General features: G+C 73.2%; 88 protein-coding genes, 1 tRNA gene, 1 other RNA gene and 1 riboswitch (1 of these 91 running past the window's edge). Of the genes, 58 read left to right on the forward strand and 32 right to left on the reverse strand.

Annotated features, from left to right (window positions below; genetic code table 11):
- Together map and dinB are read left to right on the forward strand one after the other, a co-directional pair.
- On the forward strand, nt 1-510 hold the 3' portion of the coding sequence (gene map, locus HGAM_RS04710; RefSeq protein WP_019144323.1) for a type I methionyl aminopeptidase. It extends 258 nt beyond the left edge of the window; the window shows 510 of its 768 coding nt (coding positions 259-768); the start codon falls outside the window, past its left edge; its stop codon occupies nt 508-510.
- Between the two features lie 197 nt (nt 511-707).
- Nucleotides 708-1,907, forward strand: a complete 1,200-nt coding sequence (gene dinB / locus HGAM_RS04715) for a DNA polymerase IV (RefSeq protein WP_019144324.1) — start codon at nt 708-710, stop codon at nt 1,905-1,907.
- Nucleotides 1,908-2,080: 173 nt separating this feature from the next.
- Here the strand turns inward: dinB and HGAM_RS04720 are convergent, their stop codons facing one another.
- The gene (locus HGAM_RS04720; protein ID WP_019144325.1) at nt 2,081-3,505 is read right to left on the reverse strand and encodes an amidase; all 1,425 of its coding nucleotides are present in this window, start codon (nt 3,503-3,505) and stop codon (nt 2,081-2,083) included.
- A gap of 22 nt (nt 3,506-3,527) precedes the next feature.
- Between HGAM_RS04720 and HGAM_RS04725 the strand changes: the two genes are divergently transcribed.
- The 5 genes from HGAM_RS04725 (at nt 3,528) to HGAM_RS04745 (ending at nt 9,471) form a co-directional block, all read left to right on the forward strand.
- A complete protein-coding gene (locus HGAM_RS04725; protein ID WP_019144326.1) occupies nt 3,528-4,055 on the forward strand; it encodes a 2'-5' RNA ligase family protein in 528 nt (175 codons plus the stop codon).
- A 9-nt stretch (nt 4,056-4,064) separates the two neighbouring features.
- Nucleotides 4,065-4,952, forward strand: coding sequence for an oxygen-dependent tRNA uridine(34) hydroxylase TrhO (gene trhO, locus HGAM_RS04730; RefSeq protein ID WP_019144327.1), 888 nt, complete (start codon nt 4,065-4,067; stop codon nt 4,950-4,952).
- A 73-nt stretch (nt 4,953-5,025) separates the two neighbouring features.
- Nucleotides 5,026-5,589, forward strand: a complete 564-nt coding sequence (locus tag HGAM_RS04735) for a TetR/AcrR family transcriptional regulator (RefSeq protein ID WP_019144328.1) — start codon at nt 5,026-5,028, stop codon at nt 5,587-5,589.
- 29 nt (nt 5,590-5,618) lie between these two features.
- The gene (locus HGAM_RS17755; protein WP_019144329.1) at nt 5,619-7,928 is read left to right on the forward strand and encodes an MMPL family transporter; all 2,310 of its coding nucleotides are present in this window, start codon (nt 5,619-5,621) and stop codon (nt 7,926-7,928) included.
- 76 nt (nt 7,929-8,004) lie between these two features.
- On the forward strand, nt 8,005-9,471 hold the full coding sequence (locus HGAM_RS04745; protein WP_019144330.1) for an MFS transporter: 1,467 nt from the start codon (nt 8,005-8,007) through the stop codon (nt 9,469-9,471).
- 107 nt (nt 9,472-9,578) lie between these two features.
- Here the strand turns inward: HGAM_RS04745 and HGAM_RS04750 are convergent, their stop codons facing one another.
- Complete coding sequence (locus HGAM_RS04750; RefSeq protein ID WP_019144331.1) at nt 9,579-10,082, reverse strand: hypothetical protein; 504 nt, start codon at nt 10,080-10,082, stop codon at nt 9,579-9,581.
- A 99-nt stretch (nt 10,083-10,181) separates the two neighbouring features.
- Here HGAM_RS04750 and HGAM_RS04755 point away from each other — a divergent pair, with 99 nt between their 5' ends.
- Genes HGAM_RS04755 through HGAM_RS04765 form a run of 3 tightly spaced genes read left to right on the forward strand, consistent with a single transcriptional unit; the run spans nt 10,182 to nt 11,589 of the window.
- Nucleotides 10,182-10,547, forward strand: coding sequence for an ArsR/SmtB family transcription factor (locus HGAM_RS04755; protein ID WP_019144332.1), 366 nt, complete (start codon nt 10,182-10,184; stop codon nt 10,545-10,547).
- Complete coding sequence (locus HGAM_RS04760) at nt 10,544-11,032, forward strand: SRPBCC family protein (RefSeq protein WP_019144333.1); 489 nt, start codon at nt 10,544-10,546, stop codon at nt 11,030-11,032. Before HGAM_RS04755 ends, HGAM_RS04760 begins: the two co-directional genes overlap by 4 nt.
- The gene (locus tag HGAM_RS04765; RefSeq protein WP_019144334.1) at nt 11,029-11,589 is read left to right on the forward strand and encodes a DinB family protein; all 561 of its coding nucleotides are present in this window, start codon (nt 11,029-11,031) and stop codon (nt 11,587-11,589) included. Before HGAM_RS04760 ends, HGAM_RS04765 begins: the two co-directional genes overlap by 4 nt.
- A gap of 9 nt (nt 11,590-11,598) precedes the next feature.
- On the opposite strand, the gene HGAM_RS04770 is transcribed toward HGAM_RS04765, so the two are convergent.
- Nucleotides 11,599-12,366, reverse strand: a complete 768-nt coding sequence (locus HGAM_RS04770) for a thioesterase family protein (RefSeq protein ID WP_019144335.1) — start codon at nt 12,364-12,366, stop codon at nt 11,599-11,601.
- A gap of 16 nt (nt 12,367-12,382) precedes the next feature.
- Complete coding sequence (locus tag HGAM_RS04775) at nt 12,383-12,997, reverse strand: hypothetical protein (protein WP_019144336.1); 615 nt, start codon at nt 12,995-12,997, stop codon at nt 12,383-12,385.
- A gap of 164 nt (nt 12,998-13,161) precedes the next feature.
- Between HGAM_RS04775 and dnaK the strand changes: the two genes are divergently transcribed.
- The 5 genes from dnaK (at nt 13,162) to HGAM_RS04800 (ending at nt 17,706) form a co-directional block, all read left to right on the forward strand.
- On the forward strand, nt 13,162-15,009 hold the full coding sequence (gene dnaK / locus HGAM_RS04780; protein WP_019144337.1) for a molecular chaperone DnaK: 1,848 nt from the start codon (nt 13,162-13,164) through the stop codon (nt 15,007-15,009).
- Nucleotides 15,006-15,605, forward strand: coding sequence for a nucleotide exchange factor GrpE (gene grpE / locus HGAM_RS17760; RefSeq protein WP_019144338.1), 600 nt, complete (start codon nt 15,006-15,008; stop codon nt 15,603-15,605). The genes dnaK and grpE overlap by 4 nt, the downstream gene beginning before the upstream one ends.
- Before the next feature lie 14 nt (nt 15,606-15,619).
- Nucleotides 15,620-16,741 carry a molecular chaperone DnaJ gene (gene dnaJ, locus HGAM_RS04790; RefSeq protein WP_019144339.1) on the forward strand — a complete coding sequence of 374 codons (1,122 nt, stop codon included), beginning with the start codon at nt 15,620-15,622 and terminating at the stop codon, nt 16,739-16,741.
- Nucleotides 16,741-17,118, forward strand: coding sequence for a heat shock protein transcriptional repressor HspR (locus tag HGAM_RS04795; protein ID WP_019144340.1), 378 nt, complete (start codon nt 16,741-16,743; stop codon nt 17,116-17,118). The genes dnaJ and HGAM_RS04795 overlap by 1 nt, the downstream gene beginning before the upstream one ends.
- Nucleotides 17,119-17,316: 198 nt before the next feature.
- A complete protein-coding gene (locus HGAM_RS04800; protein WP_019144341.1) occupies nt 17,317-17,706 on the forward strand; it encodes a hypothetical protein in 390 nt (129 codons plus the stop codon).
- A 1-nt stretch (nt 17,707) separates the two neighbouring features.
- On the opposite strand, the gene HGAM_RS04805 is transcribed toward HGAM_RS04800, so the two are convergent.
- Nucleotides 17,708-18,145: a hypothetical protein gene (locus tag HGAM_RS04805; protein ID WP_019144342.1), complete on the reverse strand. Its 438-nt coding sequence runs from the start codon at nt 18,143-18,145 to the stop codon at nt 17,708-17,710.
- A 54-nt stretch (nt 18,146-18,199) separates the two neighbouring features.
- The gene (locus tag HGAM_RS04810) at nt 18,200-19,096 is read right to left on the reverse strand and encodes a LysR substrate-binding domain-containing protein (protein WP_019144343.1); all 897 of its coding nucleotides are present in this window, start codon (nt 19,094-19,096) and stop codon (nt 18,200-18,202) included.
- Nucleotides 19,097-19,201: 105 nt separating this feature from the next.
- Between HGAM_RS04810 and HGAM_RS04815 the strand changes: the two genes are divergently transcribed.
- The 3 genes from HGAM_RS04815 to HGAM_RS04825 all read left to right on the forward strand — a co-directional run bounded on the left by HGAM_RS04815 (nt 19,202) and on the right by HGAM_RS04825 (nt 27,737).
- Nucleotides 19,202-22,633 carry a bifunctional proline dehydrogenase/L-glutamate gamma-semialdehyde dehydrogenase gene (locus tag HGAM_RS04815; protein ID WP_019144344.1) on the forward strand — a complete coding sequence of 1,144 codons (3,432 nt, stop codon included), beginning with the start codon at nt 19,202-19,204 and terminating at the stop codon, nt 22,631-22,633.
- 115 nt (nt 22,634-22,748) lie between these two features.
- Nucleotides 22,749-26,153, forward strand: a complete 3,405-nt coding sequence (locus HGAM_RS04820) for a pyruvate carboxylase (RefSeq protein WP_019144345.1) — start codon at nt 22,749-22,751, stop codon at nt 26,151-26,153.
- A gap of 132 nt (nt 26,154-26,285) precedes the next feature.
- Nucleotides 26,286-27,737 (forward strand): diguanylate cyclase domain-containing protein, encoded by a 1,452-nt coding sequence (locus tag HGAM_RS04825; RefSeq protein WP_038951563.1) that lies wholly within the window; start codon nt 26,286-26,288, stop codon nt 27,735-27,737.
- 74 nt (nt 27,738-27,811) lie between these two features.
- On the opposite strand, the gene HGAM_RS04830 is transcribed toward HGAM_RS04825, so the two are convergent.
- On the reverse strand, nt 27,812-29,347 hold the full coding sequence (locus HGAM_RS04830; RefSeq protein WP_019144346.1) for an AMP-binding protein: 1,536 nt from the start codon (nt 29,345-29,347) through the stop codon (nt 27,812-27,814).
- Nucleotides 29,348-29,444: 97 nt separating this feature from the next.
- On the opposite strand from HGAM_RS04830, the gene HGAM_RS04835 reads away from it, so the two are divergent.
- Both HGAM_RS04835 and HGAM_RS04840 read left to right on the forward strand, forming a co-directional pair.
- Nucleotides 29,445-30,272 carry a LuxR C-terminal-related transcriptional regulator gene (locus HGAM_RS04835; protein ID WP_019144347.1) on the forward strand — a complete coding sequence of 276 codons (828 nt, stop codon included), beginning with the start codon at nt 29,445-29,447 and terminating at the stop codon, nt 30,270-30,272.
- A gap of 242 nt (nt 30,273-30,514) precedes the next feature.
- Nucleotides 30,515-32,377 (forward strand): hypothetical protein, encoded by a 1,863-nt coding sequence (locus tag HGAM_RS04840; protein ID WP_019144348.1) that lies wholly within the window; start codon nt 30,515-30,517, stop codon nt 32,375-32,377.
- Between the two features lie 75 nt (nt 32,378-32,452).
- Here HGAM_RS04840 and HGAM_RS04845 read toward each other — a convergent pair whose 3' ends face one another.
- Nucleotides 32,453-33,319: a 3-hydroxybutyryl-CoA dehydrogenase gene (locus HGAM_RS04845; protein WP_019144349.1), complete on the reverse strand. Its 867-nt coding sequence runs from the start codon at nt 33,317-33,319 to the stop codon at nt 32,453-32,455.
- A gap of 104 nt (nt 33,320-33,423) precedes the next feature.
- Here HGAM_RS04845 and HGAM_RS04850 point away from each other — a divergent pair, with 104 nt between their 5' ends.
- Nucleotides 33,424-33,819, forward strand: a complete 396-nt coding sequence (locus HGAM_RS04850) for a hypothetical protein (RefSeq protein ID WP_147543545.1) — start codon at nt 33,424-33,426, stop codon at nt 33,817-33,819.
- A 51-nt stretch (nt 33,820-33,870) separates the two neighbouring features.
- Here the strand turns inward: HGAM_RS04850 and HGAM_RS04855 are convergent, their stop codons facing one another.
- Nucleotides 33,871-35,235 (reverse strand): FAD-dependent oxidoreductase, encoded by a 1,365-nt coding sequence (locus HGAM_RS04855; protein WP_019144351.1) that lies wholly within the window; start codon nt 35,233-35,235, stop codon nt 33,871-33,873.
- A 146-nt stretch (nt 35,236-35,381) separates the two neighbouring features.
- Here HGAM_RS04855 and HGAM_RS04860 point away from each other — a divergent pair, with 146 nt between their 5' ends.
- From HGAM_RS04860 to HGAM_RS04905, 10 genes are all read left to right on the forward strand, one after another.
- Nucleotides 35,382-36,779: a phytoene desaturase family protein gene (locus HGAM_RS04860; protein ID WP_038951566.1), complete on the forward strand. Its 1,398-nt coding sequence runs from the start codon at nt 35,382-35,384 to the stop codon at nt 36,777-36,779.
- 93 nt (nt 36,780-36,872) lie between these two features.
- Nucleotides 36,873-37,358 carry an FMN-binding protein gene (locus HGAM_RS04865; RefSeq protein WP_019144353.1) on the forward strand — a complete coding sequence of 162 codons (486 nt, stop codon included), beginning with the start codon at nt 36,873-36,875 and terminating at the stop codon, nt 37,356-37,358.
- A 2-nt stretch (nt 37,359-37,360) separates the two neighbouring features.
- Nucleotides 37,361-38,215 (forward strand): FAD:protein FMN transferase, encoded by an 855-nt coding sequence (locus HGAM_RS17765; protein ID WP_019144354.1) that lies wholly within the window; start codon nt 37,361-37,363, stop codon nt 38,213-38,215.
- Entirely contained in the window at nt 38,212-39,744 is a 1,533-nt protein-coding gene (locus HGAM_RS04875; RefSeq protein WP_020691331.1) for a ferredoxin--NADP reductase, read from the forward strand. Before HGAM_RS17765 ends, HGAM_RS04875 begins: the two co-directional genes overlap by 4 nt.
- A gap of 93 nt (nt 39,745-39,837) precedes the next feature.
- A complete protein-coding gene (locus HGAM_RS17770) occupies nt 39,838-40,968 on the forward strand; it encodes a serine/threonine-protein kinase (protein WP_019144356.1) in 1,131 nt (376 codons plus the stop codon).
- Nucleotides 40,965-41,546: a hypothetical protein gene (locus HGAM_RS17775; protein ID WP_019144357.1), complete on the forward strand. Its 582-nt coding sequence runs from the start codon at nt 40,965-40,967 to the stop codon at nt 41,544-41,546. The genes HGAM_RS17770 and HGAM_RS17775 overlap by 4 nt, the downstream gene beginning before the upstream one ends.
- Before the next feature lie 89 nt (nt 41,547-41,635).
- Nucleotides 41,636-41,908: a hypothetical protein gene (locus tag HGAM_RS04890; RefSeq protein ID WP_019144358.1), complete on the forward strand. Its 273-nt coding sequence runs from the start codon at nt 41,636-41,638 to the stop codon at nt 41,906-41,908.
- Between the two features lie 52 nt (nt 41,909-41,960).
- On the forward strand, nt 41,961-43,208 hold the full coding sequence (locus HGAM_RS04895) for an HNH endonuclease (protein WP_019144359.1): 1,248 nt from the start codon (nt 41,961-41,963) through the stop codon (nt 43,206-43,208).
- A gap of 85 nt (nt 43,209-43,293) precedes the next feature.
- The gene (gene clpB / locus HGAM_RS04900) at nt 43,294-45,879 is read left to right on the forward strand and encodes an ATP-dependent chaperone ClpB (protein WP_019144360.1); all 2,586 of its coding nucleotides are present in this window, start codon (nt 43,294-43,296) and stop codon (nt 45,877-45,879) included.
- An 85-nt stretch (nt 45,880-45,964) separates the two neighbouring features.
- Nucleotides 45,965-46,318, forward strand: a complete 354-nt coding sequence (locus HGAM_RS04905; protein ID WP_019144361.1) for a hypothetical protein — start codon at nt 45,965-45,967, stop codon at nt 46,316-46,318.
- Between the two features lie 79 nt (nt 46,319-46,397).
- Here HGAM_RS04905 and HGAM_RS17780 read toward each other — a convergent pair whose 3' ends face one another.
- Complete coding sequence (locus HGAM_RS17780) at nt 46,398-47,843, reverse strand: MFS transporter (RefSeq protein WP_019144362.1); 1,446 nt, start codon at nt 47,841-47,843, stop codon at nt 46,398-46,400.
- 237 nt (nt 47,844-48,080) lie between these two features.
- Between HGAM_RS17780 and HGAM_RS04915 the strand changes: the two genes are divergently transcribed.
- Genes HGAM_RS04915 through HGAM_RS17795 form a run of 6 tightly spaced genes read left to right on the forward strand, consistent with a single transcriptional unit; the run spans nt 48,081 to nt 54,193 of the window.
- Entirely contained in the window at nt 48,081-49,340 is a 1,260-nt protein-coding gene (locus tag HGAM_RS04915; protein ID WP_019144363.1) for a glycosyltransferase family 4 protein, read from the forward strand.
- The gene (locus HGAM_RS04920; protein WP_019144364.1) at nt 49,327-50,040 is read left to right on the forward strand and encodes a class I SAM-dependent methyltransferase; all 714 of its coding nucleotides are present in this window, start codon (nt 49,327-49,329) and stop codon (nt 50,038-50,040) included. The genes HGAM_RS04915 and HGAM_RS04920 overlap by 14 nt, the downstream gene beginning before the upstream one ends.
- Nucleotides 50,041-50,042: 2 nt before the next feature.
- A complete protein-coding gene (locus tag HGAM_RS17785; protein ID WP_019144365.1) occupies nt 50,043-51,125 on the forward strand; it encodes a glucosidase family protein in 1,083 nt (360 codons plus the stop codon).
- Nucleotides 51,110-51,766, forward strand: a complete 657-nt coding sequence (locus tag HGAM_RS17790) for a class I SAM-dependent methyltransferase (protein ID WP_019144366.1) — start codon at nt 51,110-51,112, stop codon at nt 51,764-51,766. Before HGAM_RS17785 ends, HGAM_RS17790 begins: the two co-directional genes overlap by 16 nt.
- 12 nt (nt 51,767-51,778) lie before the next feature.
- Nucleotides 51,779-52,813, forward strand: coding sequence for a hypothetical protein (locus HGAM_RS04935; RefSeq protein ID WP_019144367.1), 1,035 nt, complete (start codon nt 51,779-51,781; stop codon nt 52,811-52,813).
- A gap of 48 nt (nt 52,814-52,861) precedes the next feature.
- Nucleotides 52,862-54,193 (forward strand): NAD(P)/FAD-dependent oxidoreductase, encoded by a 1,332-nt coding sequence (locus HGAM_RS17795; RefSeq protein WP_019144368.1) that lies wholly within the window; start codon nt 52,862-52,864, stop codon nt 54,191-54,193.
- A 108-nt stretch (nt 54,194-54,301) separates the two neighbouring features.
- On the opposite strand, the gene HGAM_RS04945 is transcribed toward HGAM_RS17795, so the two are convergent.
- Nucleotides 54,302-55,057: a helical backbone metal receptor gene (locus tag HGAM_RS04945; RefSeq protein WP_019144369.1), complete on the reverse strand. Its 756-nt coding sequence runs from the start codon at nt 55,055-55,057 to the stop codon at nt 54,302-54,304.
- Between the two features lie 14 nt (nt 55,058-55,071).
- Nucleotides 55,072-55,509, reverse strand: coding sequence for a hypothetical protein (locus HGAM_RS04950; protein WP_019144370.1), 438 nt, complete (start codon nt 55,507-55,509; stop codon nt 55,072-55,074).
- Nucleotides 55,510-55,649: 140 nt separating this feature from the next.
- Between HGAM_RS04950 and HGAM_RS04955 the strand changes: the two genes are divergently transcribed.
- Together HGAM_RS04955 and HGAM_RS04960 are read left to right on the forward strand one after the other, a co-directional pair.
- Nucleotides 55,650-56,012, forward strand: coding sequence for an ArsR/SmtB family transcription factor (locus HGAM_RS04955; RefSeq protein WP_019144371.1), 363 nt, complete (start codon nt 55,650-55,652; stop codon nt 56,010-56,012).
- Entirely contained in the window at nt 55,985-56,923 is a 939-nt protein-coding gene (locus tag HGAM_RS04960; RefSeq protein ID WP_020691328.1) for a cation diffusion facilitator family transporter, read from the forward strand. Before HGAM_RS04955 ends, HGAM_RS04960 begins: the two co-directional genes overlap by 28 nt.
- 3 nt (nt 56,924-56,926) lie before the next feature.
- On the opposite strand, the gene HGAM_RS04965 is transcribed toward HGAM_RS04960, so the two are convergent.
- Together HGAM_RS04965 and icmF are read right to left on the reverse strand one after the other, a co-directional pair.
- Nucleotides 56,927-57,430 carry a thioesterase family protein gene (locus tag HGAM_RS04965; protein WP_019144373.1) on the reverse strand — a complete coding sequence of 168 codons (504 nt, stop codon included), beginning with the start codon at nt 57,428-57,430 and terminating at the stop codon, nt 56,927-56,929.
- Between the two features lie 10 nt (nt 57,431-57,440).
- A complete protein-coding gene (gene icmF, locus HGAM_RS04970; RefSeq protein ID WP_019144374.1) occupies nt 57,441-60,656 on the reverse strand; it encodes a fused isobutyryl-CoA mutase/GTPase IcmF in 3,216 nt (1,071 codons plus the stop codon).
- 87 nt (nt 60,657-60,743) lie between these two features.
- Here icmF and HGAM_RS04975 point away from each other — a divergent pair, with 87 nt between their 5' ends.
- Nucleotides 60,744-61,253, forward strand: a complete 510-nt coding sequence (locus tag HGAM_RS04975; RefSeq protein ID WP_019144375.1) for a MarR family winged helix-turn-helix transcriptional regulator — start codon at nt 60,744-60,746, stop codon at nt 61,251-61,253.
- 58 nt (nt 61,254-61,311) lie between these two features.
- Here HGAM_RS04975 and HGAM_RS04980 read toward each other — a convergent pair whose 3' ends face one another.
- Both HGAM_RS04980 and HGAM_RS04985 read right to left on the reverse strand, forming a co-directional pair.
- Nucleotides 61,312-62,058, reverse strand: coding sequence for a hypothetical protein (locus HGAM_RS04980; RefSeq protein ID WP_019144376.1), 747 nt, complete (start codon nt 62,056-62,058; stop codon nt 61,312-61,314).
- A 155-nt stretch (nt 62,059-62,213) separates the two neighbouring features.
- Nucleotides 62,214-64,112: an acyl-CoA dehydrogenase family protein gene (locus tag HGAM_RS04985; RefSeq protein WP_019144377.1), complete on the reverse strand. Its 1,899-nt coding sequence runs from the start codon at nt 64,110-64,112 to the stop codon at nt 62,214-62,216.
- Between the two features lie 99 nt (nt 64,113-64,211).
- Nucleotides 64,212-64,282, forward strand: a riboswitch (cobalamin riboswitch).
- Between the two features lie 80 nt (nt 64,283-64,362).
- Here HGAM_RS04985 and HGAM_RS17800 point away from each other — a divergent pair.
- From HGAM_RS17800 to HGAM_RS17805, 5 genes are read left to right on the forward strand one after another with little or no spacing between them, the layout of a single operon-like run.
- Complete coding sequence (locus HGAM_RS17800) at nt 64,363-65,016, forward strand: hypothetical protein (RefSeq protein WP_019144378.1); 654 nt, start codon at nt 64,363-64,365, stop codon at nt 65,014-65,016.
- 1 nt (nt 65,017) lies between these two features.
- Entirely contained in the window at nt 65,018-66,133 is a 1,116-nt protein-coding gene (locus HGAM_RS04995; RefSeq protein ID WP_019144379.1) for an energy-coupling factor transporter transmembrane component T, read from the forward strand.
- Complete coding sequence (locus HGAM_RS05000) at nt 66,130-67,749, forward strand: ABC transporter ATP-binding protein (RefSeq protein WP_019144380.1); 1,620 nt, start codon at nt 66,130-66,132, stop codon at nt 67,747-67,749. The genes HGAM_RS04995 and HGAM_RS05000 overlap by 4 nt, the downstream gene beginning before the upstream one ends.
- Entirely contained in the window at nt 67,746-68,558 is an 813-nt protein-coding gene (locus HGAM_RS05005) for an ECF transporter S component (RefSeq protein WP_019144381.1), read from the forward strand. The genes HGAM_RS05000 and HGAM_RS05005 overlap by 4 nt, the downstream gene beginning before the upstream one ends.
- Before the next feature lie 16 nt (nt 68,559-68,574).
- A complete protein-coding gene (locus HGAM_RS17805) occupies nt 68,575-69,015 on the forward strand; it encodes a hypothetical protein (RefSeq protein ID WP_019144382.1) in 441 nt (146 codons plus the stop codon).
- Between the two features lie 4 nt (nt 69,016-69,019).
- Here the strand turns inward: HGAM_RS17805 and cobT are convergent, their stop codons facing one another.
- Nucleotides 69,020-70,060 (reverse strand): nicotinate-nucleotide--dimethylbenzimidazole phosphoribosyltransferase, encoded by a 1,041-nt coding sequence (gene cobT, locus HGAM_RS05015; RefSeq protein WP_019144383.1) that lies wholly within the window; start codon nt 70,058-70,060, stop codon nt 69,020-69,022.
- A gap of 160 nt (nt 70,061-70,220) precedes the next feature.
- Between cobT and HGAM_RS05020 the strand changes: the two genes are divergently transcribed.
- The 4 genes from HGAM_RS05020 to HGAM_RS05035 all read left to right on the forward strand — a co-directional run bounded on the left by HGAM_RS05020 (nt 70,221) and on the right by HGAM_RS05035 (nt 75,385).
- Nucleotides 70,221-71,678, forward strand: a complete 1,458-nt coding sequence (locus HGAM_RS05020; RefSeq protein WP_019144384.1) for a pyridoxal phosphate-dependent decarboxylase family protein — start codon at nt 70,221-70,223, stop codon at nt 71,676-71,678.
- Between the two features lie 76 nt (nt 71,679-71,754).
- Entirely contained in the window at nt 71,755-73,068 is a 1,314-nt protein-coding gene (locus HGAM_RS05025; RefSeq protein WP_019144385.1) for a lysine N(6)-hydroxylase/L-ornithine N(5)-oxygenase family protein, read from the forward strand.
- Nucleotides 73,065-73,610, forward strand: a complete 546-nt coding sequence (locus tag HGAM_RS05030) for a GNAT family N-acetyltransferase (protein ID WP_019144386.1) — start codon at nt 73,065-73,067, stop codon at nt 73,608-73,610. Before HGAM_RS05025 ends, HGAM_RS05030 begins: the two co-directional genes overlap by 4 nt.
- Complete coding sequence (locus tag HGAM_RS05035; protein WP_019144387.1) at nt 73,607-75,385, forward strand: IucA/IucC family protein; 1,779 nt, start codon at nt 73,607-73,609, stop codon at nt 75,383-75,385. The genes HGAM_RS05030 and HGAM_RS05035 overlap by 4 nt, the downstream gene beginning before the upstream one ends.
- Nucleotides 75,386-75,439: 54 nt before the next feature.
- Here HGAM_RS05035 and HGAM_RS05040 read toward each other — a convergent pair whose 3' ends face one another.
- On the reverse strand, nt 75,440-76,624 hold the full coding sequence (locus tag HGAM_RS05040) for an SGNH/GDSL hydrolase family protein (protein ID WP_019144388.1): 1,185 nt from the start codon (nt 76,622-76,624) through the stop codon (nt 75,440-75,442).
- An 86-nt stretch (nt 76,625-76,710) separates the two neighbouring features.
- Nucleotides 76,711-77,175 (reverse strand): CAP domain-containing protein, encoded by a 465-nt coding sequence (locus HGAM_RS17810; protein WP_019144389.1) that lies wholly within the window; start codon nt 77,173-77,175, stop codon nt 76,711-76,713.
- A 94-nt stretch (nt 77,176-77,269) separates the two neighbouring features.
- Between HGAM_RS17810 and HGAM_RS05050 the strand changes: the two genes are divergently transcribed.
- Entirely contained in the window at nt 77,270-77,800 is a 531-nt protein-coding gene (locus tag HGAM_RS05050; RefSeq protein WP_019144390.1) for a bifunctional adenosylcobinamide kinase/adenosylcobinamide-phosphate guanylyltransferase, read from the forward strand.
- A gap of 39 nt (nt 77,801-77,839) precedes the next feature.
- Here the strand turns inward: HGAM_RS05050 and HGAM_RS17815 are convergent, their stop codons facing one another.
- The 3 genes from HGAM_RS17815 to HGAM_RS05065 are packed head-to-tail and all read right to left on the reverse strand — an operon-like array spanning nt 77,840 to nt 80,235.
- Nucleotides 77,840-78,850, reverse strand: a complete 1,011-nt coding sequence (locus HGAM_RS17815; protein ID WP_019144391.1) for a 3-hydroxyisobutyryl-CoA hydrolase — start codon at nt 78,848-78,850, stop codon at nt 77,840-77,842.
- Nucleotides 78,851-78,880: 30 nt separating this feature from the next.
- Nucleotides 78,881-79,663 carry an adenosylcobinamide-GDP ribazoletransferase gene (locus HGAM_RS05060; RefSeq protein ID WP_019144392.1) on the reverse strand — a complete coding sequence of 261 codons (783 nt, stop codon included), beginning with the start codon at nt 79,661-79,663 and terminating at the stop codon, nt 78,881-78,883.
- Nucleotides 79,660-80,235 carry a TetR/AcrR family transcriptional regulator gene (locus HGAM_RS05065; protein ID WP_019144393.1) on the reverse strand — a complete coding sequence of 192 codons (576 nt, stop codon included), beginning with the start codon at nt 80,233-80,235 and terminating at the stop codon, nt 79,660-79,662. Before HGAM_RS05065 ends, HGAM_RS05060 begins: the two co-directional genes overlap by 4 nt.
- A gap of 80 nt (nt 80,236-80,315) precedes the next feature.
- Here HGAM_RS05065 and HGAM_RS05070 point away from each other — a divergent pair, with 80 nt between their 5' ends.
- The gene (locus HGAM_RS05070; RefSeq protein WP_049798201.1) at nt 80,316-80,741 is read left to right on the forward strand and encodes an organic hydroperoxide resistance protein; all 426 of its coding nucleotides are present in this window, start codon (nt 80,316-80,318) and stop codon (nt 80,739-80,741) included.
- Nucleotide 80,742: 1 nt separating this feature from the next.
- Here the strand turns inward: HGAM_RS05070 and HGAM_RS05075 are convergent, their stop codons facing one another.
- Both HGAM_RS05075 and HGAM_RS05080 read right to left on the reverse strand, forming a co-directional pair.
- Nucleotides 80,743-81,570: an SCO6745 family protein gene (locus tag HGAM_RS05075; RefSeq protein WP_019144395.1), complete on the reverse strand. Its 828-nt coding sequence runs from the start codon at nt 81,568-81,570 to the stop codon at nt 80,743-80,745.
- 16 nt (nt 81,571-81,586) lie between these two features.
- Nucleotides 81,587-82,219: a DUF2461 domain-containing protein gene (locus tag HGAM_RS05080; protein ID WP_019144396.1), complete on the reverse strand. Its 633-nt coding sequence runs from the start codon at nt 82,217-82,219 to the stop codon at nt 81,587-81,589.
- Between the two features lie 92 nt (nt 82,220-82,311).
- On the opposite strand from HGAM_RS05080, the gene bla reads away from it, so the two are divergent.
- The 3 genes from bla (at nt 82,312) to HGAM_RS05095 (ending at nt 84,661) form a co-directional block, all read left to right on the forward strand.
- Nucleotides 82,312-83,184 (forward strand): class A beta-lactamase, encoded by an 873-nt coding sequence (bla, locus tag HGAM_RS05085; RefSeq protein ID WP_218915229.1) that lies wholly within the window; start codon nt 82,312-82,314, stop codon nt 83,182-83,184.
- A 176-nt stretch (nt 83,185-83,360) separates the two neighbouring features.
- The gene (locus HGAM_RS17820; protein WP_020691323.1) at nt 83,361-84,155 is read left to right on the forward strand and encodes a phosphatase PAP2 family protein; all 795 of its coding nucleotides are present in this window, start codon (nt 83,361-83,363) and stop codon (nt 84,153-84,155) included.
- On the forward strand, nt 84,152-84,661 hold the full coding sequence (locus HGAM_RS05095) for a metallophosphoesterase family protein (protein ID WP_019144399.1): 510 nt from the start codon (nt 84,152-84,154) through the stop codon (nt 84,659-84,661). Before HGAM_RS17820 ends, HGAM_RS05095 begins: the two co-directional genes overlap by 4 nt.
- A gap of 40 nt (nt 84,662-84,701) precedes the next feature.
- Here HGAM_RS05095 and HGAM_RS05100 read toward each other — a convergent pair.
- A tRNA-Ser gene (locus HGAM_RS05100) sits at nt 84,702-84,789 on the reverse strand.
- A gap of 66 nt (nt 84,790-84,855) precedes the next feature.
- On the opposite strand from HGAM_RS05100, the gene ffs reads away from it, so the two are divergent.
- Nucleotides 84,856-84,946: signal recognition particle sRNA small type (gene ffs, locus HGAM_RS20005), an RNA gene on the forward strand.
- A gap of 32 nt (nt 84,947-84,978) precedes the next feature.
- On the opposite strand, the gene HGAM_RS17825 is transcribed toward ffs, so the two are convergent.
- The 6 genes from HGAM_RS17825 to HGAM_RS17840 form a co-directional block, all read right to left on the reverse strand.
- Complete coding sequence (locus tag HGAM_RS17825; protein ID WP_019144400.1) at nt 84,979-86,817, reverse strand: GGDEF domain-containing protein; 1,839 nt, start codon at nt 86,815-86,817, stop codon at nt 84,979-84,981.
- A complete protein-coding gene (locus tag HGAM_RS17830) occupies nt 86,814-87,986 on the reverse strand; it encodes a sensor domain-containing phosphodiesterase (RefSeq protein WP_019144401.1) in 1,173 nt (390 codons plus the stop codon). The genes HGAM_RS17825 and HGAM_RS17830 overlap by 4 nt, the downstream gene beginning before the upstream one ends.
- Nucleotides 87,987-88,059: 73 nt before the next feature.
- Nucleotides 88,060-89,199, reverse strand: a complete 1,140-nt coding sequence (locus tag HGAM_RS05115; protein WP_019144402.1) for an acyl-CoA dehydrogenase family protein — start codon at nt 89,197-89,199, stop codon at nt 88,060-88,062.
- Between the two features lie 12 nt (nt 89,200-89,211).
- Nucleotides 89,212-90,387, reverse strand: coding sequence for an acyl-CoA dehydrogenase family protein (locus HGAM_RS05120; protein ID WP_019144403.1), 1,176 nt, complete (start codon nt 90,385-90,387; stop codon nt 89,212-89,214).
- A 64-nt stretch (nt 90,388-90,451) separates the two neighbouring features.
- Nucleotides 90,452-91,126, reverse strand: a complete 675-nt coding sequence (locus HGAM_RS17835) for a hypothetical protein (RefSeq protein ID WP_019144404.1) — start codon at nt 91,124-91,126, stop codon at nt 90,452-90,454.
- Between the two features lie 65 nt (nt 91,127-91,191).
- Nucleotides 91,192-92,517 (reverse strand): threonine/serine exporter family protein, encoded by a 1,326-nt coding sequence (locus HGAM_RS17840; RefSeq protein WP_019144405.1) that lies wholly within the window; start codon nt 92,515-92,517, stop codon nt 91,192-91,194.
- 61 nt (nt 92,518-92,578) lie between these two features.
- On the opposite strand from HGAM_RS17840, the gene HGAM_RS05135 reads away from it, so the two are divergent.
- Complete coding sequence (locus tag HGAM_RS05135) at nt 92,579-93,559, forward strand: alpha/beta hydrolase (protein ID WP_019144406.1); 981 nt, start codon at nt 92,579-92,581, stop codon at nt 93,557-93,559.
- A 33-nt stretch (nt 93,560-93,592) separates the two neighbouring features.
- On the opposite strand, the gene HGAM_RS05140 is transcribed toward HGAM_RS05135, so the two are convergent.
- Entirely contained in the window at nt 93,593-94,903 is a 1,311-nt protein-coding gene (locus HGAM_RS05140) for an HNH endonuclease signature motif containing protein (RefSeq protein ID WP_019144407.1), read from the reverse strand.
- 326 nt (nt 94,904-95,229) lie between these two features.
- On the opposite strand from HGAM_RS05140, the gene HGAM_RS17845 reads away from it, so the two are divergent.
- The gene (locus tag HGAM_RS17845) at nt 95,230-96,375 is read left to right on the forward strand and encodes a YihY/virulence factor BrkB family protein (protein ID WP_019144408.1); all 1,146 of its coding nucleotides are present in this window, start codon (nt 95,230-95,232) and stop codon (nt 96,373-96,375) included.
- Between the two features lie 55 nt (nt 96,376-96,430).
- A partial coding sequence (locus tag HGAM_RS17850) for a DNA polymerase III subunit gamma and tau (protein ID WP_147543599.1) occupies nt 96,431-97,731 on the forward strand: 1,301 nt, incomplete at its 3' end.

The following is a 97,731-nucleotide window of genomic DNA, read 5'->3' on the forward strand; positions in this document are numbered from 1 at the left end:
CACGCCTACAAGCTCCGCGACGGCGACCTGGTCAGCGTCGACTTCGCCGCGTCCGTCGACGGCTGGGTCGCCGACTCCGCGCTCAGCTTCGTCGTGGGCACGCCGCGCGACGAGGACCTCGCCATCATCGACACCACGCAGCGCGCGCTCGCCGCGGCCATCGAGGTGGCTCAGCCGGGCAACAAGCTGGGCGACATCTCCGCCGCCATCGGCGACGTGTGCCGCGCCGACGGCTACAAGGTCAACACCCAGTTCGGCGGCCACGGCGTCGGGCGCACCATGCACGGCGACCCGCACGTCCCCAACGACGGACGCGCCGGACGGGGCATGAAGCTGCGCCCGGGCCTGGTCATCGCGATCGAGCCGTGGCTCATGGCGGGCACCGACGAGATCGTCATGGACCCCGACGGCTGGACGATCCGCAGCGACGACGGCTCGCGCGGCGCCCACAGCGAGCACACGATCGCGATCACCGAGGACGGCCCGCTGGTCCTCACCGCCCGCGACTGACGTGAGCTGCGTCCCGCCCCAGGGAGCGGTGAGTCAGCAACCGTTCCTTCCCGCGAGCGGTGAGCGGGCAACGGCATGACGCCCTGATTCGGTTGCCAGCTCACCGCCGCGCCGAGTGGGAGGGCTCGTTCGGTCGGCAGGTCACCGCCTCGACCGACGAGTCGTCCGCTGTCACCGGCGGGTGGGACGATCGAGGGGTGGAGCCCTCGATCCTCCACGCCGACCTCGACTCGTTCTACGCGTCCGTGGAGCAGCGTGACGACCCGGCCCTGCGCGGACGTCCGGTCCTCGTGGGCGGCGGGGTCGTGCTCGCCGCCAGCTACGAGGCCAAGGCCCACGGCGTCTCCACGCCGATGAACGTGCGGCACGCGCTGCACCGGTGCCCCGACGCGATCGTCGTGCCGCCGCGCTTCGAGGCGTACGTCGAGGCCAGCCGCCGCGTGTTCGACGTCTTCCACGACACCACGCCGGTCGTCGAGGGCATCAGCATCGACGAGGCGTTCCTGGACGTCTCGGGGCTGCGCCGGCTGCGCGGCCCGGCCGTGCACGTGGCCGCCGAGCTGCGCCGCCAGGTGCGCGAGCGGGTTGGCCTGCCGATCACCGTGGGCGTCGCCCGCACCAAGTTCCTGGCCAAGGTCGCCAGCGGCGCGGGCAAGCCCGACGGCCTGCTCGTGGTCGAGCCCGACGACGAGCGACGCTTCCTGCACGCGCTACCGGTGCAGAAGCTGTGGGGCGTCGGGCCGGTCACCGCGGAGGCGCTGAACGCCGGCGGGCTGCGCACGGTCGGGCAGGTCGCCGCGATCGACGAGCCCGACCTCGTCGCCATGATCGGCAAGGCCGCCGGCCGCCACCTGCACGCCCTGGCCAACCTGCGCGACCCGCGTCCGGTGGTCACCGGGCAGCGGCGCGGGTCGATGGGCGCCCAGCACGCGCTCGGTCGCGGTCCGCACGGCTGGGACGTCGTCGACGGCACGATGCTGGCCCTGGTCGACCGGGTCACCGGGCGCATGCGCGCCGCCGGGCGCACCGGCGCGACGGTCACCGTCCGCGTGCGGCTCGACGACTTCCGCCGGCTCAGCCGGGCGCGCACGCTGCCGACGCCGACCGACCGCACCGAGACGGTGCTGAGCACGGCGCGCGACCTGCTGGCCGACCTGCGTCCGCTGCTGGAGCGCGAGGGCGTGACCCTCGTCGGCGTCTCGGTCGGCAACCTCGACGACCACGGCGCGCAGCTCGAGCTCCCGCTGGGTGACGACGAGAACCCGCGCGCCGCGGCCGGCGCGGCGCTCGACGACGTCCTGGACGCCGTGCGCGGCAAGTTCGGGCGGGCGGCGGTGGAGCGGGCCGTGCAGCTGGGCCGGCACGCGCCGAGCGAGGCGCCGCACCTCCCCGACTAAGGGCGAGCCCGCCATCGGGTGGGTGGTCGGCCGGTGCTCTGGAGGGATCGGCTGACCCGCGGGCTCGCCCCCAGCAGGAGGGGAGGTCTCGACCGTAGGCCCGGCGGACGGCGATCCGTCACCCCTCGGGCGTCGATCGGCGTCGATTTGGGACGTACGTCCGAGATCGGGGCTCAGCAGCCCGGCGGCACGCGGTCGTGCCACGGGGCGGCGGCCTCGACCTGGGCGCTGAGCGCGAGCAGCAGCGCGTCCTGGCCGGGGTGCGCGGCGAGCATGACGCCCACCGGCAGCGAGGGCCGGTCGTCCGTGTCGTCGGTCCATCCCAGCGGCAGGCTCGCGGCCGGCTGCCCGCTCATGTTCATGAGCGCCGTGTACGGCGTGAAGAGCAGCTCGCGCCGGTGGTCCTCGGCGCCGTCCCCGGACTCGGTGAACCACGCGTGCGGCTGCGGGGGCAGCGCGAGGGTCGGCGTCAGGAACGCGTCGAACGCCTGCAGGTCGGTCACCACGCTCCGGGTGGTCGCCTCCAGGTGCTGCATCGCCCGCACCAGGTCGGTGCCGGACGACCGTGCGCCCCGCTCGCGCCAGTAGCGCGTCGTGCCGCGCAGCAGCGGGTCGGCCTCGACCGGGATCGGGACGGCGGCCACGCCGGTCGACCACACGACGTTGAACTGCGGCTCGAGGTCCTGCGGCCACGGGTTCGGCAGGTCGACGACCTCGTGGCCGAGGGACTCGAGCAGCCGCGAGGCGTGCTCCCAGGCCGCGACCGACTCCGTTGACGCGTCGACACCGTCCAGGTAGGGCGCGCTCCAGCGCGCGATGCGGAGCCGGCCGGGGTCACGGCCGACGGCGGACGCGTACGGCTGCGCCGGGGCGGGGAGCGGGCGCGGGTCACCGGGCATGGGCCGGGCGAGCAGGTCCAGCAGCGCGGCGGCGTCGGCGACGGTGCGCGCGATCGGGCCGTCGACCGCCAGGCCGTTCCAGTCGCTGCCGACGGGCCCGGCGCTCACCCGGCCGCGGCTGGGCTTGAACCCGAAGACGCCGCAGCACGAGGACGGGATGCGGATCGAGCCGCCACCGTCGCTGCCCGGCGCGAGCGGCAGCAGGCGCGCCGCCACCGCGGCCGCCGCCCCGCCGCTGGAGCCGCCGGCGTTGCGGGTGACGTCCCACGGGGTCGCGGCCGGCCCGACGACGTCGTTGTCGGTGTAGGACGAGAGCCCGACCTCGGGGGTGTTCGTCTTGCCCAGGCTCACGAACCCAGCGCTCTCGACGAGCTCGACGACGTACGCGTCCACGTCCGGCACCTGGTCGGCCATGAGCCGCGAGCCGAGCGTCGTGCGGACGCCCTTGGTCGACGTGAGGTCCTTGAACGCCGTCGGGACGCCGCAGAACGGGGGTGCGTCGCCGGCGGCGAGCAGGACGTCCGCCGCGGCCGCCCGCTCCAGAGCGCGCTCCGGGGTGACGGTGACGAACGCGCCCAGCCGGGGCCCGTGCACGGCGACGCGCTCGAGCTGGTGGCTCACGAGCTCGACCGACGACACCTCGCGGGCGCGCAGGGCGTCGGCCATCTGGATCGCGCTCAGGTCGTGCAGCTCGGTCATGCCGCGAGCGTACGGTGACCTCGTGGTCCAGTCCGTGGAGCTGCTGCTCGACGCGGCCCTCGAGGACGAGGTGCGCCGCGAGTGGACGCTGCTCGCCGACGCGGGGCTGCCCAGCCAGGCCCGGCACCGCGGGCCGTCCAACCGTCCGCACGCCACCCTCGCCGTGGCCGACGCGCTCACCGACGACGCCGAGCAGGCACTGCTCGACCTCGCGCCGCCCGACGGCCTGGAGGTCCGGCTCGGCGGCTGGCTGCTGTTCGGCCGGCGCACGTTCGTGCTCTGCCGCACCGTGGTGCCGAGCGCGGGCCTGCTCGCCCTGCAGCACGAGGTGGCGGGTCTCGTCGCGTCGGGCGAGCACGTGCGCGACAACGGGCTGCCCGACCGCTGGACCCCGCACGTCACCCTGGCCCGCCACCTCAGCGGCGCCCAGGTCGACGTGGCCCTCGCCGCGCTGGCCGAGCGGCCGCGCGACCTGGCCGGCAAGGCGTCCGGCGTACGCAGGTGGGACGGCGACGAGCGCCGTGAGTGGCCCGTGGCGACCGGCTCCTAGACTCACCGCGTGGCCACGCCGAAGGTGATCCTGTACTACGCGTTCCGGCCGCTGGCCGACCCCGAGGCGATCCGGCTCTGGCAGCAGACGCTGTGCGACTCGCTGGGGCTCAAGGGCCGCATCATCATCTCCCCGCACGGCATCAACGGCACGCTCGGCGGCGACGTGGACGTGCTCAAGCGCTACGTCCACGGCACCCGCGCCTACCTGCCGTTCCGCGACCTGGACGTGAAGTGGAGCGGCGGCAGCCCGCTGCTGCCGGACGGCACGACGTCGGACTTCCCGCGGCTGCGCGTCCGGGTCCGCGACGAGGTGGTGACGTTCGGCGTCCCGGACGAGCTCGAGGTCGACGAGCACGGCGTCGTGGGCGGAGGGACGCCGCTCAGCCCGGCCGAGCTGCACGCGCTGGTGGAGCGCGAGGACGTCGTCTTCCTCGACGGTCGCAACGCGGTCGAGTCCGAGCTCGGCCGGTTCAAGGACGCCGTGCGCCCGCCGGTCTCGACCACCCGCGAGCTCGTCGAGCTGCTCGACAGCGGCGTCTACGACCACCTCAAGGACAAGCCGGTCGTCACCTACTGCACCGGCGGGATCCGCTGCGAGGTGCTGACGCCGCTCATGCGCCACCGCGGGTTCGAGCAGGTCTACCAGCTCGACGGCGGCATCGTCCGCTACGGCGAGGCGTTCGGGGACGACGGCCTGTGGGAGGGCTCGCTGTACGTGTTCGACGGTCGTGACCAGACCGACTTCAGCGACCACACGGCCGTCGTGGGGCGGTGCGACCGCTGCGCCGCTCCGTCGCGCGACGTCCGCGACTGCGACCTAGGCTCGTGCGTGGCCCAGTTCGTCCGCTGCGACGACTGCGCCGCCGCGGCCGGCCGGTGCGCCACCCATGGGTGACCACGCTCACGTTGTGCGGCCGCTGACCCCCGCCTAACCTCGAAACGAAACTGTTTCGTATCGGAGGAGCGTCATGGCCCTGTCGCAGGAGCGTCGCGAGGAGATCTTCTCCGGCGCGCTCGCGCTCGTGGCCGAGCACGGCTTCGACAAGGTGACGATGGACCAGGTGGCCGAGGCCACCCGGTCGAGCAAGGCCACGCTGTACCGCCAGTGGGGCAGCAAGACGACCCTCGTGGTCGACGCGCTCAGCTGCTTCGCCCCGCTCGAGGAGGCGCTGCCCGACACCGGCACGCTGCGCGGGGACCTGCTGGAGATGTTCGCCCCGCGCGAGCGCAAGGTCACCGACGAGAGCGAGCTCATCGGCGCGCTGCTCACCGCGACGCGCACGGACGCCGAGCTGGGCGAGGCCATCCGCGACCGGGTCGTGAAGCCCGCGACCGACCGGGTCGGCGTGCTGGTGCAGCGGGCGGTCGAGCGCGGCGAGGTCGCGCCCGACGTGCCCGGCCTGCGTCACCTGCCCCTCATGCTCGTCGCCCCGTTCGTCCTGCACGACGCCGTGCTGCCCGGCGAGCTGACCGACGACTACGTGACCGACTACGTCGAGTCGGTGCTGCTGCCGGCCCTCGGCGTCCACTGAACCCCCGCACATCCACAAGGAGACCCTCCATGGCCTGGTACCTGTATCGACTCGGTCGGTGGTCGTTCCGCCACCGCAAGACCGTGGTGGCGGCCTGGCTCGCGCTGCTGGTGCTCGCCGGGGCGGGCGCCGCGACCCTGTCGGGCAAGACGTCGGACGAGTTCTCGCTGCCCGGCCTGGAGTCGACCGCGGCCTTCGAGCTGATCGAGCAGCGCACGCCGGAGGCCGCGCCCGACGGCGCCACCGCCCGCATCGCGTTCCAGGCGCCGGAGGGCCAGACCCTCACCGAGGGCCGGAACAAGCAGCTCGTCACCGACACCCTGGCCGCGGTCAAGTCCGACAGCGTCGTGGCGACGTCCGACCCGTTCACCACCGGCACGGTGTCCGAGGACGGAACGGTCGCCTACGCCACCGTCACTTACGACAAGCCGTCCATCGAGCTCAAGGCGGCCGACCGCGACGCGCTGGAGGAGGCGCCGCGGGCGGCCGAGAACGCCGGCCTGACCGTCCACATCGGCGGTGACGCGCTGCAGGAGATCCCGCACACCGGCGCCACCGAGGCCATGGGCATCGTCATCGCGCTCGTCGTCCTGGTCATCACCTTCGGGTCGCTGCTCGTCGCGGGCATGCCGCTGCTGACCGCGCTCATCGGCGTGGGCATCGGCATCGCCGGCATCACCACGCTGACCGGCTTCATCGACCTGGGCTCGACCACGCCGATCCTGGCCACGATGCTCGGCCTGGCCGTCGGCATCGACTACGCGCTGTTCATCGTGTCGCGCTACCGCCACGAGATCCACGTCGGCCGCGACCCGGAGGAGGCCGCGGCCCGCTCCGTCGGCACCGCCGGCTCGGCGGTCATCTTCGCCGGCCTCACCGTCGTCATCGCGCTGGCCGGCCTGTCGGTCGTCAACATCTCCTTCCTGACCGAGATGGGCCTGGCCGCCGCGGCCACGGTCGCCGTCGCCGTGCTCATCGCGCTGACCCTGCTGCCGGCCATCTTCGGCTTCGCCAAGCGCCGCGTCCTGGGCGGGAAGATCCCGTTCCTCAAGGCGCGCGACCCCGAGGACCCGGCCGCCGGCCGCACCAACGGACGCCGCTGGGCGGACCTGGTCACCAAGCACAAGGTGCCGGTCTTCGTGGTGGGCGTCGCGCTGGCCGCGATCGCCTCGGTGCCGGTCGCGTCCATGCAGCTCGCCCTGCCCGACGACGGCACCGCCGCCGAGGGCAGCGGCCCGCGCGAGGCGTACGACCTCATCGCCGAGAACTTCGGCGCCGGCGTCAACGGCCCGCTCCTGGTCATCGTCGACACGAAGGACGCGGACGACCCGCAGGCCGCGGTCGACGCGACCGTCGAGGCCGTCTCGGGCGTCGAGAAGGACGTCTCGGCGGTCGTCCCGCCGGTCGCCGACCCGCAGGACCAGCAGGCCGCCGACGCGTTCGCGAAGCAGCTCGAGGACGCGCAGTACGCGACCGTCACGATCATCCCCGAGAGCGGCCCGTCGGACGCCGAGACCCAGGACCTCGTGCACGAGCTGCGTGACGCGGTCGAGGGCGTCGAGTCCGACACCGGCGCGACCGTCTACGTCTCGGGCCAGACGGCCATCGGCGTCGACGTCGCCGAGGAGCTGGCCGACGCGTTCCCGAAGTACCTGCTGGTCGTCGTCGGTCTGGCGTTCGTCCTGCTGGCGCTGGTGTTCCGCTCGATCCTGGTGCCGCTCAAGGCGGTCGTCGGCTTCCTGCTGACCGTCGGCATCTCGCTCGGTGCCACCGTCGCGGTCTTCCAGTGGGGCTGGTTCGCCGAGCTGGTGGGCGTCGACAAGGCCGGGCCCATCCTGTTCATGCTGCCGCTGCTGCTGACCGGCATCCTGTTCGGCCTGGCGATGGACTACGAGGTCTTCCTCGTCTCGCGGATGCGCGAGGAGTACACCCACGGCCGGGACGCGCTCGGCTCGGTCGTCCACGGCTTCCAGCACGGCGCCCGCGTCGTGACGGCCGCCGCGGCGATCATGATCGGCGTCTTCGGGTCGTTCGCGCTCGGCGACGACGTGATCATCAAGACGATCGGCTTCGCGCTGGCGATCGGCATCCTGGCCGACGCGTTCCTGGTGCGCATGACCATCGTCCCGGCGTTCATGGCGCTGCTCGGCGACCGCATGTGGTGGCTGCCGCGCTGGCTGGACAAGGCCATGCCGAACCTGGACGTCGAGGGGGAGTCGCTGGAGAAGCACACCGGTGTCCGCACCGGCGACCACGGCGACGAGCCGAAGCACGCCGGCGAGGTCGAGAGCACCCCGATCGGGGCCGGCGGCAAGCACGCCGACCCCGACGCCGGCTGACCCTCTCCGTCCGCCACGACGCCCGCACCTCGCCCGCCGAGGTGCGGGCGTCGTGCTGGGGGCATAGAACCGACGCATGACCTCGCAGGCCGACGACAAGAAGAAGGGCGCCGAGCTCGGGCGCATCACCACCGACGTGCCGGCCCGCATGGACCGGCTGCCCTGGGCCCGCTGGCACTGGCTGATCATCATCGGCCTGGGGACGGTGTGGATCCTCGACGGGCTCGAGGTCACCATCGTCGGCAACCTGTCGAACGTCCTGAAGTCCGACGACGGCCTGGGTCTCTCGAGCTCCGACATCGGCCTGGCCGGTGCGGTCTACGTGACGGGCTCCTGCCTGGGCGCCTTGTTCTTCGGCCAGCTGACCGACCGGTTCGGCCGCAAGAAGCTGTTCATCGTCACGCTGGTGGTCTACCTGGTCGGCACCGTCCTGACCGCGTTCTCGATGAACTTCGCCTGGTACCTGGCCTGCCGCTTCCTCACCGGCGCCGGCATCGGCGGCGAGTACGCCGCGATCAACTCGGCCATCGACGAGCTCATCCCGGCGCGCTACCGCGGCCGCATCGACATCGCGATCAACGGCTCGTACTGGCTCGGTGCCGCCGGCGGCGCGCTGCTGACCATCCCGCTGACCGACCCCAACATCATCGACGCCGGCCTCGGCTGGCGGCTCGCCTTCGCGCTGGGCGCGTTCCTCGGCCTGGCGGTGCTGTGGGTGCGGCGCAACGTGCCGGAGAGCCCGCGCTGGCTGTTCATCCACGGCCGTGAGGACGAGGCCGAGCGCATCGTCCGCGACATCGAGCACACCATCGAGCACGAGGATCACCTGACGCTCGACCCGGTCGACGAGACGATCACCATCCGTCAGCGCCGCACCATCAGCGTCGCCGAGATCGCCCGCACGGTCTTCACGCTTTACCCCAAGCGCACGGTGCTGTGCCTCTCGCTGTTCGCCGGGCAGGCGTTCCTCTACAACGCGTTCTTCTTCACCTACGCCGACACGCTCTCGACCTTCCTGGACGTGAAGCAGACCGGCTACTACGTGGCCGCGTTCGCGCTGAGCAACTTCGTCGGCGCCCTGGCGCTCGGCCCGCTGTTCGACAAGGTCGGCCGGATCCCGATGATCTCGGGCACCTACATCGCGTCCGGCCTGCTGCTGGGAGTCGCCGGGCTGCTGCTGGGTGACCTCACCGCGGTCACGCTCACGATCTTCGGCATGGTCATCTTCTTCATCGCCTCGGCGGGTGCCAGCTCGGCGTACCTGACCGCCAGCGAGGTCTTCCCCATGGAGACGCGGGCGCTGTGCATCGCGTTCTTCTACGCGGTCGGCACGGCGCTCGGCGGCATCGCCGGCCCGCTGCTGTTCGGCCGCCTGATCGACGCGGCGAGCGAGAGCGGCGACATCACCGGCATCGCGCCGGGCTACTTCATCGGCGCCGCGCTCATGGTCGCGGCCGGGATCGTGGCGATCTTCCTGGGCGTCCGCGCCGAGGGCCAGTCGCTGGAGAACATCGCCAAGCCGCTGACCGCCGAGGACGCCTGACCCTGACCCGAGCCCCGCGCTGCCGCGATTCGGACGCAAAGGCACCACGTTCCCCGTGAGCGTGGTGCCTTTGCGTCCACATCTCGGGGGAGCGGCGCGGACGAGGCCTAGGAGTCGTGGCCGCCCTGCAACCAGGCGCGCTGCATGGCGACGTTGAGCGCGGCGACGACCGAGGCGACCTGCTCGGCCACGAAGCCGTTGAGCCGGTCGCGCAGCGAGTCGACCGGCTGCGGGTGGACGTCGCGCACGTCGATCGGCAGCGAGCGGTCGGTGCCCTCGCGCAGGAGCAGCAGGTCGCTGACGTCGGCGCCGCCGAGCGCCGGCCACACGGTCACCCACACCTCGGCGTGCGCCGGACGGGACGAGCGGGAGCGGGCCAGCACGTGCGTGGTGATCGCGCCCGCGGCCGGACGCCGGTAGCCCGGCGGGGGCGAGAGCCGCGGCGCGCGGTCGGTGCCGACCTCGATGTCGAACTCGTGCGCCAGTCGGCGACCGATCTGGGCGACGGCGGTGTCGGTCACGAGGGCCTGCAGGCGCTCGGCCGCGGCGTCGAGCTGCTCGTAGGTCAGCCCACCGCGTCCGGCCAGCAGTGCGTCGAAGCCGTCGGTCACGAGGTCAGTATCGTCACGCCGCACCTTTCTCAACCAACTGGTTGACGACCGGCGCGGACGCGCGTAGGTTCGTTGTCAACCAATCAGTTGAGGAATGACATGACGGACCAGCTCTCCCAGGTGTTCGCGGCTCTCGCGGACCCCACCCGCCGCGACATGGTCGCCCGGCTCGCCGACGGCGACGCCACGGTCGGCCGGCTGGCGGAGCCGTACGACGTCAGCGTCCAGGCGGTCTCCAAGCACCTCAAGGTGCTGGAGGACGCCGGCCTGGTGTCGCGCGGCCGGAAGGCGCAGACCCGTCCGGTCCACCTCGAGGCGGACGTGCTCGACCTCATGACCGCATGGATCGAGCGCTACCGCCGCCGGGCCGAGGAGCGCTACGCGCGCCTCGACGCGGTGCTCGCCGAGATGGACGCCACCGATCAGCAGGAGAACCCACCCCAGAAGCAGAAGGACGCATCATGACCACCACCCGCACCGAGGCGACGATCGAGGCCGACCCGACGCTGCCGCTCATCCGCATCACCCGTGACTTCGACGCCACGCCCGCGCAGCTGCTGCGCGCGCACACCGACCCCGAGCTGTACGCGCGCTGGGTCGGGCCGAACGGCATCGAGACCCGCATCGACCACTGGGACGCCCGCCCGGGCGGCAGCTGGCGCTTCGTGAACGTCCACGACGGCCAGGAGTACGGCTTCCGCGGCTGCTTCCACGACGTGCGCGAGGACCGGATCGTCCAGACCTTCACCTGGGAGGGCATGCCCGACGACGTCTCGCTGGAGACGCTGCGCTTCGAGGACCTCGGCGACGGACGCACCCGGCTGCACGCGCAGTCGCTGGTCGAAAGCATCGAGGGACGCGACGCGTGGCTGCGCAGCGGCATGGAGGTCGGTGTCAACGACGGCTACGCCAAGCTCGACGCCCTGCTGGCCGACGGGCAGGTGGCGTGACCACCCCGAGCGAGTGGCACCGCGTGGTCGCCGAGTCGTTCGGCGACCGGGTCCGGGGCGTCCGTGACTGGGACGCCCCGGCCCCGGTCGACGGCTGGGTGGCGTGCGACGTCGTCGACCACCTGGTGACCTGGCTGCCGGGGTTCCTGTCGGCCGGCGGGGTCGAGCTCGGCCCCGTGCCGCCGGTCGCGGACGACCCGGTGGCCGCGTGGCAGGCGCACGCGGACCACGTCCAGGTGCTGCTCGAGTCGCTGCGGGCGGAGCAGGACTTCACCCATCCGCACGCCGGCACCCGGCCGCTCGGGAAGGTCGTCGAGGACTTCTACGTCGCCGACGTCTTCATGCACACCTGGGACCTGGCTCGGGCCAGCGGCCAGGCCGACCTGCTGGACCCGGAGTACTGCGCCGCGCTGCTGCGCGGCATGCAGCCGATCGAGGACGTGATGCGGTCCTCGGGCCAGTACGGCCCCGCCGTCGCGGTGCCCGAGGACGCGCCCGTGCAGCACCGGCTGCTCGGCTTCATCGGCCGCGACCCCGCCTGGCGCCGGCCCCGCTGAGCCGGCGGCTCAGGGCCGCACGGTCAGCGACTGGGTGGAGGTGCCGAGCGGGCCAGCCTCGTCGTGCAGCACGCTCGTCGTCACGCCCAGGCCGACGGGACCGAACGAGACGCGCGTGTCCAGCCCCAGCCAGGCGCCTCGGGGCGCGCGCAGCAGGTGGGCGGTGAGGTCGACGTTGGGGAACGCGACCTCCCGCGGAGCGCGGCGCACCGTCATGCCGTTGGCGATGTCGAGCAGGCCGGCGAGCCGGGCGGTGTCGCTGACCGGCTCGCCGGCCAGCAGCGGCACGTCGGTGCGCACCCAGACCTGCGCGCGGCCCGGCTCGTGCTGACGGCGGCGCACCTGGGCCGACGCGATGAACCCGCCTGGCCAGACCGCCGACGCGTCCCACGGCTCGAGCGCCTCGGGCGGGTCGATCGGCTCCAGTGCCGTGCCCTCGACGGCGGCCGTGTCGCCCGGCTGCAGCAGCCAGGCGCGCAGCCGCACGGCGTCGCGTCCGCCCTGCGACACCGTGGCCTCGACGAGCTCGATCGTCCGGCCGGGCCGGACGACCTCGACCCGGGCGTCCATCTCGGCGATCGGCATCGTGCCGAGGATGTCGAAGGACAGTCGCGACACGACCAGCCCGTCGTCGCGGCGGGCGTCGCGGTGCCGCTCGACCAGGTGCGTGAGCAGTCCCAGGGTGGGGGCCACGTGCTGCTCGTCGACGCGCCAGGCGCCGCCGGTGTGCTCGGTCGCGCGGAACGTCCGCTCACCGAGGCGCTCGAAGTAGCTCATCGGATCGGGCGGCCGGTCAGCTCCAGGACCAGGTGCTCATGACGCTCTCGGCCAGCTCGGCCTGCGCGTCCGGCGTGGCGGAGGCCGGGAACGAGAACGTCACGACCCAGCCCTTGTCGTCGTTCGCCAGGAAGTACTGGCGGGTGCGGTAGGTGACCGCGTTCTGCGAGGCCTCGGCCGAGATGACGCCGGCCTCCTCGCCCTCGACCGTGAACGGCTCGAGCTCCTGGACCTGCTTGAAGCCCATGTTCTCCAGCTGCTTCGCGGTGGCCGGCACGACCTCGTCCATCGAGCGGCTCTCGAACGCCGGCTCGGGCAGCACGTTGACGTTCGTGGTGAAGCCGTCCTGCGCCTGCGTGGCCGCGTACGCGACCTCCGGGTCGTAGCCGGGGATCTGGTCGGTCACGTCGCGCCAGCCCTCGGGCGCGTTGAACGAGAACGCGTCCGTCTCGGCCTTCTCGCCGGTCGCGGGGTCGACAGCCGGCGCGGACGGGCTGGCCGAGGACGAGGAGGAGCTCTCCGAGCCGGAGCCCGCTCCCTTGTCGTCCCCGTCGTCCCCGCTGCAGGCGGTGAGGACGGCCAGTGCGGCGACCGAGACGAGGGCGGAACGGGTGCGGGTCAGGGGAGTCATGCGAGCACCGTATTGGTCGGCGGACGGCCCCGCCCGACGAGGTGCGCGACCCGGGAATGAACTCGGTGTGGAGCAAGTTGATAAAGTCAGACTCAAGTCAGTTGACGAGCATCTCGGCAACGACACACAGACCTAGCACCACCCGATCCGCAGGAGGAAACACCATGGCACGTGCCGTCGGAATCGACCTGGGTACGACCAACTCGGTCGTCGCCGTGCTCGAGGGCGGCGAGCCCACCGTCATCGCCAACGCCGAGGGCGCTCGCACGACGCCGTCGGTCGTCGCCTTCGCGAAGGACGGCGAGGTCCTGGCCGGCGAGGTCGCCAAGCGCCAGGGCGTCACCAACAACGACCGGACCTTCCGCTCGGTCAAGCGCCACATGGGCAGCGACTGGAAGACCGAGGTGGACGGCAAGACGTTCACCCCGCAGCAGATCTCGGCCTTCGTGCTGCAGAAGCTCAAGCGCGACGCCGAGGCGTACCTGGGCGAGCCGGTCACCGACGCGGTCATCACCGTGCCGGCGTACTTCAACGACCACCAGCGTCAGGCGACGAAGGAGGCCGGCGAGATCGCGGGCCTGAACGTCAGCCGCATCATCAACGAGCCCACCGCCGCCGCGCTCGCGTACGGCCTGGACAAGGGCGAGACCGAGCAGACCATCCTGGTCTTCGACCTGGGCGGCGGCACGTTCGACGTCTCGCTGCTGGAGATCGGTGACGGCGTCATCGAGGTCAAGGCCACCAGTGGCGACAACCACCTCGGTGGCGACGACTGGGACAACGCGGTCACCGACTGGATCGTCAGCTCCTTCAAGTCCAAGACGGGCATCGACCTGACCAAGGACAAGATGGCGATGCCGCGCATCCGCGAGGCCGCCGAGCGCGCCAAGATCGAGCTCTCCAGCTCGTCCTCGACGTCGATCAACCTGCCGTACATCACGGTCGACGCCGACAAGAACCCGCTGTTCCTGGACGAGACGCTGACTCGCGCCGAGTTCGAGAAGATCACCGCGGACCTGCTCGAGCGCACCAAGGCGCCGTTCCACAACGTCATCAAGGACGCCGGCATCAAGGTGGCCGACATCGACCACGTGGTCATGGTCGGCGGCTCGACCCGCATGCCCGCCGTCTCCGAGCTGGTCAAGCAGCTCACCGGCGGACGCGAGCCCAACAAGGGCGTCAACCCCGACGAGGTCGTCGCCGTGGGCGCCAGCCTCCAGGCCGGCGTGCTCAAGGGCGAGGTCAAGGACGTCCTGCTGCTCGACGTCACCCCGCTGTCCCTCGGCATCGAGACCAAGGGCGGCATCATGACCAAGCTGATCGAGCGCAACACGACGATCCCGACGAAGCGCTCGGAGGTCTTCACGACCGCCGACGACAACCAGCCGTCGGTCGCGATCCAGGTGTACCAGGGCGAGCGCGAGATGGCCTCGGCCAACCAGCTGCTGGCCACGTTCGAGCTCACCGGCCTGCCGCCGGCGCCCCGCGGCGTCCCGCAGATCGAGGTCACGTTCGACATCGACGCCAACGGCATCGTGAACGTCTCGGCCAAGGACCGCGGCACCGGCAAGGAGCAGTCGATGACGATCACCGGCGGCTCGGCGCTGTCGAAGGACGACATCGACCGCATGGTCAAGGACGCCGAGCAGTACGCCGAGGAGGACCGCAAGCGTCGCGAGCAGGTCGAGGCCCGCAACCAGGCCGAGTCGCTGGCGCACTCGACGGAGAAGTTCCTCCACGAGAACGGCGACAAGGTGGCCGACGACGTCAAGGCCGAGGTGCAGTCCGACCTCGACGCCCTGCGCGAGGCGCTGAAGGGCGACGACGCCGACGCCGTCCAGGCCGCGTCGACGAAGCTGGCCGAGTCCAGCTCGAAGATGGGCCAGGCGATGTACGAGGCCGCCGCGCAGCAGGCCGAGGCCGAGGGCGCGACCGGTGGCGAGTCCACCGACGGTGACGACGACGTCGTCGAGGCCGAGATCGTCGACGAGGACGAGAAGGACACCAAGTGACGGACCCGGCCGACCAGGTCCCGATGGGGGAGGAGCCCGCGGTGGACGCCGCCGCGGACTCCGCCCCCCAGGGGACGGACGAGAACCCGGCTGGTGAGCAGGTCGACGAGACCGCCGACCTGCGCCGCCAGCTCGACGAGCGCACGGCCGACCTGCAGCGCCTGCAGGCCGAGTACGTGAACTACAAGCGCCGCGTCGACCGCGACCGCGAGCTCGTGCGGGCCCAGGGTGCCGAGAAGGTGCTCGGCTCGCTGCTCACGGTGCTGGACGACGTGGGCCGCGCCGGCGAGCACGGCGAGCTGACCGGCGGCTTCAAGGCCGTCGCCGACTCGCTGCAGCAGGCGCTCAAGGCCCACGGCCTGGAGTCGTTCGGGCAGGAGGGCGACGTGTTCGACCCCAACCTGCACGAGGCCGTGTTCCACGCCGGTGAGTCGGCCGAGGTCAGCGCCACCACGGTGCACTCGGTGATGCGCACCGGCTACAAGGTCGGCGAGCGCGTGCTGCGCCCGGCGACCGTGGGCGTGGTCGAGCCCGCCGAGGGTGCCAGCACGAACGAGGAGAGCGCGGCGTCCGCGGACGCCGCCGACGAGAGCTGAGGAGGTGACGCGCGATGAGCTCGTCTGACCACGGATCCAAGGACTTCTACAAGATCCTCGGGGTGTCCAAGGACGCGACGCAGGCCGACGTGAAGAAGGCCTACCGCCAGCTCGCGCGCGAGAACCACCCCGACTCGCACCCCGGCGACAAGGCCGCCGAGGAGCGCTTCAAGGACGTCTCGGAGGCCTACTCGGTCCTCTCGAACCCCGAGAAGCGCAAGGAGTACGACGAGCAGCGGACGCTGTTCAGCCAGTTCGGCGGCGGGGGAGCCGGGTTCCCGGGTGGCGCAGGGGTCGACTTCGACCTCGGCGACATCCTGGGTGGCTTCTTCGGCGGCGGGCGTGGCGCGCGGGGTGCCCGCACCCGGGCACCCCGCGCCCGCCGCGGCGACGACGTCGAGACCGAGGCGACCCTGACGTTCGAGCAGGCCGTCGAGGGCGCGACGCTGCCGCTGCGCACCGCCAGCGACGAGCCGTGCGGCACGTGCCACGGCACGGGCGCGCGTCCGGGCACCGTCCCGAAGGTGTGCCCGCGCTGCGAGGGCAGCGGCGTGCAGACCGGCGCGTCCGGCGGCGTCTTCGCCATGACCGAGACCTGCACCCAGTGCCAGGGTCGCGGGCTGGTGGTGGAGCACGCCTGCGACACCTGCCGCGGCTCCGGCCGGGCGCCGTCGGCTCGCACCATCACGGTGCGCGTGCCGGCCGGCGTCAAGGACGGCCAGCGCATCCGGCTCAAGGGCAAGGGCGGCAAGGGCGACAACGGCGGCCCGGACGGCGACCTGTTCCTGGTCGTCCACGTGACGCCGCACCCGGTGTTCGGGCGCAAGGGCGACCACCTGACGGTGACCGTCCCGGTCGCGTACGACGAGGCCGTCCTCGGGGCGCAGATCAGCGCGCCGACGCTCGACGGCTCGCGGGTGACGCTCAAGGTGCCGGCCGGCACCCCGTCCGGACGCACGTTCCGCGTCCGCGGCAAGGGCGTCGCCACCAGCAAGGCGACCGGCGACCTGCTGGTCACCGTGCAGGTGCAGGTGCCGACCGAGATCGGCGACGAGGAGCGCGCGGCCGTCGAGGCGCTGCGCGCGGCGCGGGGAGGACGTAGCCCGCGCGACGACGAGTTCGAGAAGGTGTCGTGATGGACGCATTCGTGCCTCCCGGACCGGAGGCGAAGGTCTTCGTGATCAGCGTGGCCGCCGAGCTGTCGGGGCTGCACCCGCAGACGCTGCGCACGTACGACCGGCTCGGCCTGGTCGAGCCGGCGCGCACGGGCGGCGGCGGGCGGCGCTACTCGCTGCTCGACATCGAGCTGCTCCGCGAGGTCGCCCGGCTGACGTCCGAGGGCGTCGGGCTCGAGGGCGTCAAGCGGGTCATCGAGCTGCGCAAGCAGGTGCAGTCGCTGGTCGAGCGGGTGGCCGAGCTCGAGGCCCAGGTCGCGGCGTCCCAGCAGGTGCGCAACCTGCCGGTGCCGTTCGGCGGCAGCCACGTCACCGTCTGGCGCCGCACCGGCCGCTGAGCCCGCCCATTCTGGCGGGCGGTGAGCAGGCAACCTCACCCCCGTCGGCGGCGGTGAGCTGGCAACCTCACCCCGTCGGCGGCGGTGAGCAGGCAACCGAATGAGCCTGCCTTTCGGTTGCTGACTCACCGCTCACGCTCGGCACCCACCTGGCCCGAACCGCGTCCCTCGGGGCGCGGTTCGTGCCATCGTGCGTCCATGACGACGTCCACCCGCCGCACGGTCGCGCTCGTCCTGGCCGTCCTGGCCCTGTTCGCGTCGGTCCCGGAGCTCTACCTGCTGTCGGACGTGCCGGGCGAGGCGTGGCACGAGGGACGACTCGCGGTGGTCAAGGGACTCAGCGCCGCGCTCGCCGTCGCTGCGCTCGTGATCGGTCGTACCGCTCGGACCATGCTGGCGCTCGGCGCGGCCGGGTCGGCGTTCTCCGGCTTCTGCTGGCTCGACCCGGAGGGCTGGTTCTTCGCCGGGGCGTTCGCCACCGCGGCCACGATGGTCGTCCTGCTCGTCGCGGTGCTCTGGATCGCGACGGTCCGGGCCGTCCCGCCCGAGGACCAGCTGCTCGACCTGCGCGGCCCGTTCCTGCGCTGAGTCAGGCGCGGCGGAAGAGGTAGATGCCGACCGTCTTGCCGGTGACGGCGATGCGCTGGCCGGTGGTGACGAACTTGTCGGTCGACTCCTGGCCGGTCTGCACGAACACGTAGCCGACGTGCTCCAGGCGCCAGCCGACCTGCTCGATCGCGCCCAGGACGCCGAGGTGGGCGTCGGTGCGGCGCTCGTCCGCGCGGGCCTCGCCGAACGTGGCGACGCCCTGGGTCTGCCCCACGTCCAGCTGGATCTCGAAGAACGCCTGGCCAGCCGCGTGCGCGGCCTGCGCACGCCCCAGCGGGCTGGCCGCGTGCTCGCGGGCCGCCTGCTCCTGCGCGAGCCGCGCCTGCTCGGCGGCCCGCGCCTGCTGCTGGGCGGCGGCGACGCGCTCGCGCTCGGCGCGCTCGGCGGCGCGCTCCTCCTCGGACTTGAACAGAGCCATGCCGAGCACCCTAGGGGCGGCGGACGAGCGGGCGGGCGGGAACGCTCGACGCGCTCAGCGCGACCGGGCCACCGCGTGCTCGAGCGCGGCCCGGCACGCGCGCAGGCCCGGACTCGCCGCCGAGCCGCGCCGGGCGGCGGTGAAGACCGTGCGCTGCGGGTCGCCGGGGAGTGGGTGCAGCGCGACCGGGGGCTCGTGCCGCAGCCACAGCAGGTCCGGCAGCAGCGCCACCGCGTTGCCGTTCTCGACCAGGCGCACGTGTGCCTGCAGGTCGGCCGTCTCGTAGCGGACGTCCGGCTCGAACCCGGCCACCCGACAGGCCTGCTCGGCGTGGTGGCGGGACGCGACGCCGCGCGGCTCCATCACCCAAGGAGCGTCTGCGGCGTCCTCGATGCGGCGCAGCCCGGCCCACGGTCCGGTGCGCGGCACCGCGAGCCGGATGGCGTCGCGGGTGAGCTCGACACGGTCCAGCTCGGGATGGTGCGGCGCGGCGTGCCCCGGGTACTGCTCGGCGATCACCAGGTCGAAGTCGCGCGCCCAGGTCTCGTGCAACGCCGACTCCGGCTCGCGCTGGGTCATCGAGACGCGCAGGCGGGGATGCTCCTGGGCCAGCTCGTCGAGCGCCTCGGGCATGAACGCGAGCGCCGCGGACTGGAACACCGCGATGCGCACCGACCCGGCCGCCTCCTCCAGCGAGGCGGCCAGGTCGGACTCGGCGAGCTCGAGCCGCTCGAGCACGGCCGCCGCGTGCTCGACCAGGATCTCGGCCTGCGGCGTGAGTCGGACGCGGCGGCCGGCCTTGATCAGCAGCGGCACGCCGACCTCGCGCTCGAGCAGGGAGAGCTGCTGCGAGACCGACGACGGGCTCTGGTGCAGGGCGGCGGCGACGTCACCGAGCGTGCCGCGCAGGGCGAGCTCGCGCAGCAGGCGCAGACGGCGGACGTCGATCACAATGATCCTTCGGGTTCGCTTCACGGTATCGGTCAGAAAAGATCGCTTTACCTTAACGGAGAACGCGTCCCAGACTGGTCCGGCCATCCCCATGAAGGAGCAGCCATGACCGCCCTGGACGCCATCACCCCCGCGCGCCCGCCGCTCGCCGCCGAGACCGTCGCGCTCGTCGAGCGCTGGCTCGCCGAGGCTGCCGACATCGCGCCCGACAAGGCGGCCCTCCGGCTGGCCGGCCTGCTCAAGGACCCTGCTGGGCTGCCCTTCACCGTGGGCTTCGTCGACGGCGTCGTCCGGCCCGACGACGTCCGCGTCGCCGCGCACCGCCTGCGCGAGCTGGCCCGCGACGTCCCGGCGTTCCTGCCCTGGCACCTGCGCGCGGCCGTGCGGCTCGGCGCCGTCACGAGCGCCGTCGCGCCGTGGTTCGTGGTGCCGCTGGCCCGGCGCGCGCTGCGCCGGATGGTCGCCCACCTGGTCGTGGACGCCCGGCCCAAGCCGCTCGGGCGCGCCATCGCCCGCATCCGTGGGGGCGGCGCCCGGCTGAACGTCAACCTGCTCGGCGAGGCGGTGCTCGGCCAGCACGAGGCCGACCGCCGGCTCGAGGGCACCCGCCAGCTGCTCGAGCGCGACGACGTCGACTACGTCTCGATCAAGGTGTCGTCCACCGTCGCCCCGCACCCCGCCTGGGCCTTCGACGAGGCCGTGGCCCACGTCGTCGACCGGCTGCGCCCCCTGTTCGAGCTGGCCGCAGCGGCGCCCGTGCCGAAGTTCATCAACCTCGACATGGAGGAGTACCACGACCTCGACCTGACGATGGCGGTCTTCATGACGCTGCTGGACGAGCCGGCGCTGCGCGGGCTCGAGGCCGGCATCGTGCTGCAGACCTACCTGCCGGACGCGCTCGGCGCGATGATCCGCCTGCAGGACTGGGCGGCCGAGCGCCGCGCGGCCGGCGGCGCCGCCGTCAAGGTGCGCGTCGTCAAGGGCGCGAACCTGCCGATGGAGCAGGTCGGCGCCCAGGTGCACGGCTGGCCGCTGGCCACGTGGGACACCAAGCTCGACTCCGACGTCAACTACAAGCGCGTCCTGTCGTGGGCGATGCACCCCGAGCGCATCGCGAACGTCCGGCTCGGCGTCGCCGGACACAACCTGTTCGACGTCGCCCACGCGTGGTTGCTGGCCGGCGAGCGCGGCGTCCGGGACGGCGTCGAGATCGAGATGCTGCTCGGCATGGCGCAGGGCCAGGCGGAGGTCGTCCGCCGCGAGGTCGGCGGGCTGCTGCTCTACACGCCGGTCGTGAAGCCGGCCGAGTTCGACGTGGCCATCGCCTACCTCGTCCGCCGGCTGGAGGAGGGTGCGAGCGCGGACAACTTCATGTCCGCCGTGTTCGACCTGCACGACGACCCGCGCCTGCTCGCCCGCGAGCGCGACCGCTTCCTGGCGTCGCTGGAGCGGGTGGACGACGTCGTGCCCGCCCCGCGCCGCACGCAGGACCGTCGTGAGCCCGCGGCCGCGGTGCCGGCCGCGTTCGACAACACCCCCGACTCCGACCCGTCGCTGCCCGGCAACCGCGTGTGGGCCCGTGAGCTGCTCGCCCGCGTGCCCGGCTCGACGCTGGGCGTGGACCTGGTCGAGCGGCACACCGTCCGCGACGCCGCCGCGCTCGAGGACGTCCTCGCGTCGGCCCACGCGGCCGGCGTCGCCTGGGGTGCCCGCTCGGGCGCCGAGCGCGCGGACGTCCTGCTGGCCGCGGCGCGCGTCCTGGAGGACCGGCGCGGCGAGCTGATCGAGGTCATGGCCTCCGAGGCGGGCAAGACGCTCGAGCAGGCCGACCCCGAGGTCTCCGAGGCGATCGACTTCGTCCGCTACTACAGCGAGCGGGCGCGCGAGCTCGACGACGTCGACGGCGCCGAGCACGTCCCGGTCGCCCTGACCGTGGTGACGCCGCCGTGGAACTTCCCGGTCGCGATCCCGTGCGGCTCGATGGTCGCCGCGCTCGCCGCCGGCTCGGCCGTCGTCGCCAAGCCGGCGCCGCAGGCGGCCCGCTGCGGCTCGGTCGTCGTGCAGGCTCTCTGGGACGCCGGCGTGCCGGCCGACCTGCTGCAGCTGGCCCACGTCGAGGAGGGCGAGCTCGGCCAGGCCCTGGTCGCCGACCCGCGGGTCGACCGGGTCATCCTGACCGGCGCGTACGCGACCGCCGAGCTGTTCCGCTCGTTCCGTCCCGACCTTCCGCTGCTGGCCGAGACGAGCGGCAAGAACGCCATCGTCGTGACCCCCAGCGCCGACCTCGACCTCGCGGTCAAGGACGTCGTCGCGTCCGCCTTCGGGCACGCCGGCCAGAAGTGCTCGGCCGCCTCGCTGGTGATCCTGGTCGGCGGCGTCGCCCGCTCGCGCCGGTTCCGCGCCCAGCTGGTCGACGCGGTCAGCTCGCTGAAGGTCGGCCTGCCCAGCGATCCCACCGCCACCGTCGGCCCGCTCATCGAGCCGGCGTCCGGCAAGCTGCTCGAGGCGCTGACGACGCTGCGCGACGGCGAGCGCTGGCTGGTCGAGCCGCGCCGCCTGGACGAGGAGGGCCGGCTCTGGACGCCGGGCGTCCTGGAGGGCGTGCAGCCCGGCTCGACGACCCACCGCGTCGAGTTCTTCGGCCCGGTGTTGGGCATCATGACGGCCGAGACGCTCGAGGAGGCGCTGGCCATCCAGAACGGCGTCGACTACGGACTGACCGCGGGCCTGCACTCGCTCGACCCGGCCGAGATCGGGCAGTGGCTCGAGGGCGTCCAGGCCGGCAACCTCTACGTCAACCGCGGCATCACCGGCGCCATCGTGCGCCGCCAGCCGTTCGGCGGCTGGAAGAAGTCCGCCGTCGGCACCGGCACCAAGGCGGGCGGCCCGCACTACCTCGTCGGCCTCTCGGACTGGCGTCCGCGACCGTCCACCTCGACCGCGGCGCCCAAGGGCGTCGCGTCCCGGCTGGTCGACGCGGCGGTGGCGGACGGCCTTCCCGCGGACGACATCGCCCGCGTGCAGCGCTCGTTCGCCAGCGACGCCGCTGTCTGGGACTCGCTCCTGGGCGTGCCGGTCGACCCGAGCGGGCTCACGGTCGAGCGCAACGTCCTGCGGCACGTGCCCGTCCCGGTGGCGGTCCGCGCGGGCGCCGGGGCCTCCGTGGCCGACGTCGTGCGGATCGTCGGCGCCGGGCTGGTCGCCGGGTCCGCGGTCGAGGTCTCGGTGGCCGACCCGCTGCCCGAGCACGTCACGGCCGCCCTGGCCGACGGCGGCGTCGAGGTGGCGGTCGAGCCGCTCGACGCGTGGCGCGAGCACCTCGCCCGGTGGGACGGCCCGTCGCGCCTGCGGGCGCTCGGCGACGAGCGTGGCGTGGTCGAGGCGGCCACCGGCGGCCGTCCGGACCTGGCGGTCCACGCCGGCCCGGTCACCGAGGCCGGACGCGTGGAGCTGCTGCCGTTCGTGCACGAGCAGGCGATCAGCATCACCGCCCACCGCTTCGGCACGCCCGACCACCTCACCGACGCGCTGCTCTGACCCCGTCCCACCCGTGGCCGCTTCCGGACGCCACGGGTGAGACGGCGGTCCGGCCCGCGGGACACGGCGGTAGGTTGTGGTCACCGACACGACCCCAGCCGGTGAGGACGTCCCTGTGTTCCAGAAGATCCTGGTGGCCAACCGCGGCGAGATCGCCATCCGTGCGTTCCGCGCCGCCCACGAGCTCGGCGCCCGCACGGTCGCCGTCTTCCCCTACGAGGACCGCGGGTCCGAGCACCGCGTCCGTGCCGACGAGGCGTACGAGATCGGCGAGCGCGGCCACCCCGTCCGCGCCTACCTCGACCCGCAGGCGATCGTCGCGGCCGCCCAGCGCGCCGGGGCCGACGCCGTCTACCCGGGCTACGGCTTCCTGTCGGAGAACCCCGAGCTCGCCGAGGCCTGCGCCGCGGCCGGCATCACGTTCATCGGCCCGCCCGCGGACGTCCTGCGCCTGACCGGCAACAAGGCCCGGGCCATCGCCGCCGCCAAGGCCGCCGGCGTCCCGGTGCTCGCCTCGGTCCCGCCGTCCGCGGACGTCGACGAGCTGCTCCGTGCCGCCGACGAGCTCAGCTTCCCGCTGTTCGTCAAGGCCGTCGCCGGCGGTGGCGGTCGCGGCATGCGCCGCGTCGACGACCCGGCGAAGCTGCGCGAGTCGATCGAGGCCGCGATGCGCGAGGCGGACGGCGCCTTCGGCGACCCGACCTGCTTCATCGAGGAGGCCGTCGTCGGCGCCCGGCACATCGAGGTGCAGGTGCTCGCCGACACCCAGGGCCACGTCGTGCACCTGCGCGAGCGCGACTGCTCGGTGCAGCGCCGCCACCAGAAGGTCGTCGAGATCGCTCCCGCGCCGTTCCTGGACGTCGAGACCCGCGAGGCCATGTGCGCCGACGCCGTCCGCTTCGCCCGGGAGATCGGCTACTCGTGCGCCGGCACCGTCGAGTTCCTGCTCGGCGCGGACGGCCGCTACGTCTTCATCGAGATGAACCCGCGCATCCAGGTCGAGCACACGGTGACCGAGGAGGTCACCAACGTCGACCTCGTCCAGGCCCAGATCATGGTCGCGTCGGGCATGGCGCTGTCGGACTTCGGCCTGGACGACCAGAGCCGCATCCGGGTGCGTGGCTACGCCCTGCAGTGCCGCATCACCACCGAGGACCCGGCCAACGGCTTCCGGCCCGACACCGGCACGATCACGACCTACCGCTCGCCCGGTGGACCGGGCGTGCGCCTGGACGGCGGCACGGTCTACACCGGCGCCTCGGTCAGCCCGCACTTCGACTCGATGCTCAGCAAGATGACCTGCCGCAACCGCGACTTCGGGTCCACGGTGCTGCGCGTGCGCCGCGCCCTGCGCGAGTTCACCGTGGGTGGCGTCTCCACCAACATCGGCTTCCTGCAGAGCCTGTTGGCCCACCCGGACTTCACCGCCGGGGCCATCACGACGTCGTTCATCGAGGACCACCCCGAGCTGCTCGAGACGCGCGGCGACCTCGACCCGGCCGAGAAGCTGCTCGCCTACCTCGCCGACGTGACGGTCAACCGGCCGCACGGCGAGGCGCCCGTGCAGCTCGACCCGGCCACCAAGCTGCCCGACCTCTCGGTCTGGGGACGCTCGCTGGACGAGGCGCCGCCGGCCGGCACCCGCCAGCAGCTGAGCGAGCTCGGCCCCGAGCGGTTCGCCGCCGCCTGGCGCGCCAGCGAGACCGTCGGCGTCACCGACACCACGTTCCGCGACGCCCACCAGTCGCTGCTCGCCACGCGCGTCCGCACCCGCGACCTGGTGCGGGTCGCGCCGCACGTCGCCCGCCTGACGCCGCAGCTGTTCAGCGTCGAGGCGTGGGGCGGTGCCACGTACGACGTCGCGCTGCGCTTCCTCAAGGAGGACCCGTGGGAGCGCCTGGCGCGCCTGCGCGAGGCGATGCCGAACGTCGCGATCCAGATGCTGCTGCGCGGCCGCAACACCGTCGGCTACACGCCGTACCCGACCGAGGTCACGACGGCGTTCGTCCAGGAGGCGGCCGACACCGGCATCGACGTCTTCCGCATCTTCGACGCGCTCAACGACGTCTCCCAGATGCGCCCGGCGATCGAGGCCGTCCGCGAGACCGGGACGACCGTCGCCGAGGTCGCGCTCTGCTACACCGGCGACCTGTCCGACCCGGTCGAGAAGCTCTACACGCTCGACTACTACCTGCGCCTGGCCGAGCAGATCGTCGACGCCGGCGCGCACGTGCTGGCGATCAAGGACATGGCCGGCCTGCTCCGCGCCCCCGCGGCCCGGACGCTCGTCACCGCGCTGCGCGAGCGCTTCGACCTGCCGCTGCACCTGCACACGCACGACACCCCCGGCGGCCAGCTGGCCACGATCGTCGCGGCGATCGACGCCGGCGTCGACATGGTGGACGCCGCGTCGGCCTCGCTGGCCGGCACCACCAGCCAGCCGCCGCTGTCGGCGCTCGTCGCCGCCACCGACCACTCGGCCCGCTCGACCGGACTCGACATCGACGCGGTCAACGCGCTCGAGCCGTACTGGGAGGCCGTGCGCCGGCTGTACGCCCCGTTCGAGTCGGGCCTGCCCGCGCCGACCGGCCGCGTCTACCGGCACGAGATCCCCGGCGGCCAGCTGTCGAACCTGCGCCAGCAGGCCATCGCGCTGGGCCTGGGCGAGAAGTTCGAGCAGATCGAGGACATGTACGCCGCGGCGAACGACATCCTCGGCAACGTCGTCAAGGTGACGCCGTCGAGCAAGGTGGTGGGCGACCTCGCCCTGCACCTGGTCGCCGTCGGGGCCGACCCGCAGGCGTTCGCCGACGACCCGGCCTCGTTCGACATCCCCGACTCGGTCATCGGCTTCCTGTCCGGCGAGCTCGGCGACCCGCCCGGCGGCTGGCCCGAGCCGTTCCGCACCAAGGCGCTGCAGGGACGCACCGCGGCCCCGCGGGTCGAGGAGGTCGCCGACGACGACCTGCGCGCGCTCGCCGAGCCCGGCGCCACGCGCCGCCGCACGCTCAACCGCCTGCTCTTCCCCGGGCCCACGTCGGACTTCGAGCACGCGCTGGCCGAGCACGGCGACCTGTCGCTGCTGCCGACGGACGCGTTCTGGTACGGCCTGCGGTCGGGCCACGAGGTCGAGGTCGAGATCGACGAGGGCCGCCTGCACCTGTTCGACGTCGAGGCCGTGGGCCCCGCGGACGAGAAGGGCATGCGCACCGTCCTGGGCACCGTGAACGGGCAGCTGCGCCCGACGCAGGTGCGCGACCGCTCGGTCGAGTCGCAGGTGGCCGCGTCCGAGAAGGCCGATCCGCAGGACCCCAGCCACGTCGCCGTCCCCTTCGCCGGCGCCGTCCACGCGCTGGTCGCCGAGGGCGACACCGTCGAGGCCGGACAGACGCTCGCCACGATCGAGGCGATGAAGATGGAGGCCGGCATCACCGCGCCGCGCGCCGGACGCGTGGCCCGCCTGGCGGTGCGCGAGACGCGGCAGGCCGAGGGCGGCGACCTGCTGCTCGTCCTGGAGTGAGCGCCTCGTCCGTCCGGGTCATGCGCGGCATGGCCCGGACGGGCCATTTCCGGACTCCGGACTGGATCGGCCGGGCGGGCCGCCGATCACCGGTACTACCGTGACGTCGTCACGGATGACGGGGGTCGGGCAATGACGCGGAGCACGGAGGCGGCGATCCAGCGATCGCGCGTCGAGCAGCTGCTGGAGGTGACCCGCGAGATCGTCGCGGGCTCGGACCTCCCCGTGGTGCTCGCGTCCATCGCCCGCGCCATCCGCACCGTCGTCGGGTTCGACGCCGTCGCGATCGCCCTCACCGACGCTGCGGACGACCTCGAGGTCGTGGTCGTGGAGGGCCCGGACGAGCTGCGCCGGCACATGCTCGGTCGGGTCGGACCGCGCGCCGAGTACGACGCGCTCATGGACTCCTGCGAGGCGCGCGGACGCCTGCTGTTCCTCGTCGGCGGCGACGACCCCGAGGTCGGCCTGCCGACCTGGCGCTCCGACGACGAGGGCTGGTACGCCCGCCGCGCCGACGACCCGCACGCCTGGGGCGTCGACGACGGCCTCTACGCGCCGCTGCGCGACGGCGACGGCGTCCTGATCGGCCTGGTCAGCGTCGACCTGCCGGTCTCCGGCCGTGCCCCGGACGACGAGCAGTGCGCGATGCTCGAGCTGCTGGCCCGTCAGGCCGAGCAGAGCATCGAGGCGCACCGGCGGCTGGCCAAGACCGAGCACAACGAGCGCATCTTCCGCCGCGCGTTCGACTCCTCGCCGTCGCCCGAGGCGGTCGTCGACCCGGCGCAGCGGCTCACCTACGTGAACCGGCGCTTCGTCCGCGAGCTCGGCGAGGTCGCCGACGTCGCGAGCCTGGCCGCGCTGCTCACCCCGGCGGAGGGCGAGCGGTGCGTCTCCGAGGTCGTGGCCGAGCTGCTCGCCGAGGGAGCGGAGCGGACGAGCGGTCGGCTCGTCGCCTTCCGCGAGCGTCCCGACGGGGCCCGGGTCTGGTACCAGGTGCGCGTCCACGCGGTGCTCGACCAGGCCGGACGCGCCTACCGGGCGATCTGCTCCTTCGCCGACATCACCGCCGAGCGCGAGACCCAGGCCTGGCACGAGCGCGCGGCGGCCCACGACCCGCTCACCGGACTGCTCAACCGCCGCGGCGGCGCCCACGCCGTGGCCGAGCTGCTCACCCGCGCCGACGAGGGCGTGCTGGGCGTGCTCGCCTGCGACCTGGACGGCTTCAAGGCGCTCAACGACGAGTACGGCCACGGCTTCGGCGACGACGTGCTGGTCGCCCTGGCCCCGCGGCTGCGCGCCGTGGCCGGCGACGACGCCGTGGTGATGCGCCAGGGCGGCGACGAGTTCGCGGTGCTGGCCCTGCTGCCCGACGAGGACGGGGTCGCGGCCCTCGCCGACCGTATGGTGTCGGCGTTCGCCGACCCGGTGCGGGTCGGCTCGGTCGCGGCCGAGCTCGGCGTCAGCGTGGGGGCCACGTCGGCGCCCGTGCACGCCCGCCCGACCGTGAGCGAGCTGCTCGACACGGCCGACGCGGCCCTGCTGCGCGCCAAGCGGGCGGGCAAGGCCCGCTTCGAGCTCGCCTGACGGGCCTCGACCGGCTCGGCCAGCGGGAGCGGCCCCGCTCGCCCCGCTCCCCGAGCCTGTCGAGGGGACGCCGCTCAGTGGACCTGGCGCTCGTGGCCCTCCCAGAACGGCTGGCGCAGCTTGAACTTCTGCAGCTTGCCGGTGGCCGTGCGCTCCAGGGCGTCGCGCAGCTCGATGCGCTTGGGGCACTTGTAGCCGGCCAGGTGCTGGCGGGTGTGGGCGATGAGGGCGGCGTCGTCGACCGGTTCGGCGTCGGGGTCGAGCACGACGAGCGCGGTCACCAGCTCGCCCCACTTCTCGTCGGGGATGCCGATGACGGCGACCTCCTGCACCGACGGGTGGAGCATGAGCGCGTCCTCGACCTCGATCGACGAGACGTTCTCGCCGCCGGTGATGATGACGTCCTTCTTGCGGTCGGCGATCGTCAGGTAGCCGTCCTCGAACGTGCCGCCGTCGCCGGTGTGGAACCAGCCGCCGGCCTGAGCCTCGGCGGTCGCCTCCGGGTTCTCCCAGTACGCCTCCAGGTTGTGGTTGCTCTGTGCCAGCACCTCGCCGGAGTCATCGACCATGACCCGGACGCCGACAGCCGGCGCCCCCGCGCGTCCGAGCAGGCGGGCCTGGGCCATCGGCTCGAGGTCGTCCCACTCCTCGCGCATGCGGCTCATGGTGAGCAGCGGCGCGGTCTCGGTGAGGCCGTAGATCTGGATGAACTCCCAGCCCAGGTCGGCGCGGACCTGCTCGATCGTGCGCGTGGGCGGAGGCGCGCCGGCCACGACGATGCGCACGCGGTCGCGACCGGGGACCTCGCCGTCCCAGTCCTTGGCCGCGGCGAGCACGGACGCGACGACGGCCGGCGCCGCGCACAGGTAGGTGACGCCGTGCTGCTCGATGCGGCGCAGGATCTCGGCGCCGTCGATCTGCCGGATGACGACGTGCGTCACGCCCATGCCCGTGGCGCTGAACGGCTGGCCCCAGCCGTTGGCGTGGAACATCGGCAGGGTGTGCAGCAGGACGTCGCGGTCGTTCACGCCGAGCTGCCAGCCGAACACGGTCGCGTTGACCCACAGGTTGCGGTGCGTCATCTGCACGCCCTTGGGCCGCGCGGTGGTGCCGGACGTGTAGTTGATCGTCGCCGTCGCGGACTCGTCCGGCTCCCACGGGCGCGGCTCGGTGCTCGGGCCCCAGATGCGGTCGTCGTCCTCGCCGAGCACGAACACGTGCCGGGCGGTCACCCCCTCGTCGAGCAGGTGCCGCACCGCCGGGTCGACGAGCAGCACCTCGGCGCCGGAGTGCTCGACGATGTACTTCACCTCCGGCGCGGCCAGGCGGAAGTTCACGGGTACGAGCACGCGCCCCCAGCCCGAGACGCCGAAGAAGCTGGTGAGCAGCCGGGCGGAGTTGTGCGACACGACCGCGACCCGGCCGCCGACCGGCACTCCGAGCTCGTCCAGCGTCGCGGCCTGCCGCCGGGCCCGGCGGCCCATCTCGGCGTAGGTGATCTCGCCCCAGGAGTCGGCGGGCTGGTCGGGCTCGTCGACGACGGCCACGCGGTCGGGGTAGACGGTGGTGGCGCGGTCGAGGAAGTCGCGGACGGTGAACGGGAAGAACATGCTGCCTCCGGTCGGTGCGGGATCGGCCTGTGACGGCGGTCACGTACTATTCAGCCAGTCGTCCCCGACCCCTGCCACCCCCGGAAGGGTGTGAACCGTGGTGCCGTCCGCCCCTGCCGACCGCGACGCCGACGCGCTGCGCACCTGCCTGCGCGGGCTGCGCGCCGACCTGCCCGTGCCGCTGTTCTTCGCCGGGCTCGGCGACGAGGAGGCGGCCGTCCAGACCGAGCTGCTGGGCCAGCGAACGTCCGGTCTGCGCAACCTGCGGGTGCGGCGCGGCTCGGGGCTCGGTGGGCGGGCTCTGGCCGAGGGACGTCCGGCGGCGGTGCGCGACTACCGCACCGCGCGGGGCATCACCCACGAGTACGACCGGCCGGTGCTGGGCGAGGGCGTGACGTCGATCCTGGTCGCCCCGGTCGTGGTCACGGGCACCGTGCGCGGCCTCGTGTACTGCGGCTCCCGCGGGACCGAGACGCTGGGCGACGCGGCCCTGCGGGTCGTGGCGCCGCACGTCCGCCGGCTGGCCGAGGAGATCCGTGTCCGCGACGAGGTCGACCGCCGGGTCGAGGCGGCGGCGGCCTGGACGCGCGAGCGCGACCCCCAGGAGGTGGCCTCGCTGCGCGAGCTGCTCGCCGAGCTGCGCACCATCGCGTCCGGGGTGGACGACCCGGCCCTGCGCGAGCGGCTCGACGGGCTCGGCGACCGGCTGGTGCCGTCCACGCCCGAGCAGCGGGTGCTGACGCGCCGCGAGCTGGACGTCCTCGGGCTGGTCGCGCTGGGGTGCGGCAACGCCGAGGTGGCCCACCGGCTCGACCTGGGCGTGGAGACCGTCCGCAGCTACCTGCGCAACGCGATGCGCAAGCTCGACGCGCACTCGCGGCTCGAGGCGGTCACCGCCGCCCGCCGCCGCGGCGAGCTGCTCTAGGCATACCCCCGCTCCTCGAGCGTGTCGAAAGGGTCCCTTCGACAGGCTCAGGGACCGGGCGCAGGCTCAGGGACCGGGCCGCTCAGGTCCGCGCGCCGGGCGCCGACGGGAGGACGGTCACGGTCGCGTCTTTCCGCATTCCGCCACGGCAGGGGAGGGGTCACGACTATCGTCGAGCCGCTCGGACCCGCTTGATCTCGGGACGCGCAGCTGTCCGTCCCAAGACCCACACGGGGGAACCGATGAACCGTCCCATCCTGCGCTGGCTGTCCGCCACCGCCCTGAGCGGCCTGGTCGCGGCCACGCTGGTCGCACCGATGAGCGCCGCGTCCGCCGCGCCCGCCCCGGCCGCCTTCTGCGCCGACGGCAGCCAGCCGATGGTCACCCAGGACGAGGCCGTCGCGTTCCCCGAGGGCGAGCCGGTCACCGGCCTCACCGTCGTGAAGGGCACGCAGCCCGTCGGGTTCACCGGCGAGTACGTCGGCCACGTCGCGGACGCGCTCGGCAAGGGCGTCGACATGCTGCTGTTCGAGCTCTCCGGAGCCGGCATCGACACGGGCAACCCGCGTGCCGGCATCTGGGCCGGCATGTCCGGCTCGCCCGTCTACGCGCAGGACGGCCGGCTCATCGGCGCCGTCGCGTACGGCCTGACCGGTGACAACCTGCCGATCGCCGGCGTCACGCCCGCCGAGTACATGAAGCAGACCGGCGTCGACCGCAGCGCCCCGGCGCGCGTCGCGCTGACCCGCTCGGCCCTGTCCGGCGCCTCCGCCGCCACCGAGCGCCAGCTGGCCGGCACCAGCCTGCCGAAGCTCAAGACCCGCAAGGTCGTCGCCGGCGGCGCCAAGGGCAACGCCCTGGCCAACCGCACGCTGAAGCGCGTGCCGGGCACGTCCGCCACCGCGCGGGCCGCTCGCGCGGGCGGCTTCGCCTCGGTCGCCGCCCCGACGGTCATCAACGACCCGCTCGTCGCGGGCGGCAACGTCGCCATCGGCTACTCCACGGGCGACCTGTTCTCCGGCGGCGTCGGCACCGTCACGGCGATCTGCGGCTCCACGGTGTGGGCGTTCGGCCACGCGATGGACTTCGCCGGCGAGACGCAGCTGTCGATCCACAACGCCTCGGCCGCGCTGATCGTCCCGGACTCCACCGGCACCACCGGCTCGTTCAAGCAGGTCTCGCAGGTCGGCCAGCAGATCGGCACCGTCAACTACGACGGCTACGGCGCCCTGCGCGGCCAGATCGGCCGGGTCTCCGGCTTCCCGGTCACGACGAACGTCCTCAACGCCGCCGGCAAGCGCATCGACACGTACGCGGGCACCGTCGTCAACCAGGACATGGCTCCCTTCGCCGCCGCCTACGCGCCGGCGTTCGCCGCCGTCGACACCCTCGACAACTCCGGCACGGGCACCGTCCGGCTGGTCTGGCGCATCAACTACACGGTCCGTGGCGGCCGTGCGGGCAGCCTGATCAACACCGACGTGTACTCCGCCCGCGGCGGCGAGCTCGGCGACTACCTGGCCACCGGCATCGGCAACGACGTCGCGAGCCTGATGGGCACCGACCTGGCCGACGTGACCATCACCTCGGTGACGTCGCACCTGACGCTGCAGAGCGCGAAGTCGGTCACCTACCGTCACGCCGGCGCGCAGCGCTGGACCGGCGGGAAGTGGGTCTGGGCGAACGGCACCACCGTCAAGAAGGGCCAGACGATCCACGTCCGCCCGGTCTACCGCCAGTACGTCAACGGACGCCCGCAGGGCACAAGCGTCGGCACCGCTCGCGCGTTCGCCATCTCCAAGACGGCCCGCGGCACCGTGAAGGTCACCTACGCGGCCAAGTCCCAGCAGGTCCCCGAGGGCTGCGAGATGGACGAGGAAGGCGACATCTGGTGCGACGACGAGTTCGGCGAGGAGGAGGAGCCGCGCACGTTCGCCCAGCTCCTCAAGCAGCTGGACGCGCTCGTCCCGTCGACCCACGGCGTGGTCAACGTCAGCTGGAAGTGGAAGAGCAAGCGCGCCAAGGGCGTCAAGGAGCGCGAGGGCTACTCCGTGGCTCCCGGCGCGATCACCGGCACCTACACCGCCGGCATCCGGGTCCGCTGACCCGAGCCTGACGCGGGCGACGAGCCCGGACGCGACGACGCCCCCGACCACCAGGTCGGGGGCGTCGTGCTGTGCTCAGTAGGCGTAGAAGCCGTGGCCGCTCTTCTTGCCGAGCAGGCCGGCGTCGACCATGCGGTCGAGCAGCGGCGGCGGCGAGTACAGCGGCTCCTTGAACTCGTCGTACATCGAGACGCCGATGGCGCGGATCGTGTCCAGGCCGATGAGGTCGCTCAGCGCCAGCGGGCCCATCGGGTGGCCGCAGCCGAGCACCATGCCCTTGTCGATGTCCTCGGCCGAGGCGTAGCCCGCCTCGTACATGCGGATGGCCGAGAGCAGGTAGGGCACCAGCAGGCTGTTGACCACGAAGCCGGCGCGGTCCGTGGCCTCGATCGGCTGCTTGCCGAGCTTCTCGGTGACGAAGTGCTGCATGCGCGCCTTGGTCGACTCGCCCGTGGTGAGCGAGGGGATGAGCTCGACGAGCTGCATGACCGGAGCGGGGTTGAAGAAGTGCACCCCCATCACGCGGTCGGCGCGGCCCGAGACGGCGCCGAGCTTCACGATCGGGATGGACGAGGTGTTGGACGTCAGCACGGCGTCGTCCTGCTCCAGGATCGTGCCCAGGCGCTCGAACAGGCCGAGCTTGACGTCCTCGCGCTCGGACGCGGCCTCGACGACGAGGTCGCGGTCGGCCAGGCGCTCCAGCTCGGTGGTGAAGACGATGCGCCCGAGCGTCGCGTCGACGTCCTCGGCGCTGATCTTGCCGCGCTTCTCGGCCTTGCGCAGCGAGCCCTCGACCCGCTCGCGGGCCGCCTGGGCGGCGTCCTCGGTGACCTCGACGACGATCGTCGACAGCCCGGCGCGTGCCGTGACCTCCGTGATGCCCGAGCCCATCAGTCCGCCGCCGATCACGCCGACCTTCTCGATGTGGTCGAAGTCCGTCATCGTGCCTCCCTCGCAGGTTCCTAGGACGTCACAGTAATTGGCCTCACCCAGCGTCCTCGGCGTGGGTCCGGCGGCCGTCCGGCGTGACGTGGTGGGATGTGGCCATGCACGTCCGTCCCCTCCTGCTCGCCGCGGTCCTGGCGCTCGGCACCGCCGGCTGCGGCCTCGTCCCCGGCGACCTCGGCGGTGGCGACGACACTCCCGTGGCTCCCGGCGACCAGGCGTCGCCCGTGCCCGAGGCGCTGGTCTCGATGACGTGCGGCGCCCCCGAGTCCGGCGTCGTCGCGGTGCGCGGCGTGCTGAGCAACGCCGGGACGAAGGCCGTCCGCTACCAGGTGACCGCCTTCGCCGACGTGGCCGACGGCCAGTCCCGCGGCGCTCGCGTGGCCGTGGTCGGCCCGGTCGCCGGCGGCGCCACCGCCGAGTTCACCGTCGAGGGCGTGCCCACCACCGTCGCGCAGCCCGACTGCCGCGCGCAGGTGCTCAAGCTGCCCGAGTAGACGACGACGCCCCGCCGGGCCGGGGCCGGGCGGGGCGTCGCGTCGGGTGCGTCAGGAGCGCGCGATGCGCACCATGTCCTCGCGCGGGACGACCTTGACGCGCTCGCGCTGGTGCTCGTGGCTCTCGCCCAGGCCGAGCTCGTGCTCGTCGAGCCGCTCCCAGCCCTCCCAGGTCGTGTAGTGCAGGCCGAGCGAGTCCAGGTGGCGGTCGAACGCCTCGCGGTCGGGCTGCTCGGGGGCCTCGAGGCGTCCGGCCTCGAAGTCCTCCAGCAGCATCGTGACGGTCTGGTTGGCGTCGGACTTCGTGTGGCCGATGAGTCCGATCGGACCGCGCTTGATCCAGCCGGTGACGTACGCGCCGGGCAGCGGCGAGCCGTCGATCTCGAGCACGTGGCCGCCGTCGTTGGGCACGACGCCCGCGTTGGTGTCGAACGGCAGGCCCGCGAGCTGGTCGGAGTAGTAGCCGATCGCCCGGTAGACCGCCTGGACCGGCCAGTCCTTGAACTCGCCGGTGCCGCGGACGTTGCCGGTGCCGTCGAGCTCGGTGATCTCGGTGCGCAGGCCCACGACCTTGCCGTCCTCGCCGAGCACCTCGACGGGGTTCTGGCAGAAGTGGATGTGGATGCGGTGCGCGGCGCCGGACGGCTCGGTGGCCAGGTACTTGGTCAGCACGTCGACCACGAGCTTCTGGCTCTTGGACGCGCGGATGGCGTCCATCGAGCCCTCGTCGAACTCGAAGCCCTCGGGGTGCACGATCACGTCGATGTTGGGCGAGTGCGACAGCTCGCGCAGCTCCATCGGGGTGAACTTGACCTGCGCCGGGCCGCGGCGGGCGAAGACGTGGACGTCCTTGGCGGCGTTCTTCTTCAGCCCCTCGTGGACGTTGTCGGGGATCTCGGTGACCAGCAGCTCGTCGGCCGTCTTGGCCAGGATGCGGGCGATGTCGAGGCCGACGTTGCCCACGCCGAGCACGGCGACGGACTCGGCGTGCGGCTGGAAGTCCCACTCGCGCGAGACGTCCGGGTGGCCGTCGTACCAGTACACGAAGTCGGCCGCGCCGTAGCTGCCGTGCAGGTCGATGCCGGGGATGTCGAGGTCACGGTCGCGGCGGGCGCCCGTGGCGAACACGACCGCGTCGTAGAACGTGCGCAGCTGCTCGAGCTTGAGGTCGTCGCCGTACGCGACGTTGCCGAAGAAGCGGATCGCGTCGTTGCTCATGACGCGCTTGAGCGCCTTGATGATCTCCTTGATCCGCGGGTGGTCCGGTGCCACGCCGTAGCGGATCAGCCCGAACGGCGTCGGGTCGCGCTCGATCAGGTCGACGGTGACGTCGGCGTCGGACTTGGTCAGGATGTCGGCGGCGTAGATGCCGGCCGGTCCCGCGCCCACGATGGCGACGCGCAGCTGCCTGCTCATTCAGTGTTCTCCCGGGTCGTCTGGGGTCTTAGGCAAGCCTAAACGGTCGGGCCAACGTGGGCCCGGGCGCGTCCATCGGGCAAGACGTCCCCCGATTGCGGCGCCTCGCACGGGGCGACAGGGTGGAGAGGACGAAGGGAGTGCCCGTGTCGACAGCCGTCGTGGTGGGATCGGGGCCGAACGGCCTGTCAGCGGCCATCGTCCTGGCCCAGGCCGGGCTGGACGTGACCGTGCTCGAGGCGCACGACTCGATCGGCGGCGGCACCCGCACCGAGGAGCTGACGCTGCCGGGCGTCCTGCACGACGTCTGCTCCGCCGCGCACCCGACGGGCCTGGCGTCGCCGTTCTTCCGCGCCCTGCCGCTGGCCGAGCACGGCCTGGAGTGGCTGTGGCCCGAGATCGACGCCGTGCACCCGCTCGACGACGGCCGCGGGGCCGCGCTGTACCGCGACCTCGACCGGACGGTCGAGGGGCTCGGTGTCGACGGCGACCGCTGGCGCCGCGTCTTCGGCCCGCTCGTCGAGCACAAGGAGGCCCTGGTCGACGAGCTGTTCGGCCCGATCGTGCACGTCCCGGCCCACCCGCTGGTGATGGCCCGCTTCGGCGTCAACGCGCTGCTGCCCTCCACCGTCTTCGCCAAGCGGTTCGAGGACCCCCAGACCCGTGCCCTGTTCGCCGGCATGTCCGACCACGCCGTCCAGCCACTCACCCGTCCGACCACGGCCGCCCTGGGCCTGATGTTCGGCACGTTCTCGCACGGCTGGGGCTGGCCGGTCGCCAAGGGCGGCTCGATCTCGATCACGCGCGCGATGGCGTCGCTGCTGGAGAAGCTCGGCGGACGCATCGAGACCGGGCACCGGGTCACCGAGCTGCCGCACGCCGACGTCGTCATGCTCGACACGAGCCCGGACCAGGCGCTCACGCTCGCCGGCGACCGCGCACCGTGGCACGTGCGCCGCTCGCTGCGGAAGTGGCGCTACGGGCCCGGCACGTTCAAGGTCGACTACGCCGTGGCCGAGGGCGTCCCGTGGACGAACGAGAAGGCGCGCCACGCCGGCACCGTCCACCTCGGTGGCGAGATCGAGGAGGTCACCGCCGCCGAACAGGCCATCGCGAAGGGGCGGATGCCCGACCGCCCCTTCGTCATCGTGTGCCAGCAGCACCTGGCCGACCCGAGCCGCTCGAACGGCGACGTGCACCCGATCTGGGCCTACGCGCACGTCCCGCACGGGTACGAGGGCGACGCCACCGAGGCCGTCACCGCGCAGATCGAGCGGTTCGCCCCGGGCTTCCGCGAGCGGGTGCTGGCCAAGGCCGTCCGCGGGCCGCAGGCCTGGCACGACTACAACGCCAACTACGTCGGTGGCGACATCGCCGGCGGGGCGAACGACCCGTGGCAGGTGGTGATGCGGCCGCGCATGTCGCCGGACCCGTACCGTGTCGCCGACGGCGTCTACCTCTGCTCGGCGTCGACCCCGCCCGGTGGCGGTGTGCACGGCATGTCCGGGTTCCAGGCCGCGGTCCGGGCCGTCCGCTCGCTGTGAGCCGCGACTCGGGACGCGTGCGGCGGAACTAGCCCGGACGGGGGATCGTTGTACCGACAAGTTCCGATGTCGTCCCGTGTCCCAGGAGGACCGATGAAGCTCACCCGCCTGCCCCAGGCCGCCGCCGGCGCGGCCGCCGCCTCGCTGATGCTGCTCACCGCCGCCTGCGGCTCGGACGACTCGTCCGACGCGTCGAGCGAGGCCACCAGTGCCAGCCCGTCGCCCGAGGCCAGCCAGGAGGCGCCCGCCGACGCCGCCCCCGACGCGGGCGCCACCGGCACCTACACGGCCGGCGACTACGACGCCGAGGGCAGCTACCAGACGCCCGCCGGCACGCAGAGCGTCGAGGTCGAGGTGACGCTCGAGGCCGACGGCACGATCACCGCCGTGGAGGTCGACCCGCAGGCCGAGGGTGGCAACTCCGAGATGTTCCAGAAGAAGTTCGCCGGCGGCATCAGCAAGGTCGTCGTCGGCAAGAAGATCGACGAGCTGGACGTCTCGAAGGTGGCCGGCTCGTCGCTCACCAGCGGCGGCTTCAACGCCGCCATCGAGGACATCGCCGGCCAGGCGCAGGCCTGACCGTGCACACGTGGGGCTTCGAGGCGCTGGGCACGGCGTGGCAGGTCGACACCGCCGCGCCGCTCGGCGACGCCCCGCGTGAGCGGGTCCGCGAGCGGGTCGAGCAGTACGACCGCGACTGGTCGCGCTTCCGCACCGACGGGCCGGTCGCCGAGCTGGCCCGCACCGGACGCGCCGCGCTGGCCGACGAGGCCGGCGACCTGCTCGACGTCTACACGACGCTGCACCGGCTGACCGGCGGGGCGATGAACCCGCTCGTCGGAGCCAGCCTCGAGCGGCTGGGCTACGACCCGGCGTACACCCTGCAGCCGTCGGGCGACCCGGTGCCCGCACCGTCCTGGGACGCGGTCACCTGGGCCCCGCCCGTGCTGGACGTGCCGCCGGCGACGGTGCTGGACGTCGGTGCCGCTGGCAAGGGGCAGCTGGTGGACCTCGTGACCGACCTGCTGCTCGCCGACGGCGTGGACGTCCTCACCGTCGACGGCAGCGGCGACCTGCGGCACGTGGCCGGCGAGCCGCTCCGGGTCGCGCTCGAGCACCCCGACGACTCCTCCCTCGCCGTCGGGGTGCTCGAGCTCGACCCGGGCCTGGCGCTGTGCGCGTCCGCCGCGAACCGGCGGGCCTGGGGCGACGGGCTGCACCACGTGCTGGACGCCCGCACCGGGCTGCCGACCGACGAGGTCGTCGCCACCTGGGTCGTGGCCGAGCGGGCGCTCGTCGCCGACGCCCTCGCCACCGCCCTGTTCCTCGCCCCGGCCGACCGGCTGGCCGAGGCGTTCGACTTCTCCGCGCTCGTCATCACCGCCGACGGGCGGGCCGCCGTGCACGGGGACCTGACCGGGGAGCTCTTCTCGTGAGAACCGCACTGACCCGCCTGGACGCCCTGCTGGGCCGCGGCACCATGTATCGGCTCGTGACGATCGTCCTGGCCGTGCTCGCGGTGTACTCGATCGCCCTGGCCGCCCTGGAGGAGCTCGACCCGGGCATCTTCTCGGTCGGCCCGATGCTGCTCAGCCTCGTCGTCCTCGTGGCGTCGACCGCGGCGACCAGCGTCGTGCTCGGCCGGGCCCTGCGCACCCGCGTGCACGTCGAGTCGTCGGTCATCACCGCGCTCATCCTGTGGTTCCTGTACTGGCCCGCGCAGGACGCGGCCGGCTACGGCTGGCTCGCGCTGCTCGGCCTCCTGGCCGGGGCGTCGAAGTTCGTGCTCGCCTGGCGCGGCCGGCACGTGCTCAACCCGGCCGCCGCGGGCGCGGTGCTCCTGCTGCTGGTCGGCGAGGTCACCGGCTGGGGCGTCCCGTCCACCACTTGGTGGGCGGCGAGCGAGCCGCTGTTCTGGCCGGTCGTCGTGGGCGCGCTGCTGATCCTGCACCGCACCCGTCGCCTGCCGATGGGCCTCGTCTTCGTCGTCGTGGCCGCCGCACTGAGCATCTGGGGCCTGATGGCGTTCTCGCCGTTCTCGGACGCCTGGCAGTTCGCGCTCTACTCGTCCCCGATCGTGTTCTTCGCCGGCGTGATGCTGAGCGAGCCGCTGACGCTCTCGCCGCGCCGCTGGCAGCAGCTGGTGCTCGCGGCCGCCGCGGCGGTGCTGTTCACCTGGCCGCTGTGGACGCAGCGGGCGTTCAACGAGGCCGTCGTGCTCGGCCCGTTCGAGAGCACGTACGAGATCGCGCTGCTGGCGGTGAACCTGGTGGCGTTCCTGCTGGGGCAGCGCGGCGGCGTCCGGCTCGACGTCGTCGACAAGCGGAAGCTGACCCCGGACGTGTGGGAGCTGCGCTTCCACCCCCAGCGTCCGCTGCGCTTCCGTCCCGGCCAGTACCTCGAGCTCGACCTCACCGGCCGCGGCAACGACCGCCGTGGCACGCGCCGGGCGTTCAGCATCTCGTCCGCCCCCGGCGACGAGGTGACCGTCGCGGTCCGCGTCCCGGAGCGGCCCAGCGCGTTCAAGCAGGCGCTGGTCGGGCTCGACGAGGGCGACGTCGTGCGTGCCACGAGCGTGTCGGGCGACTTCACCTGGCCGCGCGCGTCCCGCCCGATGCTGCTGGTCGCGGGCGGCATCGGCATCACCCCGTTCGTGAGCCAGCTGCGCCACCACGACTGCGACGACGTCGTGCTCGTCTACGGCGTGACGGGCCCGGACGACGTGGCCTACCGCGACGAGCTCGCCGCCACCGGCGCCCGGGTCGTCGTCGTCTCGCCCCAGCGTCCCGACCTGCCCGAGGGATGGACCTGGGCTGAAGGCTCGTTCGTCACCGCCGAGGTGCTCGACGAGCACGTGCCCGACCACCGCGACCGGGTCGCGTACGTGTCCGGCCCGCCGGCGATGGTGCACGCCGTCCGGCGCTTCGTGCCGCGGGCGCGTACGGACTACTTCAGCGGGTACTGACCGACGTCGGGCGGCGCCGTGCGGCGCCTTCCCCGATGATGGTCGATGTCCGCGCCGGCGCCGCCGGCGACACCAGACGAGCAAGGGGGATGCGTGAGCACACCGACGCTGCTGGGCGACCGGTACCAGCTGGGTGAGGTGATCGGCAGCGGCGGCATGGCCGACGTCTACCTGGCCAAGGACCAGCTGCTGGGTCGCGAGGTCGCCGTGAAGGTGCTGCGCGACCCCGAGCCCGACCCGACGGACCGCGCGCGCTTCATGAGCGAGGCGCGGACGCTGGCCGGGCTCAACCACCCGCACCTCGTGACGCTGCTCGACGCCGGCACGAGCTCGGACCGGCCGTTCCTGGTCATGGAGCTGGTGCGCGGCACGAACCTGGGCGAGGCGACCCGCCGCGGTGGCCCCGTGCCGCCGCGCCGCATGGCCGAGGTGGGTGCCCAGGTGGCCGAGGCCCTGGCCTACGTCCACGACGCCGGCGTCGTCCACCGCGACGTGAAGCCGGGCAACGTGCTGCTGCGCGAGGACCGTCGCGTGCTGCTCGCCGACTTCGGCATCGCCCGGCTGGTCAACGACACCGCGCACCACACCCGGGTCGGCACCACGATCGGCTCGCCGGCCTACTTCTCGCCCGAGCAGGTGCAGGGCCTCGCGGTGACGCCGGCCTCGGACGTCTACTCGCTCGGCCTGGTGCTGCTCGAGGCGCTGACCGGCGAGCGTGCCTACAGCGGCACCCCGACCGAGGCCGCCATGGCGCGCCTGAACCGCAACCCCGACATCCCGTCGACGCTGCCGGCCGGCTGGGTCTCGCTGCTGCGCGCCATGACGGACCCCGAGCCCACGCGCCGACCGGACGCCAAGCACGTCCTGGAGCGGCTGCGGGCGCTGGCGGCCGGCGACGAGGACGCCGCGGCGACCCAGCTGGCCGACGCGACCCAGGTCGCCGGGGCCACGCAGATGATGCCGGCGGCGACGCCTGCCGCGCGTCCGGACCCGACGACGGCCACCCCCGTGGCCGCGCGCACCGACGGGCCCGCGGCCGACAAGCGCAAGCGTCCGTACTGGCCGATCGCCCTGGGCATCGCCGTGGTCGCCGCGGTGGTGGTCGCGCTGGTCGTGCTGGGCAACCGCGGCGAGACCGTGCCCGACGTCCCGCAGGACGTCCCGTCCCAGCTGCAGGACCCGTTGCAGGAGCTGCACGACTCGGTCGAGGAGGCGGGACAGTGAGGACGCAGGACTTCGGCCGGCGGCTGGCGGCTGCCGCGACCACGACGGTGCTGAGCCTCGGCCTGCTCGCCGGCTGCGGCGGCCAGGACGACCCGCTGGCACCGCTGTACGAGACGCTCGGCCAGATCGACGACAGCATCGTCGCCGGCGAGTACGACCAGGCCCGCGACCAGGTCGCCGACCTGCTCGACCAGGTCAGCCAGGCGCGCACCGACGGCGACATGACGAAGCCGGCCGCCACCCGCATCCGCGACGCGGCCAAGGCGCTTCGCTCCGAGCTCGCCGAGGCTGAGAAGGCCGAGGAGGAGCCGACCGGCACCCCGACGACGCCGGCGCCCACCACCGATTCGTCCCAGGACGAGGCGGACGAGAAGGAGCGCGAGAAGGCCGAGCGCGAGGCCGAGAAGCAGCGCCAGGCCGAGGAGCGCCAGGCCGAGAAGGAGCGACGCGAGCGCGAGAAGCAGAACACGCCGACCCCGGCGCCGACGACGCAGGCCCCGACCACGGACGCGCCCACGACGGAGCCTCCGGCGTCCGACTCGGGCACGCCGGACGGTGACGGCGACGGCGAGGGCTGACGCTCGTTCGTCCGAACCGCCTCCGTGACGGTGCCGGGTGCGCGACGATGTCGGGGCTCGCGATGGTCGCGGGCTGATCGGAGTGACCCATGCGCGTCCCGCGTCTCGATGCCCCACGCCTGCTGCTCGTCGGCGCGCTGCTGATCGCCGCCGGGGTGGTGCTGCAGCTGGGCGTCTATCAGTGGGAGTGGTTCGGGGACGAGTGGTACGGCGTCCTCGGGGACGGGTTCGACGTCAGGTTCTACGTGTTCACCGTCCTGAGCCAGGTGCTCGGACCGCTCGGCGTGGCCTTCGTGGCGGGCGCGTTCGTGCTCGCGGCGCTGACGCCGCGGGAGCGGCCCGACACGAGCGAGATCGCCTGAGAACCTGGGGATTTTCTCTGGTCATCGAACAGGTGTTCGAGTACACTGAGGCATGGCCTCGGGGGACGTGATCGACCAACTTCGCAGCGCGGCGGACGCGCTCGGCGGTCACGCGTGCCCGGCCGACCGGCTGCGGGCGATCCAGCGCGCGCAGGACGCCCTCGACGCCGCCAAGGCTGAGGCGGTGGTCGAGCTCGAGGAGTCGCGTGGCTTCGAGGACGACGGTTCCTCCACCCCGAAGGCGTGGCTGGCCCGTGAGCTGCGGCTCGACCCGGCCGAGGCCGGGACGCTGAGCCGGGTGGGAGCCGCGCTGCGCGACCTGCCACTGGTGGCCGAGGCGTTCGCAGCCGGACGCCTGCGGCTCGCCCACGTCCGCGAGCTGGCGTTCGCGCTCAAGCACGTCGGGCGCGAGGTCGTCGTCGAGGCGCAGCCCTGGTTGCTCGAGGTCGCCACGGCGTGCGAGCCGGCCGAGCTCCGCCGCGTCGTGAAGGCGCTGCGCGAGGCGGTCTACCCCGACGAGCTCGACGAGGCCTGGGTGCGCGGCATGGAGCGCCAGGACGTCCGGCTGTCGCCCGTGCCGGAGGGGTGGCACCTCACTGGCTTCCTCGGCGCCGAGACCGGGGCGAAGCTGGACGTCGTCCTGCGCTCGCTGTCGGCACCTCGTGACGCCGACGACGACCGGTCGACGGCCGAGCGCCGGGTCGACGGGTTCGACGAGCTGCTGACCGGCGTCATCGAGCATGGGCTCCCGCAGGACCGTGGCGTCCGGCCGCACCTCACCGTCACTGCCGACCACGACACGCTCGCGCACGCTGCGGGTGCCTCGCGCGAGCCGGGCACGCACCCGGCCCACCTGCACGGCTTCGGCTCGATCGGCAAGGGCCTGCTCGGGCTGCTGCTCTGCGGCTCGGACGCCACGCCGGTGCTCACCGACGTCAAGCACGCGGTGCTCGACGTCGGTCCGACCGTCCGGCTCGCCACCGCCGCCCAGCGCAAGGCGGTGAACGCCCGCCAGGGCGGCGAGTGCGCGGCGCCGCGCTGCTCGGCCCCCGTCGTCCACGTCCACCACGTCGTCTGGCACAGCAAGGGCGGGCCGACCGACCTGGCCAACCTGGTCGGGCTGTGTCCGCGCTGCCACACCCTCGTCCACCGCGGCCTGCTGCACGTCGACCCGGTCGACCACCGCTTCACCGTCGGCTCGGGAGCGCCGGTGCTCGCCCGCCCGAGCCGCTACCTCCAGGCCCGTCGCGCCCGCAAGCGCGTCCGCCACCGCAGGCCCCAGCCCTGGCTCAGCGGCTGAGTCCGCGCTCAACCAAGTTGAGGGGAATGGACTCAACTTCGGTACGGTTCTACTCAGTGAGACCGAACCTCACCGAGGAGCACGCATGGACCTTTCCACCTTCACGACGCGGTCCCAGCAGGCGCTGGGAGCCGCCATCTCGGCCGCTGCCGCTGCGGGCAACCCCGCCGTGGAGCCGGCCCACGTCCTCGCCGCCCTGCTCGAGCAGGAGGGTGGCACTGCCGCCCCGCTCGTCCAGGCCGCCGGTGCGGACCCGCGCGCCGTCGCGCAGCAGCTGGGCACCGAGCTCGCCGGCCTGCCGTCGGCGTCCGGCGCCAGCGTCCAGACCCCCGGCCTGGCCCGCGCCACCCACGAGGTGCTGCAGCGCGCCACCGACCTGGCCAAGCAGCTCGGCGACGAGTTCGTCTCGACCGAGCACCTGGTCGTCGGCATCGCCACCGTCCAGTCGGGCGCCCGCACCGTCCTGGAGCGCGCCGGCCTCACCGCCGAGACGCTGCAGGCCGCGTTCGAGGCCGTCCGCGGCAGCGCCCGCGTCACGAGCGCGGACGCCGAGGACACCTACCAGTCGCTGGAGAAGTACGGCGTCGACCTGACCGCCGCCGCCCGCGACGGCAAGCTCGACCCGGTCATCGGCCGCGACAGCGAGATCCGCCGCGTCGTGCAGGTGCTCAGCCGCCGCACGAAGAACAACCCCGTGCTCATCGGCGAGCCCGGCGTCGGCAAGACCGCCGTCGTCGAGGGCCTGGCCCAGCGCATCGTCGCCGGGGACGTCCCCGAGTCGCTGCGCGGCCGCCGGCTCATCTCGCTCGACCTCGGCGCCATGGTCGCCGGCGCGAAGTACCGCGGCGAGTTCGAGGAGCGGCTCAAGGCCGTCCTGGCCGAGATCAAGCAGTCCGAGGGCCAGGTCATCACCTTCATCGACGAGCTGCACACGGTCGTCGGCGCGGGTGCGTCCGGCGACGGCTCGATGGACGCCGGCAACATGCTCAAGCCGATGCTGGCCCGCGGCGAGCTGCGCATGATCGGTGCCACGACGCTCGACGAGTACCGCGAGAACATCGAGAAGGACCCGGCTCTGGAGCGCCGGTTCCAGCAGGTCTACGTCGGCGAGCCCTCCGTCGAGGACACCATCGCCATCCTGCGCGGCCTCAAGGAGCGGTACGAGGCGCACCACAAGGTCGCCATCGCCGACTCCGCGCTGGTCGCCGCGGCCACGCTGTCGCACCGGTACATCCCCGGCCGCCAGCTGCCCGACAAGGCGATCGACCTGGTCGACGAGGCCGGCAGCCGCCTGCGCATGGAGATCGACTCCAGCCCGGTCGAGATCGACGAGCTCCGCCGCTCGGTCGACCGGCTCAAGATGGAGGAGTTGCACCTGTCGTCCGAGGAGGACGACGCGTCCAAGGAGCGGCTGGAGAAGCTGCGCGTCGAGCTGGCCGACAAGCAGGAGAACCTGCGGGCGCTCGAGCAGCGCTGGGAGTCCGAGAAGCAGCAGCTCAACGCGGTCGGCGAGATCAAGGAGCGCATCGACGAGGTGCGCGTGGCCGCCGAGAAGGCGCAACGCGAGGGCGACATGGGCACCGCCAGCCGGCTGCTCTACGCCGAGATCCCGGCGATGGAGAAGCAGCTGGAGGAGGCGCAGGCCGCCGAGCGCAGCAACGACGACCTCATGGTGCGCGAGGAGGTCGGCTCCGACGAGATCGCCGAGGTGGTCGCCGCCTGGACCGGCATCCCGACCGGACGCCTGCTCGAGGGCGAGAGCGGCAAGCTGCTGCGCATGGAGGACGAGATCGGTCGCCGGCTGATCGGCCAGAAGGCCGCGGTCACCGCCGTCTCGGACGCCGTGCGCCGCTCGCGGGCCGGCATCTCCGACCCCGACCGTCCCACCGGCTCGTTCCTGTTCCTCGGCCCCACCGGCGTCGGCAAGACCGAGCTGGCCAAGGCGCTGGCGGACTTCCTGTTCGACGACGAGCGGGCGATCATCCGCATCGACATGAGCGAGTACAGCGAGAAGCACGCGGTCTCGCGGCTGGTCGGCGCGCCTCCGGGCTACGTCGGCTACGACGAGGGCGGCCAGCTCACCGAGGCCGTGCGGCGACGCCCGTACTCGGTGGTGCTGCTGGACGAGGTCGAGAAGGCCCACCCCGAGGTCTTCGACATCCTGCTCCAGGTGCTCGACGACGGACGCCTGACCGACGGCCAGGGCCGCACGGTCGACTTCCGCAACACGATCATCATCCTGACCTCGAACCTGGGCTCGTCGTTCCTGGTCGACCCGGCGCTGGACGACAAGGCCAAGCGCGACGCGGTCATGGAGGTCGTGAAGGTCTCGTTCAAGCCCGAGTTCCTCAACCGGCTCGACGAGGTCGTCATGTTCGACCCGCTGGGTACCGAGGAGCTGACCCGCATCGTCGACCTGCAGATCGACGCGCTGGCGCACCGGCTCACCAACCGGCGCATCACGCTCGAGGTCACCGACGCGGCCAAGGAGTGGCTGGCGCTCACCGGCTGGGACCCGGCCTACGGCGCCCGTCCGCTGCGCCGCCTGGTGCAGCAGGCCATCGGCGACCGGCTCGCCCGGGCGCTGCTGGCCGGCGACATCCGTGACGGCCAGACGGTCAAGGTCGACCGGGCCCCGGACGCCGACGAGCTCAGCGTCACCCCGGCCTGATCCACGGTCAGCGGCCCCTCCCCGATTCCAGCGGGGAGGGGCCGTTCCGCGTCCGGGGAGGGCGCCGACGGGGTACCTTCGGCCGGTGAGGACTCGCGTTCGTGACCTGGTCGAGCGGCTGCGCTCGCACGGCATCGAGGCGCGCTACGACCACACCGACCACCTGCTCGTGGTCGACGCGGTGGACCACCGCCCGACCGTCGGGGTGCCGTGGGTGCTCCAGGTGGACGACGGCGTGCTGGAGGAACGGGTCGACGCCAGGTGGCGCCTGCGAGGGGTCGACGCCTGGACGCGGAAGGAAGCGTTCGACGAGCTCTTCTGGTCGCTGTGGCAGGACCTGGAGCCTGACCGCGCGGCGCACGGGCCATTCCGGCTCGACCAGGTCGGGAACGTGATCCCGGCTGCCTTCGACGATCCGCCGGGGTACCGAGCCGGCTGAGCTTGAAGCCGGCCTGACCCACGGCCGGCGGCCCCTCCCCGATTCCGACGGGGAGGGGCCGCTCGCTCGTCCGGGGTGGTCAGCCGACGTGGACGACCTGCGGTGCGTCCGCGGACGGGAGCAGGTCCTCCTTCGGGCCGCGCACGGTCACCGCAGCCACGACCGCGGCCAGCAGCATCGCGACGCCGGCGGCGACGAACACCGCCGCGTACCCGTCGGTGAGGGCCGCCGGCACGGCCGAGCCGTCGACCAGCGACGACTCCATGGCGTCCGCGTAGAAGACGGTGAACAGCGCCAGGCCGATCGATCCGCCGACCTGCATCGCCGAGTTCACCGTCGCCGCTGCGGCACCGGCGTCGTGCGCGGCGACGCCGGTCAGGGCCAGGTTCTGCAGCGGCACGAACACCATCGCCAGACCGACACCGATGAGGATGAGCCCCGGCATGACGTGGGTCAGGTAGCCGCCGTCCGGCGTGATGCGCGAGAGCAGCAGCAGGCCGGCCGCGGCCACGACCGGGCCGACGACCATGACCGGACGCGGGCCGATGCGCGGCAACAGCTTGGTCACGAACGGCACGACCACGAGGGTCGCGGCGGTCATCACGACGTTGGCCAGGCCGGCCTCGAGCGGAGACATGCCGAGCACGATCTGCAGGTGGAACGTCAGGTAGAGCGTGGCGCCGATCAGCACGGCGCCGACGACGGCCTGGACGATGAACGCACCCGCGCGCACCCGGTGGGTCAGGACGCGCAGGGGGAGCAACGGCTGAGAGACCCGCGACTCCACGAGCACGAACGCGGCCAGCAGGACGACGCCGAGCGTCAGGAAGCCGATCGTGTCGAGCTCGCCCCAGCCGTGCTCGGCGCGGGTGAAGCCGTAGACGAGCGAGCCGAGACCGAGGGTCGCGGTGACCGCGCCCCAGACGTCGTAGCGGTTGTCGCCCTCGGCGGTGCTCTCGCTGAGCAGCAGCACGCCGCCGACCAGGCCGAGCGCGCCGAAGAACAGGTTGACCAGCAGGCACCAGCGCCAGTCGGCGTACTCGGTCAGCACGCCGCCGAGCAGCAGGCCGACGGCCGCGCCGCTGCCCGCGATGGCGCCGAAGACGGCGAAGGCGACGTTGCGGTCCGGTCCCGAGGGGAACGTGACGGTGAGCAGGCCGAGCGCGGCCGGCGCCAGCAGCGCGGCGAACACGCCCTGCAGGCCGCGGGCGGCGATGAGCTCGCCGGCCGACTGGGCCAGCCCGCCCCACAGCGAGGCGAGGGCGAAGCCGGCCATGCCGACGAGGAAGACGCGCCGGCGTCCGGCGTAGTCGGCGATGCGGCCGCCGAGCAGCAGCAGCGCGCCGAAGGTCAGGGCGTACGCGGTGACGACCCACTGGCGCTGGCCGTCGGTCAGGCCGAGCTCGGCCTGGGCCTGCGGCAGGGCGATGTTGACGATGGTGCCGTCGAGGACGACGACCAGCTGGGTGAGCGACAGGACGGCGAGCGTCCACCATCGGCGGCGGTCGGTGGAAGGGGCAGACATGCAGAAACCTCCAGGCTTCTGTGACGAAGATGCTGGAGGTTTCGAGCCTCGGACCGGCGTGCCCGCGGGCCGCCGACCTTCCCCGGGCACCGTGCCCGGTCAGGCCGCCCAGTCTACCGGCGCCCGCCGGGTGCCCTCGGCCATGCGCGACGTGATCGCGGCCACCCGCCGGGGCGCCAGGTTACGCACCCGTAGGATTGGCACTCATTCGTCCGGGAGCGGAAAGGGAGGGCCCTCGTGCGCATCGCCCTGCTCTCGTACCGCAGCAAGGAGCACGGTGGCGGCCAGGGCGTCTACGTCCGCCACCTCGCGAAGGGCCTGGCCGACCTGGGCCACGACGTCGAGCTGCTCAGCGGCCAGCCGTACCCCGAGACGCTCGACCCCCGCGTCACGCTGACCAAGCTGCCGAGCCTCGACCTCTACCGCGAGCCCGACCCGTTCCGCACGCCGCGTCTCAGCGAGTTCACCTCCTGGATCGACGTGCTCGAGTACGTCGTCACCAAGACCGGACGCTTCAGCGAGCCGCTCACCTTCAGCCTGCGCGCCGCCCGCCACCTGCGCAGGCACGGCGCCGGCGTCGACGTCGTCCACGACAACCAGGGCCTGGGCTACGGCATGCTCGCCGTCCAGCGTCGGCTGCCGCTGGTGACGACCATCCACCACCCGATCACCCGCGACCTGCGCGTCGAGCTCGCCTCCGCGCAGGGCTGGAAGCAGCGCTTCGGCCTGCGCCGCTTCTACTCCTTCCTGCCGATGCAGAAGCGCGTCGCGCGCCGGCTGCAGGTCGTGCTCGGCGTCTCCAGCGTCTCCGCGGACGACACCGCCGCCGACTTCGGCATGGACCGCTCGCGCATCCGGGTCGTCCCGCTCGGCGTCGACACCGACCTGTTCGCCCCGCCGCTCGACGGCGTCCGCGTGCCCGGCCGCATCGTGGCCGTCGCGAGCGCCGACAAGCCGCTCAAGGGCGTCCGCCACCTGCTCGAGGCCGTGGCGAAGCTGCGCACCGAGCGCGACGACGTGCACCTCGAGCTCGTGTGCCGGCTCGAGCCGGGCGGCGAGAGCGAGCGGCGCATCGCCGAGCTCGGCCTCGAGGACGTCGTCCACCCGGTCGCCGGCGTCAGCGACGCCGAGCTCGCCGCGCTGCTCGCGTCGGCCGAGGTCATGTGCGTCCCGTCGATGTACGAGGGGTTCTCGCTGCCGACCGTCGAGGCGCTGGCCAGCGGCACCCCCGTGGTCGCCAGTGACGCCGGCGCGCTGCCCGAGGTCGTCGGCCGCGACTCCGGTGCCGGCGTGCTCGTGCCGCCCGGCGACGTCGACGCGCTCGTGGCCGCCCTCGGCCGCGTGCTCGACGAGCCCGCCGAGCGCGCCCGCATGGGCGAGGCCGGACGCGCGCGAGCGCTGCAGAAGTTCAGCTGGATCGCCGTCGCGCGCGCGACGGTCGAGACGTACGAGGCGGCCGTCGCGCTGCACCAGGAGGACACCCGTGCTGACCGTTGACTTCGACCGTCTCGGCGTCGGACCCGGCACCCGCTTCATCGACGTGGGAGCCGGCGCGGGCCGCCACTCCTACGAGGCGCTGCGCCGCGGCGCCGACGTCATCGCCTTCGACCTGGACGCCCAGGAGCTCAAGGGCGTCGAGGAGATGTTCGGCGCGCTCGAGGTCGCCGGCGAGGTGCCGGCCACCGGCACCGGCTCGGTCCAGCCCGGCACGATCCTCGACATGCCCTACGAGGACGGCTCGTTCGACGTCGTCCTGGCCTCGGAGATCCTCGAGCACGTCCCCGAGGACGACCAGGCGATCAGCGAGCTCGTGCGCATCCTGCGTCCGGGTGGCCTGCTCGCGATCACCGTCCCGCGCTGGCTGCCCGAGCGGGTCTGCTGGGCGCTGTCGGACGAGTACCACGCCAACGAGGGCGGCCACATCCGCATCTACAAGGCCGACGAGCTGCGCGCCAAGGTGCGCGACGCCGGCATGGTCCCGACCCACCAGCACCACGCTCACGCGCTGCACTCGCCGTACTGGTGGCTCAAGTGCGCGGTCGGCGTGAACCGCGAGGACAGCCGGCTCGTGCAGGCGTACCACCGGCTGCTGGTCTGGGACATGATGAAGGCGCCCAAGACGACCCGCCTGGCCGAGAAGGCGCTCGATCCGCTCCTCGGCAAGAGCGTCGCGCTGTACTTCCGGAAGCCCGCCTGAGCATGCCGCTGCCCGAGGTGCCCGGCGTCCTCAGCGCCGAGCAGGCCGCCGCCACCGGTGACTGGATCGCGTCGGTCCAGCTGCCGTCCGGGGCGATCCCGTGGTTCCCGGGCGGCCACGTCGACCCGTGGGACCACGTCCAGGCCGCCATGGGCCTGACCGTCGCCGGGCACGCGGACGCCGCCGCCCGCGCCTTCGGCTGGCTGGCAGACGCGCAGGCCGACGACGGCACCTGGGCCGCCAAGTACGTCGACGGCGAGGTCGTCGAGGACCACGTCGACGCCAACTTCTGCGCCTACGTGGCGGTCGGCGCCCTGCACCACCACCGGGTCACCGGCGACGACGCCGTGCTGGCCCGCACCTGGCCGGTCGTCCGCGCCGCCATCGACGCCGTGCTGTCGCTGCAGGCCGACGACGGCACCGTCCGCTGGGCGCGCTCGGCCGACGGGAGCGTCGCCGACGAGTCGCTGGTCACCGGCAACGCGTCCATCCACATGAGCCTGCGCTGCGCGATCGCCCTCGCCCGGGTCGTCGGTGTCGACGTGCCCGAGTGGCAGGACGCCGCCGCGCGCCTGCGCCACGCCCTCGACGACCACCCCGAGCGGTTCTCGCCGCGCGGCCGGCACGCGATGGACTGGTACTACCCGGTGCTCGGCGGCGCGCTGCACCCCGACGACGCCAGCGTCCTGCTCGACAAGCGCTGGGACGAGTTCGTCGTCGACGGCCTGGGCATCCGCTGCGTCCACGACCACCCGTGGGTCACCGGTGCCGAGACCTGCGAGCTCGTGCTCGCGCTCGACGCCGCCGGACGCCGCGACGACGCCACGACGATGCTCGCCGCGATGCAGCACCTGCGCGACGGCGACGGCTCCTACTGGACCGGACTCGTCTACGCCGACGGCAAGCGCTGGCCGGTCGAGACGTCCACCTGGACGGCCGCCACCGTGCTGCTGGCCGCCGACGCGCTGGGCCGCACCACCGGTGCGAACGGCCTGTTCCGCGGCGAGGGTCTCCCCGCCGCCCACCCTGGCGACGAGCTCGCCGACTTCCACCCCGAGGAGCCCTGCCCGTGCCTGGCGTCGTGACCTTCCCGCCCGACCTCGCCGACCTCGTCGCGCGGGTCAAGGGCTTCATGCCCGAGGACGAGGGCCTGGCGCTGCACGCCGCGGCCCAGCAGTTCGTCCGCGGCGGCGTCGCCGTCGAGATCGGCTCGTACTGCGGCAAGTCCACCGTCTACCTGGGCCACGCGGCCCGGCAGTCCGGCGGCACCGTCGTGACGATCGACCACCACCGCGGCTCCGAGGAGCACCAGGTCGGCTGGGAGTACCACGACACCGAGCTGGTCGGCGCCGACGGACGCTTCGACACCCTGCCGCTGCTGCGCCGCACCCTTGCCGACGCGGCGATGGAGGACGTCGTGACGCCGATCGTCGGACGCTCGGTGGACGTCGCGCGCTGGTGGCGCACCCCGCTCGACCTCGTCTTCGTCGACGGCGGGCACACCGACGAGCACGCGCAGAACGACCTGCACGGCTGGGCGCCGTGGGTGAAGGTCGGCGGCGTCCTGGTCATCCACGACGTGTTCCCCGACCCCGCCGACGGGGGCCAGGCGCCGTACCGCATCTACCGCGAGGCGCTGGACTCCGGCGAGTTCACCGAGGTCTCCGTGACGGGGTCGCTGCGCGTCCTCGAGCGCACGCGCGAGCCCGCGCTTGCCCGGCCATGATGGGATGAACCGGTGAACGCCAAGCCGCTGCCCCGCCCGCCGAAGGTCACCGTCGCGTGCCTGTTCATCGGCCTGACCTGCGCGTTCATGCTGCTGCAGTTCATCTCGACGCTCTCGCAGTGGGGCTCGATCGAGCTCCAGGAGCAGGTCGCCGAGGCGCTCGACGGCCCGGTCGGCGTCGACCTGAGCGTCGACACCGTCCTGTCGTGGCTGCGGGTGCTGCTCAACGTGCTGGCCGCCGGTGCGGCCGCGGGCATCGTCTTGGCCGTCTACGCCGCGCGAGGCCACCAGGCGTCCCGCGTGCTGCTGACCGTGACGGCGGCGCTGCTCGCCCTCGTCTTCGTCAGCGTCGGTCTGCTCGGCCTGCTGCCGGCCGCGTTCGCGGTCGGCTGCGCGTTCTACCTCTGGTCGCCCGAGGCCCGTGCCTGGTACGCCGCGAAGAACGGACGCGTGACGGCCGCCCCGGCACCCGCGCGTCCCGACCCGTTCGCCGCGCCTCCCGCGGGCGCGACCGCCGAGTCGCAGCGCACCGCGGTCGCTCCCGCGGCACCGCCCGTCCCGCACCAGGCCCACCCGGGCCAGCCGTGGCAGCACGCCCCGGCCGCCCCGACGGGCCCGCGCCGTCCCCAGTCCGTGCTCACCGCGGCGATCGTCATGCTGTCGTCGGCCGGCGTCGTGGCGGGCGTCGCGGGGCTCAACGCCCTGCTCTACGTGGTCTCGCCCGACGAGTACGTCCGCCTCCTCCAGGACCAGCCGCTCATGGCCGACAGCGTCCGCGAGCTCGACACGACCGCCGAGACGCTGGCCCGCTGGATGTTCATCGGCTGCAGCATCCTCACCGTGGTCTCGCTGCTCGGTGCGCTGGCCGGCGTCCTGCTGCTGACCCGCACCAAGGGGGCCCGGGTCTTCGCGCTCGTCATGTGCGCGGTGACCTTCGTGATCGGGCTCGCCGCCGTCCCGATGGGCTGGCCGTGGGCCGCCGCGGCGGCGCTCGTCGTGTGGTGGATCACACGCCAGGACGCCCGCGCCTGGCTATCATCCCGCTGACCTGCCCTCCGACGTGAGCGCCCACAGAGCCGGGACTACGATGGAGGCATGGCTGACAACTCCAGCGAGGAGCGCACGCGCCCCCACGTCGTGGTCGTGGGCGGCGGGTTCGGCGGACTCAACGTCGTCCGCAACCTGCGCAAGGCCGACGTCGACATCACCCTGATCGACCGGCACGCGTACAACACCTTCAACCCTCTCCTGTACCAGGTCGCCACCGCGAGCCTGAACCCCGGAGACGTGACCTGGTTCCTGCGCGCGGTCCGCGCCAAGCAGGACAACGTCATCTTCCTCAAGGGCACCGTCACGTCGATGGACCACGAGCAGCGTCTCGTGCACCTCGACGGCGGGCTGGAGCTGCAGTACGACTACCTGGTCATCGCGTGTGGCGTGACCGCCAACTTCTTCGGCATCCCGGGCGCGGCCGAGCACTCGCTGCCGCTGTACAAGCGCTCGCAGGCGCTCGCCGTCCGCGACCGCATGTTCGCCTACCTCGAGAACGCCGCGGTCAACGGCCAGGACGAGGACCTGCGCCTCGTCGTCGTCGGCGGCGGAGCCACCGGCGTCGAGACGGCCGGCGCGCTCGCCGAGCTGCGCAACAACGACCTGCCGGTCGCGTACCCCGAGATCGACCCGTCCCGCGTGCACATCACGCTCGTGGAGATGCAGGACTTCGTCCTCGGTCCGTTCGCGCCGAAGCTGCGCGACTACGCGAAGCGCTCGCTCGACAAGCGCGGCGTCGACCTGCGCCTGGGCACCTCGGTCAAGGAGGTGCGCGCCGACGGCGTGCTCGTCCAGCGCAAGGACCAGGAGCCGGAGTTCCTGAAGTCGGGCATCGTCGTCTGGGCCTCGGGCATCACCGCCCACGACGTGGTCAAGAACTGGAACGTCCCGCAGGGCCGCGGCCAGCGCATCGAGATGGACGAGCACCTGCGCGTGCACGGCCTCAAGAACGTCTTCGCCATCGGCGACGTCTCGATCAACCCCGACGACCCGCTGCCCCAGCTGGCCCAGCCGGCGATGCAGGGCGGCAAGCACGTCGCGAAGTTCATCAAGGCCGACCTGGCCGGCGAGACGGTCAAGCCGTTCAAGTACTTCGACAAGGGCACGATGGCCACGATCGGCAAGGCCTCGGCCGTCGCCGAGATCCGCTTCATGCCCAAGATGAAGGGCTTCCTGGCCTGGCTCATCTGGGTCGGCCTGCACATCTTCATGCTGCTGGGCAACCGCAACCGGTTCGCGACGCTGACCAACCTCGGCGCCAAGTACCTGCTGTGGGGCAGCCACAACGTCATCATCGGCGAGACCCCGCCGATCGAGGCCAAGGACCCGCACGTGCTCGAGCGGGCGAAGGTCAGCCCGCGCGGCCGCCGCCGCTAGAGCCTCACCCACCCTCGGCGCCGCCGAGACGTGGACGCAGAAGGACCACGATCCTCGTGATCGTGGTCCTTTCGCGTCCCAGGCGAGCTGCGGTGCCTGACGCACGCCTCAGCGCAGGGCGACGGCGAGCTCGTCGCGGGCGTGGACGAGCGAGGGTCCGTACCAGGTGAGCAGGCGGCCCGACACGAGCCGCGTCGGCACCTGCGTGAACGCCTCGGGCCCGTCGTCGGCGGTGAAGACGTACGGCTCGTCCGGCAGCAGCACGAGGTCGACTCCCTCGCGGTCGATCTCGGCGAGCTCCACGTGCGGGTAGCGGCCCTCCGCGTCGTCCAGGACGTTGACCGCGCCGAGCCGGCGCAGCACGTCGCCGGTGAAGGTGTCGGAGCCGACCGCCATCCAGGGGTCGCGCCAGATCGGCACGACCACGCGCGGGCCGCCCGCGGGCGGGGGAGCGGCCCAGGCCCGCTCGGCCTGCTCGAGCCAGGCCGGGACGCCCCAGCCGAGCGCCTCGGTGAACAGCCGGCGCATCGACGCGAACGCCTGGTCGACGGTGCGGACGTCGGTCACCCAGACGGGCACGCCCGCGTCGCGCAGGCGGCGCACGTCCAGCTCGCGGTTCTCCTCCTGGTTCGCCACGACGAGGTCGGGCTCGAGGGCCTCGATGGCCGCCCGGTCGGGGTTCTTCGTGCCGCGCACCCGAGCGACGTCGAGGTCGGCGGGATGCGTGCACCAGTCGGTCGCACCGACGATCGCCTCCGGCCGGGTGGCGGCGAGCGCCTCGGTCAGCGACGGCACGAGCGACACCACGCGCCGGCCCGGACGTGGGACGGGCACGGACGTCCCGAGGTCGTCCGTGCCCGTCATGCGCTGCAGAGTACTCAGTGCTTGTGACCCCGATCGGTCGCGTCGGGATCGATCACGCGCTCGTTCACGTCGGACGTCCGGCGCTCGGTGACCTCGGACGTGCGGTGCTCCGTCACGTCCGGGTCGAGCCGGTCGGCCTCGGCGCGCTGCTCGTCCAGCGACTGGACGCGGCGGCTCGCCTCGTGCTCGTGCTCGTGCGCCGCCTTCTCCAGGCGATCGGCCTCGAGGCGCGCCTCCTGCGCATCGGCCCGCGCGGACGCCGCAGCGGCCTCACGACGCTGGACCTTGATCTCCTCGGCCTGCGCCTCCTCACGGATCTTCGCGGCCTCCACGCGGCGACGCTCCTCGACCTCGTGACGGTGCGCGGCGGAGCGCTTGCGTGCGGCCATCGCGATCGCGGCGACGAGCGCCAGCACCACGACGGCGATGATGAGCCAGACCCACCAGTCCATGACAGCCTCCTTCGGCAGGGCCGGACCTCGGTGTCCGGCCTATCGGCACGCCAGTACCCGGCCGCACGAGGTCGAAGCGCCGGACGGCGTGAGAGTGCTCTTAGTACCGTTCCATCGGCTGTGACGGATAGCATCGGCGCATGACGATGATCGACGAGTCCGCCGTCGCGGTCGACGAGCGGCACGCCAGCGCCGCGGCGGCCAGCCTCTTCCACGGCCTGAGCGACCCGTCCCGCGTCGCGATCCTGCGCCACCTGCTGCTGGGCGAGCACAACGTCCGCGAGCTGACCGAGCACCTGGGCCTCGCGCAGTCGACCGTCTCCCAGCACCTGGCCTGCCTGCGCGGGTGCGGGCTCGTCGACGTCCGGCCGGTCGGACGCGCCTCGTTCTACCGCGTCGCCCAGTCCGACGCGACGCTCGGCCTGCTCGCCGCCGCCGAGCAGCTGCTGTCGCTCACGGGCGACCAGGTCGAGCTGTGCCCCACGCAGACGAGGCGGCGCTGATGGGCGCCGGGCACGGCCACGGCCACGCCCACGGGCACGCGGGCGGCCGTCACCGCTGGCGCCTGGGAGCCGCGTTCGTCCTGGTGCTCGCCTTCTTCGGTGTCGAGCTCGTCGCCGGCCTCGTCTCGGGCTCGTTGGCCCTGTTGTCCGACGCCGGGCACATGGCCGCGGACGTCGTTGCCCTCGGTGCCGCGCTGACCGCCACCCACGTGGCCACGCGACCCGACACCACCGGACGTCGCACGTTCGGCTCGTACCGGGCCGAGGTGCTCGCGTCGGGGTTCGTCGTGCTGCTCATGCTCGGGGTCGCCGCGTACGTCTTGGTCGAGGCGGTCGGCCGGATCGGCGATCCCGCGGACGTCCAGGTCGGGCCGATGATCGTGGTCGGCGGGCTCGGCCTGGTGGTCAACGTCGTGGCCATGCTGCTGCTCGCCGGTGGCGCGGGCGAAAGCCTCAACGTGCGGGCCGCCTACCTCGAGGTCGTGGCCGACGCCGCCGGCTCGGTCGGCGTGATCGCCGCCGGCGTCCTCGTCGCGACCACCGGCCACTCGTGGTGGGACACCGTGGTCGCGCTCGGTGTCGGCGCGTTCGTCGCGGTGCGGGCCGTCCTGCTCGGACGCCAGGTGCTGGCCGTCCTCGCCCAGCACGCGCCCGCCGGCTTGGACGTCGAGGAGGTCGCGCGTGGCCTGGCGGCGATCGACGGCGTCGACGACGTGCACGACCTGCACGTCTGGACACTCACGTCGGGCATGAACGTGGCGACCGCGCACCTGGTCGCGTCCCGTCCCGAGCAGCTCGCCGCGGTGCTCGACGACGCGCGGACGCTGCTGCGCGAGGAGCACGACGTCGAGCACGCCACGCTGCAGGTCGAGCCGCGTGAGGGCACCGCCTGCCGCGAGACCGGCTGGTAGCGCCTAGCGCCTGCGGACGCCCATGACGCCGCAGACCGGCGCGGCCCAGTCGAGCGACTCGGAGCGGGCGACCTCGAGGTCGATCTCGTGCAGGACGTCGTCGGGGAACGGCTCGGGCCGGCGGGTGTCGAAGTTCACGTGGACCAGCGTCGCCTCGACGGTCGCGGCCAGCCGGCCGCGGGTGCGGTCGACGATGAACGCCAGGGTGTGCAGCACCTTGTCCGAGCGCTCCAGGAAGCGCACGTGGACGGAGATCGCGTCGCCGAGCCGCAGCTCGGACAGGTAGGACAGGTGGTGCTCGGCGGTGAACGTCGTCTGCCGGCGCTCCTCGATGTACTCCGGCCCCATGCCCATCTCGATGGTGCGCCCCCACAGGCCGAGGCTGGCCTCCTCGAGGTAGCGGCCGATGTTCATGTGGTCGTTCTCGTCGAGGTACTCGGGCGGGACGACGCCCTCGCGGACGGCGGGCAGCTGCAGGACCTCGTCGACGGTGGGGTGGTTGCTCACGGACGCATCCTCACACGTTGCGGCGGTACTGGCCGCCGACCTCGAAGAACGCCTCGGTCACCTGCTGCAGCGAGCAGACGCGGGCGGCGTCCATGAGCACGGCGAACACGTTCTCGTGGTCGACCGCCGCCTGCTTCAGTCGCGCGATGGCCGCCTCGGCCTCCGACGCGTGCGCCTGCTGGAAGCCCTGGACACGCTCGAGCTGCGACCGCTTCTCGTCCTCGGTGGCCCGGGCCAGCTCGACGGTGGGCGGCTCGGTCTCGGCGTCGGGCTTGCGGAACGTGTTGACGCCGATGATCGGCAGCGAGCCGTCGTGCTTGCGGTGCTCGTAGAGCATCGACTCGTCCTGGATGCGGCCGCGCTGGTAGCCGGTCTCCATCGCGCCGAGCACGCCGCCGCGCTCGCTGATCGCCTCGAACTCGCGCAGCACCGCCTCCTCCACGAGGTCGGTGAGCTCGTCGATGATGAACGACCCCTGGAGCGGGTTCTCGTTCATCGCCAGGCCCCACTCGCGGTTGATGATGAGCTGGATGGCCAGGGCGCGGCGCACCGACTCCTCGGTCGGCGTCGTGACCGCCTCGTCGAAGGCGTTGGTGTGCAGGCTGTTGGCGTTGTCGTAGATCGCGATGAGCGCCTGCAGCGTCGTGCGGATGTCGTTGAAGTCCATCTCCTGCGCGTGCAGCGAGCGGCCGGACGTCTGCACGTGGTACTTCAGCTTCTGGCTGCGCTCGTTCGCCCCGTACTTGTCGCGCATCGTGACCGCCCAGATCCGCCGCGCGACCCGGCCGAGCACCGAGTACTCGGGGTCCATGCCGTTGGAGAAGAAGAACGACAGGTTCGGCGCGAACGCGTCGACGTCCATGCCGCGGGCCAGGTACGCCTCGACGTACGTGAACCCGTTGGCGAGGGTGAACGCGAGCTGGCTGATGGGGTTCGCCCCGGCCTCGGCGATGTGGTAGCCGGAGATCGAGACCGAGTAGAAGTTGCGGACGCCCTGCTCGATGAACCACTCCTGGACGTCGGCCATCATCCGCAGGCTGAACTCGGTGGAGAACAGGCAGGTGTTCTGCCCCTGGTCCTCCTTGAGGATGTCGGCCTGCACGGTGCCGCGGACGTTCTGCAGCGCGCGCCGACGCAGCTCCTCGTGCTCGGCGGCATCGGGCTCGCGACCCTCGCGGTCGCGGAACGCGTCGACCTGCTGGTCGATCGTGGTGTTGAGGAAGAAGGCCAGCACCGTGGGCGCCGGACCGTTGATCGTCATCGAGACCGACGTCGTGGGGGAGACGAGGTCGAAGCCGTCGTACAGCGCCTTCATGTCGTCGAGGGTGGCGACCGAGACGCCCGACGTGCCGACCTTGCCGTAGACGTCCGGACGCAGGTCGGGGTCGCGTCCGTACAGCGTCACCGAGTCGAACGCGGTCGACAGACGGGTCGCCTCGGAGTCCGACGACAGCAGCTTGAAGCGCCGGTTGGTGCGGAACGGGTCGCCCTCGCCGGCGAACATGCGGGCCGGGTCCTCGCCGTCGCGCTTGAACGGGAACACGCCAGCGGTGAACGGGAAGAAGCCGGGCAGGTTCTCGCGCCGCCAGAACGACACCAGGTCGCCGTGGTCGGTGAAGCGCGGCAGGCTCACCCTCGGCACCTTCGTGCCCGACAGCGACTCACGCGTCAGGCGGGTGCGGATCTCCTTGTCGCGCACCCGCACGACCTGCTCGTCGCCGGCGTAGGACTCCACGACGTCCGCCCAGCCGTCGAGCTGGCGGCGCACCTCGCCCGGCAGGTCCTCGCGGGCGCGCTCGGCGAGCGCGGCGACGTCGGTGCTGTCGGGCAGCTCGGCGGCGACGGCCTCGAGCCGCTGCAGCCGGCGGGCCTGCTCGGCCAGGCGGACGGTCTCGGCGTGGTAGCCGCGGACGGTCTCGACGATCTCGGCCAGGTAGCGGGTGCGCTCGGGCGGGACGACCTGGGCGATGCCGCTGGAGTGCCGCACGTCCACGACGGGCAGCGTGCCCTCGACGGCGGGCAGCCCGTGCTCGGCCAGGACGCCGCGCAGGTGCTGGTAGAGCGCGGTGACGCCGTCGTCGTTGAACGTGGCCGCGGACGTGCCGAAGACCGGCATGTCCTCGGGCCGCTGGCCGAACGCCTCGCGGTTGCGGACGAGCTGGCGGCCGACGTCGCGCAGGGCGTCCTTGGCACCGCGGCGCTCGAACTTGTTGATCGCCACGACGTCGGCGAAGTCGAGCATGTCGATCTTCTCCAGCTGCGACGCGGCACCGAACTCCGGCGTCATCACGTACATCGAGACGTCCACGAAGGGGACGATCGCGGCGTCGCCCTGCCCGATGCCGGGCGTCTCGACGACCACCAGGTCGTGCCCGGCCGCCTTGAGCAGCGCGATGACGTCCGTGAGCGCCTCGGGCACCTCGCGGTCGCCGCGGGTGGCGAGCGAGCGGAAGTAGACCCGGTCGCCGTCGAGGCTGTTCATGCGGATGCGGTCGCCGAGCAGCGCGCCGCCGCCCTTGCGCCGGGTCGGGTCCACGGCCACGACGGCGACGCGCAGCTTGTCCTGCTGGTCCACCCGGAAGCGGCGGACGATCTCGTCGGTGAGCGAGCTTTTGCCCGAGCCGCCGGTGCCGGTGATGCCCAGGACGGGGGCGGTCGAGCGCTCGGCGGCGGCGCGGACGGGCTCGCGCGTCGCGTCGTCGAGGTGGCCGAGCTCGGCGCCGGTGATGGCCCGGGCCAGGGCGGCGCGGTCGCCGGACAGGACGGCGTCCAGCGAGGCGGGTCCCTGCTCCCACAGGTCGACGTCGCACTCAGCGATGAGCGTGTTGATCATGCCGGGCAGCCCGAGCCGCTGGCCGTCCTCGGGGGAGAAGACCTTGACTCCGGCGCGGCGCAGGCGTTCGATCTCCTCGGGCACGATGACGCCTCCCCCGCCGCCGTAGACCTTGACGTGGCCCGCGCCGCGCTCGCGCAGCGACTCGACCAGGTACTCGAAGTACTCGACGTGGCCGCCCTGGTAGGAGCTGACCGCGACGCCCTGCACGTCCTCCTCGACCGCGGCGTCGACGACCTCGGCGACCGAGCGGTTGTGGCCCAGGTGCACGACCTCCGCGCCCTGCGACTGCAGGATCCGCCGCATGATGTTGATCGACGCGTCGTGCCCGTCGAAGAGCGCGGACGCGGTCACGAACCGGACCGGGTGGGCGGGCTGGTGCAGGTCGGGCATGGGAGTCCTCCGAGAACTTCGTTGGAACCCCGATAGTAGGACATCCAATGAATTGACGGAAGACGTCCGCGCGCTAGGGTCACCCCCATGACCGAGACGTCCCGCCTGGACTTCGACCCCATCGAGCGGGCCGGTCAGCTGTGGCACGAGCACTTCGGCGAGGCGACCGACCAGATGCTCCTGGCCACCTCGATCATGCGCGTCCAGCAGCTCATGCTGGCCCGGCTCGACACGGCGCTGAAGCCGTTCGGCATCACGTTCGCCCGCTACGAGGTGCTGGTGCTGATCTCGTTCAGCCGCGCCGGCTCGCTGCCGCTGAGCAAGATCGGCGAGCGGCTGATGGTGCACCCCACCTCGGTCACCAACGCCATCGACCGGCTCGAGACCCAGGGCCTGGTCGTGCGCGAGGCCGACGGCACCGACCGCCGCCGGACGCTGGCCAGCCTCACGGCGGAGGGGCGTCGCGTCGTCGACGAGGCCACGCGAGCCCTGCACGACATCGACTTCGCCGTCGACGGGTTGGACGCGGCGCAGCAGCGCCAGGCCTTCGGGCTGCTGCGCGCGATGCGCTCGGCGGCGGGCGACTTCCCCGCCTGAGACGGCGACGGCGCCGGTCCCCGAGGGGAGCCGGCGCCGTACCTGGTGCGGTTCTGCGTCAGATCTTGACGTTGCGCGTCGCGCCACCCTGCAGCGAGGTGGTCGTCTTGACGAGCGCGCGGTAGTTCGCCCGCTTGCTCGAGCGGTAGGTGAACTTGAACGAGCCGTTGCTCTTCGGGCGGACCTTCTTGATGGTCTTCCACTTGCGGCCGCTCTTCTTCTGCACCAGCACCTGCGAGACGCGCGCCCAGCGGCCGTTCGGCTGGATGGCGCGCCACTTCGAGCCGCTGACGCGGATCTTGGAGCCGCTCTTGCGCAGCTTCAGCACCGCGGAGCTGTCGATCGTGCGGCGGATGTTGAACAGGTTGCTCGCCGCGGGCGCCAGCGTGAAGTTCACCCGGTTGTAGTTGGCGTCGTAGTAGTAGCCGGCCGCGCGGATGTTGCGCAGCTTCGCGGCGCCGGCGCCGGCGGAACGGGGCAGGTTGACGTAGTTGCTGTCGTACGTCGGCATCTTGATCGTCGTGCGCTTCTTGCCGCCGATCCACAGCTCGGCCGTCGCCGAGCTGAGGTACGCGCCGCTGGGCAGGCCGTACGAGACGCGCGCGTTGGCGTAGATCGTCGAGCTGTACTTCGTCATCAGCGAGTGCGCGACGGTGACGCGCGTGGCGCCGATGGCGGACGCCTTGACCTTGCTGTCGGTGGACGCCGGAGCGGCGTTCGCGGGCGTGCCGGCGAACGCGACGGCGGCGGCGGTGATCGCGACGGTGCTGGCGGTGGCCAGGCGACGCGACAGGGTGAGACGCATGAAGGGAACCCCCGGGGGACGAGTGAACAAGTTGTGCGGAGGTTATCGGCTTCCTGTGCGCGACGCCTCGCTGGGCGCGCCCTGTCGCGAGAACCGGGACCGACGTCCCGGGGCAAAGCGTTACGGCCCCGGGACGTCGGTCACGCCGGCCGGGCTCAGGCCTTGAGCATCGCGGCGCCGAGCGTGTGCTCGGGGACGCCGAGGCCCTCGACCAGCGTGAGGGTCTGCGGCGCGAGCTCGGCGAGCAGCCGGTCGATCTCGACGGTCACCTGCTTGGCCCGCGAGTCGGTCAGCCGGTGGTGCGCCATGAACCACGCCGCGTCCTCCTCGACGACGCTCAGCGCATAGAGCGAGCAGACCTTGCGGAGCAGCTCGGCGGCCTCCTCGTCCTCGCACCGGGCGATGCCGGCGGTGAACGCCTCCAGCACGATGCGGTCGATGTGCGCGACGCCGACCCGGACGACGTGGTCCTGGGCGTCGTTGAAGATCGCGAACGCCTGGGCCGGATCCTCCTTGTCGGCCCGGCGCAGGCGACGGGCCGCGGTCTCGATGACGTGCTGCTCGCGGTCCTCGAACAGCTGCAGCTGGGTGCCGCGGTCGAGCAGGTCGTGCTCGGAGTCCTTGCCCGGACGCGCGTCGATGAGCCGCTGGATGAGCGTCGGGGCCGCCGTGCGCTCGCGCACGACGTCGGTGATCGTGCCGGCGACGAATCGGACCATGCCGACCGGGTCGAGGCCGCCGACCTCCTGGGCGTAGGCGGTGAGCTGCTCCTTGGCGACCAGCTGCATGAGGACGTGGTTGTCGCCCTCGAAGGTGGTGAACACGTCGGTGTCGGCGCGCAGGCGGGTGAGCCGGTTCTCCTCCAGGTAGCCGGCGCCGCCGCACATCTCGCGCGCCTCCTGGATGGCGCGGGTGGCGTACCAGGTCTGCGCCGCCTTGAGCCCGGCCGCGCGGCCCTCGAGCTCGCGCTGCTTCTGCGCGTCCGGGGTGCCGCCGGACTGCATCCGGTGCATCCGGGCGACGAGCTGGTTCTGCGCGAACCGGTAGGCGTACGCCCGGGCGAGCAGCGGCAGCAGCCGGCGCTGGTGCACCCGGTAGTCGATGAGCCGGGCCTCCTCGTCGACGCCGACGAACTGGCGGCGCTGGACGGCGTACCGGCCGGCGATGCTGAGCGCGACCTCGGCCGCGGCGCCGGCGGAGCCGCCGACGCTCACCCGGCCGCGAATGAGCGTGCCGATCATGGTGAAGAAGCGCGCGTTGCGGCTCTCGATCGGCGACGAGTAGGTGCCGTCCTCGGCGACGTCGCCGTAGCGGTTGAGCAGGTTCTCGCGCGGTACCCGCACCTGGTCGAACACGATGCGGCCGTTGTCGACGGCGCCGAGGCCGCCCTTCGGGCCGCAGTCGGACGTCGTGACGCCGGGCAGGTCGTGGCCCTCCTCGTCGCGGATCGGCACGACGAAGCAGTGCACGCCGTGGTCCTCGTCGAGCGTGCGCAGCTGGGCGAAGACCGCCGCCACCCGGGCGTGCGCCGCGGCGCCGCCGATGTAGTCCTTGCGCGCCGACGGGGTCGGCGAGTCGATGACGAACTCCTGCGTCGCCGGGTCGTACGTCGCGGTCGTCTCCAGGCTCTGGACGTCGCTGCCGTGCCCGGTCTCGGTCATCGCGAAGCAGCCGAGCAGGTCGCAGCTGATCAGGTCGCGGACGTACGCGTCGTGGTGGCGCTTGGTGCCGAGGTTCTCGATCGCGCCGCCGAACAGGCCCCACTGCACGCCGGCCTTGACCATGAGCGAGAGGTCGAACTGGGCCAGCATCTCGATGCCGGTCACCGACATGCCCGGGTCGCCGAGCCCGCCGTTCTCGACCGTGAAGCCGGCGGCGGGGATGCCGGTGGGCACGAGCTTGCGCAGCTGCTCGAGCACACGGTCGCGCGCCTGGTCCATCGAGAGGGTGGGGTCGTAGAGCAGGTCCATGCCGGCGAGCTCGACCCGGGCCTGCTCGCGCACGTGGCGCCACTTGCCGTCCAGGGCGATCCGGAGCTGTTCGCTGAGCGTCATGGCGGCACCCTAGTTCCGGGTCGCCGACTTCGCCCGTCACGCCGACCGGAGGTATGGTTCCCCTGCCCGACCGGGCAGATCCACCACTCGTCCCACGCGGGGGAAGCCGGTCCAAGTCCGGCGCTGACCCGCAGCCGTAGGCCACCAGACGGTGGCGAGCCGGAACGCCCGCCGGGACGTCTCACCCCAGGCTGTCGCGGAACGCAGCGGGCAGGGCCTCCCTTCCCGTGCCGCAGCCGGAAGGAACCCGATGAACCGTCGTCTCGCCGCTCTCCTGCTCCCCGTCGTCACGGCGGGCACGCTGACGCTCGCCGCCCCGGCGGCCCACGCGGCGCCGGACTGCAGCGACGCCGGTGACGTGGCGGTGGTGGTCGACTACAAGGAGCTCGGCGCCGACCTGCAGATCCTGTGCGCCGAGGACGCCGACGGCAGCACCGTGCTGGAGACGCTGCGCGAGGCCGGCCTGAAGACCACCGGCACGACCAAGGAGGGCGACGCCGCCCTCTGCCGCGTCGAGGACCTGCCCAGCCCGCAGGACGAGGCGTGCCAGACCTACTCCGACCAGGCCTACTGGGCGATCTCGCTGGCCGGCCCGGACGCCGACGCCTGGTCGTACGCGCAGAAGGGCGTCGCCGAGCAGACCGTCGAGGGCGGCGGCTACGTCGGCCTCTCGTACGAGCCGATCACCGCCGACGCGAACGCCGCCGCGGCGCCGAGCGTCCTGCCCGGTGACGAGGTCCGCGCCCAGCTGGAGGCCGACGCCGAGGCCGACGAGCCCGCCGGCGACGAGGCGGTGGAGGAGGACTCCTCGACGCCGAACACGGTGGCGATCGTCGTGGGGGCCGTGCTGGTCGTCGCGCTCGTGGCCGCCATCGTCGCCGCGTCGCGCCGCCGGCGCGGCTGAGGTGACCCGGCCGGGCCGTGAGCTGCACCCGGGAGCCTGGTGGACCTGGGCTCTCGGGCTGGCGGCGTGCGCCTCGGCCACGACCAACCCGTGGCTGCTCGTCCTGCTCGTCCTGGCGGCGGGCGTCGTCGTCGTGCTGCGCCGCGGCGACGCGCCGTGGGCGCTCGGCTTCCGCTACTACGCCTACCTCGCGCTGCTGGTGATCGTGCTGCGGGTCTTCTTCCATGCGGTGCTCGGCGGCGACCAGGGCGCGCCGTACTGGCTCGACCTGCCGAGTGTCCCGCTGCCCGAGTGGGCTGCGGGGGTCCGGCTGCTCGGACCGGTCTCGGCCTCGACCGTCCTGTCCGGGCTGTACGAGGGCATGCGCCTGGCCGCGATCCTGCTCTGCGTCGGCGCGGCGAACACGCTCGCCAACCCGCGCCGGCTGCTCGCGTCCCTGCCCCCGGCGCTGTACGAGGTCGGCACCGCCCTCGTCGTCGCCCTGACCGTCTTCCCACAGCTGGTCGAGAGCGTCCAGCGGGTGCGCACGGCCCGCCGGCTGCGCGGTGACGCCGGCACGGGCGTCCGGGCGCTGCGCCGGCTCGTGGTGCCCGTGCTCGAGGACGCGCTGGAGCGTTCCATGACGCTCGCCGCCGGCATGGACACCCGCGGGTACGGCCGCTCCGGCGACCGGACGCGTGGCCAGCGGGTCGTCACCGGGGCCCTGCTGCTGGCCGGCCTGGTCGGCGTCGGCATCGGGGCCTACGCGGTGCTCGACCCCACCACGCCGGGTCTCCTCGGCGGCTGGATGCTCGCGCTGGGCGTCCTGCTCGCCGCCGGCGGGTTGGTGAGCGCCGGACGCCGGGTCCGCCGGACGCGCTACCGGCCGCCGCAGTGGCACCCCGCCGACCTCGCCGTGGCCGCCTGCGGCGTGCTGGTCGCCGTGGGCGTCCAGCTGGTGGCCCAGAGCGACCCGCTCGTCGTGAACCCGCCGCTGGGTGACCTGCCGACGATCACCCTGCCCGCGCTGGCGCTCGTCCTGGTCGCGCTCGCCCCCGCCGTGCTCGCGCCCCCGCCGCCGCTCGACGCCGCGGCTCCGGCCGACGAGCCGGCCCGGCCCCAGGGGGCGCTGCGATGATCGAGCTGCGCCGGGTGGGCTTCCGCCACCTCGACCACGACGGCCGGCCGGACGGCGACTGGGTGCTGCGCGACGTCGACCTGACCGTCGAGGAGGGCGAGCTCGTCCTCGTCGCCGGTCGCACGGGCGTCGGCAAGTCCACCCTGCTCGGGACGCTCAACGGGCTCGTGCCCCACTTCACCGGCGGCGAGCTGGTCGGCGACGTGCTCGTCGACGGCACGAGCATCCGGCGCACGCCGCCACGCGAGCTGGCCCACCTCGTCGGCTCCGTCTCGCAGGACCCGCTCGCCGGGTTCGTCACCGACTCGGTGGAGGAGGAGCTCGCCTACGGCATGGAGCAGCTCGGCCTCGCGCCGGCCACCATGCGCCGCCGGGTGGAGGAGACCCTCGACCTGCTCGGCCTGGCCGGGTTGCGCTCGCGCTCGCTGCGGTCGCTGTCGGGCGGCCAGCAGCAGCGCGTCGCGATCGGCTCGGTGCTGACGATGCACCCGCGGGTGCTCGTGCTCGACGAGCCGACGTCCGCGCTCGACCCCACCGCGGCCGAGGACGTCCTGGGCACGCTGCGCCGGCTCGTGGAGGACCTCGGCCTCACCGTCGTGGTCGCCGAGCACCGCATGGAGCGGGTCGTGCCGTTCGCCGACACCCTCGTGGTCGTCGAGCCGGGCGGACGCGTGCGCAGCGGCGACCCGGCCCGGCTGCTGCAGGACTCCCCGGTGGCCCCGCCCATCGTCCAGCTCGGCCGGCTCGCCGGCTGGGACCCGCTGCCGCTGTCGGTGCGCGACGCGCGCCGGCGCCTGGGCGGGTTGCGCGGACGGCTGGGCGAGCTGCCGCCGGCCGACCTGCCGACCGTGCCGGGCGAGGTGCTGCTGCGCGCCCGCGACGTGTCCGTCGCGTACGGCGCCCGGGTCGCCGTCGACCGCGTCGGCCTCGAGCTGCGCGCCGGCGAGGTCACCGCGCTCATGGGCCGCAACGGCTCGGGCAAGTCGTCCCTGCTCTGGGCGCTGCAGGGCACGGGCCGGCGGCGGTCCGGACGCGTCGACGTGGACGGCCGCGACCCGCACGACCTGAGCAGCTCCGAGGCGCGACGCATGGTCGGCCTGGTGCCGCAGACCGCGTCGGACCTGCTGTACCTGGAGACCGTTGACGAGGAGTGCGCGGCCGCCGACCACCAGGCGTCCGCGCCCGCGGGCACCTGCCGCGCGCTGCTCGACCGGCTCGCGCCCGGCGTCCCTGGCGACCACCACCCACGCGACCTGTCCGAGGGGCAGCGGCTCTCGCTGGTGCTCGCGATCGCGCTCTCGGCCCGGCCCCGCGTGCTGCTGCTGGACGAGCCCACGCGCGGGCTCGACTACGCCGGCAAGGACGCGCTCGCCGGCGTGCTGCAGGACCTCGCCCGCGACGGCCACGCGGTCGTCGTGGCCACGCACGACGTCGAGTTCGTCGCCGAGGTCGCCGACCGGGTCGTGGTGCTGGCCGGGGGCGAGGTCGTCTCCAGTGGCGACGTCGTGCAGGTGCTGGCCGAGTCGCCGGCCTTCTCGCCGCAGGTCTCCAAGGTGCTCGGAGAGGGCTGGCTGACCGTCCCGCAGGTGCGCGACGCGCTGGAGGGCATGTCGTGAGCGACCACGTGCGCGTCCGGATCGGCCTGCGCTCGGCCGTCGTGCTGACCGTCGCGTCGGTCGCCGGCCTGCTGATGTTCGTCTGGCCGCTGCTGCTGAAGGTCGACCCCAACGGCTCCGGCGCCCGCTCCGACCCGCCCTACGTCTTCCTCGTCCTGCTGCCGCTGCTCGTGGTGGTGGTCGTCGCCGAGCTGTCCGAGGGCGGCATGGACTCGCGGACCCTCGCCATGCTCGGCGTGCTCACCGCCGTCAACGCGGCCCTGCGCGCGCTGGGCGCCGGCGTCGCCGGCTTCGAGACCGTGTTCTTCCTGCTCGTGCTGGGCGGACGCGTGTTCGGCCCGGGCTTCGGGTTCCTGCTCGGGGCGACGTCGATGTTCGCCTCGGCGCTGTTGACGTCCGGCGTCGGGCCGTGGCTGCCGTTCCAGATGCTGTGCGCGGCCTGGGTCGGCCTGGGTGTCGGGCTGCTGCCGCGCCGGCCGCGCGGTCGCGCCGAGATCGCGCTGCTCGTGGCCTACGCGGTGGTCGCGTCGTACGCCTACGGGCTGCTCATGAACCTGACCAGCTGGCCCTACCTGCTGGGCATCCAGGTGCCCGGGCACGAGGGCTCGCTGTCGGTCGTCCCGGGCGACCCGCTGGCCGAGAACCTGCACCGCTTCCTGATCTACACGCTGCTGACGTCCACCGGCGGCTGGGACACCGGCCGGGCGATCACCACCGCGGTCGCGCTCGTCGTGCTGGGCCCCGCGGTGCTGGCGACCCTGCGGCGGGCGGTGCGCCGCACCGCCTACGCGGCGTCGGTCACCCCCTGACTGCCAGGATGGCGGCGTGAGCCTGCCTTCCGTGTCCCGTCGGACGTCCGCCGCCGTCACCTTCATCGCCACCACCGCCTACTACGCCAGTCCGGACGTGGTCCGGTCCCGCCGCACGCGCACGCGGGTCAAGGGCGCCATGGTCGGCGTGATCTCGGTGGTCTCGTTGCTGGAGGCGCGCCCCGACCGGCCCGACCCGGAGACCAGCGACGCCGTGGAGGAGGTCCTCGGCTCGCTCTCGGGCCGCGAGCAGGCCGCGCTCGGCGCGGTGGCGGTGGGAGTCGTGGTCGGCGGTGCGCTCGCCGTCCGTGCGGCCGAGCGCTGGATCTTCGCCCACGGCGAGCGTCGTCGCGCGTCCGGGAAGCGGCTGGCCCACACCGCCCCGGCGGTCGTCCTGGGCGCGGCGTCGGCCGCGACGGTGCTGGCGCCGTGGCCGGGCGAGCGCCGGACGTCCTAGCGGCTCAGAGGACGTCGGCGAGCAGGCTGACGTCACGCAGCAGCAGCGCGGCCGAGCGCACCAGCGGCACGGCGGCGACGGCACCGCTGCCCTCGCCCAGCCGCAGCCCCAGGTCGAGCAGCGGCTCGAGCCCGAGCTTGGACAGCGCGAGCGACTGCGCCGGCTCGGTCGAGCGGTGCCCGGCGGCGAACCACGCCGCGGCACCGGGCGCGAGCCGGTCGGCGACCAGCGCGCAGGCCACCGAGATGAGCCCGTCGAGCAGCACGGGGACGCCCAGCCGGGCGGCCTCGGCGAGGTAGCCGGCGGTCGCGGCCAGGTCGGCGCTGCCCAGCGCGGTCAGCAGCTCGACCGGGTCGTCGACGCGGTCGCCGGCGCGGTCGAGCGCCTGCTGCACGACGGCCACCTTGCGGGCCCGGCCCTCGGCGTCCACGCCGGTGCCCGTGCCCACGACGTCCTCGGCCGGGAGGCCCAGCAGCGCGCCGACGAGCGCCGCGGTGGGCGTGGTGTTGCCGATGCCCATGTCGCCGCTGATCAGCAGCTGGGCGCCGGCCGCGTGCTCCTCGCGGGCGACGAGCGCGCCGGCCTCGAGCGCCCGCCGGGTCTCGTCGGCGGTGAGCGCGTCCTCGAGGTGGATGGCCCGCGCGCCGCGGTTCACCTTGTGGTCGGTGACGCCGGGCAGGTAGGTCAGGTCGGCGTCGACCCCGAGGTCGAGCACCCGCACCGTCACGCCGTGCTGCGCGGCCAGCACGCTCACGCCCGCGCCGCCGGAGACGAACTGACGCACCATCGCCGGCGTGACCGCCTTCGGGTACGCCGAGACGCCGTGGTCGACGACGTCGTGGTCGCCGGCGAAGACGACGGCCCGGACGCGCTCGACCGGCTCGGGCGGGCACACGCCCTGCGCGGCGGCGACCCAGACGCCCAGCTCGCCCAGGCGTCCGAGCGCCCCGGCGGGCGTCGCGAGGGCAGCCAGCCGCTCGGCGGCCGCGCGACGCGCGTCCTCGCTCGGGGGCGTGACGGGCGTGCGGTCGGTCTGCGTGCTCATGCCCCCATGATGACGGGCCGGGGACGCCGGGCGGCGGCGGGTGGCTACGCCGTCCGCATGGTGGGCGGGTTGCCGGACCCGGGAGGCGTGTGCCACGGTTGGTAAGGCTTACCTAACCACGCGACGGCGCGTGGAGGCCTTCGGGGGAAGGAGCGATGCGGTGCACCGTGCGCCCACGCAGGAACTGTTCACCAGCCGGACCGTCGACCACTGGGCGGAGGTGCTGCGCCGCGGGGTCGACCACCTCGGGGAGCGCGCCCGCCGCGTCGGCGCCCCGCACTCGGGCTCGAGCGTCGAGCCCGTCGCGAAGCTGGTCGCCGACGTCGACCTCGACCGTCCGCTCGGGGACGTCGAGGAGGTGCTGGACGAGCTCGGCCAGGTGTACCTGGACGACGCGGTCTGGTTCCACGACCCGGGCTACGTCGCCCATCTCAACTGCCCCGTCGTCATCCCGGCGCTGCTGGCCGAGCTGTACGTCTCGACCGTCAACTCCTCGCTCGACACCTGGGACCAGAGCGGCGGCGGCACGCTGATGGAGCAGCGGCTCGTCGCCTGGACCGCCGAGCGGCTCGGACTGGGCGAGGACGCCGACGGCGTCTTCACGAGCGGCGGCACGCAGTCCAACCTGCAGGCGATGCTGCTCGCCCGGGCCGAGGCCGCCCCGCGCGTGGGCGGCGACCTCACCCGGCTGCGGGTGCTCGTCTCGTCCGACGGCCACTTCAGCGTCCGCAAGGCCGCCGACCTGCTGGGCCTGGGGCCGGACGCCGTCGTCGTCGTGCCGGTGGACGAGCGCCGGCGCATGGACGTCGGCGCCCTCGCCCGCGAGCTCGACCGGCTGCCCGAGGGCACGGTGCCCATGGCGATCGTCGCCACCGCGGGCACGACCGACTTCGGCGCGATCGACCCGCTGCTGCCGCTGGCCCGGCTCGCCCACGCCCACGACGCGTGGTTCCACGTCGACGCCGCGTACGGCGGCGGCCTGCTGACGTCCACCCGCCGGCGGCACCTGCTCGACGGCGTCGAGGCGGCCGACTCGGTCACCGTCGACTACCACAAGACGTTCTTCCAGCCGGTCAGCGCGAGCGCCCTGGTCGTCCGCGACGGACGCACGCTGCGGCACGCCGCCTTCCACGCCGACTACCTGAACCCGAAGGAGGCGGTGGTGCCCAACCAGGTCGACAAGAGCCTGCAGACCACGCGCCGCTTCGACGCGCTCAAGCTCTGGACGACGCTGCGCATGATGGGCGCCGACGCCGTGGGCGAGCTGTTCGACGGCGCGATCGACCTGGCGCAGGGGCTGCACGCCCGCATGCGTGAGCTGGACGACGTCGAGGTGCGGGTCGCGCCGGTGCTGAGCGCGATCGTCTTCCGCTACCGGCCGCCGGGACTGTCCGCCCGCGCCGCGTCCGACCTGGCGCCACGCATCCGCGCCGAGCTGGCCTCCGGCGGTCGCGCCGTCGTGGCCGGCACCAAGGTCGACGGTGAGTCCTGGCTCAAGGTGACGCTGCTCAACCCGGCCACGAGCCCGGCCGACCTCGAGCGCGTCCTGCACGAGGTGCGCGCGGCCGGTGCCGGCCTGCTCGCCGAGGACGTCCAGCAGCGGGGTGAGGTGGCATGAGCGAGCGCAGCGAGCGAACGAACAGTCATGTCGTGCGCGGTCCTTCGTACCGTGCGATCTTCACGGAGGGCCGCGCATGACTGCGACGCGCACCTACGACTTCGTCGCCGTCGGGCTGGGGCCGTTCAACCTCGGCCTGGCCTGCCTCGCCGACCCGGTCGACGGCCTCGACGGCGTCGTCCTGGAGTCGCGCGAGTCGTTCGACTGGCACCCCGGGATGATGCTCGAGGACGCCACGCTCCAGGTGCCGTTCATGGCCGACCTGGTGACGATGGCCGACCCGACGTCGCCGTTCTCGTTCCTGGCCTACCTCAAGGCCACCGGACGGCTCTACCCGTTCTACATCCGCGAGAGCTTCTACCCGCTGCGGGCGGAGTACAACGACTACTGCCGCTGGGCGGTCGACCGGCTCGACTCGGTCCACCTCGGACGCCACGTCGAGCAGGTGACCTGGGACGAGACCGACCAGCTCTACGTGGTCCGGGCCCGGCTCGCCGGCACCGGCGACACCCAGACGTACCGCGCCCGGCGGCTGGTGCTGGGCACCGGCACCCAGCCGGCCGTCCCGCCGGCGGCGCAGGGGCTGGACGGACCGTGGCTGCACTCCTCGGCCTACCTGGAGCACCGCGACCGGCTGCGGTCCGGCGACTCGATCACGATCGTCGGCGGCGGGCAGAGCGCCGCGGAGATCTACCTCGACCTGCTCGAGGGCATCGACGCCGGCTACTCGCTGACCTGGCTCAGCCGCTCGCCGCGGTTCTTCCCGCTGGAGTACACCAAGCTCACGCTGGAGATGACCAGCCCGGAGTACCTGCGCTACTTCCACGCCCTGCCGGGGACGCAGCGCGACGACCTGCTGCGCGAGCAGAAGGGCCTGTACAAGGGAATCAGCGGCGACCTCGTCGACACCATCTACGACACGCTCTACAGGAAGCGCGTCGCCCTGGGCGAGGTGCCGACGACTCTGCTCACCAACACCGAGCTGGCCGGGGCGCGCTGGGACGGGACGGGCTTCGAGCTCGACCTGCGTCAGCACGAGCTGGACGAGCCGTTCGGCCTGCGCACCGACGGCCTCGTGCTGGCCACGGGGTACGCCGCGCAGGTGCCCGCGTTCGTCGAGCCGGTCGCCGACCGCATCCGCTGGGACGCGCGCGGCCGCTACGACGTGGGGCTCGACTACCGGGTCGACGAGGCGGGCACGATCTTCGTCCAGAACGGCGAGGAGCACACCCACGGCCTGGTCGCGCCCGACCTCGGCATGGGCGCGTACCGCAGCTCGGTGATCATCAACGCCATGTGCGGCCGCGAGGTCTACCCGGTCGAGGAGCGCATCGCGTTCCAGGAGTTCGGCGTCCCGGCCGGCGCCCGCGGGGCGGTGAGCAGCCGATGACCACCGCGACCGCCACCACGTTCGTCCCGGTCGACCCCGACGCGGACGCCGCGCTGCTGCACGCGTGGGTCACCCACCCCGGGTCGGTCTACTGGCAGATGCAGGACGCGTCCGTCGACGACGTCCGTGCGGAGTACGCCCGGATCGCCGCCGACCCGCACCACCACGCCTACCTGGGTCACGTCGACGGACGTCCGGCGCTGCTGGCCGAGGTGTACGACCCGGCGCACTCCGAGCTCGCCGGCGTGTACGACGTGCGGCCCGGCGATCGCGGCATGCACGTGCTCGTCGCCCCGACCGACACGCCCGTGCACGGGTTCACCGACCGCGCGTTCGCCGCCGTGATGCGGCTCGTGCTGGACGACCCCGCCGTCGAGCGGGTGGTCGTCGAGCCCGACGTCCGCAACGCCGGCATCGCGCTGAAGAACGCCAAGGCCGGGTTCGTCGTGGACCGGGCCGTCGAGCTGGGCGACAAGCGGGCCGCCCTGAGCTTCTGCACCCGCGAGCAGTTCGCGGCCAGCCCCCTGGGAGGAGACCTGTGAGCGTCACGACCACCGCGGTGCCCGGCACCGCCGACCACCTGACCCCGGACGTCCTGGACCGGGCCCAGCGCCTGCTCGTCGCGAAGGCCGTCGCCGAGCTGTCGCACGAGCGGCTGCTCCACCCGCGTCCCGACGGCCACGGCTGGGCGCTGGACGCCGGCGACGTCGTCTACCGCTTCGCCGCCCGCCGCTACCCGCTCGAGCACTGGGTCGTCGACCCCGGCTCGATCTCCGCCGAGCGCGACGGCGCCCCGGCGGACCCCGACGTCCTGACGCTCGTGGCGGCGCTCGCGTCCGACCTCGGGCTCACCGACGAGCTCCTGCCGGTCTACCTCGAGGAGCTCGCCTCGACGCTGCGCGCGGCCGCCTGGACGCTCGTGCACCACGAGCAGACCGTCGACGACCTGCTGCACGCCGACCTGGCCGCGACCGAGGGGGCCATGCACGCCGGCCACCCGGGGTTCCTGGCCACGAACGGCCGCATCGGGTTCTCAGCGTCGCAGAACGAGGCCTACGCGCCTGAGGCCGGCCGGCCCGTCCGGCTGCACTGGCTGGGCGTGCGGCGCAGCCTCTCGGTCGCGTCCTACGGCGAGGGGCTGGACGAGGACGCCCTGCTGGCCCACGAGCTCGACCCCGCCACCCGCGAGCGGTTCGAGCTCGAGCTGCGGGCCCGCGGCCTCGACCCGGCCGAGTACCTCCTCGTGCCGGTGCACCCCTGGCAGTGGGACCACAAGATCGCCGTCACCTTCGCCCCGGACCTGGCCCGCCACGACCTCGTCCACCTCGGCGAGGGGCCGGACGCGTACACGGCGCAGCAGTCGATCCGCACCTTCCTCAACGTGGACCACCCCGAGCGGCACTACGTGAAGGTCGCGCTGTCGATCCAGAACATGGGGTTCATGCGCGGGCTGTCGCCGCGGTACATGCGGGCGACGCCGGCGATCAACGACTGGGTGGCCGGCCTGGTCCACGCCGACCCGGACCTGCAGGACTGCGGCTTCCGGGTGCTGCGCGAGCGGGCCGCCGTCGGCTACACCGGTGGCGTCTACCAGGCGCTGGAGGCCGACTCGCCCTACAAGAAGATGCTCGCCGCCCTGTGGCGCGAGAGCCCGGTGACGATGGTGCGCGACGGTGAGCGGCTGGCCACGATGGCGTCGCTGCTGCACCGCGACGCCGACGGGAACGCGTACGCGACGGCGCTCGTGCGGGCGTCCGGCCTGGACCCGGCCGACTGGGTGCGCGCCTACCTGCGGGCGTACCTGCGGCCGGTCGCGCACTGCCTGCTGGCCCACGACCTGGCGTTCATGCCGCACGGGGAGAACCTCATCCTCGTGCTCGACGGCCACGTGCCCCGGCGGGTGTTCATGAAGGACGTCGGCGAGGAGGTCGTGGTCATGGGCGACACCCCGCTGCCGGCCGAGATCGAGCGCATCCGCCAGGACGTGCCGGGCGAGCTCAAGGCGCTGAGCGTCCACACCGACGTCTTCGACGGGTTCCTGCGGCACCTCGCCGGCATCCTGGCCGAGGACGGCGTGCTCGGCGCGGGGGACTTCTGGGCGCTGGTCGGCGAGTGCCTGGCGCAGCACGCGGCCGACCACCCCGAGCTGGCGGCGGCCCGGGAGCGCTGCGACCTGTTCGCGGCCGAGTTCGCGCACTCCTGCCTGAACCGGCTGCAGCTGCGCAACACCCGCCAGATGGTCGACCTGTCCGACCAGGCGTCGTCGCTGCAGATGGCCGGGACGCTGGAGAACCCCGTGGCGCCCCACCGTCCCTGACGTGGGCGCGCCAGGCCCGGCACTCCGCGTGGAGCGCCGGGCCCTCGGGCGCGCTCAGCGCAGGGTCATGCGCGGCTCGCCGCGCGAGGTCAGCCCGGTGCCGGAGCGCTCGCACCGTCCGCCCCGGTCGCCCTCGTGGGCCTGCCGGATGCACGAGCGGATGGCCAGCTGGCCCCAGTAGTTCGGGTGGATCGACTCCTGCACCTGGTACGGCCCGGCGATCGTGCTGACCGTGCGGATCTGGTTGATCCACTCGGTGCGGTCGACCGCGCCGGCGTCCTTCCAGCTGCTCAGGCCGACCTCCTCGTACAGGCCGACCCCCTTCTCGCACAGCCGCCGGCCGTCCATCGCGCGGGAGAGGTCGAGCACGCGGACGTTGCTGAGTCCGGAGTCCTGCACCGCGCCCGTGACCGCGCCGTTGATCGTCGGCATGGCGGTGCGGTTCGCCCAGTCGGCGTCGGCGTCCCAGAAGCCGCAGCCGCCGACGCTCTGGCGCGTGTAGCCGCTCTGCTTGTAGCGCAGGTTCGCGCCCTCGGCGAGCGGCGACGGGTAGGTCTGCACGAGCAGCGTCCAGGCCGAGTCGGCGTGCCCGGCGTTGCGCATCGCGGTGCGGACGTTCTGCAGCGCGGTGGCGATCCGGGCCCGGACGGCGGCGACGTTGGCCGCGGCGAAGTTGGCCTTCACCGACCGGTCGTCGAAGCAGTAGTTGGGGAGCAGCGAGGACGAGCCGAGGAAGTCCAGCACGCAGCTGGTGACCACGTCGGCGAACCCGAAGTCGTTGCCGCCGATCGACACGGTGACGAGCTCGACGTCGCGGCCGCGGGCCTCGCGCTGCAGGGCCGTGGCCTGGCCGACCTTGCCGGCGCCGTCGTCGTAGAAGTCGAGGCCGGGCTTGAACGTCGAGCCGGTGCGGGTGCCGGTCGTGGCCCCCGAGCAGGCCAGGTTCAGGCTGCGGTAGCCGGCGCCGAGGTGGATCTGGGCGCTGCTGGCCCGGTGGCAGCCGGGGATGGACTCCGCGCTGCCGGCGTCCAGGTAGGCGCCGGCCCCGAGGGCGTCCGCGGTGGTGCTGCTGCGGTTGGACGCACCGGCCCAGCGGCCGGCCTCGCCGGAGATGTAGGAGTCACCCAGCGAGACGACCCACGGGTCGCCCGCGGCCTGGGCGGCGGGTGCTGAGACGAGACCGCCCGCCGCCACCGCGACGGTGGTGACGAGCGAGCGGACGAGACGGGACGTGGGCATGCGGACCTCCTGGACAGGACCCCCCGAGGGTCGCGCCCACCCTAGGAGTGACCTGGGTCACGTCCGGGGCCCGCGGGCCGCCTCCGTCAGCGAGGCGTGCCGAAGAGCTGCGCGTGGTACAGCCGGCCGTCCGCGTCGCGGTACGCGCCCACGCCGGTGCGGCGGTACGAGGAGCGCAGGATGTTCGCGCGGTGGCCGGGGGAGTCCATCCAGGCGTTCACGACGGCGCGCGAGGAGCCGTAGCCGTAGGCGATGTTCTCGCCGATGCCACGCAGCTTGCACGTCTTCATGACCCGGCGCAGGCTGCTCGAGCTGCGGTGCTGCAGGTTCTGCTTGCGGGCCATCGAGCGGGCCCACGAGTCGGCGTAGCGCTGCAGGCAGCGCTGCGACTTCAGGACCACCCGGTCGCGCTCGGCGCGCTCGGCGTTGACCAGCTTGATGACGTTCTTCTCGTGGCCGCTCTGCGCGGCGGAGGCGGTGCTGCCCAGGCCGGGGACGAGCAGCAGCCCGGCGGTGAGGAGCAGGACGGTGAGGCGTCGAGTCACGGACATCGCTCCAGGCTAGGCGGAGCGCGGGACACCGCCAACTCGCGCTTCCGGCGGTCCCGGTGCACGGCTAGGCTGCTCCGGTCGAGAGGGGCGCTCCATGAAGGTGCTGGTGACCGGCGGCGTCCGCTCGGGCAAGTCGTTCCAGGCCGAGTCGCTCGTGGTCGGCGAGCCCGTCGTCACGTACGTGGCGCCCGGCCCGGAGGCGGATCCCGCGTCCGACCCCGAGTGGGCCGACCGGGTCGTGCGCCACCAGGAGCGTCGGCCGAGCCACTGGGCCACCGCCGAGACGTCCGACGTCGCGGCCGCGCTGCAGGCCGCCGAGGGCGCCGTGCTGATCGACTGCCTGGGCACCTGGCTCACCGCGCAGCTGGACGAGCTCGACGGCTGGGACAAGACCCGCGAGGAGTGGGAGCCCGAGCTGCTCGACCGCGTCGACGCGCTCGCCGAGGCGGTCGGGCGTCACGACGGCACGGTCGTGGTGGTCACCAACGAGGTGGGCATGGGGGTCGTGCCCGCGCACTGGTCCGGGCGCCTGTTCCGCGACCTGCTGGGCGTCACCAACCAGCGCGTGGCCGCCGAGTGCGACGAGGTCCACCTCGTCGTCGCCGGCCGCACCTTGGTGCTCTAGCCGCGAGGGACCTCGCTGGCTGAGCCTGTCGAAGCCCCGCTACGGCAGGCAGCGGCGGACGACCTCGGGGTCGACCTCGGCGAGCGTGGCCGGCTGCCAGCGCGGCGTCCGGTCCTTGTCGATCACCTGGGCGCGGATGCCCTCGGCCATGTCGGGCACGTCCAGCAGCGCGGTCGAGACGTGCAGGTCCTGGTCGAGCGCGGTGCGCAGGTCGGGCAGCGTCGCCGCGCGGCGCAGCGCCGCCAGCGTGACGGCGACCGCGGTGGGGGAGCGGGCCTCGACCTCGTCGGCGGCCTCGTGCGCCGCGGGGACGTCCGAGGCGCGGAGCCGCTCGACGATCACCTCCGGGTCGTCCCCGGAATAGGCGGCGTCGGCCCACTCGCGGGCCGCGGCGAGCCCCGAGCCCGGGGGCTCGACGGCCAGCCGGGCGAGCACGGCATCGACGTCCTCGGTCTCCAGTGCGGTGAGCAGCTCGGCGACCCGGTCGGCGGGCACCAGGACGTCCGCCGCCCCCAGAGCGATCGCGTCCGCGCCATCGAGGGTGGCGGCGGTGAGCGCGACGTGGGTGCCCAGCTCGCCGGGCGCGTGCGAGAGCAGCCAGGGGCCGCCGACGTCGGGCACGAAGCCGATGCGCGTCTCGGGCAGGCCGAAGCGCGTGCGCTCGGTGACGACGCGGTGCCGCGCGTGCGCCGACAGCCCGACGCCGCCGCCCATGACGACCCCGTCCATGACGGCGACGAACGGCTTGGGGAACGTGGCGATCGCGTGGTCGAGCGCGTACTCGTCGCGCCAGAAGTCGACCGACCCCCGGGTGCCGTCGCGCGCGTCGCGGTGCATCGCGACCAGGTCGCCGCCGGCGCACAGCCCGCGGTCGCCCGCGCCGACGAGCGCGACGGTGGCCACCGAGTCGTCGGTCGCCCAGGCGTCAAGGGCCGCCTGAAGCAGGCCGACCATCTCGTGGGTGAGCGCGTTGATGGCGCGCGGCCGGTTGAGCTCGGCGATCGCGAGCCGGCCGCGGCGGTGGGTCAGGACGGGGGCGTCGTCGGTCACGTCCGGCAGCCTCTCACGAGGGCTGCGGGGTCACGAGACGGCGAGCAGCAGGGCGGCGAGCGCCACCTCGACCGATGCGCCGTGGACGTCGCCGGTCACACCACCCAGCCGTGTCACGCAGCGGCGGACGAGCACGCCGACGGCCACGAGGGCGACCACCACGGCCACCGGGCCGCGCCACCACGCGAGGTCGGTGAGGAGCCCGACCGCCAGGGAGAGCGTCGCCAGCCCCATGCCGGTCACCACGGCGACGGGCACCGGGACGACGCCCGACGTCGCGGCACCCAGCCCGTCGCGACGCGCGCCGGGCACGCCGGCTGCGGCCGAGACGAGCACGGCGCCGCGCGAGACGCAGACCAGGACCGCGGCCAGCAGGGGTCCCCACGGATCGCTCGCGAGGGTGACCAGCGCCCCGGCCTGCACGGCCAGGACGACGACGAGCGCGGCCGCCCCGGCGGGGCCGACGTCACCGGTGCGCATGACCGCCAGGGCGCGCTCGCGGTCGTAGGACGCGGTGAGGCCGTCAGCGGTGTCGGCCAGGCCGTCGAGGTGCAGGGCCCGTGAGCCGAGCGCCAGCAGGCCGACGGCGAGGGCCGCGACCGCCCAGGGGGACAGGCCGGCCTCGCGGCCGAGCCACAGCGTGAGCCCGACCAGGAGGCCCAGTGGCACCACGGCGAGCGGGGCCAGCAGCATGGCGACCGCGGCGACGTCACGACCGGTCGAGCCGGGTGCCGGGACGGGGACCGCGGTGAAGGTGCCGACCGCCATGCGTGCGCCGTCGACGAGACGGGACGCGGGCCGGCTGGAGGTCATGCCGCCGACGGTATCGCGGCCCGGACGACGGCCTCGCCGGCCGCCAGCAGCGCGTCCGCGACCTGGTCGGGGGCCTGCCCGACGTAGCCGGCGACCATGGCGCCGTCGCGCAGCATGAGCAGCCGCTCGGCCAGGGCGTCGGGCTCGGCGGCGCCGAGTGCGGCGACGAGGGCGGACGCCTGCCCGTGCAGCCACCGGCGGTGCGCGTCGACGGCGACCCGGGCCGGATGGCCGGGATCGGCGTGCTCGGCCGCGGCGTTGATGAACGGGCAGCCGCGGAAGCCGGGCGAGCAGGTGGTCTCGCCCAGGAAGCGGGCGTACCAGCGCAGCACGTCGGCCGGGGCCTCGGCGGCGACGTGGCGCTCGACCTCGGCGCGCTCGGCTGCGGCGACGCGCTCGAGGTAGGCGACCACGAGGTCGTCCTTGCTGCGGAAGTGCCGGTAGAACGTGACCTTCGAGACCTCGGCGTCGGCGATGAGCCGGTCGGCGCTGACCGCCCGCACGCCCTCGGCGTAGAAGCGGCGCGTGGCCGCCGAGAGGATCCGCTCGCGAGCGGGCGTCGGGGTGCTCATCGGTCCTCCCGGGGTTGTGCGGCGCGTGCCGGCGTGCTTGGCTGAGGTAGACGTACTAGTAACTCTACATGGAGGTCCGCATGCCTGACGTCATCTACACCGCCTCGTCCACCGCCAGCGGCGACGGCCGCAACGGCCACGTCCGCAGCAGCGACGGACTGGTCGACCTCGACCTGGCCGTGCCGAAGGAGATGGGCGGCCCCGGCGGCGCGACCAACCCCGAGCAGCTCTTCGCGGCCGGCTACTCGGCCTGCTTCCTGTCGGCGCTCAAGGCCTCGGCCAAGCAGCACGGCGTCCCGATCCAGGACGCGGCCGTCACGGCCGACGTGGGCATCGGCTCCAACGGCGAGGGTGGCTTCGGCCTCACGGTGACGCTCAACGTCGAGCTCGGCGGCGTCTCGCAGGAGGACGCCGAGAAGGCGGTGGCCGCGGCGCACCAGGTGTGCCCGTACTCCAACGCCACGCGCGGCAACATCGACGTCCAGCTGGTCGTCGAGGTCGCCTGACCTACTCCGGTCGGGGCGCCCCGACCGGGTTCGGGTACGGCAGCACGCCGGTCCCGGCGACGAGACGGGCCAGCTCGGTGAGCGGCCCGGTGGCGAGGGCCATGCGCGCCCTCGCCTCGTCGTCGAGGCCGGCGTTCGCGACCCGGTCGGTCGCCTCCTCGAGCCGGTCGCGGGCGGCCCGCCCGGTGTCGTTGAGCGTGCCCCACTCGTCGGCCCAGCCGCGCAGCCGCAGCTGGTCGAGCCCGTGGGCCCACGCGTCGTCGTCCCAGCCGCGCAGCTGCTGCAGCTCGGCCGGCGCGCGTCCGGTGAGCACCGCCAGGACGTTCGCGGTGACGCCGTCGACGCCGGCGGCCAGCAGCACGCCCAGGTGGCAGTCGCCGTGGTACTCGCGCAGCACCGTGACCGCGTGCCAGAGCCGGCCCAGGTCGTCCTCGGGCGGCGCGAGCGACAGGTGCGCCGCGGCCAGCGGACGCCCGGACAGGTCGAGCCCGGAGAGCATCCCCTGCAGCAGCCCGGCGACCTTGCCCAGGTCCTGGTCGGCGATCGGGCGCAGCGCGTCGCGGGCGACGTCGAGCCGCGTGGCCAGCACCTGCTCGGGGGTCGCGTACGCCCACGCGTCGGGCAGCGCGCGACGCACCCGGGCCGGCGCGAAGCCGTAGAACGTCGCGGTCACGAGTTCCGGCGACGCCGCGCCCATCGCCGCCGAGCGCGAGGCGAAGTAACCCATCCAGAACCCCTTGAGGCCCAGCTCCTTGTAGCGGGCCAGCGCCTCGCGGTCGAAGTAGACCGGGGCGTGCAGGGTCTCGGCGGCGGTCCAGAACGGCGTCATGGGGCCAGTCTGCCGGTCAGCCGCGCGAGTACCGCAGCACCCAGTCCAGGAAGGGCGCGCCCGCCCGCCAGTCGGCGCGGACGCGGTCGACCAGCTCGGCGGTGTGGATGAACGGCTCGAAGCCGTACTCCTTGGTCATGCTCAGGCTCTTGTGCCGCAGCAGGCCGATGCGCGGGTGGTCGGCGCTCCAGCCGCGCGGCGACGTCTTGACCCGCTCGCCGCGCCGCTCCCAGCCGTCCGCCTCGAGTGCGGCGATCACGTCGAGCAGCTCCTGGCCGCGGCGCTCCTCGGCCATGGCGTCGCGGATGCTGGCCAGCCGGGCGGGGGAGGCGTCGTAGAACCCCACGCCGACCCGCACGCCGGGCGCCCCGACCTGCACGTAGTAGCCGGTGGACGGTCCGTTGGCGACGAACGCGCCCTGGTGGGTCTTGTACGGCGTCTTGTCCTTGCTGAAGCGCAGGTCGCGGTACGGCCGGTAGACGCGGGCGGGCCCGAACTCCGGCTCGAGCTGGGCCACCAGCGCGCGCATCGGGGCGGCCACCGCGGTGTCGTACACCTGCTTGTGGGCGTCCCAGAACGTCTTGGAGTTGTCCAGCTCGAGGTCGTCGTAGAAGTCGAGCGCGGCCTCGGGGAACCCGGTGAACTCCATGCCCCGAGCCTACGGACGCGGACCGCTTGCCAGACTGGCGGGACCGTCCGCCGTCCGACCCGGGGGTCCCGTTGCGCCGTGCCGTCCTGACCGTGCTGCTCCTGCTCGGCCTCGCCGCGTGCTCCGGTCCGGAGCGCCCGGCGCCGCGGCCGAGCCCGTCGACCGCCCCGGCGGACGTCACGCCCTCCGACGTCCTGCGCGACCTGGAGCGACGCCACGACGCCCGGCTCGGCCTCCTCGCCGTCGACACCGGCACGGGGACGGTCGTGGCGCACCGGCCCGACGAGCGGTTCGCGCACGCCTCGGCCGGCAAGCTGCTGCTCGCCGGCGCGGTGCTCGAGCGACGCGGCACCGTCGGCCTGGACGAGCGGGTCCGGGTGCCCGACGAGACGGTGCCCCACTCGCCCGTCACCGAGTCCCGGACGGGCCGCACCCTGACCTGGGCCGAGGTGCTGGACGCGGCGCTGCGGCTCAGCGACAACACCGCCGCGAACCTGCTCGCCCAGGACGCCGGCGGCCCGGACGCCGTCACCGAGGTGCTGCGGGCCTGGGGCGACGACGTCACCCGGGTCGACCGGCTGGAGCCTGACGTCAACACCGCCGTGCCCGGCGACGAGCGCGACACGTCCACGCCGCGGGTGCTGGCCGGTCACGTCCGCGCCCTCGTGCTGGGCGACCGGCTCGCCGAGCCGGCCCGTGAGCGGCTGGTGGGGTGGATGCGGGCCAGCACCACCGGCACCGCCCTCGTCCGCGCCGGGGTGCCGTCCGGCTGGGCCGTCGCGGACCGGTCGGGCGGTGCCGCCTACGGCTCGCGGCACGACCTGGCCGTCGTGTGGCCGCCGCACGGCGCCCCGCTCGTGCTGGCCGTGATGACGTCGCGCAGGGGCCAGGACGACGAGGGTCGCGACGCGCTGGTGGCGCAGGCGGCCGGCGTCGCGGTCGACGCGCTCATGGCCCGGCGATGAGGCGGACGTCCGCATGATCCGGCGCTGAGGCGCCCATTCCGGCCGCAGCGTGCCGAGCGGGGATACCCTGGCCAGACCTGCCGTCCTCCCGGGGTCGCCCCGGGGGTCTGCCCGGTGCCGCCGTCGGGGTGCCCGGGTGCAGCATGGACGGTGACGGACGGCCTGGGAGGACGAGCATGGCGGTGGACGCGCGCAGCGGGCTGCGCACCGCGCGCACCCAGCTGGGCCGCGGGGCCCGGGAGGTCGCGCTCGTCGTCGTCCTCTACGTCGCCTACAGCGCCTCGCGCACCCTGGCCTCCAACGACGCCGTGGCAGCGCACGAGCGTGCCCTCGACATCCTGCAGCTGGAGGAGGCGCTCCGCCTGGACTGGGAGCACGCCATCAACCAGGTGTTCGTGCACACCGAGTGGCTGGGCGTCGGCGCGAGCTTCTTCTACGCGACGACCCACTACATCGTCACCGTCGTCGTGCTGGTCTGGCTGTACCTGCGCCGGCCCACCGAGTACCTGGTCGCCCGCCGGGCCATCGTCGCGGCGTCGATCTGCGGCCTGGCCTGCTACCTGCTGATGCCGACCGCGCCGCCCCGCCTCGTGGGCGCCCCGTACGTCGACGTCCTGGCGATGCACTCCGACGTGGGGTGGTGGGGCGCGGACGCCTCGGCCCCGCGCGGGCTGGGCCACCTGACCAACGAGCTGGCCGCGTTCCCGTCGCTGCACGCCGGCTGGGCGCTGTGGGCGGCCATCGCGCTGTGGCGCGCGGGCGTGCCGGCCGTCGTCCGCTACGGCACGGCGGTCTACGCGGTGCTCATGTCGGTCAACATCATCGGCACCGGCAACCACTGGGTGCTGGACGCGGTCGTCGGCTGCGCGCTCGTGGCCGTCACCTACTGGGTCGTGGTGCTGCTCGGGGCCCGGCACCAGGGACGCGTCGCGGCGCGCGAGGCCGTCCCCACCGTGGTGCCTCGACCGTGACCCGCCTGCGGGTCGGGGTCGTCTCGGACACCCACGCGCCCCGGTTCTGGAAGGCGTGCCCGCCGCGCGTGCGCGAGGTGCTGGACGGCAGCGACGTCATCCTGCACGCCGGCGACGTGTGCCTGCCCGGCGTGCTCGACGAGCTGGCCCGGATCGCGCCGGTGCACGCGGTGCTCGGCAACAACGACGGTCCCGAGGTCGCCGCGTGGGGCGGGGGCGTGCCCGAGACGCTCGAGCTGGACCTCGCCGGGCTGCCGGTCGCGATGATCCACGACAGCGGGCAGAAGACCGGTCGGCTGGCCCGGATGCGGCGCCGGTTCCCCGACGCGCGGCTCGTGGTGTTCGGCCACTCGCACATCCCGTGGGACGACGCCGCCGACGACGGGTTCCGCGTGTTCAACCCCGGCTCGCCCACCGACAAGCGACGCCAGCCGCACGGCACGGTGGGGCTGCTGGAGGTCGAGGACGGCGAGCTGCTGACGGCCCGCATCGTCCCGGTCACCTAGGACGACGAACGCCCCGGCTCGAGGAGCCGGGGCGTCGTGCTGGCGGAGGATAGGGGATTCGAACCCCTGAGGGCGTTAACCCAACCCGCGTTCCAGGCGAGCGCACTAGGCCACTATGCGAATCCTCCGTGGACGAGGGTACCGGTCCCGCCCCGGCTTCGTCACAACGGGTGGGACCTGGCTAGGATGGGGGCAACCCCTCACGCGGCGGCATCTGGCCCAACTCCCCCAGGGCAGGAATGCAGCAAGGGTAAGCAAGCTCTGCCGGGTGCGTGAGGGGCCTTTCCATGTCCGGACCCGGACGAGGCCGTGGTCGCTCAGCCGGCGACGGCGCAGTCGCGACCGGCGTCCTTGGCCCGGTACAGCGCGTCGTCCGCCCGGGCCACCACCGTCTCGAGCGTCTCGCCCGGACGCCACTGGGTGTAGCCGACCGAGCAGGTCTGGCCGCGCGGCACGCCGCCGCGCACCGCGTCGACGATCTCCTGCGCGCGGTCGGCCGGGCAGTCGTCCAGGACGAGCACGAACTCCTCGCCGCCCCAGCGTCCGGCCAGGTCGCCGCGGCGGATGGTCGCCCGGATGCGGCCGGCGAAGGTGCGGAGCAGGTCGTCGCCGGCCAGGTGACCGTGGGTGTCGTTGAACCGCTTGAACAGGTCCAGGTCGAGGATGACGACGGTCAGCGGGCTGCCGTCGCTGGTCGCCCGCTCGGTGAGCTGGGCGAAGCGCAGTGCGAGGTCACGGCGGTTGGACAGGCCGGTCAGCGGGTCGCGCGAGGCCATCTCCTGCAGCTGGTGACGCAGCCGCTCGCCGGCGAGGGCGGCGGCCATCTCGGCGGCGATGACGTCGAGCACGTCGTCGACCGTCTCCGGTCGGCCGACCTGGTCGTGCCGCCACGCGATGGTGATGACGGCCTGGGTCTGCCCGTCGACGACGACCGGGTGCCAGGCCATGGCCTTCGCGGGTGACTCCAGCACCGCGGGGGTGATGGGGCCGTCCGTGCGGACGAGGGGCTGGCCCGTCTGCCAGACCGACCGCAGCGACGTCGTGATCATCGCGTCCGGCACGGTCTGGCGCTCCAGGACCCCGTCACGCAGCATCACCACGCTCCAGGTGCCCGGACCGCCCTTCTCGACCACGCCCACGAGGCTGCTGCCCACCAGAGCGGAGACGCCCTCCAGGACGACGTGGCGCGGGTCCTCGCCGGTGGACGCCGCGCGCGCGACCGCCGCGGACGCGGCCAGGACCCGCTGCGAGCGCTCGGCCTGCAGCTCGGCGTGCTTGCGGGCCGTGACGTCCTGGATGTACCCGAGCGTCCAGCGCCGCTGGTTGTCGCCGGGCACCTGGACGAACGAGAGCCAGGCCCAGCGCTCGGTGCCGTCGGGCAGCAGGTAGCGCTGCTCGAGCTGCTCGGGCGCCTTGCCCGAGTCAGCGCTCCAGACCGGCAGCTCGTCGCCGGTGTCGAGGACGGCCAGGGCGCTCAGCCCGATGATCTCGTCGCGCGAGACCTGCGACATCTCCACGAGCCGCTCGTTGACCTCGACGAAGCGGTTCTGGTCGTCGAGCAGCGCGATGCCCACCGGGCTGGCCTCGAACAGCTGGGTGAAGCGGCGCAGGCTGTCGGACAGCTGCTCCTTCACCTGCACGAGGTCGGCCCGCTCGCGGCGCAGGGTCGACTTCTCGCGGCGCAGCGCGTCCAGGAGCCGCGACGGGAACTCGGCCAGCGCCACCCACACCGCGGTCAGCACGGCGATGCGCGCGACGGTCTGGGCCGGCGGCGTGTCGAGCACGACGAGCAGCATCACGATGCCCAGCGGCAGCAGCCACAACGAGCGCTTCGGGGGCAGCGTGAGGCCGGCGAACAGGAAGGCGAAGGTCGTGGCGCCGACCGTGATCTGGGTCGACTGCGGGGCGATGAGCGACAGCGACATCATGCCGATGAGGCCCCACACCGACCACGTGGCCAGCCAGGCCCGGGGGCGCAGGTCCTTGACCAGCTGCAGCAGCACGAGCAGCCCGGTGACGTAGCCCGCGAGCGCCAGCAGGACGTCGGTGCCCATCTCGCCGGTGGTCACCGACGCCAGCGCGCAGAGCGTGCCGATGAGCGCCGCGGTCGTCGCGCCGTGCCGGTGCCAGGACGCGTAGCGCCCGGTGTCGGTCATGACGCGGCTCCCGTCGCCAGGACGCTGGGACGTCCGAGCAGGTACCCCTGCCCGAGCTGCACCCCCAGCGACACGAGACAGGCCAGGTCCTCGGGCGTCTCGATGCCCTCGGCCACGACGCGGGCGCCGATGCGCTCGGCGAACGAGCACACCGCCGAGACGATGGCCTGGCGGCCCTCGTCGTTGTGGACGCTCTGCACGAGCGACAGGTCGAGCTTCACGATGTCGGGATCCACCGCGAGCGCGTGCCGGAGGCTGGAGTAGCCCGAGCCGGTGTCGTCGACGGCGACCAGGGCGCCGTTCGCGCGCAGGTGGGCCAGCACCTCGCGGAGCCGGTCGTAGTCCTCCACCGGCTGCTGCTCGGTGATCTCCAGGATCAGCCGCTGCCAAGGCAGCTTCTCGGCCCAGGTGCGGAAGGACGGCTCGAGCAGGGTCTCGGACGAGAGGTTGACCGACAGTCGGCCGTTCACGTGCGGCACGAGCTCCAGGGCCCGCTCGACCGTGGCGCGCTCCAGCACGGGTCCGACGCCGCCCACCGTGGCGTCGTGGAACCACTCCGAGGTGGGCTTGTCGCTGCCGGGGAAGCGGGTCAGCGCCTCGTGGCCGACGACCATGCCCGTCTGCAGGTGGACGAGCGGCTGCAGGACGACCTGCAGGGCCCCGCGGGCGACGACGTCGTGGACCTCGTCGACCACGTGCGGTCCGCCGCCCTGCGCGTCCTCGGCGAGCAGCACGTCGAGCAGGGTCTCGCCGAGCCCGGACAGCGTCGCGAGCACGTCGTCGTCCAGGTCGGGCCGGGGCTCGGCGGCGGTCACGGAGAGCGTGCCCCAGGGACGTCCGTCGGCGGTGGTCAGCAGGACGGCGGCCAGCGACCCGATCGGCAGGCCCCACTGCGTGGCCAGGCGGGCCAGGTGCTCGTCCTGGGTCGCGTCCGGGACGAGCAGCGTGGGCGCCACCCGGTCGCAGGCGCACTCGGCGCGCACGTGGGTCATGCCGGTGCGGGTGCGGACGCGGTGGGCCACCGAGACGTTGCGGACCCGGCAGAGCGGGCCGTCGAACCGCGACACCGAGGCGTGGTCCATGCCGAGCTGCCGACGAGCCAGGTGCAGGAGCGCGTCGACGCCGCTGAACGTCGCGACCGGACCGACCGGCCAGGCGTCACCCGTCACGTCGTCCTCCCTGACTGTGTGTGGCGCCCACACCATAGACCGGGAAGACGGGCGAAGGGGTCGCTTCGCCAAATCAGGGCATGGGCTCCACGACGCCGTGGTCGCCGACGACGGCAGCCAGGTGGCGCAGGTGGTCGTTGCCGTCGCCGAGCAGGTGGTCGATCGCCGTGAGCCGCGCCGTGTAGTGGCCGACCGAGTACTCGGCGGTCATGCCGATGCCGCCGTGCAGCTGGATCGCCTCCTGGCCGACGTGCCGGCCGGCCTTGCTGACCTGGAACGCCGCCCGCCGGGCCGCCTCGGGCGCCCGCTCCGGCTCGTCGGCCAGCACGAGGGTCGCCCAGGCCGCGCTGCTGCGGGCCAGCTCGAGCGAGACGTACATGTCGGCGGCCCGGAAGGTCAGGGCCTGGAACGTCTTGAGCGGCACACCGAACTGCTTGCGGGTCCGCAGGTACTCCGACGTGGTCTCCAGCGCCGTGGCCATGGCGCCCACGGACTCGTGGGCGTAGGCCACGCGGGCAGCGGCGAGCGCCGCCTCGAGCGCGGCGGTGGCGTCCGCGCCGGTCTCGCCCAGCAGCTCGGCCGCGGTGCCCGAGAACCGCACGTGGGCGGCGCGGCTGCCGTCGAACGTCCGGTAGCCGGTGCGCTCGAGACCGTCGGCGTCGGCGCGGACGACGAACAGCGCCGTGCGGCCCTCGACGTTCGCGCTGACGACCAGGACGTCGGCCCGCGCGCCGTGGAGCACGGGCTCCTTGACGCCGTCGAGCGTCCAGCCGTCGCCACAGGGGGACGCGGTGACGTCGGGGGCGCCGGCCGACCAGTGCCGGCCGGGCTCGTGCAGGGCCGCGGCGAGCAGCGACTCGCCGGACGCGAGCCCGCCGATCAGCTCGGCGCGCTGCTCGGCGGTGCCCTGCGCGGCGACCAGGCCGCCGGCCAGCACGACCGCCTCGACGAACGGCTCGGGAGCGAGGACGCGGCCGACCTCCTCGGCCACGATCATCACCTCCGCCGGGCCGGCGCCGACGCCGCCGTCGTCCTCGGAGAACGGCAGGGCGAGGACGCCCATGTCGGCCAGTCGCGACCAGACCTTCTCGTCGAAGCCGGGGTCGGAGCCGGTCGCGTCACGACGGGCGTCGATCGAGCCGTACGCCTTGCCCAGCAGGCCGCGCACGGCGTCACGCAGCGCGAGCTGCTCGGAGTCCAGGGTGAAGTCCATGTCCGTCCCGTCTCAGAGTCCGAGGATGGTGCCGGCGATGATCTGCCGCTGCACCTCGTTGGAGCCGCCGTAGATGGAGGCCTTGCGGTAGTTGAGGTACTGCGGTGCCGAGACCCGGGCCCAGTGCGGCACCTGCGAGCCGTCGGCGGCGCCGGAGGCGACCACGTCGGGCCCGGCCAGGTCGACGAACAGCTCGGTGACGGCCTGCTGCAGCACCGTGCCCTGCAGCTTGAGCACCGACGAGGCCGGGTGCGGCTTGCCGTCGGCGGAGTGCGCGGCGACGCGCAGCGCGGTCAGCTCGAGCGCGAGCAGGTCGTTCTCGAGCTCGGCGACGCGGGCGGCGACCAGCGGGTCGTCCAGCAGGGTGCCGGACGCCGTGCGGATCTCGCGGGCGTGCTCCTTGGCCTGGGCGAGCAGGCGCTTGCTCGAGCCGACCGGCGCGACGCCGACGCGCTCGTTGCCGAGCAGGAACTTGGCGTACGTCCAGCCGGCGTTCTCCTCGCCGACGAGGTTCTCGGCCGGGACGCGGACGTCCTCGAACCAGACCTCGTTGACCTCGTGGCCGCCGTCGATCAGCTCGATCGGGCGCACGGTGAGGCCGGGCGTGGTCATGTCGATGAGCAGCATCGAGATGCCGGCCTGCTTCTTGGGCGCGTCGGGGTTCGTGCGCACCAAGGTGAAGATCCAGTCGCCGTACTGGCCGAGCGTGGTCCAGGTCTTCTGGCCGTTGACGACGTAGTGGTCGCCGTCGCGCACCGCGGTGGTGCGCAGCGAGGCGAGGTCGGAGCCGGCGTCGGGCTCGGAGAAGCCCTGCGACCACCAGATGTCGAGGTTCGCGGTGGCCGGCAGGAAGCGCTCCTTGAGCTCCTGGCTGCCGAACGCGGCGATGACCGGCCCGATCATGCTGGCGTTGAAGGCGAGCGGCGCCGGCACGCTGGCCAGCTGCATCTCCTCGTGCCAGATGTGGCGCTGCAGGTTCGTCCAGTCCTGGCCGCCCCACTCCACCGGCCAGCCTGGCACGGCGAGCCCGCCGGCGTTCAGGACGCGCTGGGCCTGGACGATGTCGTCCTTGGTCAGCTCGCGTCGGTCCCGCACCTTGTCGCGGATCTCCTGGGGGACCTGGGTCGTGAAGAACTCGCGCATCTGGTCGCGGAACGCCACGTCCTGGTCGGACAGCCTCAGTCGCATGCACCCTCCTGTGGTCCCGCCCTTGCTATCACGCGGCGGGGTCGGGCGGCACGGTGGCGGACGCCTAGCGAGACGGGGTCCCGTCCTCGTCCTTCTCGGGGAAGGTGGGGGAGCCCAGGACGTACTGGCCGAGCAGCCCGTGCGGCGCGCGCTGGGGCTCGGGCGGGCGGGGCGTCATGCGTCCCTCGGCGGTGTCCCAGAAGGCGTCGACCCGGCGCAGCACCAGGCGGGCGACCCAGCCGGACGCCCCGCGGTGCGGCAGGTAGGGGTGGACGCGGGTCGGGGCGTGCGCCTCGGTGCCCTCGAGCCGCGTCGCCAGGCGGCTCAGCTGCGCCCCGGTGAGGTGCTCGGCGAGGGTCTCGACCAGCTGGAACTCCAGGCGTCGGTGCTCAACCAGGGCCTCATCGACGTCGCGCCACACCGACGCCCAGGTGCGGTGCGAGCGCTGCACCGAGCCGTACTCGAGCGCCTTGACCGTGGCCAGCGTGATCTCGAGCCGGTGCGCGGCCGCGAGGTAGTCGCGGGTGAGCCGGGCGCCGTCGGGCAGCTGGTGGCGGACCCGGCTCAGCAGCACGGCGTCGACGGCGTTGAGGTGGCGGGCGGCGGCCTGCAGGAACGTGTCGATGCGCTCGTAGCCCTTGCGCGGCTCACCGGGCGTGGGGGTCATGTCGCTGGCGTGGTCGAGGCCGGCCGCCAGCCGTTCGTGGGTCGTCAGCACGGTGCTGGAGAGGACGTCCATGGGACTTCACCCGATTCCTGTGGTCGTCCCATCGTGCGCCCGCGGGGGCGTCGCGGCAAGAGCGCTCAGGAGGCCTTGTTGCGGCGCCGGACGCGGGTCGGCCTGAGCGGACCCACCAGGCGGGGTCCGGCCAGGCGCTGCTCGACCTTGCGAGCCTCGCGGCGCAGCGGCTGGGCGACGTACTCGCCGAACAGGACGCCGGAGGCCAGGGCGAGCGCGACGGCCGCCGCGGTGACCAGGCCGACGATGCCGTTGTAGGCGTCGCCCTCGGCCATGAGCGCCAGGCCGCGGTAGATCGACAGGCCCGGCAGGATCGGCACGATCGCCGAGACCACGACCACGAGCGGGGGCACGCGGGCCCACGCCGCGGCGCCGAAGCTGACCAAGCCCACCACGACGGCGGCGACGCCGACCGCCCACAGCCGGCCCAGGTCGGCCAGCAGGTAGGTGAGGCCGGCCGCGACCGCCGCCACCGCGGCGATCGGCACGAGCGAGCGCCACGGGGCGTACGCCGAGCAGGCGAACGCGGCGGCACACACTGCGCCGCCGAGCACGACGCCGGCCAGCCGGGCCAGGTCGGACGCGCCGGGCTGCACCATGAGGTCGATGCCGAGCCAGGACGCGATCGACAGGCCGCCCGAGACGCCGACGATGATGCCCGCCGTGGCGATGAGCACCTCCAGGATGCGCGCCGTCGCGGTGAGCGGGAAGCCGGTCAAGGCGTCCTGCACCGCGCCGATGAAGCCCAGGCCGGCCAGCAGCATGATGATCGACGCGGTCACGACGATCGACGAGCTCACCGGCAGGTGGCTCGCGCCGGCCGCGACGGCGATGAGCGTGGCCAGCAGGCCGCCGGCGATCTGCTGGTAGAACAGCGGCAGCCGCATGCGCTCCATCCAGCGCTGCAGCACCTCGACGAGGGCCGAGGCGACGAACGCGATGATCCACACCACCCAGGTGCCGCCGAGCAGCGCGGCGACGCCCGCGCCGGTGAACCCGTAGGCCAGCGTGATCGACCAGCGCGGCCGACCGTGGCCGGTCGAGGCGATGTGCAGGATGCGCGCCCGCGCCTCGTCCAGGTCGACCCGGTCGGAGACCAGGTCGCGCACCAGCTTGTCGACGAGCGTGAGGTCGCCGTAGTCGATCGTCCGGTAGGTGACGTGCCGGACGCGTGACTGCGGCGGGTCCTCCCAGCGCTCCTGGTACGAGATCGTCAGCGTCGTGAACGTGACGTCCACGAGCGCCGACCGGAGCCCGAAGTGTCGGGTGACCGCGCCCATGGCGGCGGTCACGTCGGCGGCGCCGGCTCCGTTGGAGAGCATCATCTCTCCCACGCGCAGGGCGAGGTCGAGAACGGCGTGGATCTGCTGCGGGTCGTCGGTGTCGGCCATCGCGACCCATCGTGCCAGCCGCGGCCACCAGTAGCCTGTCCACGACCACCAGGAGGAACGCATGACCACGTGGCAGCCCGACGTCCTCGGCGACGGATACGTCCAGCACGTCATCGAGCTCGGCCCCGACCCCGACGGCGAGGGCGACGTCCGCGCCGTCCTGGTCAAGCGCGAGCCGCTCGACGGCGAGACGGTGCGCGGCACCGTCCTGTACGTCCACGGCTTCAGCGACTACTTCTTCCAGCGCGAGATGGCCGACTTCCTCGCCGAGCGCGGGTTCGCCTTCTACGCCCTGGACCTGCGCAAGTGCGGCCGCTCGCGCCAGCCCGGCCAGACCGGCCACTACGTCTCGGACCTGTCGCTGTACGACGCCGAGCTGGACGAGGCGGTGCGGCTGGTCGCCGAGGAGAACCCCGGCACGCGGACGCTGCTCGTCGCCCACTCCACGGGCGGGCTGATCCTGCCGCTGTGGCTGGACCGCCGGAACCGCTACCGCGGCGGCAACGACGACGTCAGCGGCCTGGTGCTCAACAGCCCGTGGTTCGACCTGCAGGGCTCGGCCGTGCTGCGCGGGCCGGTCACGCAGGCGCTGCGCATGGGGGCGAAGGCGCGTCCGTTCGCCGTCCTGAAGCTGCCGCCGAGCCAGTACGGCCACTCGCTGCACCACGAGCACCACGGCATCTGGGACTTCGACGTCGCGCTCAAGCCGCTCGAGGGCTGCCCGGTGACCGTGGGCTGGCTCAACGCCGTCCGCCGCGGCCACGCCCGCCTGCACCGGGGCCTGGACGTCGGGGTGCCGTCGCTGGTGCTCCGCTCGGACGCGACCTACTTCTCGTCGCGCTACTCCGAGCGCATCGACACCGCCGACGCCGTGCTGGACGTGCGGCAGATCGCGCGCTGGTCGGGCTGCCTGGGCGGACGCACCACGGTCGTGCCCGTGCCGCAGGCGCGTCACGACGTGTTCCTGTCGCTGGACGAGCCGCGCAAGCGGGCGTACGCCGAGCTCGACGTCTGGCTTACCGCCTCGGCCCTGCCCGCCTAGGCGTCGCGTGCTCCTGGGCTCGGGCAGCGGCGGTCACGCCGGTTCGAGTGCGTGGGGTCGGTGCTGGACGTGGCGGGCGTGACGCAAGGGTCGCTGCTGTGGGTCGATCCGGGGTGGTGGGACGACCTCGACGACGCCGTCGTGACTCAGCCGGGCTTGCCAGTCGGAGTCGTGGAGCAGGTGGTGGTGGAAGAAGCAGAACAGCGCACCGTTGTCGATACTCGTGTCTCCGCCTTCGCTCCATGGTCGGAGGTGGTGGGCCTCGCACCAGCCGGGCGGTCGGTCGCAGCCCTTCCACGAGCACCCGCCGTCGCGCTTCGCCAGGGCGACTCGCTGGTGCTGGTCGTGCAACCGCTTGCGCCGCCCGACGTCCATCGGCTGACTCTTCCCGTCAAGCACGATCGGGATCAGGCCTGCGTTGCAGGCGAGGCGCCGCGCCTGTGAGGCGCTGAGTCCGGTGTCGGTCGAGAGCATCGCCCGGCCCAGGTCGCGGACGAGGTCGTCGTGCTTCATCGACACCATCACGGTCGCCGCGACGCCGCCGGCCTGCGGGAAGCAGTCGCTCGGCAGGTGCTCGACCAGCTCGCAGAGGGCGAGTCCCATGCGGCGGGCGTGGTCGAGACGGCCGATCTCGGTGTCGGAGTGGTCGCCGTCGACTTCGCGGAAGATGGCACCGTCTCGTCGGGGTGAGGCGAGTCCTTCGAGGACGGTCTTGAGCATGTCGGCCTGGACGTCGGGCAGGACGCCTCGGATGCTGCTGCGGCCACGGCCCATGCGGGTGATGGACAGGTGGGTCTCGTCCCAGGCCTGCTTCTCCTGAGCCTCGAGCTGGGCGCCGATGATCTCGTCCGCGGAGTCGGGATCGACGACCTCCACGATCCGGTTGGCGAGGCGGCGCAGGTCGTCGGCCCCGAACTCGCGGGCGTGCTCCAGGAGCGTGCCTTCGGCGTCGTCGTGCTGCTCGTCCACGAACCACTCGGGCAGCGCGTCGAGCGCCTTGAGGATGATGTGCGCCTGCTCCGTCGTCAGCCGGCCGGTGCCCCACCGCTCCTGCGTGATGCGTCCACGGGTCGGATCGAGACGAGTCAGCGAGACCAGCTTCGAGGCCTCGCGCTTGGAGACGTTGGTGGTGCTCGCCAGCCACACCGCGGGGGACGTGCAGCCGTCCTCACGGGGCAGGCCACGATCCTCGGCCACCGCAGTGAGCCGGACCGTGAGCGCCTGGAGCGCAGCGGCCGCCTGAGCAGCGGCCTGCAGCTCGGCACGGATCTCACGGTCGGTCAGGCGCCACGGCTCGAGCGCGCTGGACTCCTCCAGCAGTGCCTGAACCTGGTCGCTGATCATCCGAAAACCCCCGTGTCGAACGTTTGTTCTAGTCTACCTCGCTGAGGTGACAGGAACAACGCGATATCCACTGGAATCGCAGACGTTTCGGGCCTTCGAGAAGCTCCTTTCGACAGCTCAAGGAGCGGGCGTGGGCGAGCCGACAAGCCGAGGCGCCTACGCACCCCACCCCGTCGTCATCGACGCTTCGACAGGTTCAGCGAGCGGGGTTGCGCGAGTCAGCAGGCCGAGGCGACCCTCGCGCCACCGACAGAACCTCTCTGAAAGGCGGAACCGGCGGGGGCGCGGCAGGGTGGAGGAGTAGTCCACCGAGGGGGTCCAGCGGGATGAGTCTGCTGTCGCGTTTCAAGAAGAAGAGCTCCGTGCACCGGCACGCGGCCGCAGAGGCGGAGCCGGAGGAGCGGTACGCCCAGAACGCGCCCGAGCCCGACGACCCGCGCAAGCCCACGTCCCCGCTGGACCTGCAGAAGCGCTCGTGGGGTTACGTCGGGCGCAAGGTCATGCGTGAGTTCTCCGCCGACCAGGGCACCGACCTCGCCGCCGCGCTCACCTACTACTCCGTGCTGGCGCTGTTCCCCGGCGCCATCGCGCTGTTCTCGCTGCTCGGCGTCCTGGGCCAGGGCCAGCAGACCGCCGACGAGGTGGTCAAGGTCATCGGCCAGGTGGCGCCGCAGTCCGTCGTCGACTCCGTCCAGCCCACCATCGAGTCGTTCGCGACGGCGCCGGGTGCCGGGTTCGCCCTCGTCGTCGGCGTCCTGGGCGCGCTGTGGTCGGCGTCGGGCTACGTCGGCGCGTTCAGCCGGGCGATGAACCGCGTGTACGAGATCGAGGAGGGGCGGCCGATCTGGAAGCTGCGCCCGGTCATGCTCGTCGTGACCCTCGTCGCCGTCGTGCTGTGCGCCCTGGCCCTGCTCGCGCTCGTGCTGACCGGCCCCGTGGCCGAGGCGGTCGGCGACTTCATCGGCCTCGGCGACACCGCGGTGCTCGTGTGGCAGATCGCCAAGTGGCCCGTGCTGCTGGCCGTCGTCGTGCTGATCGTCGCGATCCTCTACTACGCGACGCCCAACGTGAAGCAGCCCAAGTTCCGTTGGATCAGCGTCGGCGCGCTCGTCGCGATCCTGTCCTGGGTCGTCCTGTCGGCGGCGTTCGGCCTGTACCTGGCGACGTTCGCGTCCTACAACAAGACGTACGGCTCACTGGCCGGTGCCGTGATCTTCCTGCTGTGGCTGTGGCTGACCAACATCGCGCTGCTGCTCGGCGCGGAGATCGACGCCGAGCTGGAGCGCACCCGCGAGCTCGAGGCCGGGCTGCCCGCCGAGGAGCAGATCCAGCTGCCGCCGCGCGACACCCGCAACATCGAGAAGGCCGCCGAGAAGGAGCTCGAGGACGTCGAGGCGGGCCGGGCCATCCGCGAGCACGCCGCCGCGGAGGCCGAGAAGGACGCGCACCGGGAGTCGCGCCGCCGCGAGTGACCCGCCCGGCCACCGTCCCTGGCCCGGTGTCGGGGGCGGTGGCTAGGGTTTCGGTGTGGACGCCCCCCTCGCTCTGTACCGCCGCTACCGGCCCGAGTCGTTCGCCGAGGTGATCGGGCAGGACCACGTCACCGAGCCGCTGCGCCAGGCGCTGGCCAACAACCGGGTCAACCACGCTTACCTGTTCTCCGGGCCGCGCGGCTGCGGCAAGACCACGAGCGCCCGCATCCTGGCGCGCACGCTCAACTGCGAGAAGGCGCCGGTCGCCGAGCCGTGCGGCGAGTGCCAGAGCTGCCGCGACCTGGCCCGCGGCGGCCCGGGCTCCATCGACGTCATCGAGATCGACGCGGCCAGCCACGGCGGCGTCGACGACGCCCGTGACATCCGCGAGCGGGCGTTCTTCTCGCCGGTCTCCAGCCGCTACAAGGTCTACATCATCGACGAGGCCCACATGGTCTCGCCGCAGGGCTTCAACGCGCTGCTCAAGCTCGTCGAGGAGCCGCCGCCGCACCTGAAGTTCATCTTCGCCACGACCGAGCCCGACAAGGTCATCGGCACGATCCGGTCGCGCACGCACCACTACCCGTTCCGGCTCGTGCCGCCGCGCACCCTGGCCGACTACCTGCGCAAGCTGTGCGACGCCGAGGGCGTCGCGCTCGACCCGAAGGCGCTGCCGCTCGTCGTCCGCGCCGGCGGCGGCTCGGTGCGCGACACGCTGAGCATCCTCGACCAGCTGCTCGGCGGCTCCGGCCCCGACGGCGTCACCTACGAGCTCGCGGTGGCGCTGCTGGGCTACACCCCTGACGCGCTGCTCGACGAGGTCGCCGACGCGCTCGCCGCCCACGACGGCGCGTCGGTCTTCGGCGTCGTCGACAAGGTGGTCGAGACCGGGCAGGACCCCCGCCGCTTCGCCGAGGACCTGCTCCAGCGCCTGCGCGACCTGATCGTCGTCTCCGCCGTGCCGGACGCGCTCACGTCCGGCCTGCTCGACGTGCCGCAGGACCTCGGCGAGCGGCTCCAGGGTCAGGCCAGCCGGTTCGGCAAGGCCGAGCTCGCGCGCGCCGCCGACATCGTCAACGCCGGCCTGCTCGAGTTCCGCGGCGCCACGGCTCCGCGCGTCCTGCTCGAGATCATGTGCGCGCGCATCCTGCTGCCCGGCGCCGACCACAGCGTCGAGGGCGTCCACGCCCGGCTCGACCGGCTCGAGCGCCGGCTGTCGATCGACCCCGGTGCCGGAGCGGCACCCGCGCCGGCGGTGGCGCAGGCACCGGCCGCGGCGGCTCCCGTCGCCGAGCGTCCGGCTCCCGCGCCCGTGGAGCGAGCCGCTCAGCCCGCGGCCCCCGCGGCCGAGCGGCC

It is taken from the genome of Aeromicrobium massiliense JC14, assembly GCF_000312105.1.
Classification (GTDB): domain Bacteria; phylum Actinomycetota; class Actinomycetes; order Propionibacteriales; family Nocardioidaceae; genus Aeromicrobium; species Aeromicrobium massiliense.

Coding starts and splice junctions, on each gene's coding strand:
- HGAM_RS04760 (WP_019144333.1), top strand. CDS start 10,544: ATGACCACCACCCGCACCGAGGCGACGATCGAGGCCGACCCGACGCTG.
- HGAM_RS05025 (WP_019144385.1), top strand. CDS start 71,755: ATGACTGCGACGCGCACCTACGACTTCGTCGCCGTCGGGCTGGGGCCG.
- HGAM_RS05120 (WP_019144403.1), bottom strand. CDS start 90,387: ATGCGACTGAGGCTGTCCGACCAGGACGTGGCGTTCCGCGACCAGATG.
- HGAM_RS04865 (WP_019144353.1), top strand. CDS start 36,873: ATGAAGCTCACCCGCCTGCCCCAGGCCGCCGCCGGCGCGGCCGCCGCC.
- HGAM_RS04815 (WP_019144344.1), top strand. CDS start 19,202: ATGACCGCCCTGGACGCCATCACCCCCGCGCGCCCGCCGCTCGCCGCC.
- cobT (WP_019144383.1), bottom strand. CDS start 70,060: ATGAGCACGCAGACCGACCGCACGCCCGTCACGCCCCCGAGCGAGGAC.
- HGAM_RS05000 (WP_019144380.1), top strand. CDS start 66,130: ATGATCGAGCTGCGCCGGGTGGGCTTCCGCCACCTCGACCACGACGGC.
- HGAM_RS05115 (WP_019144402.1), bottom strand. CDS start 89,199: ATGGACTTCACCCTGGACTCCGAGCAGCTCGCGCTGCGTGACGCCGTG.
- HGAM_RS04845 (WP_019144349.1), bottom strand. CDS start 33,319: ATGACGGACTTCGACCACATCGAGAAGGTCGGCGTGATCGGCGGCGGA.
- HGAM_RS05030 (WP_019144386.1), top strand. CDS start 73,065: ATGACCACCGCGACCGCCACCACGTTCGTCCCGGTCGACCCCGACGCG.
- HGAM_RS04840 (WP_019144348.1), top strand. CDS start 30,515: ATGAACCGTCCCATCCTGCGCTGGCTGTCCGCCACCGCCCTGAGCGGC.
- HGAM_RS04795 (WP_019144340.1), top strand. CDS start 16,741: ATGGACGCATTCGTGCCTCCCGGACCGGAGGCGAAGGTCTTCGTGATC.
- icmF (WP_019144374.1), bottom strand. CDS start 60,656: ATGCCCGACCTGCACCAGCCCGCCCACCCGGTCCGGTTCGTGACCGCG.
- HGAM_RS04770 (WP_019144335.1), bottom strand. CDS start 12,366: ATGAGCTACTTCGAGCGCCTCGGTGAGCGGACGTTCCGCGCGACCGAG.
- HGAM_RS04855 (WP_019144351.1), bottom strand. CDS start 35,235: ATGAGCAGGCAGCTGCGCGTCGCCATCGTGGGCGCGGGACCGGCCGGC.
- HGAM_RS04830 (WP_019144346.1), bottom strand. CDS start 29,347: ATGTTCTTCCCGTTCACCGTCCGCGACTTCCTCGACCGCGCCACCACC.
- HGAM_RS05040 (WP_019144388.1), bottom strand. CDS start 76,624: ATGCCCACGTCCCGTCTCGTCCGCTCGCTCGTCACCACCGTCGCGGTG.
- clpB (WP_019144360.1), top strand. CDS start 43,294: ATGGACCTTTCCACCTTCACGACGCGGTCCCAGCAGGCGCTGGGAGCC.
- HGAM_RS04800 (WP_019144341.1), top strand. CDS start 17,317: ATGACGACGTCCACCCGCCGCACGGTCGCGCTCGTCCTGGCCGTCCTG.
- HGAM_RS04805 (WP_019144342.1), bottom strand. CDS start 18,145: ATGGCTCTGTTCAAGTCCGAGGAGGAGCGCGCCGCCGAGCGCGCCGAG.
- HGAM_RS04735 (WP_019144328.1), top strand. CDS start 5,026: ATGGCCCTGTCGCAGGAGCGTCGCGAGGAGATCTTCTCCGGCGCGCTC.
- HGAM_RS17780 (WP_019144362.1), bottom strand. CDS start 47,843: ATGTCTGCCCCTTCCACCGACCGCCGCCGATGGTGGACGCTCGCCGTC.
- HGAM_RS04950 (WP_019144370.1), bottom strand. CDS start 55,509: ATGGACTGGTGGGTCTGGCTCATCATCGCCGTCGTGGTGCTGGCGCTC.
- HGAM_RS17800 (WP_019144378.1), top strand. CDS start 64,363: ATGAACCGTCGTCTCGCCGCTCTCCTGCTCCCCGTCGTCACGGCGGGC.
- HGAM_RS17840 (WP_019144405.1), bottom strand. CDS start 92,517: ATGGCCGACACCGACGACCCGCAGCAGATCCACGCCGTTCTCGACCTC.
- HGAM_RS05070 (WP_049798201.1), top strand. CDS start 80,316: ATGCCTGACGTCATCTACACCGCCTCGTCCACCGCCAGCGGCGACGGC.
- HGAM_RS04975 (WP_019144375.1), top strand. CDS start 60,744: ATGACCGAGACGTCCCGCCTGGACTTCGACCCCATCGAGCGGGCCGGT.
- HGAM_RS05140 (WP_019144407.1), bottom strand. CDS start 94,903: ATGATCAGCGACCAGGTTCAGGCACTGCTGGAGGAGTCCAGCGCGCTC.
- HGAM_RS04720 (WP_019144325.1), bottom strand. CDS start 3,505: ATGACCGAGCTGCACGACCTGAGCGCGATCCAGATGGCCGACGCCCTG.
- HGAM_RS04945 (WP_019144369.1), bottom strand. CDS start 55,057: ATGACGGGCACGGACGACCTCGGGACGTCCGTGCCCGTCCCACGTCCG.
- HGAM_RS05060 (WP_019144392.1), bottom strand. CDS start 79,663: ATGACCTCCAGCCGGCCCGCGTCCCGTCTCGTCGACGGCGCACGCATG.
- HGAM_RS04985 (WP_019144377.1), bottom strand. CDS start 64,112: ATGACGCTCAGCGAACAGCTCCGGATCGCCCTGGACGGCAAGTGGCGC.
- HGAM_RS17810 (WP_019144389.1), bottom strand. CDS start 77,175: ATGTCCGTGACTCGACGCCTCACCGTCCTGCTCCTCACCGCCGGGCTG.
- HGAM_RS04980 (WP_019144376.1), bottom strand. CDS start 62,058: ATGCGTCTCACCCTGTCGCGTCGCCTGGCCACCGCCAGCACCGTCGCG.
- HGAM_RS04890 (WP_019144358.1), top strand. CDS start 41,636: ATGCGCGTCCCGCGTCTCGATGCCCCACGCCTGCTGCTCGTCGGCGCG.
- HGAM_RS17825 (WP_019144400.1), bottom strand. CDS start 86,817: ATGACCGACACCGGGCGCTACGCGTCCTGGCACCGGCACGGCGCGACG.
- HGAM_RS17755 (WP_019144329.1), top strand. CDS start 5,619: ATGGCCTGGTACCTGTATCGACTCGGTCGGTGGTCGTTCCGCCACCGC.
- HGAM_RS04775 (WP_019144336.1), bottom strand. CDS start 12,997: ATGACTCCCCTGACCCGCACCCGTTCCGCCCTCGTCTCGGTCGCCGCA.
- dnaJ (WP_019144339.1), top strand. CDS start 15,620: ATGAGCTCGTCTGACCACGGATCCAAGGACTTCTACAAGATCCTCGGG.
- HGAM_RS17785 (WP_019144365.1), top strand. CDS start 50,043: ATGCCGCTGCCCGAGGTGCCCGGCGTCCTCAGCGCCGAGCAGGCCGCC.
- HGAM_RS05135 (WP_019144406.1), top strand. CDS start 92,579: ATGACCACGTGGCAGCCCGACGTCCTCGGCGACGGATACGTCCAGCAC.
- HGAM_RS04955 (WP_019144371.1), top strand. CDS start 55,650: ATGACGATGATCGACGAGTCCGCCGTCGCGGTCGACGAGCGGCACGCC.
- HGAM_RS04755 (WP_019144332.1), top strand. CDS start 10,182: ATGACGGACCAGCTCTCCCAGGTGTTCGCGGCTCTCGCGGACCCCACC.
- HGAM_RS04825 (WP_038951563.1), top strand. CDS start 26,286: ATGACGCGGAGCACGGAGGCGGCGATCCAGCGATCGCGCGTCGAGCAG.
- HGAM_RS17820 (WP_020691323.1), top strand. CDS start 83,361: ATGGCGGTGGACGCGCGCAGCGGGCTGCGCACCGCGCGCACCCAGCTG.
- HGAM_RS17845 (WP_019144408.1), top strand. CDS start 95,230: ATGAGTCTGCTGTCGCGTTTCAAGAAGAAGAGCTCCGTGCACCGGCAC.
- HGAM_RS04895 (WP_019144359.1), top strand. CDS start 41,961: ATGGCCTCGGGGGACGTGATCGACCAACTTCGCAGCGCGGCGGACGCG.
- HGAM_RS04850 (WP_147543545.1), top strand. CDS start 33,424: ATGCACGTCCGTCCCCTCCTGCTCGCCGCGGTCCTGGCGCTCGGCACC.
- HGAM_RS05050 (WP_019144390.1), top strand. CDS start 77,270: ATGAAGGTGCTGGTGACCGGCGGCGTCCGCTCGGGCAAGTCGTTCCAG.
- HGAM_RS17835 (WP_019144404.1), bottom strand. CDS start 91,126: ATGGACGTCCTCTCCAGCACCGTGCTGACGACCCACGAACGGCTGGCG.
- HGAM_RS04745 (WP_019144330.1), top strand. CDS start 8,005: ATGACCTCGCAGGCCGACGACAAGAAGAAGGGCGCCGAGCTCGGGCGC.
- dnaK (WP_019144337.1), top strand. CDS start 13,162: ATGGCACGTGCCGTCGGAATCGACCTGGGTACGACCAACTCGGTCGTC.
- HGAM_RS05080 (WP_019144396.1), bottom strand. CDS start 82,219: ATGGAGTTCACCGGGTTCCCCGAGGCCGCGCTCGACTTCTACGACGAC.
- HGAM_RS05075 (WP_019144395.1), bottom strand. CDS start 81,570: ATGACGCCGTTCTGGACCGCCGCCGAGACCCTGCACGCCCCGGTCTAC.
- HGAM_RS05065 (WP_019144393.1), bottom strand. CDS start 80,235: ATGAGCACCCCGACGCCCGCTCGCGAGCGGATCCTCTCGGCGGCCACG.
- HGAM_RS17795 (WP_019144368.1), top strand. CDS start 52,862: ATGGCTGACAACTCCAGCGAGGAGCGCACGCGCCCCCACGTCGTGGTC.